Origin of the sequence: Bariatricus sp. HCP28S3_D3, assembly GCF_052065755.1 — a bacterium.
In the GTDB taxonomy this organism is placed as follows: domain Bacteria; phylum Bacillota; class Clostridia; order Lachnospirales; family Lachnospiraceae; genus Allocoprococcus.
In genome coordinates, this window is the sequence record NZ_JBQHTK010000008.1 from 1 (window position 1) to 81,776 (window position 81,776).

The following is an 81,776-nucleotide window of genomic DNA, read 5'->3' on the forward strand; positions in this document are numbered from 1 at the left end:
TCTGTTTGATATTACATCATCTATCACTTTCCGGCGATATTTCACAACCATAATCAAATGATAATATAACAAAAATACTGAATGTGCATTATTATCCAAATCCATATTATAGTCAGTCCTTTCTTTTATTCGACTGATTATATTATACCACATCCGGCACCTTAGAACAAGTGTTCTCTTATATTTTTTGCAATTCATCTCGCCACCTAAAGAGGTGGGAGAATTCTTGCTATATCTTGTTAAATTTCTGTACTGGAGCCAAGGGAGTTCGAATGCTTTATGATTCCTTCTTTAAAGAAATCATGAATCCGGAAACCATACCGGAACGCCTGGAAGATTTCTTATCACTTGTATCAAATCAAAAAGTCACTATTTTGAAAGTCCTTCCTAATGATTCTACCCGCATTGCAGATGAAAGTTCACTACTGATCATGGATATTGTAGTTGAGCTATCCACTGGAAGCATCGCGAATGTTGAGGTGCAGAAGATTGGGTATGCATTTCCCGGGCAGCGATGCACCTGCTACTCTGCTGATCTGCTCCTTCGCCAGTACAAGCGAGTTAAGAGTGAGAAGAAAAAACGGTTCAGCTATCGCGATATCAAAAATGTCTATACTGTCATCCTATTCGAAAAAAGCACATATGAATTTCACAAATTTCCAGATATTTATATCCATCATTCTAATCAAAAAACCGATACTGGTTTAAAACTGGAACTGCTTCAGGATTATACCTTTATCGCTCTTGACATTTTCAAGAAAACTTTGCAAAATAAAGGTATCAATAACAAGTTAGAAGCTTGGCTTACCTTCCTATGTGTGGACGAACCGGAGACGATTATGAAACTAATCGAAGCCTTCCCCGAATTCAAGCCTCTCTATGATGATGTATACCAGATTTGTCGCAATACAGAAAAGGTGATGGAAATGTTTTCAAAGGAATTACAAGAACTGGATCGTAATACTGTGCAATATATGATTGATGAAATGCAGGATACGATTGATTCGCAGAAAAAAACGATCGATACCCAACAAGATACGATTGATTCGCAAAAAGGTATGATTGATTCGCAAAAAGATACAATTGTTTCGCAAAAAGGTATGATTGATGCCCAGCGGTTAAAGTTATCCAAAATGGAACAGGAACTCCTGGAATTACGAAAGAAGTTAAATTTTTAAACCTAATAGCAACTTCGAAATCGAAAAGCAGTCTTTGCAGATTATTCTTATTTTCCTGTAAAGACTGCTTTTTGTAATTGTCATATATGTTTCTCTTACCATAGTATTTGAAGCCAAAGGGCGCTGGTCGTGGCAAAAGAACCGTCCCTAAGTTCTAAGTTTACAATACACAACCGCCACTCCGGTACTCACCGCCGTCGCCAAGATCCCCGCCCCTACAATCGCCGCCGGGTTCACGCTGCCGTACTGGCTCCGGTAGGCGATTACATTTACCGGGATCAGCTGCAGTGAGGAGATATTCATAACCAAAAAGGTACACATCTCATTACTTGCGATTCCTTTCTTCCTTACCGGTCCCGGAAGTTTTCCTCGCCTTCTGTCTTCTTCCAGATCTGCCAGTGCTTCCATGGCTTTCAGCCCGGCGGGGGTCGCGGCCCAGCCGAGGCCTAGGACATTGGCAATGATGTTACTTGTTATATGTTCTTCCGCGGGATGTCCTTCGGGTAATTCCGGAAACAGAAAACGTATAAGTGGTCTCATTTTCTTCGCTGCAGCTTCCATGATCCCACCTTTTTTCGCGATTTCCATGATGCCTACCCAGAACGACATCACTCCCATCATCGTGATACACAGGGTGACTGCCTCTTTAGAGGAATCCAGTGCGGCATTTGTGACATCTGCCATTTTCCCGGTAAATGCGGCAAATATGATTCCCATAATAATCATGCCCGCCCATAAATAGTTCAGCATTTATTTCACCTGAAAAAGCTTCTCTCTAATAGATATGCGGAACCTTTTCAATATTTCACTTATAGTTCTTCTTCTTCAAATACCCAGATTGTTTCTTTTTAATCTTCCGCATGCTCCGCTTCAAAGATCTCCTGCATTTTCTGAACTTCTTCCTCCGAATATTCCTCCACAGTCTGCGCCGTCACATTTTTGATCTTCTGTTTCTTAAGCTTGAGATACACAATTTCCCGGAATAATGTATAGATAACCGAAACAATCGGGATAAAGATCAACATTCCGACAACCCCCATCAGATTTCCACCGATGCTGACTGCTGCCAGTACCCAGATTGAAGGAAGTCCCACGGAATTTCCAACAACGTGCGGGTAGATCAGATTTCCTTCTATCTGCTGAAGCACCAGGAACATAATAACAAAAACAACCGCTTGCCTTGGATTTACCATAAAAATCATAAAAGCTCCCAGGGCACATCCGATAAATGCACCAAAAATCGGGATCAGTGCGGTGAAGGCAATAATAATTCCGATCAGAAGTGCATACGGCATTCTAAGAATCGTCATCGTCACCACAAACATGCATCCCAGAATGATTGCTTCCAGACATTGCCCTGTCAGAAAATTGGAAAAGATCTTATAGGTCAGTGAGCATATCTCCAGTGCCGCCTCCGCTTTCCTTTTGGGAATAAATGCAAAAAATACCTTTCTGACCTGTACATGCAGTTTTTCCTTCTGAAAGAGAACATAACAGGCAAATGAAAACGCAATAAAGAATTTGGCCACGCCACCGACAAGATTACTCACCGCATTAAATGTCGTATTCATCACATTTCCGGCTCCGTTTCCAAGCATTCCCATTAGCCAGCTGATCATCTTATCCGGATTAAATTCAATCTGATCCACCCATTTCATCACATCCGGATTGTTATTCGTAAAATTCCCGACCCATTCCTGCAGTTTCGGAATGAACGCTGCAATGCTGCTTCCCAGGCTGGAAAATGTATCCCCCAACTGCGGTACAAGAACAAACATCACAAGTACGATCAGACCGACAACAATCGCAATTGTTAATACGAGACTGACCGGCCTTGCCAGCTTCTTCGCCGCTTTTCCTCTGTCTTCCTTATTTTTTCCGAACATTTTCGCTTCGATGAAGCTCATCGGGACATTGATGATAAATGCAATTGCACCTCCAAGTACAAACGGAAACGCAAGTCCCCATATCACTCCCACAATCTCTAAAACTTTATCGAAATTCCAGAGTCCAACCATAATCAAAATCGTAAATACAATCAATCCTCTTATTTTTCGAAGTGTTTCCTGACTCCAATCCATTTACGCCACGCTCCTCCTGCATTTCTTTCTGTAATTCTTCCTATTATTTCTGCTTTCTCCAACCTTTTCTCACTGCCCTCAGCACCTGAATCACCGGAAGATTCAGAATCGCCAGTCCACAGACGGTCAGGAACTGCCCGCCATCCAGCGTCACCACCTTGAACACATTGTGAAGTCCCGGTATCATCAGGACTGCTGTAATGAAAACAAAACCGATTCCGAATGCACCAATCAGATATTTATTATTAAACAGCTTTTTGCTGAACAAAATCATATCATCTGATTTACAGTTGAATCCGTGAACGAGCCTTGACAGGCACAATGTTCCAAATGCGAACGTGCTCCCGAGCGCAGCTCCGCCCTGACGGTATCCCAACAGAAAACCGATGGTTGTCATCACTCCGATCACCAGGCCTTCCAGACCTATCTTGCCCAAAAATGCTTTTGTCAGAATGGATTCATTCATCGGGCGAGGCTTTTCTTCCATCACATCTCTGCTGTGCGGTTCCAGTCCCAATGCGATTGCCGGAAGGCTGTCAGTCAGCAGGTTGATAAAGAGAAGATGAACCGGTTCAAACGGCACCGGAAGTGCTGCCAGCGAAGCAAAAAGTACGGTAAGAATCGCGCCAAAATTGCCGGACAGGAGGAACTGAATCGAATTCTTAATGTTTCGATAGACATTCCGTCCGTTTTCCACCGCTTTTACAATGGTTGCAAAATTATCATCTGTCAGCACCATCGCCGCCGCATCTTTGGCCACTTCGGTTCCGGTTATTCCCATCGCAACACCGATATCCGCCTGTTTCAGAGCCGGTGCGTCATTGACTCCGTCACCGGTCATGGCAACAATATTGCCTCGTTCCTGCCAGGCGCGGACGATCCGGATCTTGTGCTCCGGTGAAACGCGGGCGTAAACTGAGATCCGAGGAACAAATTCTCTCAGTTCCTCATCCGTCATCCCATCAATCTGTGCACCTTCGCACGCTTCTGAAAAATCTTTTAATATGCCGATACGTTTTGCAATTGCCGCTGCAGTGATCTTATGATCCCCAGTGATCATGACTGGTCGGATCCCTGCTTTGATACACTCTGCGACCGCCCCCATGGATTCTTCTCTGGGCGGATCCATCATCGCAATCATTCCCAGAAATACCAGATTCTCTTCATCTTCCACTTGTAATACCGGAGCCTGCTCTTTCGCAATGCTTTCGTCTGACTTACCTCCATCCTTTATCGGAATGTCCCGGTATGCAAATCCCAGAACCCGGAGTCCCTCTCCTGAGAAATCCTGATTCTGTTTTTCAATCTTTTCTATGTCCTTGGCACTTATTTCCCGGACACCGTCTGCCGTCTGGATCCGGATAGCACGGTTCAGAATTACGTCCACAGCACCTTTCACGGTCATACGGTACACGTGCTCTCCCTGCTGATTTTCCATCCAATGTAAAGTAGACATCAATTTTCTGTCACTGTCAAAAGGAATTTCCGACAGTCTCGGGTACTGTGCTCTCTCTTTGGACGCCTCGACTCCCAGTGCACTTCCCATATTAATGAGTGCCGTCTCTGTGGGATCGCCAATCTCAATTCCGTCTTCATTTGTCGAATCGTTGCACAGAATGCTATACCGCAAAAGCTGTCTCTGCAGTGTATCATTCAGATCCACCTCTGCAGCGCGGATTCTTCTGGCATCCACATAATAATCTTCCACGGTCATTTTATTCTGTGTCAAGGTTCCTGTTTTATCAGAACAGATCACGGACACACTGCCCAATCCTTCAACTGCCTGAAGTTTACGGATGATTGCATGCTCTTTAGCCATTTTCTGTGTTCCAAAGGAAAGCACAATCGTTACAATAGAACTGAGCGCTTCGGGAATAGCGGCAACCGCGAGTGCAACGGCAAAGAGAAATGCATTTCCGATATTCTCTCCCCGCAAAACACTGATTCCGAATAAAATGGCACAGAACACTAAAATAATAATGGATAGCTTCTGCCCAAACTGATCCAGATTCACTTGAAGCGGTGTCTTTTTCTCGGAAGCATTTTTCAGCAAACCGGCGATTTTCCCGACCTCGGTCTGCATTCCCACATCCGTCACGACAAAGCTTCCACGCCCGTATGTGACATAGCTTCCCGAAAACACCATGTTGGTCCGATCTCCCAGAGGAACTTCGTTTTCAATGACATCTTCCTGCTTCTCCACTCCAAGGCTCTCCCCTGTGAGTGCACTTTCATCGATCTTGAGGCTTGCATTTTCCAGAATTCTTCCGTCCGCCGGGACATAGTCCCCTGCCTCCAGCATCACGAGATCTCCCACGACAAGTTCCCGGACCGGGATCGGGGCGACCGCGCCGTCACGCATGACTTTCGCCTCCGGACCCGAAAGTTTCTTCAAGCTTTGCAGGGACTGTTCCGCTTTCAGCGTCTGTACCGTTCCGAGGATCGCATTGATCGTAATGACCACCAGAATTACAATCGCACTCTCCATATCTCCTAAAATTCCGGATATAATCGCAGATATGATCAATATAAATACAAGGAAATCTTTGTATTGCTCCAGAAAAATCTGCAGTACACTCTTCCTCTTCCCTTCCGTCAGTTCGTTCCATCCTGATCTCTCACGACTTTGTTCTACTTCCGTTTTGGATAGTCCGTCCGGATGGCTGTTCACTCTCTCCTGCACCTCAGCAGCTGTTAGCTGGTAAATTTCTTTCATCGTGTTTTCCTCCTACTTCCAAGTATTTACAATTCAGAAGACACTATGCAAAAAGATAAAAAGAAAAGACTTTCATTGCATACTTCTTCCTGCAATAAAAGTCTCACCGTTTTCTCACGATACCGGATGGGTTCCATCGTATTGACGATATCGTAAACGCATTCATGACAAACGTAGGTTACTCCCTTTTACTTATTAGTTATAATAATCAGATTCTATTATTTTGTCAATCATTTTCGGAAATTTGAAAGATTAAAAAAATTCCACCGGATCTGTTTGGCGTACACATGGCAAAAAACAAGAGACATATCTCAAATGGGATATGTCTCTTGCGGATTACACATTCTTAGTTTGTGATTGTCTTTTCTGTTTCTTTATCGAATACATGAATCTTGTCTGCATCCAAAGCAAATTTAACAGTATCGCCTGTTCTTGCTGTTGTTCTAGGATCAACTCTTGCAGTCATGCTTGCTCCTTCGTAATCGAAGTGTAAGTAAACTTCTGCACCAAGCATTTCGTATACACGGATTGTAGCTTCAATCAGAGTACCCTGAGATTTTGCGATAAATTCTGGTTCGTCATGTACATCTTCCGGACGGATTCCGAGAACAACTGTCTTTCCATCATATCCGCCATCGATAAGCTTTTTAGCTTTTGCAGCCGGAAGTTCGATATCAGAAGGACCAGCCTGAAGGTATACTTTGTCGCCTTTTACTTTACATACAGCATCTACGAAGTTCATCTGCGGAGATCCGATGAATCCTGCTACGAACAGGTTGCACGGGGTATCGTATAATACCTGTGGAGTATCTACCTGCTGAACAACACCTGCGTTCATAACTACGATTCTGGTTCCCAGTGTCATAGCTTCTGTCTGGTCATGTGTTACGTAGATGATGGTTGTACCTAATCTCTGATGTAATTTAGAGATCTCAATACGCATCTGTCCACGAAGCTTAGCATCCAGGTTTGAAAGAGGCTCATCCATAAGGAATACTTTCGGGTTACGAACGATAGCACGTCCCATAGCAACACGCTGTCTCTGTCCACCTGATAATGCTTTCGGTTTACGATCAAGCAGGCTTTCCAGGTCAAGGATTCTTGCCGCTTCACGAACCATTTTATCAATTTCCGGTTTCGGAACTTTTCTTAATTTAAGACCAAATGCCATGTTATCATATACAGTCATATGTGGATACAGAGCGTAGTTCTGGAATACCATTGCGATATCTCTGTCTTTTGGTTCTACATCGTTCACTACTTTATCACCAATCTTTAATTCACCGCTTGAGATGTCTTCCAGACCTGCGATCATACGAAGTGTTGTGGATTTTCCACATCCTGACGGTCCTACAAAGATGATAAATTCTTTATCTTCGATTTCAAGGTTGAAATCTTTAACTGCCTCAAATCCGTTTGGATAAGTTTTGTTGATATGTTTTAATGATAAACTTGCCATTGGTTCTTTCCTCCTAAAATGTTTTGATTACTTTTTATTACGGCTCAGCCGTTTTCTCTATCTGTCATTTAGTATAGTAAAAAAATCGTTTCTGGTCTATGTTCGGGTTGAACAAAGTTTTATAAACAAGGTGTACAAATTGACGAAACTACAAAAGTGCCTTATATACGTCACGTTTGCCGATCCCTCTGTCCTTTGCGACGCATTTCATAGCCTCTTTCTTCTCCATTCCCTGGTTCAGATAATACTCCATATGCTCCGGAATGCTCATCTGCTCCCATTTCCCTTGTTCTTCACGTCGTATCATTTCACGGCTTTTTCCCTCTGCAACCAGCACGCATTCTCCCTTTGGCTCATTTTCTTCATAATAAGAGACTGCTTCGGCAAATGTTGTGGTAAATGCTGTTTCGTGCTTCTTCGTAAGTTCTCTGCATACAGTCAGCCGGCGGTCTTCTCCCAGAACCTGCCCCAGTTCCTTCAAGGTCTTCACCAGGCGGTGCGGTGCCTCGTAAATGATCATGGTTCTGGTTTCTTCTGCCAGTTCCGCCAGAACTTCCTGACGCTCTTTTTTATCGGATGGCAGAAATGCCTCAAAAGCAAATCTTCTGGTTGACAATCCGGATATCGTGAGCGCAGTAATACATGCGGCCGCACCCGGAAGTGAAGTCACTGTAATCCCGGCTTCATAGCACATCTTCACCAGTTCTTCTCCCGGATCCGAGATTCCCGGCGTACCTGCATCTGTAATCAATGCTATGTTCTGTCCTTCCAGCAGTTTATCCACCAGCTTTTGTCCCTTTTCGATTTTATTGTATTCATGGTAACTGGTCATCGGTGTCTTAATCTCAAAATGATTCAGCAGCTTGATGCTGTTCCTCGTATCTTCTGCTGCGATCAGATCTACTTCCTTCAATGTCCGGATCACCCGGAACGTCATATCTTCCAGATTGCCGATGGGTGTCGCACACAAATATAATGTTCCCGCCATACGCTCTCCTTTCCGTTACCTGCCGTTATTTCCCAAGCCGTCCATTCCATAGTGTTCCAGTACTTCCTGTGTATATGTTCCATCTTTTTTGTAAACGATCAGCGGCGGTTCGATCGTCATTCTGGGCTTCGCACCCCGGATTCCTTCAATCAAAACCATATTTGGTTCCTTATCTATGTATGGATATACCAGACGCATCCTTTTGGGCTCCAATCCCGTTTCTGTCATTTTGGACAGAATCTCAGCAAGCCGAAACGGCCTGTGAACCATGTAAAATCGTCCGCCCGGTTTCAATACTTTTGTACTTTCCCGGATAATGTCATCCAGTGTACACAGTACCTCGTGGCGTGCGATCGCTTTCTCGCTTTTCGGATTTGCCAGTCCGTGTCCGCCGATCATATACGGTGGATTTGTACTCACCACATCCATCGATGACGGCCCGAAGATCATCGATGCTTCCTTAATATCACCGGTTACGATTTCCACCCGTTCTTCCAGGTGATTGTGCTGTACGCTTCTTCTCGCCATATCCGCACTCTCCTCCTGGATCTCCAGCCCGGTAAAATGCCTGCCTTCTGTCTTTGCAGCGAAAAGAATCGGGAGAATTCCCGTTCCTGTCCCAAGATCAAGAACACATTCTCCCGCTTTTATCTTTGCAAATGCACTGAGAAGAACCGCATCCATCCCAAAGCAGAACCTTCCCGGATGCTGTATGATCTCATATCCTTTTATCTGTAAATCGTCGAGCCGTTCCCCCTGTTTCAGATTAGTTGTCATCTAATTTTGACGCTCCTTCACCCTTTTCCAGAGCCGCAAGCTCTTTCATCTCCTGTTTCGTCAGCTTCACATCATTCTTACGCTTTCTCGGCCGGAACTTCAGTTCGCTGACCTTATAATCCCGGATCTCCTTCTCGTCGTTATCCAGGTTTACAATCACCTTTACCTGCTGTCTTAAGACACTCAATGAGTGCACCTCTCCCCGCAGTCCGTCACTGGTCGTCACGGTATCTCCCACTGCCGGGAGGCGGCTGTTCAGTTCTTCGTAGGTCTCTTCCTCGTTCGTCAGACAGCACATCAGCCTGCCGCATACGCCTGAGATCTTTGATGGATTCAGCGACAGATTCTGTTCCTTCGCCATCTTAATCGATACCGGTGCAAATTCAGACAGGTAAGTGTGGCAGCAAAGCTCACGCCCGCAGATTCCGATTCCTCCGCGGATCTTCGTCTCGTCACGTACCCCGATCTGTCTTAATTCGATCCTCGTACGGAACACCGCCGCCAGATCCTTGACCAGTTCACGGAAGTCGATTCTTCCGTCAGCTGTAAAATAAAACAGAACTTTATTATTGTCAAATGTGTATTCCGCATCGATCAGCTTCATTTCCAGTCCATGCTTCTGAATCTTCTCAAGACAGATGTTGAATGCTTCTTTTTCTTTTTTCCGGTTCTTCTCTTCGGTTCTCCGGTCTTCGTCTGTTGCAACGCGGATCACCGTCTTGAGCGGCTGGGTGATCTCCTCATCGGGGATTTCCTTCGGTCCCATCACGACATTTCCAAATTCCACTCCCCGTGCCGTCTCCACGATTACCTGATCCCCGCGCTGAATCTGCAGCTTGCCCGGAGCAAAAAAATAAATTTTCCCTGCAGCCCTGAAACGGACTCCTATTACTTTTGTCATCGGCTAATTCTCCTTTATCGTCAATAACAGAAGCTCCATTACCAGGTCAAAGTTCACATTCGCTTTCAGACGTGTTTTCGCCTTCTCCAGCGCATTCAAAATCGTTTCTATCCCTTCATAGGAGCTTTTCTTCGCGCGTTCCTTGATATAATCAAGCTGTTCGCTAAAAATCACTCTGTCAATATTCTTCGTTGCTTTGTAGATCAATACATCCCGATACCAGATCATCAGGATATCCAGATAGTCATTGATCTCGATCTTATACGCGGTAATCCGCTTAATCGCCTCGACCAGGTCGCTGACTTCCATCGTATCAATGTTCTTCAAAAGCTGGATTGCTTCTTCCTTGATCTCATTAAAATGCTCTGAGTTTGCCAGCATAATGGCCCTTCCCACATTGCCCTGTGCAAATGCCGTGCAGACATCCGCTTTGTAATCCGGAATCTCCAGCGTCTCCATCAGATACTTTTTCACCAGTTTATCCTTGATATTGCGAAGCTTCAGCATAACACATCTGGAACAGATCGTCGGGAGCAGGCTGTCTGCATTCTCCGTAAGCAGGAAGATCACCGCATAAGACGGCGGTTCCTCGATCGTCTTTAACAATGCATTCTGTGCCTGTACCGTCATCAGATCTGCATCCGGTACGATATAAATCTTATATTTCCCGTTGTACGGCTTCACCTGAATATCTTCATTGATCTGTACACGGATCTCATCTACACTGATGGAATTCGGTTTTTCATGGGTCACACGGATAATATCCGGATGATTGCCACTCATGGCCTGACGACAGGAATGACATTTATTACACGGCTCATCCCCATTGTTCTCACACTGAAGTTCCTGGGCAAAAAGCTTCGCCAGCAGCTTCTTTCCTGACCCTTTCGGTCCATTTAAAATATAAGCGTGAGACACTTTATCCTGCTTCACTGCATTTTTCATATATTCAATAATCTCAGTATGTCCAACGACATCTTTAAAACCTGACATAGCTTCACCTTCTTTAATGTATAAATTCCCGTAACTACCTGTTATTGTATCATAATTTCAGCGGAATACCTAGCCTAATTCGCCTGTTTTCTGCTGAATTCTTTCTGAAATTTTTCTTACCGTTTCCTCAAGTTCCCGATTTTCAAACCGTTCGGTAATTCCCACCGCTTTCAGATTCTCTTCCGAGAAATCCTCGGTATCTGCAAGGAAGCGTCTGCACATTTCCGCATATTTCGGCTCTTTCTGCATTCTCTCTCTGGTAAGTGCACGCATCAGACGTTCCCCGTCCTCCACTTCGATATAGAGTGGCACTATTCTTTCTTCGCCAAAATATTCTCTCATCTTCTGATAGGATTCCAGTGTCCCGATCATAAGATAATCTGCCGTATCCTGATCAAACTGTCCGTCATCCACAGTAAAATAGTTCCAGGGACCATGAACGGTGTCATAGGTGCGCAGCTCAATCACTTTCCCATCATCCAGTAACTGCTGCAATTTCTCTTCATTTACGAAATAGTATTCTTTCCCGTTCTTCTCCCCCTCACGGATCGGGCGGGTCGTGTAAATCGTGACCGTTTTCAGTTCCGGATGCAATTCTTTGATTCTTTTGTAAATGGTATCCTTTCCGGATGAACTTTTTCCCATCAGATAATATATATTACTCATTTTTCAGCACCCTGATTCTTCCTTTTTCCTGAATTCCTTCTATCTGAAATTTCTGTTCTTCATAAAATGCAAGAAGCTCCACCGCCTCTCTGCTGATTCGCTCGCCCGGCACAATGACCGGACTTCCCGGCGGATAGAGATACGCATATTCCATAGAGACTCTTCCTTCACTCTGTCTCCAGGAAATACTTTCTCCCAGTCCCTGTTCGTTCTTTTCGGCAATTTCAAACGGTGTAAACACCTGCTCCTGCCGCGGAAGCTCACCGGAAATCTCTGCACAACACTTCGGCTCTTCCAATTCCCCGTCAATCTCTAATAGTGCCTTCACCAGACGGTCCAGGCCTTCCTTCGTATCGGCGACCGATGTCATGGCAATCAAATACGTCCCTGCCACCATTTCCATTTGCAAATGATAGTCACGCAAAAGTTTCTCATATAACTCATGGCTCGTCAGATTCGCTTTTGAAACCGAAATTACGATTTTGGACGGATCATAATGATCGGATTCCAGAAGTCTCAGAAAGCGCAAAGCGGCAAGTTTATTTCTGGTTTCCGCAAGGCATTCGGCATAAATATGAAATGCCCTCGCACCTTCCTCCCCTGCCACAAAATCAATGCATGCATCCATACTCGCCATGAAGACATAAGAGGGGCTGCTGCTCTGCAGCATATCCAGATAACGCCGTATCCGTTCTCTGTTTGCAATCGGTCCGTTCATATGAAGAAGTGCCGTCTGGGTCAAGGATGGCAGCGTCTTATGAAGACTCTGGATCACCACATCGGCTCCCAGTCCATTTGACCGCTCCGGGAAATACGGGTGAAAGCCAAAATGTGCTCCGTGCGCCTCGTCCACAATCAGAGAAATTCCCTTTTCGTGCACGATCCGTGCAATCTCCCTGATGTCTGAAACCACCCCATCATAATTCGGAGAGACCACAACGACCGCCCGTATGTCCGGCTCTTCTTCGAGTGCTTTTCTGACATCTTCCGCGCGGATTTCTCCATTCCAGTGTTTTTCACCGTCAAAATCCGGATAGAGGTACCTCGGTCTCAATTCATTTAAATAGATAGCATGATGAACCGACTTGTGACAATGACGTGCCACCAGGATCTTATCGCCCTTCTTTGTACTTCCCAGAATTCCACTCAGAATTCCCACTGTACTTCCATTTACCAGAAAATGTGTCTCATCCGCCCCAAATACGGATGCCGCTCTTTCCTGCGCTTCCTTCAGAATCCCATCGGCATGATGCAGATCGTCGAACCCGTCTATCTCGGTAATGTCAATCGCATACGGCAGATCCACTCCCAGAATTTCTGTATTTCTTTTATGCCCGGGCATATGAAAGCCATAATAATCCTGCCGGGAGTATTCTTCTAATCTGTCATATAATCGTTTCATGCGTCCTCCATATTTCCTGCAGAACCACTTTTTTGTGTGTTCCGCCAACCTCTCATATCATAGCGCAACAAACCGCTATACCAAGTCCAGTTCTTAGTATAGCGGTTTTAAAATGGAATTACAACAAACGATATAAATTTCTATTCCGGAAGAATGGTCTTAATGCTATCGGAAAGAACCCGGTTTACCCGGATGGAACCGTCAAGCTGAACATAATAATATGAGCCGTCCTCATCTTCTTTCCCCACATAGAAGATCACCGTTTTCTCTTTTTCTCCGTCCTGCGAGTCTTTGTAAGTCACTTCCACCTTCGTTCTGGACGCCTCATCCAGACCATACCCGGCTTTTGTCTCATCTGTCACATGATAATCGACACAATCGGTAAAATACATTCCGGCAATTCCATTTGCAACTTTCTCAACCGGATTATTTTCTTCTGCATCATCCGACTGTTCTGTCTCATCTTCCGAATCTTCTGTTTCTTCCACTGCTTCATACACCGTTTGTGTTCCATCCGGTGCCGTAATCACCTCTTTGACAAAATGATCTGCAATAATCTGAATAAAACTGTCTTTCTCCGCAATATCAGCCAGGTTCCACAACATCTGGGAAGTCAGTTCTGAAGAAACTGTGTAGACATTTTCTCCGTTCTCCTCCATAAAATAAATCTGCTCCCCTGTTGTATTTCCAAACAGATACTCATGTTCCGTTCCATCTTCCTCTGTGACGGAAAGGCGGTATGTCACCGCATCGAACCCATAATCTGATAATTCATCGGGCGAGCTGATCTCTTTGATCGCCTGAATGTCCGAAAAAGCATTTTCCATATCCAGCATCACATCCTCCTGAAGCTCGATCACCGGATCTTCACTGAACTTCCAGACCCCTTCTTCCTTCTCGAATGCCATACTGTTTCCTTCTGCATCTGCATATGTCATCGCATTCAGACTGTCTGCCTTCAGAACCTGGATTTTTTCCTCCTCTTTTTTCTGCTCTTCCTTCTCTTCATTCGCATGATTTACATACTTCATTCCAAAGAATGCCAGTAACAGAATCACAATCACTCCTATAAGAATTGCAAATGTTTTCTGCTTTTTCTTCATATACAGTCCTCCCTATGATTTTCTCCTGCGCATCCATGTCACAAATCCAATCACAAGAATCGCAATCGGAATCACAAATATGATGATCAGACTGATCGTTCCTGCATGAACCGGTGTGTTCTGCTCCACACTCAGACTCTTCGCTTCAATTGCAACATTTTCCACATCATCAAAATTGTTCATGACAGAATTCACAAACAGTGTCAGGTTATCCAGTGTTGTGAGCTGATCGGTAATATCCGAACTGATCAGAGAATCCGAAGCGACGACTGTTAACCGGGAAACCTCCGATTCTTCTGTATCCCCGGAACCGGCATCCTCCTCATCTTCATTCGTATCTTCATCTCCGGTATCGCAGGTCTTCTTTGCAACTGCTCCCAGAATGTACTGTCCTTCCGTCTCTCCGTCTTCCCGCACCGCATAGCTTTGCGTTGATGTTTCCATAAATGTTGACACCGTCAGTGCGTCGTCTTCTGTATCCAGTTTTTCCAGTCCATGCGAATTCAAGAGCAGAACCATCTCATTTTTAATTCCCTGCCCCAGGTCACCGGTCAATGTAAGCTGCGGGAAGATCGCATAATAATTATTCTGATAGCATCTCTGCATATCCGCAATATAACCATCCGCACGTCCCAGCCCATAATCTGCCATAATCGCTTCCAGGTTCGGCAGATCCACTTCATCCGTACCCAGAATCAGATACACGTTGCCTCCATCCGCGAGATAATCCTCTATCAGCGTCTTTTCATCATCCGTAATATCAGAAGATGGCGCATAGAGGAACAAAAGATCACAGTCCTCCGGAATCTGCGCATTCATACTCAGATTGATCTCGGATGTCTCCAGATTATTCTTGGAAAACAATTCATTTACCGATGTAGAAAACGTCGCCTCACCGTGTCCGCTGGTGCGATAGATTTTCTTAGTCTCGGTACTGGTCACATATCCGATTGCGCTTGTAAGTTGTCCTTCTCCATCGAATTCCGTCTCACTAAGCTGTCCGGACATATAATATGTGTATTCATCATATTTGATAATATCGTCAAAGGCAATCTGCGTGCTCTTTCCTGTTTCTTCACACTCTACGTTGATGATGTCGCCCTCTGTATTATACTTCTGCAAAGCGGAAGGATGCTGTACACTATCGATCCATTCCAGGTCGATCTTCTTCGATAAAGCCGCATATTTCTTTACAAATGTCTCAATTCTTTGATCGACAGAATCCAGATCCGCCACGACCGTCAGCTTCACCTCTTTATCCAGTTCGTCCAGAATTTCTTCCGAGACCTCACTGATCTCGTAGATTCCGTTGTCACTGATGTCAATATTTCTCATACTTTCCGGAAGCTGACCGGCCACAAGATTGACCAGCACCGCAATCACCAGAACCAGTACGGTAAGGCCTACACTATACGTACCATTTTTGGAGGATACACTTTTGAACATTTTCTTAATCTTTTCCATGTCTCACCCCTCCTAACTCCAACGTCTTTTCTGAATGGACTGCATCGTAAAAAAAACAAACACTGCAATCACGGTCAGATACATCACAAGTCCACTTACATCAAACAGACGATTTACCGCTATATTCTCAAACACTTCCGTAATATATAATTTCTCCATCAGATTGACCAGAAGATTCTCAAACAGTTCCGCCTTTACAAAACTGAGAGCCACGACTATGGCTACGCCGATAACTTCTACAATACCGGAAATCATCCAGTTTTTCGTCATCTGATAAATAACTGCTGCCACGATCGTCAGAAGAATCACCATCCCGATCATACCACTGGTCTTGGATGTTGGAAGGAACTGAGTCAGTCCTCCCCAAAGATAAACCAGAAGCAGCGCGCCAAAGGTTGTGACGGCCGCGATAATCTGGCTCTCTGTGAGGGATGAAAGGAACATTCCGATTGATATGTATACACATCCCATCAGGAAAAACATTAAAATTGATAAATAATCCACTTTCAGATAGGCCGTCCCAAAGCTTTTGATAATCAACGGAAATGTGCAGAATATTACGCATGGTACTGCAAATACAGTAATCATCGCCAGATATTTCCCCAGTACTACTTCTGTCAGACTCACCGGTGCAGACAAAAGCATCTGATCTGTCCTGCTCTTTCTTTCCTCCGCAAAGGAACGCATAGTCAAAAGCGGTACGATAATAATCAATATATAATTAATACTCAGCAAAACATACGAAAAATACGGATACCCCGAATTCAGATTATACGCCATAAAATAAATCCCGGTAAACACGACCATGAATGCGGTAAGTACATATCCTGTCATGGATTGGAAATAGGATTTTAGTTCTCTTTTATAAATCGCCGTCATCGCCCGATTCCTCCTCTCCTTCATACAGTTCTTCTTCATCCCATAGTTCTTCTACATCGCTCTTTGTCCTGGCTTGTTCCACGGCGGCACTCTCTTTTTGAGTCAATTCAAGGAATACATCTTCCAGTGTTGTCCTGCTGTGATATAGCATCAGGAGCGGGCAATCCGCACCGGCAAATGCACGGAACACATTCTCACGGATATCCTGATTTTCTGTAGGAATCACACTTGCCTTTGTCGTTCCGCCTTCTTCCCCCGGTTTTACGTCTGCGCTTTTCACCTCAGGAATCGACTTCAGAATCATCCTTACCTTATCTTCCGTTCCTTTTGCAAGAATTTCAACCGACCGCTGTCCTTCAAGGAGTTTCTCCAGATTTTCCGGTGTATCACTCGCCACAAGCTTTCCTCCGGAGATGATCATGATATAATCACAGACCTCCTGAATCTCCGCCAGAATATGGGAACTTAATATAACGGTATGCTTCTTTGCCAACTCACGGATCAGTTCGCGAATTTCAATGATCTGCTTCGGATCCAGTCCGACCGTCGGTTCGTCCAGAATGATGATTTCCGGGAATCCCAGAATTGCCTGTGCCAGTCCGACTCTCTGCTTATATCCTTTTGACAGGTTCTTGATCAGACGATTCTCTACATCTGTAAGTTTCACCATCTTCATCGCCTGTTCCACTGCACTTTTCCGCTCTTTCTTCGGTATCTTCTTCAGCTCCGCCGCAAAATCCATATACTCGCGGACCCGCATCTCCAGATAAAGAGGCGGCATTTCCGGCAAGTATCCGATGCATTTCTTCGCCTCTTCCGGTTCTTCCAGAATATTATGCCCGTTAATCAGGACTTCCCCTTCGGTTGCCCCCAGATATCCTGTCATAATGTTCATCGTGGTCGATTTCCCGGCGCCATTCGGTCCCAGAAATCCGTATATCTGCCCCTTCTCTACTGTAAAACTCAAATGGTCCACGGCCAGATGTGTCCCATATCTCTTTACAAGATTCCTTACTTCAATCAACACGTTCCCTCCTAGCTTTTTTCTATCTTTCTCAGCTTATGCTTCAAACTGCCCGGATACCACCGGATTTTTCTGATTGCATAAGAGCCAGTATAAGGAATAACTGTGAAAGTTTTGCGTGAGAATTGTGATTTTTGTGTGTCTTCACATACGGATCTGCCAGGTTCAATCTTTACATTCCAGACGCTTTCGCCTATAATGATAGAAAATAAAATGCAAAGGAGATATGGCAATGGGAGATCAAAAGCAGCGCATTTATGATATGTTAAAAAAATTGAATATTAAGTATGAAGTTGTCGAACATGAACCCGTTTATACAATGGAAGATATGGACCGCCTTGGTCTTCCTGCAAAAGGGATCCTGTGCAAGAACCTGTTTCTCAGGGATTCCAAGGGCAAGCGGCATTTCCTGGTAACTTGTGATGAAGCAAAGAAAGTCGATTTAAAATCTCTTGCCAGACAGCTTGGCACCGGCGGACTTAGCTTTGCCTCCGAAGAACGCCTTGAAAAATATCTGGGGCTGAAACAGGGAAGTGTTACTCCGTTCGGACTCATCAACGATACCGACCATGCAGTCGAATTCTTTATCGACCGTGACCTGACCAAATGCAAGAGCCTCGGCATTCATCCTCTTGAAAATACGGCAACTGTTTTCCTGTCCTATAAAGATCTGGATAAGTTTTTATGGGAACTTGAAGTTGATGTTATGCAGATTCGGATATAGTGCCGAATCTTTACGATACCTGAAATATCTTTGAGTTTACGCAAAGAGAGCTGATCGTTTTTTATGAACAATCAGCTCTTTTTCAATCTATTATTAAGCGAGGAATTCTTCCAGGATTTCCCGGATTCTCGCCTCCTTCTCCAACTCTCCTGTTTCATTTGTCACCGGTGCTTTCGCGTACCCACGCTCCTGCTCCGGCATATATTCTCTCCTCATACTCTGCATTCCATACTGTTCGTAATCATACCTTGTATTTTGCGATTCCGGCTGTGGGTAGTTCTCCGCCGCGTACGCATTTCCTGAAGCCGCCACCGTCTCTGCTTTTTCCTTTTTCTTCTTTAATCCGTGCCCGAACGGTGCTTTCCCTTTCTTCCCCTTTTCTGCATTTTCTTCTGATGCATTCGGTGACTGCTGCCCGGTCATGGTATATGCCTGCGGCTCCGTCACCGGAACCTGCTGAGGCTGTGGCGTGACGTATGGAGCAGGCTGCGGATCAACTACGGGCACAGGCTGCGGACGCGGTTCACCTCCGGGTATCGGCTGCCGCGGCATCTGTCCGGGCATATTTCCCGGATCTGAAATCGGTTCTCTCTGCGGCGGAACATTTTCCCGTTCCTCCATTGCACGCTGTACGGTAACCTGAAATTCTTTCCGGGGACCTTTTGTATAACGATGAGCATATGTATTTTCCAGGAAATCTACCATATAAGTTTTTGCCGCCTCGAGCTGATAGCGTTCATCTGAAGTGATATGGAGCAAGAATAACGCCAGCATACCGACAGAGCCAAGAATCATGTACTGATACATGATCGTATCAGGTCCTTTCACATAATATACCATACCTGCACCGGCAAGACTCAAAAGACCACAGAGCCAGATTGCTGTTCTCTCAAGCTGACGCCATGAATGCAGTCTGAGTCCTAGCACTTTGTACTCATATACATACTTGTCCACAAATGCCCGCACATTCTGCACTTTATCACTGATCATACATGCATGCTCAAATTTTGCTCTCACAAGCTTCATCAGTGCATGATTACTCTTTCCCATGTTACTTGCCGCCTTAACCAGACGTTTTAACGAAATGCCGGCGATAATCTTTGCAAGAACTCCAATAGCAATCACAGCGCCGACGAAGTAGAAAAACACTTGCTGTGTTACGATCCTCTCTAACATAAAAAGAGTCCTCCTTCTTTGATTTGCCACCATTATAGCGTAAATCTCAGGAATTGGACTCTATAATCGTTCTTCATATTCCGACATTCCTAAATGCCGAGATGTCAGAATCTGCCTCTTCATCTGTTAAACTTTACCCATCAAATTCCGTACAAGCCTTACCGTATGGGTGATTGCCTGCTTTTCAAATGTAGGATAGTCCATCGTCGAACTGTTGTCAGCTTTGTCCGAAATAGCCCGAATAATGACACACGAAATTTTGTTGAGGTAAGCCGCCTGCGCAATCGCAGCTCCTTCCATCTCCGTACATTTTGCCTGAAACTGTGTCACAAGCCGTTCTTTAACAGCCCCGTCCGATACAAACTGATCTCCGCTCACTACTCTTCCGGTAAATGTATGAATATCCGGATTCGCCTCCTCATTCGCCTGAACAGCAAGCTGTACCAGTCTCTCATCGGCAGGGAATGCAAATGTATCCATACGCGGGATCTGTCCCACAGGGTCTCCCAGTGCACTGACATCCATATCATGCTGCACGGCATCTGTTGAGATTACAATGTCTCCGATATCGATCGCCGCATCCAGAGATCCCGCAACTCCTGTATTAATGAGCGTATCCACTTCAAAAAGATCGGCCAGAATCTGCGCGCAGATTCCCGCATTTACTTTCCCGATTCCGCTGCGCACCACCACAACATCCTTTCCGTCCAGCTTTCCCTTAACAAAGGTCATTGCTGCACGCTCTACTGTTTTCTCCACCTGCATTGCCTCTTTTAAATGGGCAACTTCTTCTTCCATTGCACCGATAATGCCTATCATGTTCTATTTCCTCCAAATTCTGTTGTTATACCTTCTGATTTTATGACATGGTTGTATTATAGCAAATTTCCGAATATAAACCTAGCTTTTTTTTCTTCCTTCTGCTATAATCCACTCAGAGAAAGATTATCAGGAGGTCTATGACATGGATTACAAACCGCATGGCGTATGTTCGCAGCTAATTCACATCGAAGTAGATGATGAGAAACGAATTCACAATGTTGCATTTACAAAGGGATGTTCAGGAAATCTACAAGGCATTGCACGCCTTGTAGAGGGCATGACGGTAGATGAAGCCATTTCCCGTCTGGATGGAATCCGCTGTGGAATGAAATCAACATCCTGCCCGGATCAGCTTGCACAGGCTTTAAAAACGCTTCGTTAATAATGAACCTTAATTCCGGTTATTAAAAAATCCAGGTCTTTGTTCTGAAGGCCTGGATTTTTACACTCAATATAGTTTTAAATTAATCCCCCGATTCTCAGGAACAATGGTGCAAATACCAGTGACACGATCGTCATCAATTTAATCAGGATATTAATGGAAGGTCCTGAAGTATCCTTAAACGGATCCCCTACCGTATCTCCGACTACTGCCGCCTTATGGGCTTCACTTCCTTTGCCGCCATGATGATCATTTTCAATATATTTCTTTGCATTATCCCATGCGCCGCCCGCATTAGACATAAAGATCGCCATCAGCACACCCGTTACCAGTGCCCCTGTCAGCAAACCTCCCAGAGCTTCCGGCCCAAGTAAAATTCCCACCGCAAGCGGCGACAAAACTGCCATAATCCCCGGAACCAGCATTTCTTTCAAAGCTGCCGTCGTGGAGATTGCAACACAGGACTTATAGTCAGGCTTTGCCGTCCCTTCCATGATTCCCGGAATACTCCTGAACTGCCGCCGCACTTCTTCGATCATCTGATACGCCGCTTTTGAAACGGATTCCATCGTCATCGCCGAAAAGAGAAACGGAAGCATTCCTCCGATGAAAAGTCCTATGATCACCCTGTAATTCAGGATATCAATGCTTTTCAGTTGTACCGCCTCTGCATAGGAAATAAAAAGCGCCAGTGCGGTCAAAGCCGCAGAACCGATTGCAAATCCTTTTCCGATCGCCGCTGTTGTATTTCCGACCGCATCCAGTTTGTCCGTAATGTTGCGGACGGATTTATCCAATCCGGACATCTCTGCAATACCACCTGCATTATCTGCAATCGGGCCGTACGCATCTACCGCCACGGTAATCGCTGTAGTTGAGAGCATTCCAACTGCCGCAAGTGCAATTCCATAAAGCCCACATACCTGATACGCCGCAAAAATACCTGCACAGATCAGCAGAATCGGAGCCGCTGTAGATTTCATTCCCACAGCCAGACCGCTGATTACCGTTGTGGCCGCTCCTGTTTCTGACTGTTCTCCGATCACTTTTACCGACTTATAGTCCTCTGACGTATAAATCTCTGTAATGGCGCCTATCAGAAGTCCTACGATCAATCCGGAAACCACGGCAACAGCCGCCTTAAAATTTCCAAACAGCATTTTACTGAAAGTAACGGACACAAGAACCACTACAATACTCGCTACATATGTACCCATTTTCAGCGCCTTGTGCGGATTTGATTTTTCATCTCCCTTTACAAAAAAGGTACCAAGCACGGATGCAAGCAGTCCAAAACCGCAGATCATAAGCGGATACATTGCCCCTTCCGCCTGAAAATACACAATTCCCAATGTCAGTGCCGAAATCAGAGCCCCCACATAAGATTCAAACAGATCTGCTCCCATGCCGGCTATATCACCGACATTATCACCGACATTGTCGGCAATGACCGCCGGATTTCTGGGATCATCCTCAGGAATTCCTGCCTCTACCTTACCCACAAGATCCGCTCCCACATCTGCAGCTTTTGTATAGATACCTCCTCCGACACGAGCAAACAAGGCGATCGAAGACGCCCCCAGGCTGAATCCCGACAGCACATCTACATTTTTGGTGAGCAGATAGATCGCACTCACTCCCAGGACACCAAAACCTGCCACGCACATTCCCATTACCGCGCCGCCGGAAAACGCTACCGACAGCGCTTTATTCATTCCACTTACTCGAGCCGCATTTGCCGTTCTGACATTGGCCTTCGTCGCCACACTCATTCCACAATACCCCGCCATGGTAGAAAAGAGCGCTCCTACGACAAAGCAGATCGCAGTCACCCAGTTACCGATCCCGACGCCAATTAAGACAAACAGCACGACAACAAAGAAAATGAGAATGCGGTATTCGGCCATCAGAAATGCTCTGGCCCCTTCACTGATCGCTCCTGCTATCTCTTTCATACGCCCTGTTCCTTCTTCCTGACGGGCAACCTTTCTTGCAAGATACGTTGCAAACAGCAACGCCAGTATTCCAAACACCGGAATCATTTTTACAATTGCTTCCATTTTACCCCTTCTTTCTGAAATTTATTGTATTTCATCCCATATTATCTGTTAATTACATTTTATCAGACATACCCGGAACTGTGAAGTAAAATATATTATTTTCAGTGATAATCCATAGTTGTCTCTATTGTTCTCCTATTGCAAATGCCGCTTTTCAGTGCTAAGATTACCTTATTCAGAAGATAAAAGGAGGTACTGAAAAATGGAATTTCAATTTTCAGATATGGTGAATCAGTTCCAGACCGGCATTTTTGCCATGTTAAATGAGAAGAAGGAGGAACTGATCCGACGCGGCCGAAAGATTTACAACCTCTCAATAGGTACCCCCGATTTTTCACCGGCGCCGCATATTATGAAAGCTATGCAGGATGCCTGTGGGAATCCCGAAAACTACAAATACTCTCTGCGTGATATTCCGGAACTTATAGAAGCCGTACAGTATCGCTATAAACATCGCTTCCAGGTAGATCTTGAACCGGATGAGATCATGTCCGTCTACGGTTCCCAAGAAGGAATGGCACATATTGGAATGGCGCTGTGCAACCCGGGCGATACCATCCTTGTACCGAATCCCGGATATCCATTATTTGAAATGAACGGGATTATGGCAGGTGCCCATATTGAGTATTACAAAATCGAAGAGAAGAACGGATACCTTCCGGATCTTGAACATATACCGGAAGAAATCCTGAAACAGGCTAAATATATGATCGTATCATATCCTCTGAATCCGGTATGCGTCTGTGCCCCGGATGAATTCTATGAGCGATTGATTGCCTTTGCAAAGAAAAATAATATTATCATCATTCACGATAATGCTTATTCCGATATTATATTTACCCGTAAGCAGGGACGTTCTTTCTTGTCCTTCGAAGGCGCGAAGGATGTAGGTGTAGAGTTCTACTCCCTTTCCAAATCCTACAATCTGACCGGTGCCAGAATTTCTTTCGTGATCGGTAATAAAAAAATCGTTGAAAAATTCAAAATACTGCGCAGTCAGATCGACTACGGCATCTTCCTGCCGGTACAATATGCCGCAATCGCAGCACTTACCGGTCCTGATGATTTTGTCGAAGAGCAGCGTCTGAAATACGAAGAAAGAAACCGTGCCCTCTGCGGCGGTCTCCGTGAGATCGGATGGAACATACCCGACAGCCAGGGAACTATGTTCGTATGGGGACGCATCCCGGAAGGCTATGCTTCTTCACTGGATTTCTGCATGGAACTGATGGAACGCACCGGACTGATCGTTACTCCGGGCAGCGCATTCGGCAGCGAAGGTGAAGGCTACGTTCGAATGGCTCTCGTCATCGATCCCGATGAAATCAAAGAATTGCTGGAAGTTCTGAAGGCTTCCAATATGTTTCAAAAATAAGGAGATAGATTAATGTTTGAAAATACCAGTACTTATCCGGAAGACAAATCACATCTGTATCCACTTATAAAAACCAGGCTGCTGGGGCTGATTGATGGGAATCCCCACTGGCTTCCTGCCCTGGCTAATGCATCTGCGCTGTTAAATCTTGCCTTAACAGATATTAACTGGGCCGGATTCTACCTTATGAACAGTTTTCTGAATCCTGCTGCAGATTCTTCAGAAGATTTTCTGATACTCGGTCCCTTCCATGGAAAGCCTGCCTGCGTGAAAATCCAGGTAGGAAACGGAGTCTGCGGCACCGCTGTTGCCCGCGATGAAATCATGCTCGTAAAAAATGTACATGAATTTCCGGGGCACATTGCCTGTGACTGCGCTTCCAATTCGGAAATCGTGATTCCACTTCATTCCAACGGGAAGGTGATTGGAGTCCTTGATATCGACAGTCCCGTCATCGGACGGTTTGATGAATATGACCGCAAAGGTCTTGCTGAATATGCAAAAATATTAGAGCAGCTATTTTAATGCTGCTCTGCTATTTTATGGAAACAGGCTTTCTTTCCTTCATACCAGCTCCCAACCAGTCCCAGTACAGAAAGGGCCACTCCCACCGGCCAGTAGATCAGGAGCGCTGCTCCCCATATAAAAATAAACAAATCGCTGTTTAAAAATCTTTTCATCTCAAACTCCTCCGTTTCATAAACCAACCTTTATGTTTCTCATATGTTCTGAATTTATGATATCGAAAGAGGTGAGTCATAAAAAGTACACCTTACATCGGCTTGCTATTTACATAAACAAACTTTACTCTTATCTCTTTCATTAAGATACTCCTGATATAAATCAAGTGTCATCTGAGATTCTTCCACTGTTTTCCCTTTAAACTTTGGCATCGTCTCCGTTTCATACCATTTTTCTTCAATGCATCTTCGCATCCATCCGATCAGATTATGCACAAAGCTTTGCTCCTGTGCCATCTGAAATGCCTTCTTTATCACATCCGGCCTGTTTTCCGATACCTGGAGCAGCATACGGATCTCCTGAATCGTGACCGGCTCTTCGCCAAATATTTCAGCCACTTCAAGAATCATACTTTCATTCACAACTACTTTCTTAGGTGCAAGAACATCCGGTGCTATTTCTTCCATTTCCGCTTCCACCGCCTGCATACGCTTCAGATCGGAATGATGTGTACAATTCGGGTTCTTCTTTACCAAAAAGCGGATCCCTGTCACTTTTCCGCCTTTTCCGCTCTTGACCGGTTCATAATCAAAACAGATCTCCGAATACTCGGATTCTTCCAGCTCTTTCTTCGCGACCTCCAGAACTTTTCTTCGGAAATTTCTCCAGTCATCAAATGGCGCATCTTTGATTTCTCCCAGCGCTTCTTCAAATCTTCCCTGCTCTACCAGGCGTTTCACTGCTTTGGAAGCATTGGCATCCACCACATTCAATGTAAATTTCAGTTCTGCAACAGAATACGGTTTCTTAGGCGGCCGCGGCACCACCAGCACATCCCCCGGTTCACGCTCAAACCGGTAGTACTGTGTCCTCAGGATTTCGTAGATTCGTGTTGTAAACAAGGATTTAAACGAGCAAAGTACATCCAGACTCATCCGGGTATAATCTTTTTTAAGATTATAAATATGCGGCTTCATTTCTTTTGTAAAACGCGTTGTGAACACGCCATCCTGGTATTCACATTTATTCACAACATTAAACATGATAAAATTCTCTTTTTCATCATCCTCAATACTTACAACATGTCCCAAAGTCTCCTTTGACACCTCTTTCAGCCTTGAATAGATTGAATTTCCGCTAATATGCAGATAATTCTTAATCTCCTTCGTCGACACTTTTGCAATCAGCTCCCCGTCTTCAATATATGCCTTCGAAATTGCAATATTCAAAAGCTTCCGTTCAAAAAGAGATGTACTGGACTTACTCTCAATCAGCACATTCGAGCGCGACACCATGTCCCGTTCCATCAATTGTTTATCTTTCGTCTTTTTCCCTGTCTCCACCATTCCTTTAACCCCTTATTATCTTGCATCGTCATCGTGTACCTTTTGGGTGTATAAATTGTTTTGTGTACCTTTCAGGTGCCATATTCCCTCACAGCACTCTTCTCTGCACCCTTTTCCTTACAACTTGTGTACCAATCGGGTTATTGTGTACCTTTTGGGTAACACGTTCAAAAATACGTCACTCTTTTCGTGTACCAAAAAGGGTATTCCTACACTAAAAAACAGAATCCGCCATCCCCTCAGGAATCCTCTTTCTTATCGTGTACTTTTCAGGGTACCCCTTTCCTTTTTGTGTACCAAAAGGGTGCGTCGCATTCTAAATTATGTGTACCAAACAGGTACACTGCATAAAGCAATTATATACAAGATATAGGATTTTGTAAAGAAAAAAATCCGATTTTGTATCATTGTGTACTTTTCCGGTCATTCATATTCCCTTTAAGGTACACAACATGCCCCTTATTCCTACACAAGTCCCCCCTGAATTGTACACGTCTTTACCCTGAAAGGTAAACAAGCTACCCCTTTCCGGTACACAAAATCCCCCTAAGAATCCCTCAACCACGCGGTTTTCAAGGCTTTCTAATATAAACAAAATTTAATTAAAATATGTTGTTGTTATCTTCAATATATATAAGAATGTCCTCATTTTTGCTATTCCCCCAAAAGTACCCCTCTTCTTTATATTGTGTACCTTTTTGGGAGAGCGGGATACATGAATGATCTTCAAAATGGATGGACACCTTTCTCTTAATATCATTTTTTATACAACAAAAAAGCACCGCCCCCGATGTCTCTCATACAATCATCGAAAACAGTGCTTATAAATGCGCCTTCAGGGACTCGAACCCTGGACAAATAGATTAAGAGTCTACTGCTCTACCAACTGAGCTAAAGGCGCTTGCTTTATGTCACTTCCGTAACGCAAGATTTATTATATAACCCCTTTCGCAAAAATGCAAGTGTTTTTTTATATTTTTTTTAAATTTTTTCAACCCATTATACGCAAAACTATTACAATTATCAATTCCTACCAAAATTAATCGAAATCTTTTGACAAACTGTACATTTTATATCATAATAAATGTGTGAGACCTTACTTGAGTTAGCGAAAGGAAGTGGCATTATGGACTCACTGGATTACCAAATTTTATCTATACTGAAAAAAAATGCAAGAATCAAAGCATCTGATATAAGCAAAGAGATTCATCTTTCCGTATCAACTGTCATCGAACGTATACGCAAACTTGAAAACAGCGGCATCATAGAATCATACACCATTATTACGGATGAACACAAAATGGGTAACGACTTAACGGCCTTGATGGAAATCAGTCTCACTCATCCGCGCTTTAACGATTCATTTATCGAAAAAATAATGGAACACCCTAACATCATTTCCTGCTACTATTTAACAGGTGATTTTGATTATCTGGTAAAGATTTGCTGCCGTTCTTCGGAACATCTTGAGCAGATACATAAATGGGTCAAAGATCAGAGGGGTGTTCGTTCTACACGAACTCAATTTGTTTTACGAAATGTTAAAAATATTTATACCTCTCTTCCCGAACCCTCTCCTGAAGATAATGCTTGATTTTCGTTCAGAAATCCACAAACTGATGGAATTACGCAAAAATGCTCTGACGAAGCATTTTTGCGCTTTTCCTATGAATCCATTTCACACAATTTCTCTATTGCGCATTCCTTAATCAGACATTTTTCATGTTCATTGAGAAACAATTCCGATATCGCGTTCTGCTCTACAAGCCCTCCGAACTCCTCTGCCACAATGATGGATCGTGCCGCGTCTCTTCCTTCTTCGGTATTATTAAAATCCATCATCAAGTAATACATCCTATCATTCTCATAAAGTCTGCTCTCTGCCGCCTTTCCGGCTCCGAATGCCCCACAGAACTGTATCATGTGATCCAACTCGGGAAATACGATTTGATAAGACAAACATTCTGCAGCATCCTCGCTGGTAAGCTCTTCCTTCACGCGTTGCAGCTGATTCGCCTTCTGCTTTTCCTCTTCACAGGCAATAGAAAGAAGAAGACTTCGATCCGGCAATAACGCGCCATAGAAACTTGTTACATCCCCGCTCACCTGCATATTGAGAACCTCACATCCCTTTTCAAGCAGCAAATTCAGGAACTCTTTTGTCCGTTCATGATTCTGCATCAGTTCTTCCATGCTGTAACCCAATATTTCTATCTCTTCCTGCGTGATCAGGCAATTCATTTTTGTCTCTGTTATTTTCCAGAATGTCATATGTCCACTCCCCTCTTCTTCTAATCAATCCACGCCTTGTTCTATATGTTGTATAACATTATTTCTGTTTTGTCAATCTTTTCATGCGAATTTATACTTTTTTCAGTTTTTACCCTCTATGTACGAACGTTTATTTTTCTTTAATTTCCTATTTCAAATTCTACACAGATAGTGTAAAATAAATTAGGTTATACTATATAAGGAGAGAATAAATTATGAGATTACGAAACGTACCGGGTGCCGATGCCTATTTAACAGCACATCCTCTGGTAATCAAAAATGAGACACGGTATCGCGGAACCTGGAAGGAAACCTTCGAACACCCCGAAAATCCGATTCATATAGAGATTGGCATGGGAAAGGGACAGTTTCTTCTTACCCTGGCAAAAGAAAACCCGAAAATTAATTATATCGGCATCGAACGCTATTCCAGCGTCCTGGTACGTGCTCTGGAACGTTACGATCATGATGAAGCATATCAGGATGTTTCCAATATCCGTTTTATCTGTATGGATGCGCAGAACCTTCCTGAAGTCTTTGCCGTGGGAGAAGTGGATAAGATCTACCTGAATTTCTCCGATCCATGGCCAAAGGCCAGACATGCCAAACGCCGCCTGACATCTCGTCAGTACTTTGAGCGTTACGATAAGATTCTTGCTTATGACGGGGTTGTTGAGTTTAAGACAGATAATAAAGAGTTATTTGATTTTTCATTGGAACAGGTCGATCTGGCAGGGTGGGTTCTTCTCGCAAAAACCTATGATCTCCACAACGATCCAACTCTCAGCCGTGGCAATGTTATGACAGAATACGAGGAGAAATTTGCCGGACAGGGACATCCAATCCACAAACTGATTGCCATGCGGCAATAGGTATTTTTTGAACGCAAAACGCATAATATAAAGTAACACAGATCACAAAAAGGCGTACACAAATGAAACAAAAATGTAAAATAAAGCATTTTATGTGCTGCTTCTTTTATGACAATCCATGTATAAACCGAAAATTGAGATGTCTTCGGAAGTCTTTTCGGGAAATACATGATATTCTGAATCCCAAATGCATACCATAATCAAAAGAATCCGGCTTAGCGCTTTATAAAAGTACCAAGTCGGATTCTTTCGTTCCATTTTACTACTATATTTAGAACTCAAATACAGCTACGCCATATGGCGGCAGTTTATACGGTATAGAATATGGTCTTCCGTCACATTCTTGTTTCTCAGGTTTATATACCTTCGGGCGTTCTTCTCCCTTTCCTCCATACTGAGGTTCATCACTGTTCAAGATCAGTTTATACTGCTTTCTACGCGATACCCCAACTCTGTAATCTTCCCATTCCATCGGAGTAAAATTGCATACAAAAAGTAGATTCTTTTTATTATCTTTCGAATGACGTATAAAACTATAAACACTTCTGTATCCGTCATCCGCATTCACCCATTCAAATCCTTCCGGTGAACAGTCTTCTTCATATAACGCCTTATTCTTTCTGTAAAGATGCAGAAGATCTTTATAGAAATTCTGAATTGCCTGATGCTCTTCTTCTTTCAGAAGATACCAGTCTAGCTCGCGCGCCTCACTCCATTCACGTAACTGCGCAAATTCTTGTCCCATGAAAAGCAGCTTCTTTCCGGGATGTCCCATCATGAAAGCATAGCCCACTTTCAGATTTGCAAACTTATCAAATCCAAGTCCCGGCATCTTATTCAGCATAGAGCACTTCAAATGCACCACTTCATCATGCGATAATACCAGAATGTAGTTCTCACTGTACGCATAGCTGCTGGCAAATGTCATGAGATTGTGAGCGCCTTTTCTAAAATACGGGTCCAGTTTCATGTACTCTGTAAAATCATGCATCCATCCCATATTCCACTTCATACTGAATCCCAGACCACCATCTTTCGGTTTTCCGGTTACCATCGGCCAGGCTGTAGATTCCTCTGCAATCGTCACAACACCAGGATTTCTTCTAAGTACAACGGAATTCATATGACGGAAGAACTCAATCGCTTCCAGATTCTGGTTGCCGCCATACTTGTTCGCCACCCATTGCCCATCCTGACGTCCATAATCAAGGTAAAGCATGGATGCGACTGCGTCTACCCGAAGCCCATCAATATGAAAATGTTCCACCCAGAACAGAGCATTGGAAATCAGGAAATTCTTCACTTCATTCTTACCATAGTCGAACACTTTGGTTCCCCAGTCCGGATGCTCCCCCTTACGTGGATCCGCGTATTCATATACCGGTGTTCCGTCAAAATCAGCAAGACCGTGGGCATCTCTCGGGAAATGAGCCGGTACCCAGTCCAGAATAACACCAATCTTATTCTTGTGGAAATAATTGATCATATACGCAAAGTCTTCCGGCGTTCCATAACGGGCAGTCGGTGCGAAATAACCGGTAACCTGATATCCCCATGAACCGTCAAATGGATACTCTGCAATTCCCATCAACTCAATATGTGTATACCCCATCTCTTTCAGATAGCTGACCGCCTCATGGGCGAATTCTCTGTATGTATAAAATCCTTTATAGTCTTCTCCCGGATGGCGCTTCCATGAACCGATATGCGCCTCATAAATTGCCATGGGTTCTTTATGGTGATCCCATGTCTTTCTGTGCTCCATCCACTTTCCATCCGACCATTTTAAATTTGAAATATCTGTGATTCTGGATGCAGTTCCCGGGCGCATCTCTGCACTGTTAGCAAACGGGTCTGCCTTGTCAATGAAGGAACCACTGAATGTCTCAATGCAGAACTTATATAGATCCCCCTTCTTTGCTTCCGGGACAAATGCGGTATAAATGCCAAGTGGGTCATTGCGCTCCATCGGACACGCTTTAGAATCCCAGTTGTTAAACTCTCCTATAACAGATACGGATTTTGCATGCGGCGCCCAAACGGCGAAATAAGTACCGTCATTCTTTCCATCATTTACCAAATGAGCTCCTAATTTCTTATAAATCTCATAATGGGTTCCCTGCCCAAATAAATACTGATCCAGTTCGCCTATTTCATATTCTTTTAATGTTTTCTCTTTCACAGCCATCCTCCCGCCTTCTTGTTCAAATGATTATGAATATTATACTAGAAATCGTTGAAAAAAGAAAGAGTTTTGGTTGATTTACACATGCCAAAACTCTTTTTTCTTCCTTTGTATTTTGCAAAAGCACTTATTTAAAGCTTAAAGTCCTCTTCTTTCAAAATTACGCGGTCCGAATCGTCCTTATTCTTGCCGAATACACGTTTCATCAGATGCTTCACATTGGCTTTCTGAGAATGCTCAATCGCTTCATCCATGATCTCTTTCACTTCCGCCACAGTCACTGCATGATCTTCTCTCTGCATCATATCAATACGGCTGTAAAGTGCAAGGATACCCATTTCATCGATCCGGTAACCATTTTCCTTTGCATAAGTCTGTCCAAATGTTACCAGTTCATCATTAATAAACACCGGAAGTTCCAATCTGGACGTAAACTTCTTTTTGAAATTAGGATTTGCTGCAAACAGCTTCTCCAAAGGTTTTTTCTGCTCTTCCAAAACAAACAGCAATTCACCGGTCTGCTCATCCATCAGATCATTCAGTTCATTGACGGTTCTGGCATTCATTTTTGCTGCTTTTTCAATAATCAATGCCCCACCATTCAGTTTTCTGATGATTCCGCCAAGTTCTTTTTTATTCAGAGAATCACCGGTAATAATCGCTACTTTACCCTGTTTCAACTTACGCTGCTTCTGAATTGCTTTTACAATGTCTACTGCAAGCACGGTTTTTCCGGTGCCCTTTTTACCTACAACAACAATATTACCTGTGCGGGATGTTCCATATCTGTTCTTACATCTCTTGTCATTGTCCAGAACTTCTACCAACTGTTCGCTCACCCCTCGAATCGGGACAAAGTAAGAAAACAGTTTCTTCTGTTCCTCAGTAAGACCGGCTTTCAGACCAATTTCACTCGTTGCACTTAGATCATAACGTCCCTGCACAATAAATCCTGTATCAAATTTATTCATACGGGAAGTAATCTCTTCCTCTGAAGGTTCTTCAATTTCCAGAACTTCTTGTTTCTGCTCCGGGCGCTTTGAACGAGGTCTTTTCTTCGAAGGCGGCTCTGAATCTGTCTCTGATTCCAGTTCAATATCAAAATCAGGATTAATCGCAAATTCTGGATCTTCTGCAGAATCTGATTTTTTCTGTGCTTCGAGTATCGCATCTATATCCAGTTCATAGACATCCTTTTCATCCAGATATTCATCCTCGAGCTCATCGTATTCTTCTTCATACTCGTCGTCTTCGTATTCCTCTTCCGCATACTCTTCCGCATCTTCATACTCGTCTTCCTCGTATTCTTCCGCGTCTTCATACTCCTCTTCCTCGTATTCTTCCGCGTCTTCGTACTCCTCTTCCTCATACTCTTCTGCGTCTTCGTACTCCTCTTCCTCGTACTCTTCTGCGTCCTCGTACTCCTCTTCCTCGTATTCTTCCGCATCCTCGTACTTGTCGTCCTCGTACTCTACTTCATCCTCATACTCTTCCGCGTCTTCATACTCCTCTTCCTCGTATTCTTCCGCGTCCTCGTACTCGTCTTCCTCTTCTACTTCTTCCTCGTACTCTTCCGCGTCCTCGTACTCCTCTTCCTCGTATTCTTCCGCATCCTCGTACTTGTCGTCCTCGTACTCTACTTCATCCTCATACTCTTCCGCGTCTTCATACTCCTCTTCCCCGTATTCTTCCGCGTCCTCGTACTCGTCTTCCCCTTCTACTTCTTCCTCGTACTCTTCCGCGTCTTCATACTCCTCTTCTTCGTATTCTTCCGCGTCCTCGTACTCGTCTTCCCCTTCTACTTCTTCTTCGTATGCTTCCGCGTCCTCGTACTCGTCTTCCTCTTCTACTTCTTCCTCGTACTCTTCTGCGTCCTCATACTCCTCTTCTTCGTATGCTTCCGCGTCCTCGTACTCGTCTTCCTCTTCTACTTCTTCCTCGTACTCTTCTGCGTCCTCATACTCCTCTTCTTCGTATTCTTCCGCGTCCTCATACTCGTCTTCCTCTTCTACTTCTTCCTCGTACTCTTCCGCGTCTTCATACTCCTCTTCTTCGTATTCTTCTGCATCTTCGGACTCGTCATCATCATCGTCCAATTGTAAGGATTCTACAACATTTCCCATATTCTCAACGTCATCATCCTCATATTCTTCGGTGATGCCATCTTTCTCTTCATCTTCCAGCGTTTCTGAAGGTTCTGTTCCATTTTCCAACTCCTCCATCAATCTCCGGATATCATCCGCCAGGATTGTCTTGGTATCTCCCAGCGACTCTTCCTCCTGTTTTCTGGCTGCCTTCCTGCGCTTTTTCTCTTCTTCATTTTTTTCAATGATTTTTGCGTTTTCGCGCTGGGTTACTTCCCAGTTTGCCAGAATCTCTTCAATCTTCATCTGACCTGTCACCTGAGGATCATCTTGCTTCTGCTGCTGTGCAGCAACATCCACACCACTTGCCACAGCCACACCGGCCTTCAGGACATCGGCCAAATTAGAGCCGGAGATCGTAGTCACAATCTCAGAAGTATTCTCGATCTTGGTTCTCGGCCTTGGCGGTACCGGACGCTCATCCGGAAGACTTTCCAGATCTGGTGATACAATTTCTGCCATCGGCTCAGGAAGATCAGGAAGGTCAATGCTTCCCGTCACATGTACATTTTCCCGAATCTTCTGAGCAATCCTTGGATCCGGTGCCGGACGTTCCTTCGGTTTCTTGAACATCGGTTTCTTTTTTACAGGTTCTTTCTTCTCCCCCGCAAAACGGCTATCATATTTTTCCTGCTGTAAAGGTGTGAGCGGTTTATACTTCATTTTCAGTTCCATTGCCTGATAAACGTACGTGCCTTCACTGAACCATAAAATCAGATCATCACATTCCTCCAGACACTCCGCAGTCATGCCAGCTTCATGATATAACTTAGCAAGTTCATAAGCCCATTTTTCTACATACTCAGCATGCTTGAAATCTTCAAGTGCTTCAATCTGCTGTGTAATCGGTGCATTCTGGGCTCTAAGAATCTTATATTTCAAAATATGCTGATTCGGATCCTTAGGCGCCATCTTGACAAATTCCTCATAGCAGTCCATTGCCTCATCTAACTCATTTGACTTCAATGACAAAAGTCCAAGACGATATACAATCTTGCGGCTTGTCGGTGCTTTATCATATGCAATAAACAAAATTTCTTTTGCTTTTTGCAGTTCCCCCATATTTTCGTATATCTCACTCACAGTAGAAAGCATGGATGAATTCTTAACTTTACGCCAGTCAATTGTATCCGCAATTTCCATTGCTTTTCTATAGGATTTTTCTTCGGCATATTTGAGCATCTGCTCTGTTTTTATGCGATATTCATATTTATCCACTGTTTCTCACCTCTTACAATTATTTTTACTTTTCCTCGGTAAGTTTATATATTTTTACCAGTTAAGTGTAACATACAGCGTAGTCAATGTCAAAAAATATCTAATAATCAAATTTACCATCATTTTTTTCTTCCAACGCTCTAATCAAATAATATGTATATTCACAATACGGCACATCTATTCCATATTCTTTGCCCATTCGTATCATTTCTCCGGCAAACATTTCAATTTCTGTATGACGCCCCGCATCCAGATCCTGCAGTGTAGAAAATCTTGCATCTGCTTTCACTCCCCGGAAAAGCACAACTCTCTCTGTAAGAGGAATTCCTTTGGCATGAGCTACATTTGCCACTTCTTTCCAAAGCCGTTCTGCAATCGCATATACACTTTTACTGTCTTTATACGCATTGAATCCCACTCCAAGAATAGCCTGCGGAAGATTCTGTGAAATGTTGCTTGCATATTTTATCCACATATCCAGCACAATATCTTCCATAACATGGCAGCCAAGTCCTGCACTTTTCAGCAATTGTTCCACAGCCAATACTCTTTCTGTCGGCTCTCTGGTCCCTTTCTCTCCAATATAAACCCCAGCTGTATGCTCCTCGGAAAATGTGATCCGGTTTCCTTCCCTCACCGATGCAATCCGCATAACCGCATACAGCATATGCTCCATACCTATCACTTTTCCAATTATTTCTTCAGAGCTCACCCCATTAAGCAAGCTGATGACGATGGTATGTTCATCAACAATGTTCCGAATATCTTCCAGGATCCCCTGCAACGCATCTTGTTTACATGATACCAGCAGCAGATCCACTCCTTTTGCTGCTTCCGGCTCCTTTACATGCAGTGAATACTTCTTTCCGTTTATGACAATTCCGTCTCTTTCCAATCGTTCTTTCCGTTCGTCACTGGCTATAACACAGAAATGATCCCCCATCTTTTCTGAAAGTCCCCATATAAAATATGCTCCTACCGCGCCAGCTCCCAGAAGCGCTACTCTTTGTATTTCCATATTTCTATGTTCTTTACCTCCATCTTTATCCCGAAACTATCTGCTCTTTACTTCAAACACTGTAATTATACTACATTCTATAAAATAGAGTAAACCTAAGGAATCTTAAACATTTATAAAAAAACAGCCATTACCTTTTTGTAATGGCTGTTTTTTTATATTAAGTTGTTATAATCTTCTTTTATCGGAGGAATCAATCTTTCATTCCTGTTCCTATGTTTATATATTTTATATAATTTAAAGCTCCGGACTATCGTCTTTCATACCTGATTTATAACTTCCAACTACTTTTTTATAAATATCCCTTTGTTATTCTTATCTATAATTTCATCTATGATTATTGGTGCCTTTTTCAATCATTCATATTTGATAATTATTCCGTCTATAACTGATATCTACTTTCATTTTCTATTTATAAATCATCGATATCTGCTATCTGATGTTTCTTTACACATCTTATAGCTCTTTAAATTATTGTGGTATTTTTCTCAATATGTCTGCAAATTCTGAATCTTTTAATCTTTATTCCAGCTTCTATATCTCTCCGATATATTTTATCATTTCTTTTTATCTCTGCCGGTTAAAATCTATGGTAAAGGCTCATCTCACAGGAACTTTCATTTGCCATACCACTAACATATTGAATTGTAAATTCTGAATTGTCCAACGGTCAAAGCCTCCTTCCTTTCCAACTCTTTGTCCAAAATTTTTATAAGATATCTGATACTTTCAAAATAAATTTCTTTTACTCATCGAATACTGTAAGTTTTTTATTAAATATAAGTTTTATCAGAAGCTAAATTAAAATTTTCTCTTAATATTTATGAATCATCAATTTTAAAAATTAGATTTTATACACCCCACCTACAAAACTCTCATAAATAAAATGTATACTCGCTTTCTTAAAACTTTCAAATCTTCAAATACTAATTATTCTTTTAATCCTTTTCCGATCTCATCTCTTATATTTTCTTTTATACTCTTGGCGAGTATAATAAATTCGTAAAAGAAAAAATATTTATTAGTAAAAAATTCTTTTTTGAAATTCCCTTTCTCGTCAGGAACTTCTTTTCTTTTGGATTGATTAAATAATACCACCTCAATGTATATTTGTCAATACTATTTTGAAATTATTTTTAAGTTAATTTATAATTTGTTATTTGTGCACTATTTTTCATACAATTTATACTTTTTATTAAATTTAACAGTTTTCCAATTCACAGAGCTTATCAACATCATAGAATGTTTTTTCCCAATTATTGTATTTTTTATAGTTATCACCTATTTTTTATTTTTCATTTTGTAAAATTCATGTTAAACTGTTTTCGTAGGATTTTCGACATACTCCTACGTGTCTTTTTGAAACAGGAAAGGAGAACTTAATTATGGGAGGTTTTTTTGGTGTTGCCTCAAAGTCTGAATGTGCTCTGGATTTGTTTTATGGAATAGATTATCATTCTCACCTGGGGACAAGACGTGGAGGAATGGCTACTCACGGGGAAGAAGGCTTCAACCGTGCAATTCATAATATTGAGAATTCGCCATTCAGAACAAAATTTGACAAAGATGTAGACGATATGAAGGGGAATATCGGAATCGGATGTATTTCCGATTTTGAGCCACAGCCGCTTTTGATCCAGTCTCATATCGGCAGTTTTGCAATTACGACTGTCGGCAAAATCAACAACGCTGATCAGCTTATGAAACTGGTATACGAAAAAGGGCATGCGCATTTTCAGGAAATGACGAACGGGCAGGTAAATGCTACTGAACTGATTGCAGCCTTAATCAGTATGCGTGATTCTTATGTAGAAGGTATCCGTTATGTCCAGTCTCTGGTCGACGGCTCTATGACCCTGCTTCTCATGACACCGGAAGGCATCTATGCCGCCCGTGATCTTCACGGACGTACTCCAGTTGTAATCGGGAAAAAAGACGACGGATATTGTGTTTCTTTCGAAAGTTTTGCTTATATCAATCTTGGTTATACCGATTACAAGGAACTAGGCCCCGGTGAAATCGTTTATATTACCCCGGAGAGTGTGGAAACTGTAAGCCCGGCATGTGATCAAATGCGTATCTGCTCTTTCCTCTGGGTTTACTATGGATATCCGACCTCTTCTTATGAAGGTGTAAATGTAGAACAGATGCGTTATAAATGCGGAAGTCTTCTTGCCAAACGTGATGCCGGAACAGTAGAACCCGATATCGTTGCCGGTGTTCCGGATTCCGGTATTGCACATGCGATCGGCTATGCAAATGAATCCGGCATTCCATATGCAAGACCGTTTATTAAGTATACCCCAACTTGGCCGCGTTCTTTTATGCCTACCAATCAAAAACAGCGTGATCTGATCGCGCGTATGAAACTGATTCCGGTTCACGATCTGATCGAAGATCGTAAGTTACTTCTGATCGATGACTCGATCGTCCGTGGAACGCAGCTCAGGGAAACAACGGAATTCCTTTATCAGAGCGGTGCGAAAGAAGTACATGTCCGTCCGGCGTGTCCGCCGCTTTTGTATGGATGTAAATATTTGAATTTCTCACGTTCTAAATCAGAGCTTGATCTGATCACACGCCGTATTATCCGCGAGTGGGAAGGCGACAATGATGTCAATGTACTGAGTGAATATGCGGATCCGAACAGTGACCGCTATGCAAAGATGCTGGATGAGATTTGTAGGATTCAGAATTTTACTTCGCTGAGATATCATAGACTGGATGACCTGATCGAATCGATTGGGTTGGATGCTTGTAAGGTTTGTACGTATTGTTTTGATGGTCGGGAATAAGGTTGTGGTCGCGGGGGGCGCAGGAGGGGATGCATTGCTCCAACGCTCTGGTCCCTGCGACTCGGGACTTCAGAATGTAACAAAAAGGCAGGATGTTCGCCAAATGTGGCTCGCATCCTGTCTTTTTTAACATTCTGATAGTCTCGATTCTCCGGGCCCGCCGCTTAACTTCCGCAATGCATCCCCTCCTGCGCTCCCGCTTTTCAACTTTAGTCCCTGGGGGGTAGGGGTTGTGTGGGGAAGGCTGAGGTTTGACGCGGCGGTGGTGTGGTGTGACGACTCTGCGAGCGTCACACCGGGGGAGGTTTTGTTTTTTGGTGGCGGCTCTTCGAGCGCACTTTGAGGTTGTGATTTTTGGGGGGGCGGCTCTGATGAGCGCCTCCCGGATGATTTTATATCAGCAGGTCATCGATTTTGGTGTAGTCTCCGATCTGGTAGCTTTCTATGGCGTTTCCTTTGACAATGTAGAGGCGGTCGTTTATGTAGATGCCTCGGGCGGTCATCCAGGAGTTGCCGTTGACTTCTTCTTGCATTTCGAGGTTGAAGCCGTTGGTTTTGTCGTATTGGAAAATGTAGTACATTTCCTGGTTGCCGTATGCGGAGAAGCCGATCATGTTTTTGTTGTGATCGATGAGGACTGCGCGGTAATCGTAGAAGACGTCGGAATAGTAGGACTCTTTCATTGTGTATTTGTGTATTTCTTTGACGTCTTTCGGATTGGAGATGTCGAACATGGATATTTTCATGCCGTTTGTCGTTCCGGATTCTTCGTCGGCGTCCATTCCGATTCCGAGGAGGAGGTTGTCACCGTAAAAGTGCAGGTATTCTGAAAATCCCGGGATTTTGAGGGTTCCTATGATTTCCGGATTTTCGGGATCGGAGAGGTCTACGCTGAAGAGGGGATCGGTCTGGCGGAAGGTCACGAAGTATCCGGTATCTCCCATGAATCTTGCGGAGTAAATGGTTTCTCCTTCGGCAAGATCTGTAATTTGTCCTATGATTTCCAATTTATTGTTTAAAACATAGACGGCATTCGTTGTCTCTGTTGCACCGTCAATCGTCGCAACAATACGTAGATTACCGTTATATTCGTCGATGCTGAAGGAATCATTCAAGTAACCGTTGATTTTGCCCTGAGCCTCGCCGGTGAGTACACCGTCTTTGTATGAAATTCTTCGGATCATAGTCTGATTTACATTTTCAAAAACAGTCCTTGCAAGTACGCTTGAACGTGTATTCTCATAAACATAGATGTTGTTTCCGCTCACATAGCATTCGCTGAATTCGGACAATACCGCTTTCTGATCCACGATTTTTCTCGGGTCATCTGCTTTGACGGAGCAAACGACCAGATACTGGGTTGCCGCTTTTGCCGGAGGAAGATAAATATCTTGGTCGGCAATAAAGCTTCCATTCACCTGAGGCACGTAAGCAACTTTATCATTTTTTCCTCCATCCGTGTAAGCGTAGAAATTACTGAAGATATACAGATAGCCATCTACATACCTGGAACTATGATACCTTCCGCTCTGTTCCAGGCTCGCTTTCAGCTTGGGATTGCTTACATCAGAAATATCATACGTATCCAGATAGGCCTTTTCTGTATCGTAAAACGTCTCATCTGTGTCGATTATCACATCGTAAGTATTACCGAGTACAAAAAGCTGATTCCCGTCAACGTAGAACTCACTGATCTGCGTATTTTCTCTCGCTTTTATCGTTCCGGCAATTTTCATCTGTTCGTTCCGGGTATCAACGATCGCTATTTCCATGGCGTTGTCCTTCAGAGCGTAGAGATAGGTTCCGTCTGTCTTGACAATATCTGCTTCTCCGACTCCTTCTGTCCGCACATTCGTATCGGAGTATCCTTCTCCCGGCATCGCCCTGTCGGATTCCATACTGGCTGCACTGTCCGTACTGCTCGATTTCTCGACCGCACCATACCATGCGGCACCGTCACCGAAACCAGCATCATACCTTCCATTTTCTTCTCTTAAAGCTGTGTTATAACTCTCCAGATATTCATACACTTGATCGTAATCTTCCGCCGATGCGATCTCAGTATTGATCCGGAATTCTCCTTTACTGTTTTTTCTCGCACTTTCTCCTGATGTAACGATTCCCAAACCATTTTCAGATCCACTCAGGGAATGAACCACTGCTCCTGCCAGCAGAACCAGTGCCACGCTCGCTGCGGCAAGTCCATAAGTATAAGATCGTTTCCACCTCTTTACCTTCTTTTTCTCCAAAAGTTTTTGTATATTCTCCGGCTGCAGGCTTTCCGGAACTTCTATATCCTTCGTCGCATCGTTGATTTTATCAAGAATTTCTTTTTCCTGTCTTGTCATAATGCCTTCTCCCTTCGATTATTATTCTTATGCCTTCACGCAGTCTTTGTTGTCGGGCGGGCCGCATAATACGATTCTCATCTTTTCCAGCGCTCTCTTCCTCTTGGATCGCACCGTACTGGAATTCAGTTTATACATTTTTCCGATTTCTGCACTGTTATATCCGGCAAAAACGGAAAGTGCCACAATAAACTGCTCTTCTTCCGAGAGTATAAAAAAAGCTTTTCTCACGTCTTCTGTTATCTGATCGGTAAAATCTTCCGATGCATGTTCTTCCTCAATCGGCACTTCGGTACGTTCTTTTGCCTTTAATTTCTTTTTACATACATTGGCAAGAATTTGGAAAATCCACGAGCGAAATGCCTCTTCTTTCCGCAGCTTATGTACGTTTTCATATGCCAGAAGTACAGATTCGCTGACTGTATCTTCTGCATCATGTGAATTCTTCATCATACACAATGCAAAACGATACATATCTTTGTAAACTAATTTATATAATTCAGTGAATTGCTTCGCATCAATCACCGCTGCTCCCTCCTCCCTTGAAAGTCGACTTCTATTTATTAGAGTAAATAAAAGGGGCAAGTGTTGCAAGAAAAATAAATTTTTTCGAAAAAAGAAGCACCCCGATAAATGGAATGCTTCTCTCACTTTATATTTTAGTTGTATTACCCTCTATAGTAATTGATCAGACATCCTTTCAGGATGATCTCTCTTTCTACATCCGTCAGATCTCCTAACTTCAGTTCGATTTCTTTCAACTCATCACCGACAACATACGCCTTGATCACTGCTGCTTTCTCTTCGACAGCTTTTCTGACATCTGGTACGAAGATGTAATCGCCATTCTTGAAGGAAAGTGCGGTATGATCTTCTTCTGTGATAAACGGAAGCATACCCCAGTTGATCAGATTTGAGCGGTATCTCTTGGTAGCATATTCGTTGGCAATATTTGCCCAACCACCAAGCACTTTCTGACAGGAAGCCGCCTGCTCACGCGCGGAACCGTCTCCAGGTTTTACAGCAAAAATCGTACTTCCTACACCCAGATTTCCTCTGCCTGCCTCCGGGAATTTTACATTTACCTTCTCCATAACAGACTTCATTTCCGGAAGTACATCCAGCGGGCAGGTTCCTGCTTCAATCGCTTTCTGTGCCTTCTGAACTTCTTTTGCCCTTCCCACATAAGCCGGATCCTTTCTGGAAAGTGCAAATTCTGCAAGTCCAAGCGGATTAGAACGGTAAGAAGATGTCTCTCCGGATGGAATCAGTTCGTCTGTTGTCGTTACCGGATCGTGAATCTCAGAAACCACTTTGAGAAGCAGATTTTCCGGAAGAGCACTCATCGCCGGCCAGTCCTTGATATTCGGGCCGAATTTGATTTCCACAGACGGATCTGCAACGCCGTGACTGTCAAATACACGGTTTGCATAAATGTTTTTATCAAAATGATAGGTCGGATTCTTATATTCTACATCCATCGCGGTAGCCGGTGTCAAGAATCCTTTATTTGCTGCGGTTGCCGCAATGGAACGTGCATCCATCAGTGCTACGGATGCGATCTGTCCGCTCTGCAGCTTGCTTCCTTCACGGTTCGGGAAGTTTCTGGTAGAGTGTCGGATGGAGAATGCATTATTGGCAGGTGTATCTCCTGCGCCGAAACATGGTCCACAGAATGCGGTCTTCACGATCGTTCCTGCTTCCATCAGTGTCGCAACTGCTCCATTTTTCACAAGTTCCATGTAAATTGGTGTACTTGCAGGGTAAACACTGAATGTAAATTCATCAGAACCAATATATTTTCCTTTGATGATATCTGCTGCAGCGCAGATATTTTCAAAACCGCCGCCCGCGCATCCTGCAATAATACCCTGATCTACATAGAGCTTTCCGTCTACCACTTTGCTCTGCAGTGAATAATCCACTGCACCATCAAGACTTACAAGGGCTCTCTGTTCTACATCATGAAGCACGTCTGCAAGATTTGCATTGACCTCATCAATGGTATATACATTGGATGGATGGAACGGCATCGCGATCATCGGACGGATTTCGCTCAGATTCACATAAACCAGTCCGTCATAGTAGGTCACTGCTCCCGGGTTCAGTTCTTTGTATTCTCCGACTCTTCCATGAATATCGTAGAATTCTTTGATCTTCTCGTCGGTTCTCCAGATTGAGGACAGACAAGTGGTCTCTGTAGTCATGACATCGATTCCGATACGGAAATCTGCACTCAGTTTGCTAACTCCGGGTCCCACAAATTCCATCACTTTATTATTAACATAGCCATTTCCGAATGTCGCGCCGATGATTGCAAGTGCAACATCCTGCGGTCCTACGCCTTTGATCGGTTCCCCGTCAAGATAAATCGCCACAACACCCGGCATTTTGATATCATAGGTCTTATTCAGCAGCTGTTTTACCAGCTCCGGTCCGCCTTCGCCCATCGCCATCGTACCAAGCGCTCCGTAGCGGGTATGACTGTCTGAACCAAGAATCATCTTACCGCCGCCTGCAAGCATTTCCCTTGCATACTGATGGATGACGGCCTGATGAGGCGGAACGTAGACACCGCCGTATTTCTTTGCGCAGGTAAGGCCAAACATATGGTCATCTTCATTAATCGTTCCTCCAACCGCACACAGGCTGTTATGGCAGTTCGTCAGAACATACGGAATCGGGAATTTCTCAAGGCCGGAAGCACGCGCCGTCTGAATGATTCCGACAAATGTAATATCGTGGGAAGTCAGCTTGTCAAACTTAATCTGAAGCCGTTCCATATTTCCGGAAGTATTGTGTGCCTTCAGTATTCCATACGCCATGGTCTGCTGTGCAGCTTCCTGCTTCGTGATCTGAGTTCCTGTCTTACTTTTTACTGCCTCCAAAGCATCCGGTGCGTCCGGAATAATTTCCATACCATTTACAAGATACGCACCACCATCATACAATTTCACCATTGTCAACACTCCTTTTCTTTTATGCTGTATTTATCTGAACCTGTTATTCCTTTGAGCGGACAAATTTCACATGGTCAGCAACCATTAATGCAATTTTAAATGTAAGTGCATCTTCAAATACTCTGACATCCAGCCCTGTCTGTTTTTGAATCTTCTCCAGACGGTACACCAATGTATTGCGGTGTACGAAGAGCTGCCTTGCCGTCTCCGAAATATTCAGGTTATTTTCAAAAAATTTGTCTACGGTAGACAAGGTTTCTTCTTCAAACTGATCCACTGCTTTTCCAGCAAATACTTCCTCCAGAAACATGTCACAAAGTGACAGCGGAAGCTGATGGATCAGACGACCGATTCCCAGTTCCTTGTATGCGAGGATATTTTTTTCCGGATAGAAAATCCTTCCGACATCCAATGCCATCTGCGCCTCTTTATAAGACTGGGAAACATCCTTCAGTTCCTCCACAATGGTACCGTAAGCCACTCGGACATTTACCATTGCTTCTGTATTGATCATATCGACCAGCATCTTCGCATTGTGCTGGATCTCTCTTGTGCTGTCTGTTTCATCCAGCGCCTTGATCAGGATTACATGTCCTTCATCGACCGCCGTTACATAATCACCGGTTCCCGAAGTATAGATGCCTTTCACCATCTCGAGGACGATGGTATCCTCCGGATTCTTTGGTTCGATCAGAATGACTACTCTGCGCTTTTCCACCGGAATGGACAATTTCTTTGCCTGATTGTAAATATCGACCAGAAGAAGATTATCCAGAATCAGATTCTGCATGAAACGGTTCTTATCCATCCGCTCCTTGTTCATGCGGATCAGGCCTTCCAGCTGACTCACACAGAGTTTTCCACTGACCCTTCCGTTCAGTTTGTCTTCATGCTCGATCACAAAAATATAGATCGGCTCCAGTTCATCACAAACCGGGAAGACCGCAATCTCATCTGTCACAAGTTCTGCCGTACAGCCCACCTCCTGAACCTCCGAGATAAACGCTTCTACTGCGTGCTGGATCCAGCCCTTCTTCGCTCCGACTGCGGCCAGCATGGCCGCTTCCATATTCCAAATGGAACAACTACATTCCACAATATCCCCGATTTCATGAATCGTTCTCTGTAAAATCTGATTCGATAACACTTTATTTTCCTCCTAATACTCTCCGACAATCGCCGCTTTAATCAGATTCGTTTTTCCTGGGCGCCCTACCGGAACACCGGCAGTCAGGATCGCCACATCTCCTTCCTGCACAAATCCCTCTCGTTCAGCTGCTTCTGTCGCATGAAGGAATAAAATCTCCATGCTGTACTCTTCTTTGATCAAAATCGGTGAAATACCCCAAGACAGATTTAATTTCCGGCAGGTACGCATATCGGAAGTACATCCCACGATCGGACATCCCGGTCGAAATCTGGACACCATTCTCGCAGTATGGCCGGACTTGGTCACGGTAATGATGGCCTTGGCGTCCATATCAATGGCCGTCATACAGGTTGCATGGGAAATCGCCGTCGTCATATCTTTCTTTTCTTCTTTTTTCCGGACACTGAACAGTTCATTATATGGGATGTCACTTTCGGTTCGCACAGCGATACGAACCATTGTTTTCAGTGCCTCCACCGGATATTTTCCCGCTGCAGTTTCTCCGGACAGCATGATTGCGCTGGTTCCCTGGTAAATCGCATTTGCCACGTCCGTCGTCTCCGCACGAGTTGGACGTGGATTTTTTATCATGGAATCCAGCATCTGAGTTGCCGTGATAACCTGTTTCCCCGCATTGTAAACTTTGGCAATGATTTCCTTCTGGATGACAGGAACGTCTTCCAGCGGGATTTCTACACCCATGTCACCTCTGGCAATCATGATTCCATCGGCAGCTTCGATGATTCGATCGATATTATTCACGCCCTGCTGGTTCTCGATCTTTGCAATGATTCCGATATCAGCTCCACCGTTCTCATATAAAATCTTACGAATCTCCGCCACATCTTCTGCTGTACGTGTAAAAGAAGCTGCAATGAAATCAAATCCTTCTCGAATTCCAAAAAGAATATCTTCTTTATCCTTCGGGCTGATAAACGGCATATTCACATCCACTCCCGGAAGGTTCACGCCTTTACGGTCTGAAACCATTCCCCCGTTTTTTACAACACAGTGGATTTCTTTTCCTTCAATACTTACGACTTCCAGACCGATCAGACCATCGTCGATCAGCACACTGTCTCCCGGCTTTAAGTCTTTATATAAATCTTCGTAGGTTACGGATACCTTTTCGTTTGTTCCTTCAATGTCTTCCGATGTCAGTGTAAATTCCTGTCCTTCGACCAGTTCAGCCTTTCCTTCTTTAAAAGTACGAATCCGGATCTCCGGTCCCTTCGTATCCAGAAGAGCGGCAACCGGTCTTCCGAGCCGTTCCCGGATCTCCTGAAGTTTGATCAGACGTTCCTTCTGTTCCCGATGACTTCCGTGAGAAAAGTTAAATCTGGCAACATCCATCCCTTCCTGAATCAGTGTTTCCAGTACCCCTTCTTTATCGGTTGATGGTCCTAAAGTACAAATGATTTTCGTTTTGCGCATCCTGTTCCTCCTACTGTTATTCTTCTCTTGCCCTGCTTTTCCATATGCTATGTGGACGTGGCATAGCCTTTAAGTCACATATTATCTATTACACCACTTATCGTAACATGATTTTAATTCACACACAACTGCGTCTTTTGCACAAAAATCTATGCATTCTATAAGTCTTCTTTGAGATACGGCGCCGTTACAGATTTTTCACTTGTTACAAGTTCTTCCGGCGTACCTGCAAACAACAGATTTCCTCCTTCATTTCCTCCGCCCGGCCCCAGCTCGATCAGATAATCACATCCTTTTATGACTTCCAGATTATGTTCGATCAGGAAAAGGGAGTTCCCGGCATCCACCATTTCATCAAACAATTCCAGAATGTTACAAATGTCTTCCATGTGCAGTCCGTCGGTAGGCTCGTCCAGAATAAAAATCTTTCCACTGCTGTTCAGATACGATGCTAGCTTCAGCCGCTGAAGTTCTCCACCGGATAATGTGGACAGGGACTGATTCAGATGAAGATAGGAGAGTCCCACCCTCGTCAGCGGATGCAGCATTTTTGCCACCTCTGTTCCGGCAAACCATTCTTCTGCTTTACTTACAGTAAAATCCATGACTTGGGCAATGTTATATCCGTCTACCTCATATTCCAGCACCTCTTTGGAATATCGGAGACCACCGCATGCTTCACATACTGTTTCGATGGAATCCATAAAAGCCATATCCGAGACGACCACTCCTTTTCCTTTGCATACCGGACATTTCCCTTTTCCATTAAACGAGAAAAGTCCGGCACTGACGCCACATTTTCCGGCAAAAATCTTCCGGATTTCATCTGCCGCTCCAAGGTATGTTGCAGGAGTGGACCGCAGACTGATTCCAATGTTTTTCTGACTGATATAAATCGGTTTTTCAGGGCATGTCTCTGCAAAATGTTCCATCAGTGAGCTCTTTCCTGATCCGGCAACTCCTGCGATCACAGTCATCACGCCCAACGGTATTTTTACGGAAATATCCTTTAGATTATGGTATGTCACATTTTGAAGTTCATACCAGGTCTTTGGTATTCTGACACATGTTTTCAAACCACTTTTTCTGCGAAGCATTTCCCCTGTCCGGGTATTGCTTTTCACAAGTTCCACATAGCTTCCCTGAAACAGGATATTTCCTCCGGACGCACCTGCCCCGGGGCCAATGTCAACGATATGATCCGCTGCCCGGATCATTTCCTTATGGTGCTCCACCATCAGAACGGTATTGCCTGCATCCCGTAACTTTTCCACCGCCCGCAGAAGCCGGTCGATATCATGACTGTGGAGGCCTACGCTCGGTTCATCCAGAATATACAGCAGATCCGTAAGAGATGAATTCATGTATTTGGCAATCTTGCATCGCTGTGCTTCTCCACCTGACAGGGTTCCGAGTCCCCTCGCCAGTGTCAGATAATCAAGTCCAATATCAATTAGCGCCTGGATTCTGGCAGAGAGTGTTCGCTTAAGATCCTCCGCCAACGGTGACTCTATTTCATTCAACCATACGCTCAGTTCTTTAAGCGGCATCGCAGTCACTTCGGCAATATTTTTCCCGTTTATCCGGCATGAAAGCACCTTCGGATTCAGGCGGGTACCTCCGCAATCCGGACATACTCCGCGGTGCGTCATGGGACCCAGGATCTGTTTGTGCAGTTTTCCTTCCTCTGAATTCAGAACACTGCGGTACATTCTGTGAACCAGGCCTTCATACTTTGCCGTCTTCGGCCATCCTTCCGGTGGGTTTTTCAAACGAATCTGCGGCGAATACAGAAACAGTTCCAATTCTTCTTCCGAATAATCTTTTATCTTTTTATTCAGGTCAAACAGCCCACTGTTGGCATATCGGATCCATCGCCACTGTCCCGGCTCAAATGCGACATAATTAATCACTCCGGGATCATTCAGACATTTATCAAAATCGACCAGCTTGTGTACATCCAGTTCCGTAATCTCACCGATTCCATCGCAGCGCGGACAGCTTCCCTGCGGATGATTGAATGAAAATGTATCCGAATAGCCGACAAACGGTTCTCCCACTCTTGAAAAAAGAAGTCTCAAAAGTGTATAAGTGTCTGTATACGTTCCGACTGTAGAGCGCATATTGGGTGCCGGTTTTTTCTGATCGATCACGATCGCGACCGGAAGATTATCGATTCGTTCTACATGCGGCCGCCCGTATTTGGGCAGATAATTCTGGACAAATCCCGGGAACGTATCATTCAACTCCCGTCTAGACTGGGCTGCGATCGTATCCAATACCAAAGAAGATTTCCCTGAACCTGAAACACCGGTGAACACCGTCATCTTATATTTCGGGATATCTATCGAAATATGTTTCAAATTATTTTCATAGGCATTCAATACTTGAATAAATTCTCTGTTCATTTGCAAATTTCAGCTTAACCTTTCCTTTTTTGATCTTTGACAATATATTATCTCAAACTATATTCACAATATCATTCATGTTTTGTATGGTCAATGTTCTTTCCAACATTTTTCTTCTGCCGACAAAACCAGTCTAGCGTCCGATCAATACATGCACATTCGCGCGAAGAAACATTTACGCACAAAAAGAGGAACGGCCTTGTTCCTCAATGTCATCTACTTAACAGCGTGGTGTGAAAGCCGTTCCTTTTTTCTGTTGTATTTTCGTTTCTTTTTAGGCTAAAGACTACTTATTATTCTTCAGCCACTCAGTTGCACAGTGAGCCAGGCAGGCTGATCCGATCGGAAGCACGTCTTCATTAAACAACACCTTCGGATTGTGAGCGGAAACTGCTCCTCTTTCATCCAGAAATCCTGCGGATATATACATAAATACGCTCGGGATCTGCTCTGCAACTACAGCGAAATCCTCTGAAGCGCTGGCGGTAATTCCGGGGTAACCCATAAGTCCAGGAATCGGCAGTTCGTTCATGTATCCAACCATTTCCTTTGTCAGAGCAGCATCGCTGATCAGCGGGCCGACTCCGCCGGTCATAACAACTTCTGCCGTACCTCCATAAACCTCTGCTGTCCGTTCGCTCACTTCTTTCAAACGTTTCAGAAGCAGATCACGGGCATCCGGACTATTTGTACGGATCGTACCGCTCAGTACCGCACTCTCCGGAATAATGTTCGGAGCGGAACCGGCCTGGAACTGTCCAATTGTCAGGACACAGGCATCATTCGGATTACTCTCGCGTGCAATCAGTTCCTGCAGTGCAAGATGCACATGTACACCGATGTTGATCGGGTCAATAGACATATGCGGATATGCACCGTGTGAACCACGTCCTTTGATATGAATCTCAAATCCATCCATGGAGAACATGATAGCCTTACCACTGTCATTATACATATACGTACCCATCGGAATCTTTCCAGGACCGACATGGTAAGCCATCGCAATATCCGGTTTTGGATTTTCCAGAATTCCGTTCTCAACCATGTTCTTTGCTCCTGTAAAATTCTCTTCTCCAGGCTGGAACATAAATTTGACAGTTCCTTCCAATGCGTCCTCATTCTCTTTTAACATTCTCGCTGCTGTCAGAAGCATTGCCGCATGAAGATCGTGTCCACAGCAATGCCCTTCTGTTCCCGTAGGGCAGGCAAATGGAAGTCCGCTGTCTTCCGGCATCGGAAGCGCATCCATATCGGCTCGAAGCATAATGACTTTACCGCCTTTTCCAAGCGTAGCGGTAACACCCTCTCCACATTCTTTCGGATCAAGACCATATTCCTTCAGTTTCTCCAAAACATACGCTTTTGCCTTCGGCATATGCAGCCCCACTTCTGCATTGGTATGAATATAACGGCGATCCGCTATAGTCTCCTCCTTCAATTCCAGTGCACGTTCATAATAATTCATAAACATTCCTCCTTTGTTTCCGCTTTTTGGTTTCGTTCTTCATACAAAACTTTTTGCTAAAAAGAAATATAGCACGAATACATAAAAACTACAAGAGGTGATGGAGGACGGGGTTCAGGTTCACGCCTTTGTCCGTGGCCCCGAAGCATCCCCTCAACCACCCTTGAATTTCCCCACAAAAGCTGATATGATAGAACAAATAACACATTTTCAAACGACCAAACAGGAGGGATATCTTTGTCCGAATATACACCAACTTCAAAAGATGAAACCGAAGAAACGATTATGAATCCAGACACTATAACGGAAGAAACTGATTCTGAGATCCCGATTACTGAGATAAGAGAAGAGAAAGAAATAGAAACAGTATCAGAGGAAGAACCGCCGAAGCGACATTTTTCTCCGTTCCGCGCCAAAAGATCCGATTTTTCGCGAGATGAATGGATTCTTTCCCATATTGATAATTCTCAGCTTATGGAATATCTCAAGTTAGAGCAAACGCGTTTTGAACAGCTTCAGGAAGCAAAGGAACGAAAAGAGAAGCGGCTTTTTACTGCCTTTAAACTTACCGTTTCTCTGGCTTCGATCGTTGCGGTCATTTATTTATTGAAAGATGTACCTACCATCCTTGTCAATATTTTATACATAGCCGGTATTCTTGCCGCGTTCTGGTTCTGGAAGAATCCGAAAGATAAGAATGAGAAATAACATAATTTCATATCAGAAAGGGCTGTATGCCCCCCCAGACTGACCGCCTGGCGCATTTGGTTTACATACAGCCTTTTGTTATTCCCTCCAGATAGAGCTAACACTTCTCCCCAATCATAATCCGGATGATTTCTTCATTCGTTTCTTTCATGCCTTGTTTTCCAAGTCTTCCGACGTTCTGAAGAGTCGCTTCAACGCCATTCGTAACGATTCCGTCACCTCCGACAAATTCCTGTCCGTGTACATACATTTGATATCCGAAAATTCCTGCCTCTACAGCGGATGCAATCTTCGCGGCGCAGGAGGCCTTTGCCCCGTCACAGACAATGCCGGAAACGATTGCCAGTGCATTGACTACTGTATGGATGACTTCTTCATATCCTCCTCCGCTGAGATATGCAATTCCGGCTCCCGCACCTGCTCCGGCACTGACAGCCCCGCAATATGCAGACAGTCTTCCGATCGGAGTCTTCTCGTGAATGGCAGTCAGATTGGAAAGCACAAGCGCGCGATACATTTTTTCCTTGCCGCATTGCATCCCCCGGGCATAGACAATAATCGGAACGGAGGCTGTAATTCCCTGATTTCCGCTGCCGGAATTAATGATAACCGGAAGCTCACAGCCATTCATACGCGCATCAGATCCTGCAGCTGCCATTGCTTTTGCTTTGACTGCAAGATTACCTCCACCGATATCCAAAAGCACGGATCCGATATTGGCACCATAATTTCCCCGTATTCCTTCCTCAGCAATCGCCATATTATAGGTGATCTGGCGGTCAAGGATTTCCCGGACATCTTCGATATCTACCGTTTCCACAAAATCAAAAATGTCTTTCATGTTGAGCAGACTCCGGTCTGTAAGCCCTTCTTCACTTTCATCGGCAACCGGAATTTTCTTCAGTACTTCTCCGTTTTTCTCAATCAACACAATGTTGGTGTGGTAGTTGGCAATCCGTACTTTGCTGTATTCTTCTCCTTTATAAAGCGTCACAATGATATCAAACGTCAACCCATTATCTATATACTCTACATGAATTTCGGTCTGTTCAAGAAATGTTTTCATTTCTTCCGTCTGTTCTTTCGTAACCTCTGCAATCACCTCCAGTTCCTTTTCCGGTTTCCCTGCGACGATCCCCGCCGCCGCTGCTGCCGGAATCCCTTTGAGATGATTCGTATTCGGTACAATAACAGACTTCACGTTCTTGATGATACTTCCACTCGCTCCGATCACCACTTTATCCGGAAGTCCTCCAAGCACCTCTCTTGCCTTCGCCGCTGCATATGCAAGTGCGATAGGTTCTGTACATCCCATTGCCGGAACCAGTTCCTCTCTCAGAATGCTCACATACGCCTCGTATTTCACATCACCTTTGTTCATTTTCCTTTCCTCCTTTTCTCCCCAATCGTAAACATCTCGTTTTCAAGCATCTTGCCTTCTTCTTAATCTCAGTGTATCATGGTGTTAAGTTAATGTAAAATTTAAGGTTTTTATGATATCATTAAATATTTTTTATCTTGCAAGAAGATAACGCCTCCGGCAGATTGCAGAGGCGTACATGAAAATGATACAGGAGGTTTTTATGGAATTCCGAGAAATTACAACATTCCTTCAGGTTGCGAAATTCAAAAGTTTTTCCCGCGCCGCAGAGCAATTGGGCTATACACAGGCAGCTGTCACAATTCAGATTAAAAATCTGGAAAAGGAACTTGGCGTCCATCTTTTTGACCGGATTGGGAAGCAGACACTCCTTACCCACCAGGGACGTATATTCTATGAATATGCTTCTAATATTGCGCGGGATATTTCGCAGGCAAAGGATGCCCTTTCCAATCCGGAAGAGCTGACCGGTACACTCTGCATCGGGACCATTGAATCCGTATGTGCATCTGTATTTCCCTCACTTCTCCGCGAATACCACAGGCATTATCCAAAAGTCAACATCAAAATCATTACAGATTCTCCGGAAACACTGCTTCATATGATGGATAAAAACACACTGGATCTTGTCTATTTTCTGGACAAACCTGTATACAATACCCACTGGATCAAAGTGCTTGAAAAACCGGAAGATGTCTTTTTCGTGGCTTCTTCCGAGCACCCGCTTGTCCAGAGTGAAAATCTAAGTCTGAATGAAGTGATTACTCAGCCTTTTATTTCCACGGAAAAAAATGCCAGTTACCGTCTTCTTCTGGAAGAATCTCTTGCGGAAAAGGGTCTGGAACTGCATCCATTTCTGGAAACGGGAAATACGGAATTCATCATCAACCAGCTTCGTCACAATCTGGGCGTTTCCTTTCTGCCCGGTTTCATTGTCCAGAAATATTTGAATTCCGGAAGCCTTACAACACTGGATGTCACGGATTTCCAACTGCAGGTGTGGCGACAGATTGTATATCATAAAGATAAATGGGTAACGCGAGAAATGAAAGCCTTTCTGGAACTGGCTTCGGAATCTCTTTAAAACATGCTTCGTGTGTGGTACAATTGAAGAAACAATACACCGGATCAAAAATAATTTTATATAAAAGAAAGAGGTGTTTATTATGTTGCACGAAGTAAAATTCAAATCCTTCAATGAACGGGATGAAGTCTATGGCTGGATCTATGTTCCGGCCGCTAAACCAAAGGGAATTGTCCAGCTCGTTCATGGATTCGGAGAACATTCCAGAAGATATCTGCACATGATCGTGAAATTTCTGGATGCGGGCTATATCGTAGCCGCCGATGACCATGTAGGGCATGGCAAGACTGCTCTGGAAAATGATACCTGGGGTGATTGGGGTGACAAAGGCGTCCACACGATGATGGAGGATGAACACACCTTGAAAGAACTGGTTTGCGAAAAATATCCGAGCCTTCCTTATTTCCTGTTCGGACACAGCATGGGTTCTTTCATTGTAAGAGACTACATCGCAAAATACGGCGATGATCTGTCAGGCGCAACGATCTGCGGAACGACCGGCATTTTCCGCGGTGCTGCCGAAGCGCAGGCCGGACTTGAGAAGATTGTCGCTGAAGGAAAAGGGAAAGACAGCGATCCTGAATTTGTCGGAGCGCTTCTCGGATGGATGTGCGAGCGATGCGGTGAAGTCCATATTGGAAATGAGTGGATCTGTGCCGATCCGTATGTACAGCGCGATCACGCTGACGACCCGTTTGACGCGTTTACCAAACCGACAAATAACCAGTCTCTGCTGTACTTCACCCAGATGATGGATGTGATCACCGGAACCGAATGGGCAGAAAAAGTACCGACTGCACTCCCGATCTACAATATCGCCGGAGATCAGGATCCTGTCGGCGAATACGGTCAGGGAGTCTGTGAAGTTTCGAACTGGCTGGTCAAAACCGGACATCAGGTTAAGACAAAGCTCTATTCCGGATACCGTCATGAGATCCATAACTATGCGGATATAAAAGACGAGGTTGAAGCAGGAATCATTGCATTTATGGATGGAGTTTTGGCCGAGTAAAAATCCGGGCGGAAGATTCAATCTTCCGCCCGTTTTTCATCTTGATAACTTACACTAATCTAGAACAGCCCCGTAATCTTTCCGGTCTCATCCACATCAATTCTTACTGCTGCCGGAACTTTCGGAAGCCCCGGCATTGTCATGATCTCACCGGTAAGAGCAACAATAAATCCTGCACCTGCAGAAATCTTCAGGTTACGAACCGTAACTTCAAAATCCGTCGGAGCGCCAAGTTTCGTCGGATCATCTGTCAGACTGTACTGTGTCTTAGCCACACAGATCGGGCAGTTTCCAAAGCCGAGAGCTTCCAGCTCTTTCGCCTGTTTCTGTGCCTGGGCCGTCAGTACGACACGCTTGCCGCCATAAATCTTCTGAACGATCTGATTCAATTTATCTTCTATACTTCCCTCAAGTTCATAAGAATATGAGAATTCATTCGGTTCTTCGCAAAGTCGGATCACTTCTTCCGCAAGACGGATTCCGCCTTCGCCGCCTTTCGCCCATACTTCAGAAAGTGCAACATTTACGCCAAGCTCTTTACATTTTGCTTCAACCAGATCCAGTTCAGCCTTTGTATCGGTCGGGAATGCATTGATCGCAACAACACACGGGAGCTTATAAACATTTTTAATATTACTTACATGCTTCAGCAGGTTCGGAAGCCCTTTTTCCAGCGCCTCCAGATTTTCGTTATTGAGATCTGCTTTTGCTACACCGCCGTTGTATTTCAAAGCACGAACAGTTGCTACAATGACAACTGCATTTGGCTTGATTCCTGCCATACGGCATTTGATATCAAGGAATTTCTCTGCTCCGAGATCCGCACCAAATCCGGCTTCTGTGATTGCATAATCAGCCAGCTTCATTGCCATTCTTGTAGCAGTTACAGAGTTACATCCGTGAGCAATATTTGCAAATGGTCCGCCGTGTACAATGGCCGGAACTTTCTCAAGTGTCTGTACCAAGTTCGGTTTCAAAGCATCCTTAAGCAGTGCAGCCATAGCTCCCTCTGCATGAAGATCGCCTGCTGTTACCGGCTTCTGGTCTGCGATCTTTCCGTATGTGTATCCGATGATGATACGAGATAGACGTTCTTTTAAATCTGTAATATCCTTTGCGAGACAAAGAACTGCCATGATCTCAGATGCAACGGTAATGTCGTATCCGTCTTCACGAGGAGTTCCGTTCGGTTTTCCGCCAAGTCCGTCTACCACATAGCGAAGCTGACGGTCGTTCATGTCCACGCAGCGTTTCCAGGTAATCTTTCTCGGATCAATATTCAATTCATTTCCCTGGTAAATATGATTATCGATCATTGCTGCAAGAAGGTTATTCGCTGCGCCGATCGCATGGAAGTCTCCTGTAAAATGAAGGTTGATATCTTCCATCGGAACTACTTGTGCATATCCGCCGCCGGCAGCCCCACCTTTTACACCAAATACAGGTCCAAGGGATGGCTCACGAAGTGCAACCATAACATTTTTACCGAGCTTCTGCATACCATCAGCAAGTCCGATCGTAGTCGTAGTTTTTCCTTCTCCGGCCGGAGTCGGGTTGATTGCGGTAACAAGGATCAGTTTTCCATCCTTTTTATCGCTTTCTTTTAACAGATTGTAATCAATTTTTGCTTTGTATTTTCCGTACTGCTCTAAATACTTGTCATCAATGCCTGCCTTTGCTGCAATTTCAGTAATCGGTGACATCTGACATTCCTGTGCGATTTCAATATCTGATTTGAATCCCATGTTTTTCTCCCTTCTTCTTTTGCAGGTAAATGCTGCCAAAAATAAAATTTACTGTTATATTAGATAAATCGTCCTGTTAAAGAGGAACAAAAAAGGCAACACATGTAAAATACATATGCTGCCCAGACGGTCGGCGTTCCAGAATCCGGCTCCCCCGTGGTACTCCACGCTTTCTCCGTCAGTAGACCGGACTCTTCTTTAACTACCGTCATCGTATCATACTCACACAGGAAATGCAAGCCTAATTCTGCATTCTCTTATGAATCCTACCCTACTAATTTAATACTTCTACTTTGCAGGCATGTTTCTTCTGCTTTTTATTATAACTAATTCCAACCGCAAGAATTCTTCCTGCACATTTACGTTCTTCACCCAATTTCCCTGTAAAACGTAGAATATATTTTTTATCTTTAATCTGCCTGATTGCTTCATCGGGACTGTGATCTACCTTTAATTCCAAAATAATCCCATCCGCATCCCGATTTACCGGATAAAAAATAAAATCCACATATCCTACACCGGACTTATCTTCTCGTTCCACACGATAATTGTCTCTTGCTGATAAATATACAAGATTCACAACAGCTGTTAATTCTGTTTCGTCATTATAGCTTAATAACGGTATTTCCGTATCATGTGCAAGCTCCAGAATTTCTGCCATCGTTTCCGTATCTCCGGCTAATGTAGCTCTAAGCATTCGATCCGATTCTTTCGCCAATCGATACACATAACCCAATGAAGCTTCCTTTTTTAACATATCAGCAAATTTATCCATTAGCTCTTTGTTGGGAATCATAACTTTTCCATTTTCATATGTCAAAAATCCATATACCACCATCGCAGAAAATATTTCATCTCTTGTCTGCAAATTCATAGATGTCGCTGCATATTCCTGAATTTTTGCGGGTACCGGTATACCTGATACCATAAGTGCCAAATCTTCTCTTACATCAGCAATATTGTTTTCAATATAATAAAAAATTTCATCATATGGTCCTGAACTTGTCCAGTAATTGCCTGTATTATTATTAGAAAGTGATAACACGATTGAACGAGGATTATACAATCGTTCTCCTTTACGTGTATGATAACCATCATACCACTCCCGTAAATCATCCCTTGTAACCATCTTGGTTGATGCGCAATTTTCTATATAACGCAAATAAAGCACATCTACTTCTTCGTCTGTAAAACCAAAATATTCAGAAAATCTTTGTTCCGTCGTCATAGTAAATTCTGCAAACATATTCAGTTCAGAACCACTGGAATATTTGGCAATTGGTAAAATTCCTGTCATATATACAAGTGCAATGTACGGTCTGTCCTTCAAAAGATTTCTCAAGAATTGTAAATAGGATAACTTATCATCTTCCGTAACAAATTTCTGATGAAAAATAAAATCCCACTCATCAAAAACAAATACAATATTTATATCTTGTTTTTCGGCGTATATTTCAAGAAGAGTATCCCACACTGCATTCTGATCGTCTATTGGCATATCCGGATATTCTTTTTTCAAGTCCTTGATTAATGTTTCTTCAATACGATCAATATACTGTTTGTATGAATTACAATTTCGTGGCAAATCATTAAACATAATATGAATAACCGTATATTTATTAAGATATTTTTCATAATCTTTGTCCTGATAAATCTGCAAATTCTGAAAAACATCATTTGCTCTGTGTCCTTTTGAAAAAAAGGAAGCAACCATATTAGCCATGACCGTTTTTCCAAAACGCCTCGGTCTCGTTATGCATAAATAATGACTTCCTTCTTCCACTAAAGGGAACAATTCCTTTAACAACACAGTTTTATCCACAAAGTATGGTTTAGCCGTTTCTTTTTTGTATAGTGCGTAAGCATTTTTACTATTCACATATATACCCATCTATACACTTCACTTTCTATCTGATTCATTTATTACATTTTAGCATTTCCAATATCACTTGTAAATCGCTTTTGTATTGTATCCCCCGTCTTGAAAAGCGGAGCTGCCGCTGCTATCAGCGACATCTCCGCCTCTTCTTCAAAACACCTTATCTTAATTTGCATTACTAGCCGCAATCTTCACCTTACTCCACAGATTACTGATTTCTTTTCTCGTATTCTCATTGTAAACGAATACTTCGTCCAGTTCATAACCGCTTCTTGGAATGTATGCATCAATTCCTTCAAAATCTCCGCCTTCACCGGACAGATCTTCCAGCACTTCCTTATTTGCCGAAGTATATCCGACATAACTGGAGTTATCATATGCACCTTCATACTCACATACATGATTGATAAATGCATGTGCCAGCTCCGGGTTCTTGGCATTTTTCGGGATAACCATCGCATCAGACCACAGGTTTGTACCACTCTCCGGCAGGTAATATCCCATATCTTCATTTTCAGACATGACATAGGTCGCATCCCCGGAATAAATAAGTCCCAGTGCCTTTCTGCCCTGCGCCATGTTGTCAATGATCTCATCCATAACGATTTCAGGCTCCATGGTCTGTACACACTGTACCAGCCATTCGTAAGCTTTCTGAAGTTCATCCGGATCTTCCGTATTCATGGAATATCCGAGAGCCTTTAAAGCGATCATGAATTCATCTCTTTCTGAATCATAAAGATAAATATCTCCTTTATATTTCTCATCAAGGAAAATATTAAAGCCTTCTCTTTCCAGATCTTCCAGGTCTACTTTTGTCGTGTCATAAACGATGCCGACTGTTCCCCAGAAATATGGAATAGAGTACTTATTGCCCGGATCGTATGGCAGATTCTTCACATCGTCAACGAGATTATCCAGACAATCCAATTTCGAGTAATCCAGCTCCTGGAGATAATCCTCTTCAATCAGTCTCTGAATCATGTAATCACTCGGAACAAGGATATCGTAAGCCTCTCCGTTTGCCACCTTGATGTACATCTGTTCATTCGAATCAAAATTCTCCATAACCACTTTGGCACCGGTTTTTTCCTCGAAATCGGACAGAATATTTTCGCCCGTATACTCACCCCAATTGTACACATAAAGAGTCTGACCTTCAAACGGACGTGCATCTGCCTGTCTGCCGAATCGGAAGATTCCCACAGCAATCAAAATCACACAGACTGCACCGATCGCCGGAATCATCATCTTCTTTCGTCCGATATCCGCCTTTTTCGCTTTGCGGGCTGTAATCATCGGCACCACATTAATGACGAGAAGCGCGATTGTAATAATCACAACCACCAATGTTGAAATCGCATTGATACTCGGATTAACACGTTTACTCATGGTATACACCATAATACTTAAGTTCTTCACACCACTTCCGGTCACGAAATAGGAAATGATAAAATCATCTACAGACATCGTAAATGCGATCAGCGCTCCGGAAACAATTCCCGGTGTGATCTGCGGCACAATGACTTTTGTCAGTGCCTGCCACGGAGTTGCTCCCAGATCCATAGCCGCATCTGCCAGATTCGGATCCAGCGACCGGATCTTAGGCATAACGGACAGAATCACATAGGGAATACAAAATGCAATGTGTGCAAGCAGCATGGTCACATAACCTTTTTCCACTTTGAACGTGATAAATAAAAGCATAAAGCCAATCGCCGTAACAATCTCCGGATTCATAAGCGGGAGATTGTCTACCTGCTCCATCACATCCCGCACGATCTTCTTTGATTTGCTGAGCCCAATCGCTGCAATTGTACCGGCAACCGTTGATATTGCCGTAGCTATTATTGCAATGCTAAATGTCGTATAAAGCGACTCCATCATATCCCTGGATTCCAGCATATGCTCATACCATCGCAAAGAAAATCCAGTGAAATGAGTAAGGGATTTTCCGTCATTGAAGGAAAAAATAATCATATATACGATCGGCAGATAGAAGAAAATGATCATCACTGCCATAAGTATTTTCCCGAAAATACGGTTGTTCTTTTTCATGATGACTTATTCCTCCTTTCCGCCCTGATTCCGGATTTCCACCTTACGCACAACCATCATCAGAAGCATCATGATCACTGCCATTATCATGGAAATCGCACTTCCGAAGTTCCATTCTCCGACGGTGATAAACTGATTCTCGATCAGATTACCGATCAGGAAGTACTGTCCGCCTCCGAGCAGCTTCGGAATAAAGAAAGAGCTGACCGCCGGAAGAAACACCAGTGTGATTCCGTTGATGACTCCCGGAAGTGAAAGCGGAAGCGTCACTCTCCGGAAGGTCTGTACCGGGTTCGCTCCCAGATCCGCACTGGCCTCCAGAAGCGAATGGTCCATTTTGCATAATGCCGTATTGATCTGCAGAATCATGAAGGGAAGGAAGTTATATACCATGCCCAGAAGGACGGCACCTTCCGTGTACAGCAATTCTTTTCCCCAAAATCCAAGAAAACTCGCAATTCTCTGAACCAGACCACCTTCACTGAGAAGACCGATCCATGCATAGGTTCTTACCAACATGTTGATCCACATTGGAATCGTTACGCAAAGCACCAGAATATTCTGGACCTTTTCGCTGCTCCGCGCGATAAAATATGCAATCGGATAGCCGATAAGAAGACAAAGTATGGTTGTTTTAACTGCAATCCAAATGGAACGCCAAAGTATAATCAAAAAATCCTGGTCGGTGAAAAATTTGACGTAGTGATCCAGTGTGATGGAAAATGAAATGATGGAATTTCCCGGTTCCGTGATCGAATAAAGTGCGATCAGAGCCATAGGAAGCACCAGCATCATTGCGGCCCACACAATATAAGGGATTGCAAGCTGTGAAAAGCGTTTCATTTAAAATACCATCCTTGACATCACATGAATATCTTCCGGGAAGAATGTCAGTCCGACCTCCTGACCTACTTCCGAATAATCGGTCGTGTGAATCTTGAATTCACGTCCCGGCGTGGAGAATGTAATCTTGTAGATACCTTCTTTTACATTTTCTGGTTCAAAATCATAATCCACGCTGATGTCAATGCTCTGATCTTCATCACTCAGTTTCCAGCCCTGTGCATTAGCCCATGTCTTAATATCCGTATCCAGGGCCTGAGACTCTAAGATCTCATCTACCGTTTTCTGGAAATTGAATGCCATGATCGCTTCATTTGCCTTTTCATTTTTAACAAACGGCTGATTGACTACGAAAATCGTACGCTCAATACTGGTTCCGTTCGAGGTAGAGAATACAACCGGATACTGTCCTTCTTCCTCTTTCAGATCGTATTCAATTTTGGAAATGGAAATATAATCATCGGTCTCCGGATTCCATGCCTGTGCATTGGAAAGAGCGACGATTTCCTTGTCATCCAGATTCTGTACGTCTTCCACGTCCACATAGAAATTGTTGGCACTGATCTTTTCTTTTCCGTCTTCACTGGTCACATCATGGTTATGGATCACGCGCATATCGACCGTAACACTGGTACCCGGAACCGTTTCCACAATGATTTCATAGTGTACGCCTTTGAAGAGAACACTTAAGACTTCACCTGTCATCTTACCGTCTTTTACATCTACGATATCAATGTCTTCCGGACGGATGACAACATCGACTTTTTCGTTTTCACGGAACCCAAAGTCCACACAATCAAAGGTGATATCATCAAACCGAACTTTGTAATCCTCCACCATAACTCCCGGAAGAATATTGCTTTCTCCGATGAAATTTGCCACATAACGGTTTGCCGGTTCATTATAAATCTCTTCCGGCGTGCCTACTTGCTGGATCTCTCCGTTTTTCATGACCACGATCTTGTCCGACATCGTAAGCGCTTCTTCCTGATCATGTGTTACAAAGATGAAGGTAATCCCTACTTCCTGCTGGATGCGCTTCAATTCGTACTGCATTTCCTTACGAAGCTTTAAGTCCAAAGCCGCCAGAGGCTCATCAAGAAGCAATACCTTCGGTTCATTTACCAGCGCTCTTGCAATCGCAACCCTCTGCTGCTGACCTCCGGATAGAAGGGTCGTATTCTTGTTCTCATACCCTTCCAGACCGATCAATTTGAGCATCTTCATGACTTTCTGCTCAATAACGTCCTTACTCATTTTCTTGATTTTCAAGCCAAATGCAATATTCTCATACACGCTGAGATGTGGAAACAGCGCGTATTTCTGGAAAACCGTATTCAGTTCGCGTTCATACGGCGGTTTCTGGCTGATCTCCTCACCATCAAAGATCACCTTCCCCTCATCAGCTTCCAGAAAGCCTCCGAGGATTCTTAAAAGTGTCGTCTTCCCACAACCGCTGGGGCCCAATAACGTCACAAATTCATTTTCATAAATGTCAAGGTTAACTCCTTTTAACACAATCTGCCCATCAAAGTTTTTCACAATATTGCGAAACTCAATCAGCTTCTTCTGTTCCATATCACCTTCTCCTTCCTAGAACATCGGTGGTGTTGTGATCCACAGCACCTTCGCGTCACTACTCCCATGATTGTACAAATAGTGGCTCTTTGTTCCGTCCATGTAGAAAGTCTCCTGCGCTTTCAGCTTATATTTCTTATTACCGCAAACCAGCGTCACGTTGCCTTTCAATACATAACCGAACTCTTCGCCCTGATGTGCCAGTAATTCATTACTTTTTTTATGTGGATGAAGCGTCAGCAAAATCGGCTCCATCTTATTTCTCAGCGCATTGGGGATAACCCATTCTATCGTGTAATCATCCTGGATGTCCTCAAAGAAATCCTGAGTTCCAAAGACGATCTGCTTTTCCTCTTCCTCGTGAAAAAACTCGGATAAATTGGTTCCAAGCGCCTCCAGAATGTCCTCAAGAGTTGCGATACTTGGCGTGGTAAGATTCCGTTCCACCTGGGACAGAAATCCCTTCGTCAGCTCGCTTCGCGATGCAAGATCACCTAATGTCAGGTCATTCGCAAGCCGCAACTCCTTCAGCTTCTTTCCGATATCCAAAATTACACCTCCCGTTTTATAATACTATACTTTTTTTTAAAAATTACCGAACAAATTACATTATACATATATGGTGGGGTATTGCAAGTGGTTTTGTGAAAAAAGGAGGGGAAATTTGTGTGAAAATGGGGGAGGGACGCCCAAGGTTCCACCTGTCCCATGCAGGACTCGCTTTCGCTCGGGGGAAAACGCAGCGGTACTACGCTTGCAGGGGCGCCGCTAAATGCGGCTTCTGCAAGCAAGTGCCGGCGTTTTCCACGGTCCTGCATGGGGCAGGTGGAACCTTGGGCTGGTAATTCTTCATTTTTACGCTTTGTGATTTCCTTAGATAGTAGTGTATGTTCGGCAGCGAAAAAGAGAGCGTTTGCTCTCTTTTTTGGTTGCTTTATGGCACTGATTCTGCTTGCTCTTTGAGAAAAAAATATTTTTTTGTTTCGATGAAATTTATCTTCACGGAATAAGATGACTTTACCGGACAATAATGATAAAATGTAAAATAACAAAAATGATGATTAAGAGGAGCCTTTATGGAATATCTAAAAGAAATAGGCAAGACAGGTATTAAGCCGGTTGTTTTAGAAGAAATCATAAATTTTGCACAAAAATACCAAATAAAACAAGTCATCTTATTTGGTTCCAGAGCACGTGGAGATTTTTACCGCGCAAGTGACATTGACCTTGCAGTGCACGGCGGAAATGTTATAGGTTTTACACTTGCAGCAAGGGAGGAGACTTCGACACTGTTGGATTTTGATGTAGTCGATCTAGATAAATCTGTCGACAAAAAACTACTAAATTCTATTGAAAAGGAAGGGAGGATTATTTATGAAAAAATTTGATAATTTTATTTCCAACCTTAATATTCTTTCCAAAGCTCAGAATGAAGACCTGACAAATGAATTTATCATCAGTGGTATCATTGATAAATTCTTTATTCAATTTGAACTGGGTTGGAAAGTTCTGAAAGAACTGTTGAGATATGAAGGGAAAAGCATTGCACTCACTGGTTCACCCAGGGAAATTATCAAGGCGGCTTATTCCATATATGATTTTCTTGATGAAGACATATGGCTTTCTATGCTGAAGTCACGTAACGATATGACACATATTTATAATGGCGAAGCCGCCAGAAACCTGGTCCAGATTATTATAGAAAGTTATATACCTGCATTTATATCCTTGAAAGAACATATTATGGAAAAATATGAGAATGTTTTAGAAGCGATTTAGACAGATGGGGAAGGGACGCCCAAGATTCCACTTGTCCCATGCAGGACCGTGGAAGTTTTGGCTGATACTTTCTTCATTTTTACTTTATGGAATTTCTTTGGTTAGTGAGGTTCTGTTAGATATTTCTCGATTCCCATCGTTTCAATATCCTCGATTTCGATACCATCCACACCACTGGAACCTTTGTTAGCTTTTACTCGTTTCCATGCCTCAGAGAGTACATCCTCACGATATAACAAAGGGAACACCGCGTATAGCGGCATTCCCTTGTTATATTTCACATCTTCTGCATATGTTTGTAAATTGAAATCGTATCATATTCCGGCGCGAAGTCCTTCATTACATTACAAATTCTTTCAATGACCGATACATCTTCCTCCAAATCCTCTGCGATCTGTTCCGGAGATTTATGTTTTTTAAGCTTTTTAGCTATCAATTCAAGTAAGCTTAGTTCTGCACCTTGCTCGATTCCCTGCTCGATTCCCTGCTCGATTCCCTGCTCGATTCCCTGCTCGATTCCCTGCTCAATTCCCTGCTCAATTCCCTGCTCAATTCCCTGCTCAATTCCCTGCTCAATTCCCTGTTTAAGTCCCTGTTTAAGTCCCTCAGCCACTGCTGCTTTTCTCTTCATTTCCAATTCATCCGCAAACCATTCTTCATACAATTCTCTTAACGCATCACACATAACTTTCCGTTCCTCCTCGATCACTTTTCTGTTTGCCCGAAGAATAATATCCATCACAGCCTGATAATAAACCGATTCCTTCTTCATCTCGTACCGGTCAAGCAGCTCCATGAATTCTTCTTTTTCTTTATAATCGTTCCTTATACTTTTCAACCAGAAATTATTTGTATCGGACAATTCCTTTGTCACCACTAATTGAATCGGGAACGCTGCTCCTGTCAGATAATATATTCCGCCCTCCTTTTTTACTATGTGCATATGCCATACTTTCTTCAGATGTTCTAACATCTTCCCTGGATAGGAATGGGCAACAAATGTAATTGTAATTTCTTCCGGATCTATTTCCATTACTTTATCCGTATCTGCCTGATAACGACAGGCATACCCAAATACATTATAGAAATCGTTAATACTGAGATAGTCTTCCGGCGATTTATATTCAATTATATTGTGCTTCCTGAATATTCGTCCAATATTCTTACGAATACGAATTCCGACATCCTTTTTGACAATCAGAACATCTATCTGCATCGGTTTCTTTCCCAGGAGGTGTTCCTCTTCTATTAGCAGATTATCCATATTTTCCTCAAGTTCAATTCTTAGCGCAGAGGTAAACGCTGAATGCCATTGCAGTTTTACTTCCTGCATCCATTTCTCCTTTCAGTATATTACACTATTTTTTTCGTGCGCAATAAAAACAATTAGTTACTTTCATTGCAAACTTTCTTGTGTTTTATACTGGTTTCTCCGCAATGTCACTCTCTAAAATAATGCTTTCCTGATTTTTTGATTACATTCAATATAAAAAATAGAACGACCGATGTCAATAGCCTTTTGCCAATCGATAAATAAAGTGATATTTCGATAAAATTCGACGTTTAAAACAGTCTACCACCACATTTTAGCGTATGCATGGCAAAAAAGATGAGAAGACCTTCACTTTCATGAAACTCTTCTCATCTTCTAAAAAGTCATCTACCAAATATTCTCTCTAGAATTTTTCTCTGTGGATCTTCTCCACCGGAAGTTTATCCAGCTCATATGCTGCTTTTTCTTCGTTCGGTACTCCTACTGTCAGGATTGCAAGGAGTTTATAATTCTCCGGATAGCCGAGAATATCTCTTACATACTCTTCTGTATCTCTTCCGTCATCTGCTTTACGGAGTCTTCCCTGTACCCAACAGCTTCCAAGTCCGAGGGCATGTGCCATCAAGTGCATGTTGCTCATGACTGCTGAACAGTCCTCAATCCATACATCAGAAGCATCACCGTTCCCGACAACAACGATCGCGCAAGCTGCTTCTTTCAGCATTTTAACAGAGCCTGCACGGCATCCGGCCATTTTCTGAAGAACTACTTTATCTTCAACTACGATAAAATCCCATGGACGGATCGCTTTACCGGATGCGGAAAGCATACCTGCCTGTAAGATTTTTGTGATATCTTCCTCTGACACTGCATCGTCTTTGTAGCTTCTGACACTGCGTCTTGTTCTCATAAGTTCCAGTAATTCCATCGTCTTCTACCTCTCTTCTTATCTTCTAATCTTGCTATTTTAAGATAGTTTGCAGCAATTCTCTCCTTTAATTTTATTTTCTTATTTCCAAATTGTCAATTTACAATATCGTTTCGATGGTGTAAACTTCTCTCTGGAATCGCTCTATAAATTGTGCTATGATAAGAGCAGAAAAACATATACGACAAATAGGAAATGTTAAGAAGTGACTACATCGGAACTCGTATTCTTATCCCCAAAATAAGACTGCGAGTTCCTTATGTTATTAGGGAAACTGCATATCCTATAAAAAAGTGTTTTCTGTAAATGTTGTACAGACCACATGACGAAAGGAGATCATTATGAAATATGACATTATTATTATCGGCGCAGGACCGGGGGGAATTTTTTCTGCATATGAATTAGTAAAGCAGAATGCCGATTTAAAGATTGCCGTATTTGAGCTGGGCAACCCGCTCGAAAAACGGCGCTGCCCAATCGACGGCGAAAAAGTAAAATCCTGCATAAACTGCAAAACGTGTGCAATCATGAGCGGTTTTGGCGGTGCAGGTGCATTTTCTGATGGAAAATACAATATTACCAATGATTTTGGCGGTACACTCTACGAACATATCGGGCGCAAAAAGGCAATCGAGTTGATGGAATATGTAGATGAAATCAACGTAACACACGGCGGAGAGGGAACGCGTATGTACTCCACAGCCGGAACCCGATTCAAAAAGCTCTGCATGCAGAACAAACTGAATCTTCTGAATGCTTCTGTCCGTCATCTGGGAACCGACATCAATTATGTGGTTCTGGAAAACCTTTACGCTGAACTGAAAGATAAGGTTGAATTCCGCTTCAATTATCAGGTTGACCGCCTTGAGATGGCAGACGGAGGTTATCGCGTATACTGCGGCGAACAGTTTGACGACTGCGAAAAATGTATTGTATCCGTAGGTAGAAGCGGTAGCAAATGGATGGAAAAAGTCTGTCGCGAAATGAAAATACCGACCAGCTCCAACCGCGTTGATATCGGTGTGCGTGTGGAAATTCCGGCTGAAATCTTCTCTCACCTGACCGACGAACTCTACGAAAGCAAGATCGTATACCGCACTGAGAAATTCGAGGACAATGTCCGTACCTTCTGCATGAATCCGAACGGAATCGTCGTAAATGAAAATACAAAAGGAATCGTGACCGTAAACGGACACAGTTATGAAGATCCCACAAAGCAGACAGAGAACACAAACTTCGCCCTGCTTGTTTCCAAGCATTTCTCTGAGCCATTTAAAGACAGCAACGGATACGGAGAAAGTATTGCCCGTCTGTCAAATATGTTGGGCGGCGGCGTGATCGTACAGCGTTTCGGGGATCTGATCCGAGGAAGACGAAGTAATGAGAAACGAATCGAGGAAGGACTGGTGCGCCCGACACTCGCCGCAACTCCGGGAGATTTAAGTCTGGTGCTGCCGAAACGAATCCTCGACGGAATCATCGAGATGATCTATGCTCTGGATAAGATTGCACCGGGTACCGCGAATGATGATACCCTTCTCTACGGCGTAGAAGTTAAGTTTTATAACATGGAAGTGGATATTGACGAAAACCTGGAAACGCCATACAAAGGACTGTATGTGATCGGTGACGGAAGCGGTGTGACCCATTCCCTGTCCCACGCATCCGCAAGCGGGGTGTATGTGGCAAGGCATATTACGGGAACGGCTTAAAAAGCAAAAACTTATAGCAACTTCAATAAAAACCACAATCAAAAAGGGATGCATTTCACCCAAAGCAGCATCCCTTTTTCTTACCTATTTGATAATTTCAAATAACATTCGAAAAATCCATTTCAAAATCTTCAAATATTCCGGCCTTCACCATATCCGAGAAAGAAAATTCTTTTACGTCATCATTCTGGAAATTGTACACCGTAATTCTGTTTCTCTGTCTATCAACGATCCAATATTCCCTGACCCCAGCCGTTCGATACTTGAACAATTTTATCATATAATCCATACGCTGGCTCCCTTGCGAAGCAACTTCGATAATCCAGTCCGGTGCTCCCAGGCAGCCTTTTTCGTTCAATTTATTTCTATCACAGATAACAGCAATATCCGGCTCAACATAATTTTTATCATTTTCATTCAAAAATACGGCAAACGGCGCAATATATGGCTTACATGATCCATGATTGGAACGTATATAATTTGAAATTTCTCTGTATAGTTCCCCGACTATTTCCTGATGTTGTCTATTCGGAGGCGCCATCATATAAATCTGCCCATCAATCAATTCCGCCCTCTGCCCTTCCGGTAAATTGTAAATATCTTCAATCGTATAGATCTTTTCACTCGCTAACGCCATACCATATCCTCACTTTCCATGCCATCAACTGACAAACGGCATAATATATGTAACCCATATCCAACTGCAGGGCATAACAAGTATCATCGCAGGTATCATATCCGCTGTCGGAAACATTTTCACTTTAATCATACGAAAACCTGTAGCAAGAAGAAGGAATCCGCCGCAGGCCTTGAAATCATTGATCATTGCAGGCGTCGTCAGTGGATAGATGATCCCTGCCAACAAAAACATCAAAAAGAAAATGAGAAACTGCGGAATTGCAATAACGGCCACCACGCCTCCCAGAATGCAGGCAAAAATCAAAGCCGTGAAAAAATCCAAAATCGATTTTGCTATCAAAATGCTGTGATCGCCGTTCATACCTGAAATAATGGAACCATATATACCGGTTCCGCTGGCGCAGAACAAAACGATTACCGTGACAAGCGTATCTTCAAATTCCTTTTCCGATAACCCATGATTTCCGGATTTCATAAACTTTCCGATGATCGTTTCCATTCCTTTTGACGCTTTGTTAATCTTCTCTCCAAGATGCATGAGCAATCCGAACGATGTTCCAAAAATCACTGCAAAAATAACTGCGGCATGTTCTCCATCAGTGCAATTGAGCTGATGCCCATCCCCATAGCGCAAATGCCGAAGATCATATTTAACTTTTCTTTGAAATCAGCCGAGAGTCTGTTTCCCGCTATCATCCCCACAATACCGCCAACGATCACAGAAAGTGAATTGGCAATAATTCCGATTGGCATATACGTTCCTCCTTCCTGTTTCCACACTGAATATGCAACTCTAAATTCATGATAACAAACCTTTCTTTTCAAATCAAGTAATCAGATCAAGCAATCATATCCAGAATCATTTTCCTATCGCATCACATACCCTCTGTACTCCGTAGGAGTCATTCCGACAAGCTTTTTGAATGTTTTCGTAAAGTAACAAAGATCCGGAATTCCGCAATACGCCGCCACCGTCTGAATCTGCATATTGGTAGAGTTAAGCAGAAAGATTGCCTGGTCAATCCTCTTTCTTGTCACGTATTCTGTCAGGGTGAGACCGGTCTCTTTCTTAAACAGGGTTGACAGATAACTGGGATTCACTTCCAGAAGCTGTGCCTGCCTGCTGAGGCTTAAGTCCGCGGCCAGATCGGAATCAATATTGATCATCACCCTTCTTATAACAGGAGAATATCCCCGAAGAGAATGATTCTTTACAAGAAGTGTATATTTTCTCACCATCTCTTTCATCAGCAAAGTCACCCCTTTTTCGGAAGTCTGAAGTTCGATTTTCTTTGCGAACTCCGCTGAGACTTTGTCGATATGGAATGGATGTACCGCGCAATTTTCCACCGTTTTTCTCAAGAGCGTGTTTGTGATGATCGCATAATTCTTGGCATTTCGTGTCCGATCTGCCACTCGTTGTTCCACTGTCTGCAGGTTGATCCGGCTCAGATACATTTCGATCTTATGGAGCTGTCCTTTTGCAACTGCCTGAAGCATTTCATTTTCTGACAGATATTTTTCTTCCAGATTCTTCATTTTCATCTGCAGTTCATCCGGAGCTATGAAAACCTTCTCCCTCTTCCCGGCATCAGGAAGGATCTCCGCTCCTCCGATTAACTCCTGCATTGTAAATGCATCCCTGGATCCCCAGATATTTTCCGCAAACACATTTACCAACATAAAAAGCGTGCTGGAATCCACCACGATCGGAACAGATTCATAACAGTCCTTAAATGCCGGATAGAGACTGGATGAAACATGAAATTCCTGTGCTTTATTTAAGATTACATCTTCGGTCCACGGATTCATCGTATAAGGTCCGATGACCATATAAGACGGCACTTCGGTGTCCGGAAGCAGCATGATGATAAAATTAAACAGAAATTCATCAAACACTTTGTAAATCGTGTTTGGCTTGCAGGAAGCGAAAAACCGATATGCATATTTTTCATAATCAATCAGCTGAAATGTAATTTTACGGATTCCTCCTGCCATTTCTTCTACTTCCCCATACGGCTTTTTTAAAATCCTGACTTCGAGCTGCATATTTTCCATGATATCTGTAAAAAATTTAAGAGTAGCATCATATTTCATCCTCATTCTTCCTTCCATATTTTGTCTTACATTCCAATTATTGTATATATTTTATTATTTTTCAATATAATATAAAAATATTACAAATTCAGTAAAAATATTTCTCACTGAAATTTCGGATATTCTTTAGGATAAGCATTACAAATAAATCTTTAAACAAAGGAGAGAAAACGAATGAGCAAAGAAAAACAGATTCGTCCCTTTGGCTGGCGGGACAAGGTCGGCTACCTGATCGGTAACCTCGGTAACGACTTCACATTCACATTTGCCAGTGTATTTTTGATGGTGTTCTACACAAAAGTACTTGGAATCAGCCCGGGGCTTGTAGGAACCCTGTTTGTTGTAGCAAGGGTCGTTGATGCATTTACCGACGTAACGATGGGACGTATTGCCGACAAGGCAAAGCCTGCAAAAGACGGGAAATTCAAACCATGGCTGCGCCGCATGTGCGGACCGGTGGCACTTGCCAGTTTCCTGATGTATCAGACTTCCATGGCCAACGCGCCGATGACGCTGCGCATCGTCTATATGTTTGCCACCTACCTTCTCTGGGGCAGCATTTTTTACACCGCGATCAATATTCCTTACGGTTCCATGGCTTCTCTGATCAGTCCGGAAGCAGATGACCGTGCAGCGCTTTCTACATTTCGAAGCCTCGGTTCTGTTGTTGCCAACATCGCTGTAGGTATCGGTGCTCCGGCAATTTTGTATGCATCTGACGCAGCCGGAAACCAGATTGTAAAGGGGGAACTCTTCCCGATCGTTGCACTGGTATTTTCCGTTCTTTCAATTGCCAGCTACCTCATCTGTTACTTTATGACAACAGAACGTGTGAAAGCTACGCCTGCAGGAAACACCAAACATGTAAGTCTTGTCGAGACAGCGAAGACTCTGGTTACAAACCGTGCACTGATCGGAATCGTAATCGCTTCCATCTGCATCCTTGCAGCGCAGATTCTGAACCAGTCCATCAACCAGTATCTGTTCATCGATTATTTCAAAGACAAGAGCGGTGTTATGGTCATGAACGCTGTGAGCATGCTTCCGGGTATCCTTCTTGCACCGGTTGCCGTTCCGCTCAGCCGTAAATTCGGTAAAAAAGAAGTAGGAATCTTCGGAAGTGTCAGCGGTGCTGTTGCCTGCTTCCTTCTGTTCATTATGAAAACCAAGTCTATGTGGACCTACATTATCATCAACGTAATCGGATTCCTTGGATTTGGCGTATTTAACCTGATCATGTGGGCATTTATCACAGACATCATCGATGACCAGGAAATCCGCACCGGAAGCCGTGAAGACGGAACCGTTTATGCTGTATATTCATTCGCCCGCAAGCTTGGACAGGCTGTTGCCGGCGGACTTGGCGGATGGGCACTTGGCTGGATCGGATTTGATTCTGCTGCTGTTGTTCAGACCGAAGCTGTTGTACAGGGAATTTACAATACTGCAACTTTAATCCCTGCTGTATTATACTTACTTGTAGCACTTAGTCTGATTTTCATTTATCCACTGAGCAAGAAAAAAGTACTAAAAAACATTGAGATTCTGAAAGCGAAAAACGCTGCTAATTAGGAGGAATACCGAATGAGACAAATTGTAAATCTTAATACTAAATGGGCATTTTCTAAAGAAGCCACCTGCGTTCCGGAAACCATGCCTGAGTGCTGGTACTGGGTAAACATCCCGCACACCTGGAACGCCATCGACGGGCAGGATGGGGGAAATGACCTCTACCGCGGAACTGCATTTTACGCAAGAGAACTGGAAAAATCCGAACTTCCGGAAGCAGATCAGTATTATCTGGAGCTTTGCGGAGCCAACTCTTCCGCTTCTGTGTATGTAAACAACAAGAAAATGGGAAGCCACGACGGCGGCTATTCTACCTGGAGAGTCAATATCACCGATGCTCTGGAAGCAAAGAACCTGATTGTAATCGAAGTAGATAACAGCGTAAATGATACTGTTTATCCGCAGCATGCAGATTTCACCTTCTATGGTGGTCTGTACCGGAATGTAAATATCCTTGCCGTAAGTGATTCCCACTTTGATCTGGACTATTTCGGCGGCCCGGGAATCCAGGTAACGCCTGAAATCTCCGGAACTTCTGCAAATGTTACCGTAGAAGTATTTGTCACAAATAAAAAAGAATATCAGCAGATTCTCTACACCTTAAAAGATGCTTCCGGCTCTGTCGTTGCCGAAGCTAAGAGCACGGATACCAAAGCAGTATTTACACTGGAAAATGTTCATTTATGGCACGGAAAGAAGAATCCTTACCTCTATACCGCCGAAGCTGTTCTTCTGGAAAATAAAACTACACTCGACAATGTATCCACACATTTCGGATGCAGAACCTTTAAGATTGACCCGGAAAACGGATTTATTTTAAATGGAGAAGAATATCCTCTGCGCGGTGTATCCCGTCATCAGGACAGATGGGGTATCGGAAATGCACTTCTTCCGGAACACCAAGTAGAAGATATGGAGCTAATCTGCGAACTTGGAGCCACAACAATCCGCCTTGCTCATTATCAGCATGACCAGTATTTCTATGATCTTTGTGATGAGAGAGGTATGGTTGTATGGGCAGAAATTCCGTACATTTCCACTCATCTTCCAAAAGGATGTGAAAATACGATTTCCCAGATGAAAGAGCTCGTCGTACAGAACTACAATCATCCTTCCATCGTTGTCTGGGGACTTTCTAACGAAATCACCATGGGCGGCGAGTCCGATGAGGATCTTCTGGAAAACCACCATATCCTGAATGACATTGTTCATGAAATGGATAAAACGCGCCTTACGACCATTGCCTGTCTTTCCAGCTGCAGCATGGATGACCCATATATCCAGATTCCGGATGTAGTGTCTTACAACCACTATTTCGGATGGTACGGTGGAAATACTTCCATGAACGGACCATGGTTCGACAAGTTCCACGAAAAACATCCGAACATTCCGATCGGATGCAGCGAATATGGATGTGAGGCACTGAACTGGCATAATTCCAATCCGGATCAGGGCGATTACACAGAGGAATATCAGGCATATTACCACGAAGAACTGATCAAACAGCTATACACACGGAAATATTTGTGGGCAACCCATGTATGGAATATGTTTGACTTCGGAGCTGACTCCCGAAATGAAGGCGGCGAAAACGGCCAGAATCATAAAGGACTTGTCACCTTTGACCGCAAATATAAGAAAGATTCTTTCTATGCTTACAAAGCATGGCTCTCCGATGACCCGTTCGTCCATATCTGCAGCAAAAGATATGTGGACCGTGTTGAAGATGTGACGAAAGTAACTGTTTACTCAAATCAGCCGGAAGTCGAGCTGTTTGCAAACGGAGTAAGCCTTGGAAAACAGTCTTCACCGGAACACTTCTTCTACTTTGAAGTACCAAACAGTGGAGAAACTACCCTGATTGCCGTTGCAGGAGAATGCAAAGACGAAAGCTTCCTCCGCAAGGTCGAAGTGTTTAACGAAGACTATCGTTTAAAAGAAAAGGGTGCAATCCTGAACTGGTTTGACATCACCGCGCCGGAAGGATATTTCTCACTGAATGATAAGTTGGAGGATATTCTGAAAACCGAAGACGGAAAAGTACTCATTGCTGCTATGATGGAACAGATGGCAGGCGGACAGCAGGCCGCTTCCATGATTAATGAAGCCACCATGCAGATGCTTGGAAGCTTTACCCTTCTTCGCATGATCAGCATGGCAGGAATGACCGGCCTAACTGTAACAAAAGAACAACTTCTGGCTTTAAATGAACAGTTGAATCAGATTAAGAAATAAGTACTCTTCTAAAAGAGGCAAAGCAATCTGCCAATATGGCACGCTTTGCCTCTTTATCAATTTACTTCATTTACAAAAACATATTCAGCCTTACCGGAACTCTCTTTTTCCGTTCCCATGTTTTCACCATCTGTTCCTTAAGAAACTCGATAAATACTGAAATCTGACCCGTTTTATCATACACAGCCAAAGCCATGTAATATGTTCTCTTATCCTCACTATACAAAATCAATGGCGGATAATCATGGGTCATAAGATAGTAATTCATCAAAGTTCTTCCTACCCGTCCATTTCCATCAGCAAATGGATGAATCTCTTCGAAGCGAAGATGCAAATATGCCGCAATCGTCATTACATCTTTACCTTCTGCTTCTTCTATCTCATCAAGTAATTCTCGTAATTCATCTTCCACTTCATCTGGAGGCGTTCCAATTCCATCTCCCGTCACATAATCATATGCCTTGAATTTCCCCGGGCGCTCTCCTTTCTTATATCTGATTTCATCGTAACACCCTTTCATAAGTTGATAGTGTAATTCCTGAATAAACTCTATTGTGATGTTTTCTTTTTCTATAATCTGATCTATCAAACCTTCAAAACAGTCTTTCTGATTCTTAATTTCAAACAAGGTACGTAGGTCTCCTGTATAATTTACCACGCATCCGTTTTCAAAAATTTCTCTTGTATCATGAAGTGTAATCGTGTCATTCTCAATCTTTCCAGAGTGGTAGGCAAAGAGAATCTTATAATTATCCAACAAAGTAAGAATATCTTCTCTTGTTTCTTTCTTTTCTTCTTTCCACCACTTCAGAATTTCTTCGTATTTCATGCTCTTCAACCCCACTTAAAATGATATAAGACTATTATACCCTTTCAATCTATATAGGCACAATCAGTTTATAAACTTTTATAGAGAAAAATCCCCCACAGTGTTATTCACTGTGAGGGATGAAGTTCATATTAATTATGCGTTATGTTTTCTCTTCTTGTCATAGATAACAACGCCTGTACCAACTACTCCTGCAAGAGCAATTGTTGTAACCCAAAGGATTACGCTGCTTTCATCACCGGTCTTCGGTGCTTTCTTTGTGTTATCTACAGTAGTCTTGTTGGTATTTGTAGCAGCCGGTTTGTTCTGATTGTTGTTATCAGCCGGTTTAACAGGATCTACAGGATTAACTGGGTTTACTGGATCAACTGGGTCTACCGGATCTACCGGATCTACCGGATCTACTGGGCCTACCGGATCTACTGGGCCTACCGGATCTTTATCAAGTTTATCAATTGGTCTTGTTTCTTCTGCATCGCCTCTTGTGCAATGTCTCTCTTCTTCGCCTTCTTCTTCAGTAGTAGGCTCTTTCACAACTTCCCATTCTGTCCAGTCATGTCCTAATGGATCAAGTATTTCTGTCTCTTTGTGACCACAGCAAATACATTCTTTTACAACAGATCCTGGTTCTGTACAAGTAGGTTCTGTAACAACAGGCTCTCCATAAATACATGTATGCTTCATGTTAACAGTAACTACATTAACATTCTTAACAACTTCCTGCGGGCATGTATTAATGTAATAATAACGATATTTCGCAAGAGAAAGATCACCAATGCTTGATGTAACTGATGTAATAGTCTGACATGGACACTTCGGTACTAATGAAATGCTGTATCTTCCGGTAATAGCATCTGCATATTGCACTGACTCAGTTGCATACAATAAATCATCCACTGTCTTCCCCTCGAGTGAGCCATCTTCTGGAATGTCTGTTACATTAACATTCACTGTTGTGCAATAAGTTCCACCACACAGAGCTGCGCGGTATGTAGGTATTTGTTTTGAAAGTGTCTCATCTTTTGCAAGTGCGGTCGTTGAAATCAAACCGATTGCGAGACAACTTGTCAGCAGCAGGCTGACTAATTTTTTTTTCATAAAAGTCCTCCTTTTTTCTCCCCTTATTTGGAATCAACTGTAATTTTCTGTAGACTTCTCCACGCTTATCAGCATCGTATCATATCTATATTTTTTTTGCAACACCTTTTATATAAATGTGTGAATTTTGTGAATTTTTTCCTGTTTTTTATTCAAGTACGCCTCGGCGTACTTGCTGCGAGGTGGGAGTCTTATCTTCTTTCAAGATAAAAATAATCTTTTTGATACTCTATTAACTACTTTTGTTTATATGATACCATTGTACTGGTCGGAGCGTCTTCTCCCTTTGGAATAAGCTGTATCTGAATGGCTTCTAACCTGTACGAATACCCAGCCGTTCCAGCCGGTGCACCATTTTTAGCCCATCCCATCCATCCAAAATTTTGTGCATGAACTCTGTAGTATACATCGTAATGTTCAGCCATCTCTCCGGTAAGCTTTATTCGAATTGCCTCCAACCGCTTTGATTTGCCGGAAGTTCCACTCGTGTTCCCATTTGCCTTCCAAGCAGCCTCATCTACAGCCTCCCAGCCAATATTCTGAATATGGGTTGTATATATTACGCTTCCATCATACTTTTGATTTTCCAACTTAATCTGGATAGCTTCAAGTCTTTTTGATTCACCGGATGTACCACTCACAGCACCATTCATCTTCCAACCTTGCTTCCACCCATAATCCTGAATATGGGTCTGGTAAGATATCGTTTTCATAATATAAGGTTTATCCGTTTTCCCCGGTGCCTGACCACTCTTTTGAATCAATATAATTTCAATCGCTTCGAGACGTTTACTAAGTCCACTGGTCCCAGCTTCCTCACCATTTTTTGCCCAATCTAACCATCCATAATCCTGTGCATGTACCCTATAATAAATATCGTATTTTTCTTTCATTTCACCGGATAACCTGATTCGTATTGCTTCCAGGCGCTTGGATTTTCCAGACGTTCCGCTTACCTCTCCATCTTCTTTCCAGTCGTCTTCACCCTTATTTTCCCAACCGATATCCTGAATATGCGTTGTATATTGAACTGAGCCCTGATATTTGGAATCAGCAATCTGAATCTGAATGGCTTCTAGACGCTTGGATTCTCCAGAAGTCCCACTGGTTTCACCATTTTCCTTCCATCCTTGCCTCCATCCATAATCCTGAATATGGGTCTGGTACATCACACTTGCTCCAGTTACAGTTACCACACAGGTATCCATTTTTCCACCTACAGATGCTGTGATTGTTGCGGTTCCGATTTTTTTCCCCGTTACTTTCGCATTGCCATCCTCATTTTCCACAATAGCGATGCTCTCGTCGTCACTTTTCCACTCAACCTCTTCCGGCTTTTCCGCTATCGGATCACAAGTCGCTGTCAGTGTAATACTTTCTCCTGTTTCCAGGCTGCACTGTGATTTATTTATTGTAATACTGTTTGCCGTAAGTACCGGAATTTCCTCAGTGACCTCATTTCCACAAACTGTACATGTAGCCTTTTGAAGTCCTGTCTCTTTGTATGTTGCAGATTCTACGGTCATCCATTCTCCATAAGTATGCTCCCCGGTTGGCAGAACTGTAACTTCCTTTGTATCAGACACAGAACCAATTTCATTACCTTCGTCATCTTTTACTGTAGCAACAGCTATGTAAACATCTTTCCCCTGTTCTCCACATGTTGGCTTAACACTATTTTCTTCATCTATTGCAACAACCGCTTCCAGATTTTTATTCGTGTCCCCGCAAATGCTGCATACCAGATCTGCCTTGGCTGCTGTATATCCGTTCACTGCTCCTTCTTCATCTGTACTCTCTGTCCATGTAAATGTCCCCTCATACTGATGATGACCAGGTTCACACATCACCGGAATCACATAATCTTCCCCGCTCATCGGATAAGCATTATAAAATTCATCCGTCGCATAATCCTCATCACGTGTATGATTCGGGAAATTATCTTCACACTTCAGGAAATATTCATATGTCTCTTCTCCGGCATCCCATGTGGTATCAAGATTATAATAAAGATCATTCAACTCTACAATATTCCATCCATGGGTTTCCGATTTTGTCTTTCCTGGGATCAATCGATTATCTACTCCCAGTTCCAATGCCATCCTGTAAAATAACAAAGCATATCCCTGGCAAACAGCCTTTCCATCAACCAAAGCTCCATATGCGGAAAACTGAAGCCTGTAGTCTTCATCATCCTTATGTTCATTATCATACTCGACATGACTGCAAATATAATCGTAAATGCCTCTGACTTTCTGATAATCACTTTTATTATATACATTCAATTCGTCCAGTACTTCCTGAACACGTTCCGTGACAATCTCTTCCTGCTCTGCATTCGTGTTATAAGTAAATGTAAACACGAAATTCATTTTACATACATTTCCCAGATCTTCTTTAGTTCCTCCGACCTTTACCGTTTTAAAACTTGCCAGAAGATAATCGCCTTCAATTGGATCCCCGGTATGCTTGCAGGCAAGCTTCACAATCTCTGTACCGAGCCCATTCACATATGCATCGGCCTGATAATATACTTTAATAGTTTCCTGTCTTTGCTTCATTCCTTCACGAAGTATGGCTGCACATTCTTCCTTAGAAGTCAGATATTCAATTTTCTCATTCGCATAAGAAGAGATAGAATTACTATTATTCTTTGTCTCAAGATTAGATTCCTGAACCAGACCTTCGTAGATAGGACTCACATACTCCTCAGAAATAATATTACTCTCATACTGCATGTTTGAATTATCTTCCGCAATAGCAAGAATACTCTGAGAAGCAATTATTGCAGCCGCAAGAAATAATGCAGTAATTTTTCTTATTCCCTTTTTCATAAACGTTATCTCGCGCTCCCTTTTTTATAATACTTTGTTCAAAAAGGACCACTGTTTTCACAGCAGTCCTTTCTGATTCAAAGTATTATGCTAGCAAATACTTATCATATTATTTTTTCTGTCTGAATGCATTATTGGTTGATCCAGGTGCTGCTTCTCCCTTTGGTACCAGCTGAATCTGGATAGCTTCAAGTCTGTAAGAATATCCAGCTGTTCCGGCAGCCTGGCCATTCTTAGCCCAGCCCATCCAGCCGAATCCCTGTGCATGTACTCTGTAATATACATCGTAATGCTTAGCCATTTCTCCAGTCAGATTAATTCTGATTGCTTCAAGTCTCTTAGACTGTCCGGATGTGCCACTGATAGCTCCATTCTTCTTCCAAGCAGCTTCTGTCTTATCCTGCCATCCGATATCCTGAATATGTGTTGTGTAAATAATATCACCACTATATTCCTGATTCTGAAGCCCAATCGTAATTGCTTCAAGTCTCTTAGATTTTCCGGTTGTTCCACTGGACTCTCCGTTAACCTTAGCATCCTGCCATCCGTAATCCTGTACATGTGTTCTGTACAATACATTTCTGTATACATACGGCTTATCAGTTTCTCCAGGTGCCGGATCACCATCTCGAACTAATCTAATCTCAATTGCTTCAAGACGTTTTCCTAAACCATAGGTTCCGGCTACTTGATCATCACTAGCCCAATCAAGCCATCCATAATCCTGTGCGTGCACACGATAGTAAACATGATAATAGTTTGCAATCTCACCTGTCAGTTTGATCTGAATTGCTTCCAATCTCAAGGACTGTTTTGATGTTCCGGCTGTTGCTCCATCCGCTACATAATCCTGCCATCCAATATTCTGTACATGAGTTCTATATTCAATACTTCCTGTGTATGAGTTATTGGCTGCCAGCTTAATTTCGATAGCTTCAAGTCTCTTAGATAATCCGGATGTTCCGGCTGTTGCTCCATCTGACTGCTCTGCCTGCCATCCGAAATCCTGTACATGAGTTCTATAAACTACACTTGGTGCAGAAAGCATAGCAATCGTCTTGTATTCTTTCTCACCACACTTAGAGCAGGTTCTCTCTGCCTTTCCTACTGTTGTCTCAGTAGGTTCTTCTACAGTTACCCATTCTGACCACTCATGACCAGTTGCTTTGATTGTAACAGTTTTCTCTGAGTTATGTTCCCTATTCTCATAAGTAAGGTTTGCTACGTAAACTGTCTCGCCATCAACTGTACAAGTTGCATCTTTATGACTCTTCTGAGTAACTTTTGCTTCGAGTCCTTCTACTTTATCTTCACATCTTGAGCAAACAAGATCTGCAGTTGCTTTAAACGGAATCTCTGCTCCTTCTACTGCTTCCCACTTCCATGTAGCCTGGTAGCTGTGTCCTAATGCTTCGCCTGTAACTTCTTTGACATCTGTATACTCTACATCATCATGAGTTACTTTTGCTGTGTAAGTTGCTGTTCCGGCCTCTGTACATGTTGCATTTGTAGTCTGAACTGTTACATCATCAGCATCCATCGGATCAGTCACAGTTCCACATGTTGTACATTTAAGAACTAATGTTGCCACGTAAGCTGTTTTACTCTCGCCTTCAGCCTTGGTCCATGTCCAGATTGCATGTTCCTCATCATCGGCATAAGTATGACCTGTTGCAGGAATTTTAACTTCTCTTGTTTCATCTGCAGTATATACTTTACCATCTGCATCTGTCGCTGTTGCCGTTGCTTTGAATACGTTCTTTCCAGAGTAGATACATGTAGGTTCTGTACTTTCTTCTTCCACTTTTACAACTTTAACCTCTACAGCATCACCTTCAAGCTTATGAGTAGCGTCATTCTGACATGTGAAAACTGCTGTTGCGGTTGCGGTATGATCAGCTTCATTTTCCACCCATGTAAACTCTGCTTTGTAATTATGTCCTAATGCGTTGGTTTCAACAACTTTCGTATCCGTTACAGGCTTAATTTCTTCGCCTTGTTCACCTTTTACTTTGGCCGTTGCCGTGTAG

At 43.3% G+C, this 81,776-nt stretch carries 61 protein-coding genes, 1 tRNA gene, 3 pseudogenes and 1 riboswitch; of the genes and pseudogenes, 16 read left to right on the forward strand and 49 right to left on the reverse strand.

Annotation, left to right across the window (positions count from 1 at the left end; all coding sequences use genetic code 11):
* A partial coding sequence (locus ACTNB3_RS07660; RefSeq protein ID WP_441025008.1) for a transposase occupies positions 1-105 on the reverse strand: 105 nt, incomplete at its 3' end.
* Positions 106-272: 167 nt separating this feature from the next.
* Here ACTNB3_RS07660 and ACTNB3_RS07665 point away from each other — a divergent pair.
* Positions 273-1,178 carry a PD-(D/E)XK nuclease family transposase gene (locus ACTNB3_RS07665; RefSeq protein ID WP_441024966.1) on the forward strand — a complete coding sequence of 302 codons (906 nt, stop codon included), beginning with the start codon at positions 273-275 and terminating at the stop codon, positions 1,176-1,178.
* A 147-nt stretch (positions 1,179-1,325) separates the two neighbouring features.
* Here the strand turns inward: ACTNB3_RS07665 and ACTNB3_RS07670 are convergent, their stop codons facing one another.
* From ACTNB3_RS07670 to ACTNB3_RS07735, 14 genes are all read right to left on the reverse strand, one after another.
* On the reverse strand, positions 1,326-1,928 hold the full coding sequence (locus tag ACTNB3_RS07670) for a nucleoside recognition protein (protein ID WP_441024967.1): 603 nt from the start codon (positions 1,926-1,928) through the stop codon (positions 1,326-1,328).
* A gap of 98 nt (positions 1,929-2,026) precedes the next feature.
* Positions 2,027-3,259 (reverse strand): AI-2E family transporter, encoded by a 1,233-nt coding sequence (locus ACTNB3_RS07675; RefSeq protein ID WP_441024968.1) that lies wholly within the window; start codon positions 3,257-3,259, stop codon positions 2,027-2,029.
* A gap of 43 nt (positions 3,260-3,302) precedes the next feature.
* Positions 3,303-5,975 (reverse strand): cation-translocating P-type ATPase, encoded by a 2,673-nt coding sequence (locus ACTNB3_RS07680; RefSeq protein WP_441024970.1) that lies wholly within the window; start codon positions 5,973-5,975, stop codon positions 3,303-3,305.
* 346 nt (positions 5,976-6,321) lie between these two features.
* A complete protein-coding gene (locus tag ACTNB3_RS07685; RefSeq protein WP_427820652.1) occupies positions 6,322-7,434 on the reverse strand; it encodes an ABC transporter ATP-binding protein in 1,113 nt (370 codons plus the stop codon).
* 148 nt (positions 7,435-7,582) lie between these two features.
* Entirely contained in the window at positions 7,583-8,422 is an 840-nt protein-coding gene (rsmI, locus tag ACTNB3_RS07690) for a 16S rRNA (cytidine(1402)-2'-O)-methyltransferase (RefSeq protein WP_427805942.1), read from the reverse strand.
* Positions 8,423-8,437: 15 nt separating this feature from the next.
* The gene (locus ACTNB3_RS07695) at positions 8,438-9,199 is read right to left on the reverse strand and encodes a tRNA1(Val) (adenine(37)-N6)-methyltransferase (RefSeq protein ID WP_427805943.1); all 762 of its coding nucleotides are present in this window, start codon (positions 9,197-9,199) and stop codon (positions 8,438-8,440) included.
* On the reverse strand, positions 9,189-10,100 hold the full coding sequence (locus ACTNB3_RS07700; RefSeq protein WP_427820651.1) for a PSP1 domain-containing protein: 912 nt from the start codon (positions 10,098-10,100) through the stop codon (positions 9,189-9,191). The genes ACTNB3_RS07695 and ACTNB3_RS07700 overlap by 11 nt, the downstream gene beginning before the upstream one ends.
* A 3-nt stretch (positions 10,101-10,103) precedes the next feature.
* The gene (holB, locus tag ACTNB3_RS07705; protein WP_427820650.1) at positions 10,104-11,093 is read right to left on the reverse strand and encodes a DNA polymerase III subunit delta'; all 990 of its coding nucleotides are present in this window, start codon (positions 11,091-11,093) and stop codon (positions 10,104-10,106) included.
* A gap of 69 nt (positions 11,094-11,162) precedes the next feature.
* Positions 11,163-11,759: a guanylate kinase gene (locus tag ACTNB3_RS07710; RefSeq protein WP_427805946.1), complete on the reverse strand. Its 597-nt coding sequence runs from the start codon at positions 11,757-11,759 to the stop codon at positions 11,163-11,165.
* Positions 11,752-13,161, reverse strand: coding sequence for an aminotransferase class I/II-fold pyridoxal phosphate-dependent enzyme (locus tag ACTNB3_RS07715; protein WP_427820649.1), 1,410 nt, complete (start codon positions 13,159-13,161; stop codon positions 11,752-11,754). The genes ACTNB3_RS07710 and ACTNB3_RS07715 overlap by 8 nt, the downstream gene beginning before the upstream one ends.
* 140 nt (positions 13,162-13,301) lie before the next feature.
* The gene (locus tag ACTNB3_RS07720) at positions 13,302-14,264 is read right to left on the reverse strand and encodes a DUF4340 domain-containing protein (RefSeq protein WP_441024971.1); all 963 of its coding nucleotides are present in this window, start codon (positions 14,262-14,264) and stop codon (positions 13,302-13,304) included.
* Positions 14,265-14,276: 12 nt separating this feature from the next.
* Positions 14,277-15,728: a Gldg family protein gene (locus ACTNB3_RS07725; RefSeq protein ID WP_441024972.1), complete on the reverse strand. Its 1,452-nt coding sequence runs from the start codon at positions 15,726-15,728 to the stop codon at positions 14,277-14,279.
* Between the two features lie 12 nt (positions 15,729-15,740).
* On the reverse strand, positions 15,741-16,607 hold the full coding sequence (locus ACTNB3_RS07730; protein ID WP_427820646.1) for an ABC transporter permease: 867 nt from the start codon (positions 16,605-16,607) through the stop codon (positions 15,741-15,743).
* Positions 16,591-17,631, reverse strand: a complete 1,041-nt coding sequence (locus tag ACTNB3_RS07735; RefSeq protein WP_441017809.1) for an ABC transporter ATP-binding protein — start codon at positions 17,629-17,631, stop codon at positions 16,591-16,593. The genes ACTNB3_RS07730 and ACTNB3_RS07735 overlap by 17 nt, the downstream gene beginning before the upstream one ends.
* A gap of 232 nt (positions 17,632-17,863) precedes the next feature.
* On the opposite strand from ACTNB3_RS07735, the gene ACTNB3_RS07740 reads away from it, so the two are divergent.
* On the forward strand, positions 17,864-18,355 hold the full coding sequence (locus tag ACTNB3_RS07740; RefSeq protein ID WP_441024973.1) for a prolyl-tRNA synthetase associated domain-containing protein: 492 nt from the start codon (positions 17,864-17,866) through the stop codon (positions 18,353-18,355).
* 93 nt (positions 18,356-18,448) lie between these two features.
* On the opposite strand, the gene ACTNB3_RS07745 is transcribed toward ACTNB3_RS07740, so the two are convergent.
* On the reverse strand, positions 18,449-19,531 hold the full coding sequence (locus tag ACTNB3_RS07745) for a hypothetical protein (protein WP_427805953.1): 1,083 nt from the start codon (positions 19,529-19,531) through the stop codon (positions 18,449-18,451).
* A 126-nt stretch (positions 19,532-19,657) separates the two neighbouring features.
* Positions 19,658-20,350, reverse strand: a complete 693-nt coding sequence (locus ACTNB3_RS07750; protein WP_441024975.1) for a 5'-methylthioadenosine/adenosylhomocysteine nucleosidase — start codon at positions 20,348-20,350, stop codon at positions 19,658-19,660.
* Between the two features lie 145 nt (positions 20,351-20,495).
* On the opposite strand from ACTNB3_RS07750, the gene ACTNB3_RS07755 reads away from it, so the two are divergent.
* Positions 20,496-20,735, forward strand: a complete 240-nt coding sequence (locus tag ACTNB3_RS07755; protein ID WP_427820581.1) for a TIGR03905 family TSCPD domain-containing protein — start codon at positions 20,496-20,498, stop codon at positions 20,733-20,735.
* A 77-nt stretch (positions 20,736-20,812) separates the two neighbouring features.
* On the opposite strand, the gene ACTNB3_RS07760 is transcribed toward ACTNB3_RS07755, so the two are convergent.
* On the reverse strand, positions 20,813-22,795 hold the full coding sequence (locus tag ACTNB3_RS07760) for a sodium-translocating pyrophosphatase (RefSeq protein ID WP_441024977.1): 1,983 nt from the start codon (positions 22,793-22,795) through the stop codon (positions 20,813-20,815).
* Between the two features lie 202 nt (positions 22,796-22,997).
* On the opposite strand from ACTNB3_RS07760, the gene ACTNB3_RS07765 reads away from it, so the two are divergent.
* Positions 22,998-24,170, forward strand: coding sequence for an aminotransferase class I/II-fold pyridoxal phosphate-dependent enzyme (locus ACTNB3_RS07765; protein WP_427805957.1), 1,173 nt, complete (start codon positions 22,998-23,000; stop codon positions 24,168-24,170).
* Positions 24,171-24,182: 12 nt separating this feature from the next.
* The gene (locus tag ACTNB3_RS07770) at positions 24,183-24,695 is read left to right on the forward strand and encodes a GAF domain-containing protein (RefSeq protein ID WP_441017801.1); all 513 of its coding nucleotides are present in this window, start codon (positions 24,183-24,185) and stop codon (positions 24,693-24,695) included.
* Here the strand turns inward: ACTNB3_RS07770 and ACTNB3_RS07775 are convergent.
* From ACTNB3_RS07775 to ACTNB3_RS07785, 3 genes are all read right to left on the reverse strand, one after another.
* Positions 24,692-24,850, reverse strand: a complete 159-nt coding sequence (locus ACTNB3_RS07775) for a hypothetical protein (protein ID WP_427805959.1) — start codon at positions 24,848-24,850, stop codon at positions 24,692-24,694. The two genes, ACTNB3_RS07770 and ACTNB3_RS07775, sit on opposite strands and share 4 nt — an antisense overlap.
* Before the next feature lie 105 nt (positions 24,851-24,955).
* On the reverse strand, positions 24,956-26,197 hold the full coding sequence (locus ACTNB3_RS07780) for a replication initiation protein (RefSeq protein WP_427820583.1): 1,242 nt from the start codon (positions 26,195-26,197) through the stop codon (positions 24,956-24,958).
* Positions 26,198-27,025: 828 nt separating this feature from the next.
* Positions 27,026-27,098: transfer RNA gene (locus tag ACTNB3_RS07785), tRNA-Lys, on the reverse strand.
* 225 nt (positions 27,099-27,323) lie between these two features.
* On the opposite strand from ACTNB3_RS07785, the gene ACTNB3_RS07790 reads away from it, so the two are divergent.
* Entirely contained in the window at positions 27,324-27,791 is a 468-nt protein-coding gene (locus ACTNB3_RS07790; protein ID WP_427805961.1) for an Lrp/AsnC family transcriptional regulator, read from the forward strand.
* A 71-nt stretch (positions 27,792-27,862) separates the two neighbouring features.
* Here ACTNB3_RS07790 and ACTNB3_RS07795 read toward each other — a convergent pair whose 3' ends face one another.
* Positions 27,863-28,468, reverse strand: a complete 606-nt coding sequence (locus ACTNB3_RS07795; protein ID WP_427805962.1) for an adaptor protein MecA — start codon at positions 28,466-28,468, stop codon at positions 27,863-27,865.
* A gap of 215 nt (positions 28,469-28,683) precedes the next feature.
* On the opposite strand from ACTNB3_RS07795, the gene trmB reads away from it, so the two are divergent.
* Positions 28,684-29,340 carry a tRNA (guanosine(46)-N7)-methyltransferase TrmB gene (gene trmB / locus ACTNB3_RS07800; RefSeq protein WP_427805963.1) on the forward strand — a complete coding sequence of 219 codons (657 nt, stop codon included), beginning with the start codon at positions 28,684-28,686 and terminating at the stop codon, positions 29,338-29,340.
* A 271-nt stretch (positions 29,341-29,611) separates the two neighbouring features.
* Here trmB and glgB read toward each other — a convergent pair whose 3' ends face one another.
* From glgB to ACTNB3_RS07815, 3 genes are all read right to left on the reverse strand, one after another.
* Positions 29,612-31,528 carry a 1,4-alpha-glucan branching protein GlgB gene (gene glgB / locus ACTNB3_RS07805; RefSeq protein ID WP_427805964.1) on the reverse strand — a complete coding sequence of 639 codons (1,917 nt, stop codon included), beginning with the start codon at positions 31,526-31,528 and terminating at the stop codon, positions 29,612-29,614.
* Positions 31,529-31,656: 128 nt separating this feature from the next.
* Positions 31,657-34,887: a hypothetical protein gene (locus ACTNB3_RS07810; protein ID WP_441024979.1), complete on the reverse strand. Its 3,231-nt coding sequence runs from the start codon at positions 34,885-34,887 to the stop codon at positions 31,657-31,659.
* A gap of 100 nt (positions 34,888-34,987) precedes the next feature.
* Positions 34,988-35,905, reverse strand: coding sequence for a ketopantoate reductase family protein (locus ACTNB3_RS07815; RefSeq protein WP_441024981.1), 918 nt, complete (start codon positions 35,903-35,905; stop codon positions 34,988-34,990).
* 1,385 nt (positions 35,906-37,290) lie between these two features.
* On the opposite strand from ACTNB3_RS07815, the gene ACTNB3_RS07820 reads away from it, so the two are divergent.
* Entirely contained in the window at positions 37,291-38,700 is a 1,410-nt protein-coding gene (locus ACTNB3_RS07820) for an amidophosphoribosyltransferase (RefSeq protein ID WP_441024982.1), read from the forward strand.
* A 392-nt stretch (positions 38,701-39,092) separates the two neighbouring features.
* Here ACTNB3_RS07820 and ACTNB3_RS07825 read toward each other — a convergent pair whose 3' ends face one another.
* The 7 genes from ACTNB3_RS07825 to ACTNB3_RS07855 form a co-directional block, all read right to left on the reverse strand.
* Positions 39,093-41,048 carry a beta-propeller domain-containing protein gene (locus tag ACTNB3_RS07825; protein ID WP_441024984.1) on the reverse strand — a complete coding sequence of 652 codons (1,956 nt, stop codon included), beginning with the start codon at positions 41,046-41,048 and terminating at the stop codon, positions 39,093-39,095.
* Between the two features lie 27 nt (positions 41,049-41,075).
* A complete protein-coding gene (locus ACTNB3_RS07830) occupies positions 41,076-41,522 on the reverse strand; it encodes an RNA polymerase sigma factor (RefSeq protein WP_441025009.1) in 447 nt (148 codons plus the stop codon).
* A gap of 194 nt (positions 41,523-41,716) precedes the next feature.
* Positions 41,717-44,008 carry a hydratase gene (locus tag ACTNB3_RS07835; RefSeq protein WP_427805969.1) on the reverse strand — a complete coding sequence of 764 codons (2,292 nt, stop codon included), beginning with the start codon at positions 44,006-44,008 and terminating at the stop codon, positions 41,717-41,719.
* Between the two features lie 43 nt (positions 44,009-44,051).
* The gene (locus ACTNB3_RS07840; protein WP_427805970.1) at positions 44,052-45,155 is read right to left on the reverse strand and encodes a PucR family transcriptional regulator; all 1,104 of its coding nucleotides are present in this window, start codon (positions 45,153-45,155) and stop codon (positions 44,052-44,054) included.
* 12 nt (positions 45,156-45,167) lie between these two features.
* Positions 45,168-46,592, reverse strand: a complete 1,425-nt coding sequence (gene pyk, locus ACTNB3_RS07845; protein ID WP_441024986.1) for a pyruvate kinase — start codon at positions 46,590-46,592, stop codon at positions 45,168-45,170.
* 158 nt (positions 46,593-46,750) lie between these two features.
* Positions 46,751-49,000: an ATP-binding cassette domain-containing protein gene (locus tag ACTNB3_RS07850; protein WP_441024987.1), complete on the reverse strand. Its 2,250-nt coding sequence runs from the start codon at positions 48,998-49,000 to the stop codon at positions 46,751-46,753.
* Between the two features lie 286 nt (positions 49,001-49,286).
* Positions 49,287-50,465: a M20 family metallopeptidase gene (locus ACTNB3_RS07855; RefSeq protein WP_441024988.1), complete on the reverse strand. Its 1,179-nt coding sequence runs from the start codon at positions 50,463-50,465 to the stop codon at positions 49,287-49,289.
* Between the two features lie 237 nt (positions 50,466-50,702).
* Here ACTNB3_RS07855 and ACTNB3_RS07860 point away from each other — a divergent pair, with 237 nt between their 5' ends.
* Positions 50,703-51,173 carry a hypothetical protein gene (locus ACTNB3_RS07860; RefSeq protein ID WP_427805974.1) on the forward strand — a complete coding sequence of 157 codons (471 nt, stop codon included), beginning with the start codon at positions 50,703-50,705 and terminating at the stop codon, positions 51,171-51,173.
* A gap of 97 nt (positions 51,174-51,270) precedes the next feature.
* Here the strand turns inward: ACTNB3_RS07860 and ACTNB3_RS07865 are convergent, their stop codons facing one another.
* Positions 51,271-52,554, reverse strand: coding sequence for an L-cysteine desulfidase family protein (locus ACTNB3_RS07865; protein ID WP_441024990.1), 1,284 nt, complete (start codon positions 52,552-52,554; stop codon positions 51,271-51,273).
* 202 nt (positions 52,555-52,756) lie between these two features.
* Between ACTNB3_RS07865 and ACTNB3_RS07870 the strand changes: the two genes are divergently transcribed.
* On the forward strand, positions 52,757-53,638 hold the full coding sequence (locus ACTNB3_RS07870; RefSeq protein ID WP_441024991.1) for a LysR family transcriptional regulator: 882 nt from the start codon (positions 52,757-52,759) through the stop codon (positions 53,636-53,638).
* Positions 53,639-53,720: 82 nt separating this feature from the next.
* Positions 53,721-54,650 (forward strand): alpha/beta fold hydrolase, encoded by a 930-nt coding sequence (locus ACTNB3_RS07875; protein WP_427805977.1) that lies wholly within the window; start codon positions 53,721-53,723, stop codon positions 54,648-54,650.
* Between the two features lie 59 nt (positions 54,651-54,709).
* Here the strand turns inward: ACTNB3_RS07875 and ACTNB3_RS07880 are convergent, their stop codons facing one another.
* The 6 genes and pseudogenes from ACTNB3_RS07880 to ACTNB3_RS07905 form a co-directional block, all read right to left on the reverse strand.
* Positions 54,710-56,395, reverse strand: a complete 1,686-nt coding sequence (locus ACTNB3_RS07880) for a formate--tetrahydrofolate ligase (RefSeq protein ID WP_441024992.1) — start codon at positions 56,393-56,395, stop codon at positions 54,710-54,712.
* Positions 56,396-56,508: 113 nt separating this feature from the next.
* A riboswitch (ZMP/ZTP riboswitch) is annotated at positions 56,509-56,591 on the reverse strand.
* 78 nt (positions 56,592-56,669) lie between these two features.
* On the reverse strand, positions 56,670-58,286 hold the full coding sequence (locus tag ACTNB3_RS07885; protein WP_441024994.1) for an AAA family ATPase: 1,617 nt from the start codon (positions 58,284-58,286) through the stop codon (positions 56,670-56,672).
* 153 nt (positions 58,287-58,439) lie between these two features.
* Positions 58,440-60,332, reverse strand: coding sequence for an extracellular solute-binding protein (locus ACTNB3_RS07890; RefSeq protein WP_427805981.1), 1,893 nt, complete (start codon positions 60,330-60,332; stop codon positions 58,440-58,442).
* A 6-nt stretch (positions 60,333-60,338) separates the two neighbouring features.
* Entirely contained in the window at positions 60,339-61,175 is an 837-nt protein-coding gene (locus tag ACTNB3_RS07895; RefSeq protein ID WP_441024996.1) for an ABC transporter permease, read from the reverse strand.
* A 504-nt stretch (positions 61,176-61,679) separates the two neighbouring features.
* Positions 61,680-62,753 (reverse strand): annotated as a pseudogene (locus ACTNB3_RS07900) (ABC transporter ATP-binding protein); the annotation flags it as partial.
* A 15-nt stretch (positions 62,754-62,768) separates the two neighbouring features.
* Positions 62,769-63,302 carry a helix-turn-helix domain-containing protein gene (locus tag ACTNB3_RS07905; protein WP_427820567.1) on the reverse strand — a complete coding sequence of 178 codons (534 nt, stop codon included), beginning with the start codon at positions 63,300-63,302 and terminating at the stop codon, positions 62,769-62,771.
* A gap of 527 nt (positions 63,303-63,829) precedes the next feature.
* Here ACTNB3_RS07905 and ACTNB3_RS07910 point away from each other — a divergent pair.
* Positions 63,830-64,141: a nucleotidyltransferase family protein gene (locus tag ACTNB3_RS07910; RefSeq protein ID WP_427805984.1), complete on the forward strand. Its 312-nt coding sequence runs from the start codon at positions 63,830-63,832 to the stop codon at positions 64,139-64,141.
* Complete coding sequence (locus tag ACTNB3_RS07915) at positions 64,128-64,532, forward strand: HI0074 family nucleotidyltransferase substrate-binding subunit (protein ID WP_427820566.1); 405 nt, start codon at positions 64,128-64,130, stop codon at positions 64,530-64,532. The genes ACTNB3_RS07910 and ACTNB3_RS07915 overlap by 14 nt, the downstream gene beginning before the upstream one ends.
* Positions 64,533-64,633: 101 nt before the next feature.
* On the opposite strand, the gene ACTNB3_RS07920 is transcribed toward ACTNB3_RS07915, so the two are convergent.
* The 3 genes from ACTNB3_RS07920 to ACTNB3_RS07930 all read right to left on the reverse strand — a co-directional run bounded on the left by ACTNB3_RS07920 (position 64,634) and on the right by ACTNB3_RS07930 (position 66,733).
* A complete protein-coding gene (locus tag ACTNB3_RS07920; RefSeq protein WP_427820565.1) occupies positions 64,634-64,813 on the reverse strand; it encodes a hypothetical protein in 180 nt (59 codons plus the stop codon).
* Positions 64,810-65,865: a 3-isopropylmalate dehydrogenase gene (locus tag ACTNB3_RS07925; protein WP_441024998.1), complete on the reverse strand. Its 1,056-nt coding sequence runs from the start codon at positions 65,863-65,865 to the stop codon at positions 64,810-64,812. Before ACTNB3_RS07925 ends, ACTNB3_RS07920 begins: the two co-directional genes overlap by 4 nt.
* Before the next feature lie 343 nt (positions 65,866-66,208).
* Positions 66,209-66,733, reverse strand: a complete 525-nt coding sequence (locus ACTNB3_RS07930) for a nitroreductase family protein (protein ID WP_427805987.1) — start codon at positions 66,731-66,733, stop codon at positions 66,209-66,211.
* Positions 66,734-67,074: 341 nt separating this feature from the next.
* Here ACTNB3_RS07930 and ACTNB3_RS07935 point away from each other — a divergent pair, with 341 nt between their 5' ends.
* Positions 67,075-68,445 (forward strand): NAD(P)/FAD-dependent oxidoreductase, encoded by a 1,371-nt coding sequence (locus ACTNB3_RS07935; RefSeq protein ID WP_441024999.1) that lies wholly within the window; start codon positions 67,075-67,077, stop codon positions 68,443-68,445.
* Between the two features lie 97 nt (positions 68,446-68,542).
* On the opposite strand, the gene ACTNB3_RS07940 is transcribed toward ACTNB3_RS07935, so the two are convergent.
* From ACTNB3_RS07940 to ACTNB3_RS07950, 3 genes and pseudogenes are all read right to left on the reverse strand, one after another.
* Entirely contained in the window at positions 68,543-69,082 is a 540-nt protein-coding gene (locus ACTNB3_RS07940; RefSeq protein WP_427820561.1) for a Uma2 family endonuclease, read from the reverse strand.
* A gap of 24 nt (positions 69,083-69,106) precedes the next feature.
* Positions 69,107-69,837, reverse strand: a pseudogene (locus ACTNB3_RS07945) (DUF554 domain-containing protein).
* A gap of 114 nt (positions 69,838-69,951) precedes the next feature.
* Positions 69,952-71,181, reverse strand: coding sequence for a helix-turn-helix domain-containing protein (locus ACTNB3_RS07950; RefSeq protein ID WP_441025000.1), 1,230 nt, complete (start codon positions 71,179-71,181; stop codon positions 69,952-69,954).
* Between the two features lie 174 nt (positions 71,182-71,355).
* Here ACTNB3_RS07950 and ACTNB3_RS07955 point away from each other — a divergent pair, with 174 nt between their 5' ends.
* The gene (locus ACTNB3_RS07955; protein WP_441025002.1) at positions 71,356-72,753 is read left to right on the forward strand and encodes an MFS transporter; all 1,398 of its coding nucleotides are present in this window, start codon (positions 71,356-71,358) and stop codon (positions 72,751-72,753) included.
* 12 nt (positions 72,754-72,765) lie between these two features.
* On the forward strand, positions 72,766-74,985 hold the full coding sequence (locus ACTNB3_RS07960) for a glycoside hydrolase family 2 protein (protein ID WP_291816524.1): 2,220 nt from the start codon (positions 72,766-72,768) through the stop codon (positions 74,983-74,985).
* Positions 74,986-75,055: 70 nt separating this feature from the next.
* Here ACTNB3_RS07960 and ACTNB3_RS07965 read toward each other — a convergent pair whose 3' ends face one another.
* The 4 genes and pseudogenes from ACTNB3_RS07965 to ACTNB3_RS07980 all read right to left on the reverse strand — a co-directional run.
* Positions 75,056-75,814 carry a Fic family protein gene (locus ACTNB3_RS07965; RefSeq protein ID WP_291816525.1) on the reverse strand — a complete coding sequence of 253 codons (759 nt, stop codon included), beginning with the start codon at positions 75,812-75,814 and terminating at the stop codon, positions 75,056-75,058.
* Between the two features lie 135 nt (positions 75,815-75,949).
* A complete protein-coding gene (locus ACTNB3_RS07970) occupies positions 75,950-76,912 on the reverse strand; it encodes an LPXTG cell wall anchor domain-containing protein (protein ID WP_441025004.1) in 963 nt (320 codons plus the stop codon).
* A 236-nt stretch (positions 76,913-77,148) separates the two neighbouring features.
* Positions 77,149-79,746 carry an Ig-like domain-containing protein gene (locus tag ACTNB3_RS07975; protein ID WP_441025006.1) on the reverse strand — a complete coding sequence of 866 codons (2,598 nt, stop codon included), beginning with the start codon at positions 79,744-79,746 and terminating at the stop codon, positions 77,149-77,151.
* 109 nt (positions 79,747-79,855) lie between these two features.
* Positions 79,856-81,776 (reverse strand): annotated as a pseudogene (locus ACTNB3_RS07980) (hypothetical protein); the annotation flags it as partial.

Bases quoted from the DNA above. Each gene is read 5' to 3' on its own strand.
- ACTNB3_RS07665 (WP_441024966.1), top strand. From the start codon at position 273: ATGCTTTATGATTCCTTCTTTAAAGAAATCATGAATCCGGAAACCATA.
- ACTNB3_RS07670 (WP_441024967.1), bottom strand. From the start codon at position 1,928: ATGCTGAACTATTTATGGGCGGGCATGATTATTATGGGAATCATATTT.
- ACTNB3_RS07675 (WP_441024968.1), bottom strand. From the start codon at position 3,259: ATGGATTGGAGTCAGGAAACACTTCGAAAAATAAGAGGATTGATTGTA.
- ACTNB3_RS07680 (WP_441024970.1), bottom strand. From the start codon at position 5,975: ATGAAAGAAATTTACCAGCTAACAGCTGCTGAGGTGCAGGAGAGAGTG.
- ACTNB3_RS07685 (WP_427820652.1), bottom strand. From the start codon at position 7,434: ATGGCAAGTTTATCATTAAAACATATCAACAAAACTTATCCAAACGGA.
- rsmI (WP_427805942.1), bottom strand. From the start codon at position 8,422: ATGGCGGGAACATTATATTTGTGTGCGACACCCATCGGCAATCTGGAA.
- ACTNB3_RS07695 (WP_427805943.1), bottom strand. From the start codon at position 9,199: ATGACAACTAATCTGAAACAGGGGGAACGGCTCGACGATTTACAGATA.
- ACTNB3_RS07700 (WP_427820651.1), bottom strand. From the start codon at position 10,100: ATGACAAAAGTAATAGGAGTCCGTTTCAGGGCTGCAGGGAAAATTTAT.
- holB (WP_427820650.1), bottom strand. From the start codon at position 11,093: ATGTCAGGTTTTAAAGATGTCGTTGGACATACTGAGATTATTGAATAT.
- ACTNB3_RS07710 (WP_427805946.1), bottom strand. From the start codon at position 11,759: ATGAGTAATATATATTATCTGATGGGAAAAAGTTCATCCGGAAAGGAT.
- ACTNB3_RS07715 (WP_427820649.1), bottom strand. From the start codon at position 13,161: ATGAAACGATTATATGACAGATTAGAAGAATACTCCCGGCAGGATTAT.
- ACTNB3_RS07720 (WP_441024971.1), bottom strand. From the start codon at position 14,264: ATGAAGAAAAAGCAGAAAACATTTGCAATTCTTATAGGAGTGATTGTG.
- ACTNB3_RS07725 (WP_441024972.1), bottom strand. From the start codon at position 15,728: ATGGAAAAGATTAAGAAAATGTTCAAAAGTGTATCCTCCAAAAATGGT.
- ACTNB3_RS07730 (WP_427820646.1), bottom strand. From the start codon at position 16,607: ATGACGGCGATTTATAAAAGAGAACTAAAATCCTATTTCCAATCCATG.
- ACTNB3_RS07740 (WP_441024973.1), top strand. From the start codon at position 17,864: ATGGGAGATCAAAAGCAGCGCATTTATGATATGTTAAAAAAATTGAAT.
- ACTNB3_RS07745 (WP_427805953.1), bottom strand. From the start codon at position 19,531: ATGTTAGAGAGGATCGTAACACAGCAAGTGTTTTTCTACTTCGTCGGC.
- ACTNB3_RS07750 (WP_441024975.1), bottom strand. From the start codon at position 20,350: ATGATAGGCATTATCGGTGCAATGGAAGAAGAAGTTGCCCATTTAAAA.
- ACTNB3_RS07755 (WP_427820581.1), top strand. From the start codon at position 20,496: ATGGATTACAAACCGCATGGCGTATGTTCGCAGCTAATTCACATCGAA.
- ACTNB3_RS07760 (WP_441024977.1), bottom strand. From the start codon at position 22,795: ATGGAAGCAATTGTAAAAATGATTCCGGTGTTTGGAATACTGGCGTTG.
- ACTNB3_RS07765 (WP_427805957.1), top strand. From the start codon at position 22,998: ATGGAATTTCAATTTTCAGATATGGTGAATCAGTTCCAGACCGGCATT.
- ACTNB3_RS07770 (WP_441017801.1), top strand. From the start codon at position 24,183: ATGTTTGAAAATACCAGTACTTATCCGGAAGACAAATCACATCTGTAT.
- ACTNB3_RS07775 (WP_427805959.1), bottom strand. From the start codon at position 24,850: ATGAAAAGATTTTTAAACAGCGATTTGTTTATTTTTATATGGGGAGCA.
- ACTNB3_RS07780 (WP_427820583.1), bottom strand. From the start codon at position 26,197: ATGGTGGAGACAGGGAAAAAGACGAAAGATAAACAATTGATGGAACGG.
- ACTNB3_RS07790 (WP_427805961.1), top strand. From the start codon at position 27,324: ATGGACTCACTGGATTACCAAATTTTATCTATACTGAAAAAAAATGCA.
- ACTNB3_RS07795 (WP_427805962.1), bottom strand. From the start codon at position 28,468: ATGACATTCTGGAAAATAACAGAGACAAAAATGAATTGCCTGATCACG.
- trmB (WP_427805963.1), top strand. From the start codon at position 28,684: ATGAGATTACGAAACGTACCGGGTGCCGATGCCTATTTAACAGCACAT.
- glgB (WP_427805964.1), bottom strand. From the start codon at position 31,528: ATGGCTGTGAAAGAGAAAACATTAAAAGAATATGAAATAGGCGAACTG.
- ACTNB3_RS07815 (WP_441024981.1), bottom strand. From the start codon at position 35,905: ATGGAAATACAAAGAGTAGCGCTTCTGGGAGCTGGCGCGGTAGGAGCA.
- ACTNB3_RS07820 (WP_441024982.1), top strand. From the start codon at position 37,291: ATGGGAGGTTTTTTTGGTGTTGCCTCAAAGTCTGAATGTGCTCTGGAT.
- ACTNB3_RS07825 (WP_441024984.1), bottom strand. From the start codon at position 41,048: ATGACAAGACAGGAAAAAGAAATTCTTGATAAAATCAACGATGCGACG.
- ACTNB3_RS07830 (WP_441025009.1), bottom strand. From the start codon at position 41,522: ATGTATCGTTTTGCATTGTGTATGATGAAGAATTCACATGATGCAGAA.
- ACTNB3_RS07835 (WP_427805969.1), bottom strand. From the start codon at position 44,008: ATGGTGAAATTGTATGATGGTGGTGCGTATCTTGTAAATGGTATGGAA.
- pyk (WP_441024986.1), bottom strand. From the start codon at position 46,592: ATGCGCAAAACGAAAATCATTTGTACTTTAGGACCATCAACCGATAAA.
- ACTNB3_RS07850 (WP_441024987.1), bottom strand. From the start codon at position 49,000: ATGAACAGAGAATTTATTCAAGTATTGAATGCCTATGAAAATAATTTG.
- ACTNB3_RS07855 (WP_441024988.1), bottom strand. From the start codon at position 50,465: ATGAATTATTATGAACGTGCACTGGAATTGAAGGAGGAGACTATAGCG.
- ACTNB3_RS07865 (WP_441024990.1), bottom strand. From the start codon at position 52,554: ATGAACAAAGGTGATGTGAAATACGAGGCGTATGTGAGCATTCTGAGA.
- ACTNB3_RS07870 (WP_441024991.1), top strand. From the start codon at position 52,757: ATGGAATTCCGAGAAATTACAACATTCCTTCAGGTTGCGAAATTCAAA.
- ACTNB3_RS07875 (WP_427805977.1), top strand. From the start codon at position 53,721: ATGTTGCACGAAGTAAAATTCAAATCCTTCAATGAACGGGATGAAGTC.
- ACTNB3_RS07880 (WP_441024992.1), bottom strand. From the start codon at position 56,395: ATGGGATTCAAATCAGATATTGAAATCGCACAGGAATGTCAGATGTCA.
- ACTNB3_RS07885 (WP_441024994.1), bottom strand. From the start codon at position 58,286: ATGGGTATATATGTGAATAGTAAAAATGCTTACGCACTATACAAAAAA.
- ACTNB3_RS07890 (WP_427805981.1), bottom strand. From the start codon at position 60,332: ATGAAAAAGAACAACCGTATTTTCGGGAAAATACTTATGGCAGTGATG.
- ACTNB3_RS07895 (WP_441024996.1), bottom strand. From the start codon at position 61,175: ATGAAACGCTTTTCACAGCTTGCAATCCCTTATATTGTGTGGGCCGCA.
- ACTNB3_RS07910 (WP_427805984.1), top strand. From the start codon at position 63,830: ATGGAATATCTAAAAGAAATAGGCAAGACAGGTATTAAGCCGGTTGTT.
- ACTNB3_RS07915 (WP_427820566.1), top strand. From the start codon at position 64,128: ATGAAAAAATTTGATAATTTTATTTCCAACCTTAATATTCTTTCCAAA.
- ACTNB3_RS07925 (WP_441024998.1), bottom strand. From the start codon at position 65,865: ATGCAGGAAGTAAAACTGCAATGGCATTCAGCGTTTACCTCTGCGCTA.
- ACTNB3_RS07930 (WP_427805987.1), bottom strand. From the start codon at position 66,733: ATGGAATTACTGGAACTTATGAGAACAAGACGCAGTGTCAGAAGCTAC.
- ACTNB3_RS07935 (WP_441024999.1), top strand. From the start codon at position 67,075: ATGAAATATGACATTATTATTATCGGCGCAGGACCGGGGGGAATTTTT.
- ACTNB3_RS07940 (WP_427820561.1), bottom strand. From the start codon at position 69,082: ATGGCGTTAGCGAGTGAAAAGATCTATACGATTGAAGATATTTACAAT.
- ACTNB3_RS07950 (WP_441025000.1), bottom strand. From the start codon at position 71,181: ATGAAATATGATGCTACTCTTAAATTTTTTACAGATATCATGGAAAAT.
- ACTNB3_RS07955 (WP_441025002.1), top strand. From the start codon at position 71,356: ATGAGCAAAGAAAAACAGATTCGTCCCTTTGGCTGGCGGGACAAGGTC.
- ACTNB3_RS07960 (WP_291816524.1), top strand. From the start codon at position 72,766: ATGAGACAAATTGTAAATCTTAATACTAAATGGGCATTTTCTAAAGAA.
- ACTNB3_RS07965 (WP_291816525.1), bottom strand. From the start codon at position 75,814: ATGAAATACGAAGAAATTCTGAAGTGGTGGAAAGAAGAAAAGAAAGAA.
- ACTNB3_RS07970 (WP_441025004.1), bottom strand. From the start codon at position 76,912: ATGAAAAAAAAATTAGTCAGCCTGCTGCTGACAAGTTGTCTCGCAATC.
- ACTNB3_RS07975 (WP_441025006.1), bottom strand. From the start codon at position 79,746: ATGAAAAAGGGAATAAGAAAAATTACTGCATTATTTCTTGCGGCTGCA.